We start from the raw sequence: 99,048 nt of genomic DNA on the forward strand, positions 1-99,048 counted from the left end.
CGCTCGGTGTCGGTGATCGACCTGGTGCTGGAAAAGATGCCGGTATCGATTTCCCTGGGGCTTTGGTCGACGCTGATCGCCTATCTGATCTCGATCCCGCTTGGCATTCGCAAGGCGGTCAAGGACGGCACCAGTTTCGACACCTGGACCAGCGGCGCGATCATCGTGGCCTATGCGATCCCGGGCTTTCTGTTCGCCATCCTGTTGCTGGTGCTCTTCGCGGGCGGGTCCTACTGGCAGATCTTCCCGCTGCGCGGGCTGACGTCGGACAACTGGGATCAGCTGAGCGTCGGGGCCAAGATCGCCGATTATTTCTGGCACATCGTCCTGCCGGTCACCGCGCTGACCATTTCGGCCTTTGCGACGCTGACGCTGCTGACCAAGAACAGCTTTCTCGATGAGATCAAGAAGCAGTACGTGATGACGGCGCGGGCCAAGGGCCTGACCGAACGCCGGGTGCTTTACGGCCACATCTTCCGCAACGCGATGCTGATCGTGATCGCCGGGTTTCCGGCTGTGTTTATCGGCGTGTTCTTTTCCGGCTCTCTCATCATCGAAACGATCTTTTCGCTCGACGGTCTGGGGCGGCTGGGGTTCGAGGCGGCTGTGGCGCGGGACTATCCGGTGATCTTCGGCACGCTTTTCATCTTCGGCCTCATCGGCCTTGTCGTCGGCATCCTGTCGGATCTGATGTACGTGGTGGTCGATCCGCGCATCGACTTTGAAAAGCGGGAGGGCTGAGCCATGAGCGCCGATCCCAACCCCGGTCACATCACGCCCGAACCGATGCCGGGCAAGCCCGTGGCGCCGGAACCCCCGCGCGGCCGCTTTGCGCTGTCGCCGCTGAACCAGCGCCGCTGGCGCAATTTCAAGCGCAACCGCCGCGCCTACTGGTCGCTATGGATCTTTGCGATCATCTTTGGCCTGTCGCTTTTTGCCGAGTTCATCGCCAACGACAAACCGATCCTGGTGAACTATCGCGGTGAATACTTCACGCCGATCTTCAACTTCTATCCCGAAACCGCCTTCGGCGGCGATTTCCGCACCGAAGCCGCCTATCGCGACCCCGAAGTGCAGTGTCTGATCAAATCGGGCGGGCAAGAGGACTGTTTCGACGATCCCGAGGGCATCATCGACGCGATCAATAGCGACACCTACGGCGCGGGCGTCGACGATTTCCGCGAAGGTTGGATGCTCTGGCCGCCGATCCCCTATTCCTACGCCACCCCGGTGGACCGGCCCGGCGCCGCCCCCCTGCCCCCCAACAGCCAGAACTGGCTCGGCACCGACGACACCAAGCGTGACGTGACGGCGCGGGTGATCTACGGCTTCCGCCTGTCGATCCTGTTCACCCTGATCGTCACGGTGCTGAGCTCGGTCATCGGCATCGTAGCGGGGGCGATCCAGGGCTATTTCGGCGGCTGGATCGACCTGATCTTTCAGCGGGTGATCGAAATCTGGACCTCGACCCCGTCGCTTTACATCATCATCATCCTCTTCGCGATCCTGGGGCGAAGTTTCTGGCTGCTGGTTTTTCTTACGGTGCTGTTCGGCTGGGTGGCGCTGGTGGGCGTGGTGCGGGCCGAATTCCTGCGCGCGCGCAACCTGGAATACGTCCGCGCAGCCAAGGCGCTGGGGGTCTCCAACACCCGGATCATGTTCCGGCACATGCTGCCCAACGCGATGGTCGCGACCGTGACCATGCTGCCCTTCATCGTGACCGGAACGATCTCGACCCTGGCGGGGCTCGATTTCCTGGGCTTCGGCCTGCCGTCTTCGGCCCCGTCCTTGGGTGAGCTGACACTCCAGGCCAAGCAGAACCTGCAGGCGCCCTGGCTGGGCTTTACCGCCTTTACGGTCTTTGCGGTGATGCTGTCGCTGCTGGTCTTCATCTTCGAAGGGGTCCGCGATGCGTTCGATCCCAGAAAGACGTTTTCATGAGCGCCACGCTTGAGGTTCGCAACCTGTCGGTCAGCTTCACGCAGGACGGCGCGACCACTCGTGCCGTCAAGGGCGTGTCCTTCACCGTGGAGCGCGGCGAAACCGTGGCCCTTGTGGGTGAATCCGGCTCAGGCAAATCCGTGACCGCGCTCAGCACCGTGGCGCTGCTGGGTAGCTCGGCGCATGTCGAAGGGTCGGTCACCTACGACGGGCAGGAAATGATCGGCGCGGATGAGAAGCTGCTGCGCAAGGTGCGCGGCAACGACATCAGCTTTATCTTTCAAGAGCCGATGACCTCGCTCAACCCGCTGCATACGCTGGAAAAGCAGCTGTCGGAGTCGCTCGCCCTGCATCAGGGCCTGACCGGTGACGCGGCCCGTGCGCGCATCCTCGAACTGCTGGACCGCGTCGGCATCCGCGACCCGGAATCGCGGCTGGGGGCCTATCCGCACCAGCTGTCGGGCGGGCAGCGGCAGCGCGTGATGATCGCCATGGCGCTGGCCAACGGTCCCGACCTGCTGATCGCCGATGAACCCACGACCGCGCTTGACGTGACGATCCAGGCCCAGATCCTGGAACTGCTGGCCGAACTCAAGGCCTCGGAAAACATGAGCCTGTTGTTCATCACCCATGATCTGGGCATCGTGCGGTCCATCGCCGACCGGGTCTGCGTGATGAAATCCGGCGAAATCGTCGAACAGGGCCGCACCGCCGACATCTTCTCGGACCCCCAGCATCCCTATACCAAGATGCTGCTGAGCGCCGAATCCACCGGCGTGCCCGATCCCGTGCCCGACACCGCAGAAGAGATCGCATCGACCGACCACCTCAAGATCTGGTTTCCGATCCAGAAGGGGCTGATGAAAAAGACCGTCGGTCACGTGAAGGCCGTCAACGATGCCACGATCCGCGTGCGCGCGGGGGAAACCGTCGGGATCGTGGGCGAATCCGGGTCGGGCAAGACCACGCTGGCGCTGGCGATCATGCGGCTCATACAGTCCGAAGGCGGGATCACCTATCGCGGCCAGGACGTGCGCAGCTGGAAGACCAAAGAGCTGCGCCGCCTGCGGTCCGAAATGCAGATCGTGTTTCAGGATCCGTTCGGATCATTGTCGCCCCGCATGACCTGCGAACAAATCATCGCCGAAGGGCTGGGCGTGCACGGCGCCCCGGACGGACGCCCGCACCGTGAACTGGTGGCCGAGGTGATGACCGAGGTGGGGCTCGATCCCGCGACCATGCACCGCTACCCGCACGAATTTTCCGGCGGGCAGCGCCAGCGCATCGCCATCGCACGCGCCATGGTGCTGCGGCCCCGGCTGGTCGTGCTGGACGAACCGACCTCTGCGCTGGACATGACGGTGCAAGTTCAGATCGTGAACCTGCTGCGCAACCTGCAGAAGAAGTACGATCTGGCCTATCTCTTCATCAGTCACGATCTCAAGGTCATCCGCGCGATGAGCCACAAGGTCATCGTGATGAAGCAGGGCGACGTGGTGGAATACGGCACCGCCGAGCAAATCTTCGACAGTCCCCAGACCGAGTATACCCGCACCCTGCTGGCTGCGGCCTTCGACCTTGCCGGATAGCGCGCCGACGCGTCAGATCGCGCTGGAATGGCCCGCGCGGCTCAGATCGTAGGCATCGAAATGCCGGGCGACCATGCGGGTCAGCGGGCGCGCCGCAGGTGGCACGAACAGCCCCTCTTCGGTGATGACCAGCGTGCCGTCAAAGGCGGCTTCGGCCCGTTCGAAAAGCGTGTCCAGCGCCGGGCCGGTGATGTCGAAATCGCGCAGGATCTCGGACCGGGAAATGCGGAAATCACACATCACCGCCTCGATCATCCGGGCGCGCAGGCGGTCGTCGCCCTGAAAAACATGGCCGCGCGCGATTGCGAACTGCCCCGCATCGACCGCCGCGCCATAGGCCGACGTCGCCGCCGCATTCTGCGCATAGCCCTGCGGAAAGCGCGAGATCGACGAAGCGCCCAGCCCGATCAGCACCTCCGACGTGTCGTCGGTGTAGCCTTGGAAATTGCGCCGCAGACGCCCGGCCCTGGCCGCGCGGGCCAGCCCGTCGTCGGGACGGGCGAAGTGGTCGATCCCGATCTCGGCAAAGCCGTCCCACTTGAAAAGCCTCTGCGCGGTCTCGAAAAGGTCCAACCGCGCCTCGGGTCCCGGCAGCGTGTCGGTCGGGATCAGCGTCTGGCGCTTGGCCATCCACGGCACATGCGCATAGCCGTAAAGCGCCACCCGGTCGGGCGACAGCGACAGCAGTTTCTGCACCGTTTCGGTAAGCCGCGCGCCAGTCTGGCCGGGCAGCCCGAACAGAATATCGGCGTTGAGGCTTTGCACCTCTTGGTCGCGGATCATGTCCACCGCGCGGCGGGTGACGTCATAGCTTTGATCGCGCCCGATGACCTGCTGAATCTCGGGGTTGAAGTCCTGCACCCCGACCGATGCGCGCGTCAGCCCTATGTCGCGCAGCGCCGCCAGCCGGTCGGCGTCGATCTCGTTGGGGTCGATCTCGACCGAAAACTCCGCATCCTCGGCGAAATCCGCGACCGCCCGCGTCGCCGCCCCCAGATCGCGCATCATGTCGGCGCTGAGCAGGGTGGGCGTGCCGCCGCCCCAATGCACCCGCGACAAGCGCACGCCGCGCGGCAGATGCCGCGACAGCAGCGCCAGTTCGGCCTTGAGCCTGTCGACATAGGCCGCCACCGGTGCGGCGCTGGCCGTGCCCTGCGTGCGGCAGGCGCAGAACCAGCACAGCCGCCGACAGAACGGCACATGCAGGTAGAGCGAGATCGCGCTGTGTTCGGGTACAGCCTCGATCCATTCGCCGAATCGCGCCGGTCCGACTCCGCCCGCGAAATGCGGCGCGGTGGGATAGCTGGTGTACCTGGGCACCTTCGCGTCAAAGAGCCCCAGACGGGTCAATTGTGTTCGTGTCATCATGTGATTAGGTTAGGGAAGGATTTCCGCTCCGACTTTGACACAGATCAAGGGAAGACCATCATGCTGCACACCCGCTCGGCGCCGCATCTGCAAGACTGTGACGACTGTCCGATCCGCCACCGCGCGGTCTGCGCCCGGTGTGAATCGGACGAACTGGAACGTCTGGAACAGGTGAAATACTACCGCAAGTTCGCTGCCGGTCAGACGGTGATCTGGTCAGGCGACCGGATGGATTTCGTGGGCTCGGTCGTGTCGGGCATCGCGACGCTGACCCAGACGATGGAGGACGGCCGCCGACAGATGGTCGGGCTTCTGCTTCCCTCGGATTTCGTCGGACGCCCGGGCCGGTCGGCGGCAGCCTATGACGTGGTCGCCACCACCGACCTGGTGATGTGCTGTTTCCGCAAATCCCCGTTCGAAGAGCTGATGAAGGATACGCCCCACATCGCACACCGGCTGCTTGAGATGACGCTGGACGAACTTGACGCCGCGCGTGAATGGATGCTGGTGCTGGGACGCAAGACCGCGCGCGAGAAGATTGCGTCGCTCTTGTCGATCATCGCCCGGCGCGATGCCTCGGCCCATACCAGCAACGGCGCCAAGTCGGTGAGCTTTGAACTGCCGCTGACGCGCGAGGCGATGGCCGATTACCTGGGTCTCACGCTGGAAACCGTGAGCCGCCAGATTTCGGCGCTGAAACGCGACAAGGTGATCGTGCTGGACGGAAAACGCCGGATCGAGGTGCCCGACATGGCGCGCCTGATGGCCGAGGCCGGCGACGATGCCGATGGCGGGATGCTTAGCTAGAGCAAGATGTGAAAGGCCGGAACTGGCCGGCGTTGCCTGCTTCCCCGCCCGGCGCTTCGGACCCATCCGTTTTGCGCCCGCTGGCTTGGAACAAGCCGCGCATGGCGCGGCGCCAAGCCAGAGCGGCGGGCCGTCCCGCGGCCTGCCGCTTCGTCGCCGCACGCGCGTCGTTTCCGCATCTTTCGGGAGTGCAGGATAAATCGAGAGGCTCCAACGCCGGTGCGGCAGACCCCGACCCGCCGCTTTGTCATGGCAGGCGGCATTGGCTCGCCATGCATCGTTTCAACCTCAGGTCATCCCGCTCCGCCCCCGGGCGCGGCGGTATCCGGTGGACGCCGCGCCACCATGCGCCTAGTTTGGCGACGATCCAACACATAGGCCGCCCATGTCCGACGACGCCCCGCAGTATCAGGTCCTCGCGCGCAAGTACCGCCCGGAAACCTTTGCCGATCTGGTCGGGCAGGATGCGATGGTGCGCACGCTGAAGAACGCGTTCAAGGCCGACCGCATCGCGCAGGCCTTTATCATGACCGGTATCCGCGGCACCGGGAAAACCACCACAGCCCGGATCATCGCGAAGGGCATGAACTGCATCGGCCCGGACGGCACCGGCGGCCCCACTACCGACCCCTGCGGGCAATGCGAACATTGCGTCGCGATCATGGAAGGCCGCCACGTGGACGTGATGGAAATGGATGCCGCCAGCCGCACCGGCGTCGGCGACATCCGCGAAATCATCGATTCGGTGCATTACCGCGCGGCCTCGGCGCGCTACAAAATCTACATCATCGACGAGGTGCACATGCTGTCGACCAACGCGTTCAACGCGTTGCTCAAGACGCTCGAGGAACCCCCGGCGCATGTGAAATTCATCTTCGCCACGACCGAGATACGCAAGGTGCCGGTGACGGTGCTGTCGCGCTGCCAGCGGTTCGACCTGCGCCGCATCGAACCCGAGGTGATGATCGCCCTCTTGCGCCGCATCGCCACCGCCGAGGCGGCCGAGATCACCGAAGACGCGCTGGCGCTGATCACCCGCGCCGCCGAAGGATCGGCGCGGGACGCGACGTCGCTGCTGGATCAGGCGATCAGCCACGGCGCGGGCGAAACCACTGCCGATCAGGTGCGCGCGATGCTGGGGCTCGCGGACCGGGGCCGGGTGCTGGACCTCTTCGATCTGATCATGAAGGGCGACGCTGCGGGCGCGCTGACCGAACTGTCTGGCCAATATGCCGAAGGCGCCGATCCGATGGCGGTGCTGCGCGATCTGGCCGAGGTCACGCACTGGATCTCCGTGGTCAAGATCACGCCCGAAGCCGCCGAGGACCCGACGATCGGCCCCGACGAACGCACCCGCGGGCAGGCCATGGCGCAGACGCTGGGCATGCGCCCGCTGACGCGGATGTGGCAGATGCTGCTGAAGGCGCTGGACGAGGTCGCAAGCGCCCCCAACGCGATGATGGCGGCGGAAATGGCGATTATCCGGCTGACCCACGTGGCCGAACTGCCCTCGCCCGAGGAACTGGTGCGCAAGCTGCAGGACACGCCGCCGCCCCCTGCCCCGCCACCGGGCGGCGGTGGCGGCGCGCAGCGCCCCGAGGCGCCCGCGGGCAGCGCGCCGCAGGCGGGCGGCGGCGGCTCTGCCCCGACGGCCCATGGTGGCGCGCCGGTACAGGCGGTCGCCCTCGATCAGGCACTGGCGCGGTTTCCGACCTTCGAACATGTGGTCGAACTGATCCGCGCCAACCGCGACGTGAAACTGCTTGTCGAGGTGGAATCGGGCCTCCGGCTTTCGGCCTACCAACCGGGGCGCATCGAATTCACCCCGGCCGACAACGCGCCGCCGGACCTTGCTGCGCGGCTGGGGTCATCGCTGCAGCGGTGGACCGGCAACCGCTGGGCGGTGAGCATCGTCAACGGCTGCGACGCGTCCACGATCAGCGAAAAGCGCGATGCCGCGGCCCTCGCCCTGCGCGCCGAAGCCACCGGACACCCGCTGGTGCAGGCCGCCCTTGCCGCCTTTCCCAAGGCCCGCATCACCGGCATCCGGACGCCGCAGGAGGTTGCCGCCGAAGCCGAGGCCGAAGCCCTGCCCGAGGTCGAGGATGAATGGGATCCGTTCGAAGACGGCTGAGCGGCCCCGCGCCCCAACCAGACACGCCGCCCCCTTGTGACAGGGCCCGCGCGCGCGTATCTCTGGTGCAACACCAGCTTACCTTACAGGAGAAGAACATGCTCAAGGGACTAGGCGGCCTCGGCGATATGGCCGGGATGATGAAGAAGGCCCAGGAAATGCAAAGCAAGATGGCCCAGCTTCAGGAAGAGATGCACAGCATCACCGTGACCGGCGAATCCGGCGCGGGCCTGGTCAAGGCGGTCTGCTCCGCCAAGGGCGAACTCAAGAGCCTCGACATCGACCCGTCGATCTTCAATGGCGATGACAAGGAAGTGGTCGAGGATCTGATCCTCGCCGCGATCAAGGACGCGCAGCAGCGTGCGTCGGACCGCGCGCAGCAGGAAATGGCAAAGCTGACCGAAAGCATGGGCCTGCCCGCGGACATGAAACTGCCGTTCTGACGGCGGCCCCTCGCGATCACCGCCAGCCGGAGACGGCTGGCGGCCCGACCGGCCCTTGCAAGGGCCGTCCGCCCGCCGCGTACAAAGGCCGCCGCTTGACCAACCGCACCGATATCGACGCCCTGATCGACATGATGGCCCGCCTGCCCGGGCTTGGCCCCCGGTCGGCCAGACGCGCGGTGCTGCACCTGATCCGCAAGCGCGCACTGCTGCTGACGCCGCTGTCGGACCTCATGCAGACCGTCGCCGCCACGGCGCGCGAATGTCTGAACTGCGGCAACATCGGCACCGCCGACATCTGTCCCATCTGCACAGACGAAAAACGCGCCAACGGTCTGCTGTGCGTGGTCGAGGATGTCGCTGACCTCTGGGCGATGGAACGCTCGGGCACCTTCAAGGGCCGCTATCACGTGCTGGGCGGCACGCTGTCGGCGCTGGATGCCGTTGGGCCAGAGGACCTGCGCATTCCGCAACTGGTGGCGCGCGTTGCCTCCGAAGACATCACCGAGGTGATCCTGGCGCTGAATGCCACGGTCGATGGCCAGACCACCGCGCATTACATCGCCGATCAGCTGGCCGGGCGCGTGACGCTCAGCTCGCTGGCCCAGGGGGTGCCGATCGGAGGCGAGCTGGACTATCTCGACGACGGTACGATCACCGCCGCGCTCAACGCCCGCAAGACGCTCTAGCCCGGCACGGCGGCTGTACACGGGAACCCCGCGCGTCAGCGTCGCGTTTGTCCGGAAGTATTCAGGGGACAGATCGCATGACGGCCAAGTCAGACCGCACCAAGACAAAGACCACAAAGACAACCCAACCGCACCGCCGCAAGGCCGGATCGCGGGTCGAGTCTTACCGCAAGATGGCCACGCGGATCGCCGACGGCGACGTGGTGATGCCACCCGCGCAGCTGAGCGGCCTGGCCAGACGGCATCACGTGCGGTCGACCCTGCGCGAAGACCATTCGGCCCGCATCGAACAGCAGGCCCCTGGCGCACGCAACAAGTTCGCCAAACTGGCCAAGAGCCGGTTCAAGTTCTTTCGTGGCACGGCTCTGCTGTTCTACCGCGACATGATCGGCCAGGACAGCCACATGCCCACGGTCATGGCCTTGGGTGACGTGCATCCGGAAAACTTCGGCATCATGCCGGACAAAAACGGTGTGCCGATTTTTGGTGTCAATGATTTCGACGAAACGATCTATGCGCCCTTCACCTGGGACATCAAGCGCGGCGCGGTCGGCTTCTGGATCGCCGCGCAAGAGGTTGGCGGGATGAAGCGCAAGAAGCGCCGCAAGGTCGTGAAATCGTTCATCAAGGGCTACCTGCACGCGATGAAACGCTATGCCAATCACGCCACCGAAAAGAACGATCAGTACCGCATGGACAATTCACCCAAGGTGATAAAGCGGCTGTTCGAAGAGGCGTGGGAGGAACGCCAGGACTGGCTGTGGGACGACTATCTCAAGCCGTCGGGGCGCGGGTTCCGGGCCGATGACGAGTTGCAGCCAATCTCGTCTGAGGTGGAGAAATTCCAGAAGGGCATCAACGATCTGGCCAAGAATAACAAGATCGACAAGCAGGATCGTGCGGGTAGCCTCAAGGTCAAGGACGTCTGCGTGCGCCACGGACAGGGCACCGCGTCGCTGGGCCTGCCGCGGTATTACGTCCTGATCGAAGGGCCGTCGAAAGACGCCACCGACGATCTGATCATCGAATTCAAAAGCGCCCGCCACTCCGCGCTTGAGGGGCTGACGCCGCCCACCGAGTTCAACGCGGGCGACAAGGGCGACCGCATCGCCCATGGCCAGAAGGTGCAACTGGCCCATGGCGACATCTTCTATGGGGCGGCCGAAATCGACGGCGAAAGCTTCATGACCCGTGAACGCGCGCCGTTTCGCGATGACATCGACCTGGATGAGCTGTCGTACAAAACATGGCGCGCCTACGCCAAGGTCTGCGGGGCCGCACTGGCCCAGGCGCACGCCCTGTCGGACGATCTGGGCGAGGTCGACTACGACGTAGAGCCGTCGATCGTCGCCGCCGCCAGTCCGCGCAAGCTTTTCGTTACGGACATCTTGGAATTTACTGAAACGGCCGCCGACCGACTGAAATCGGATCATGAAATGTTTCGGCGCGATTACAAGCGCGGCGCCTTTGATCAGATCGACATGATCTACCGCTGACGCCTACGCCGAAGAAATAGTCGAGAACCAGACCGCGGGCGGTTTCCCGGGTAGGAAACCAATTGGTGTGGCGGAACTGCCCCGACGTTTGCGGCTAAGCCAAGTGCGGACCCCGCCACCCTGGTCTTGTGCATGAGACATTGCGCGCAGCTGCGCAAAGCCGGATGCTGCCGCCATGACGACGGACATCGAGTTCTCTTTCAAGGCCTTGCCGGACGCAGCGCGACGCCATATCCGGGTGTTTCAGGTCCAGCAGTTTCTCGACCGATTTGCCATGGGCCTCACCGTGGCGGTCGTCGCGCTCGCCCTGACGGATCGCGGCATGGATCTTTTCCAGATTTCGCTGCTTTTCGGGGTCTACTCGCTCACCACCATGGCGATGGAGCTGCCGTTCGGCGGTTTGGCCGACAACATCGGTCGCAAGCCGGTCTTTCTTGCGGCGGGCGCGGCCAGTCTGATCTCGCTGGCACTTTTCCTGTCGTCCAGCGACTTCGTCATCCTCGCCCTTTCCTTCGCCTTCATCGGCTTCGGCCGCGCGCTGCGCTCTGGCACGCTTGACGCCTGGTTTGTCGAAACCTTCAAGGCCACCGCGCCGAATGTGGACGTCCAGCCCGCTTTGGCCAAGGCGCAAGGGGCCAATGCCATGGGCCTTGCTCTCGGGGCCGTTTTTGGCGGCCTGCTGCCGGACGCGTTCGGCGCCGTCGGCCTTCGCTACGGGATCGGCATCTATGACGTGTCCTACGCGGCAAGCTTTGCCGTGATGGTCTGCGTGCTGATCTACACCCTGTTTGCCATCACCGAAGCCCCGCGCCCCCTGAACCCCAATGCCCTCAGACAAGGGTTCGCCAAGGTCCCTTCCGTGATTGCCGAGGCCGCGGTTCTGGCGCTGAGACATCCGAAACTGTCCATGCTTCTGACGGCTCTGGCGCTGTTTCTGATGGCGACAAACCCGGTCGAGGTGATCTGGCCGACCCATGTCAAACCGATGCTTGACATGGACTATGCCAACACGGTCATCGGCGCCTTGACGGCCGGCTACTTTTTCGCCATCGCGTTCGGCGCGTCGCTGTCGCCCCAGATCAGCCGGGTGTTCCGGCGTCGCCACGCGGTAACGCTCGCGGCGGTCTTCGCGGGCCTCGCGGCAGTGCAGGCCGCCCTGGCCATACAGGGCGGGATCGCGGGCTTCATCGGCGTCTTCCTGCTCTATTCGATCCTCCTCGGCGCGAGCGAGACACCGGCAAGCAGCATCCTGCATCGCTGCGTGGAGGATCGACAAAGGTCCACGATGCTGTCGCTGCGCTCTCTTATCCAGCAACTCGGCGCGGCGCTGGGGCTGGTCCTGGTTGGCGCGGTTGCCGATCTCTACTCCACGCCATTGGCCTGGAGCGCCGGAGCGATCTTTCTGCTTCTGGCGGTGGGACTGTGCCTGATCCTGGCCAAACGACTGGCTGCTGACGCCGAATAGCTGTCAATCGCGTCGGATCAAACCGGCCGCCTGCCGATCCTTCCACATTTCTCAAAAGAAAATGGCCCGCGCATGCGGGCCATCAAAGCGACTTGAAAGCGGCGGGATCAGCGGCGCGGATCGTCGCTGTCATCCTCATCGTCGTCGCCGTCATCGTCGGGCAGGTTGAAGAAGCTGTCCGCATCCGAGAAATCGCTGTCCTTGCGGCTGTCTTCCTCGCTGTCATCCTCGCGCGGATCGGACAGGCTGAAGGTTTCCAGCCCCTCGATCGCTGTCGGCAGGCGCGGCTCGGCTTCCATGCCAAGGCTCTGCTCGGTGCTGACCAGCTTGCGGCGCTCATCATCGGACATCAGGCTGTCGGCCTTCTTGGCTGCCTTGGCGACGGCGGCATCCAGTTCCGACTGTTTGCACAGCCCAAGGGCCACCGGATCGATGGGCTGGATATTCGCGATGTTCCAGTGCGTCCGCTCACGGATCGCCTGGATCGTCGGCTTGGTGGTGCCCACAAGCTTGCCGATCTGACCATCCGACAGTTCGGGGTGAAACTTCACCAGCCACAGGATCGACGCGGGCCGGTCCTGCCGCTTGGACAGCGGCGTATAACGCGGACCGCGGCGCTTTTCCTCGCCCACGGCGGCGGGGTTGAACTTGAGCTTCATCTTGTAAAGCGGGTCTTTCTCGGCCTTGTCGATCTCGCTCTGCTCAAGCTGGTTGTTGGCGATGGGATCGAAACCCTTCACGCCGGTGGCCACGTCGCCATCGGCGATGCCCTGCACCTCAAGCTCGTGCATGCCGGTGAAATCGGCGATCTGCTTGAACGTGAGCGTCGTGTTGTCCACCAGCCAGACGGCGGTGGCCCGTGCCATGATCGGCTTGTTCATGTGCCCTTACTCCTTGGCCAAGTGGTCCCGACCCATGTCTTTCCCGGCCCCCAAGCCGGGGCTCGGGATGTCCCGGAGAGGTCCGGGACGGGTTACCGTTGTCGGGGAACTTGGCGCCTATATAGTGGCGTCGACCTCAAGAGGAAAGAGAAAATGCGCCGCTTGATCGCCCTCGCCCTGCTGCTCTTCACCCTGCCTTCCGCGCCAGCCCGGGCCGAGGGCGAGCCCGCAGGCGTCTTTGATTACTACGTGCTGTCGCTCAGCTGGTCGCCCACCTGGTGCGCGCTCGAAGGCGATGCACGCCGTTCGCCGCAATGCGATGCGGCGGCGGATTTCGGCTGGGTGCTGCACGGACTCTGGCCGCAGTATCACCGCGGCTGGCCATCCTACTGCCGCACCACGCACGCCCCGCCCAGCCGGGCGATGACGGCGGCGATGGCCGATATCATGGGCACCCCGGGCCTGGCCTGGTACCAGTGGAAAAAGCACGGCGTCTGCGCAGGGCTGCCCGCCGCAGATTACTATGCGCTGGCCCGCAGGGCGTTCGAGGCCGTGAAGAAACCACAGGTTTTCCGACGGCTGGACAAGCCCGTCACCCTGCCCGCCACACTGGTGGAAGAGGCGTTTCTGAAGGAAAACCGGGGGCTTGAGCCGGACATGCTGACCATCACCTGCAAAGCCGGCCGTATTCAGGAGGCGCGGTTGTGCCTGTCCCGCGTCCTTGATCCGGTTCCCTGCGGGCGCGACGTGGTGCGCGACTGCACGCTGGGCGACGCGCTGTTCGATCCGATCCGCTAGCGGTGGTTCTTGAGGTCGGCCGCGCGCGCCCCGGCAAGCCGGAACGCGCGCGGCCGTCGTTTACACCCCCGCAAGCTCCCTGTCCGCTACGACCTTCATCGCCGGGCGATCGGCGCATCGACGGACCCAGTCCCGGATGGCGGGCTGCGTCGGCATCGCGTCGGGCAGCCATTGGAAAGGGCTGGAAAGCAGCAGATCTACTGCCGAGTACTCCTCGCCCAGAATGTAGGGCTGCCCGTCAAGCGCCTCTGACAGGCGGGCGCACACGGCCTCGAGATCGCGGAACGTCGCCTGCAGGGCGGGGTGGTCGATCTTCGCCCAGTCCAGAACCAGCACGGGCTCCATCACGCCCTGATAGTAGAACAGCCAGCTCAGAAAGGCGCCGCGCTGCGGATGTCCCACCGGACGGCCAAGCCCGGATTCGGGGAATTTGTCCGTCAGATAGGCGACAAGCGCGCCGCGTTCGCGCACCTGATCGTCCCCGTCAATCAGATAGGGCACCTTTTTCTCGGGATGCGGGTTGCGCGGGTCGGGGCCGCCGCTGCCATCCTGCCGCGACACGGTCACCTCCACGACGTCGATGCGGTCGGTGATGCCCATCTCCTCCATCAGAACGAGGATCGAGGTCGAGCGGGATTTGGGGGCATGTTAAAGGGTCGGCATGGGTCTCTCCTGAAGTTACGTGACACCTTGCTTTAGCCCACGGCTGGTGACAGTTTCCGTCAGCATGGCCCGCACCGATCGCCTCATGCGCCTGATGGATGCGCTGCGCCGCCTGCCCGCCCCGGTGACCGCCGCGCGGTTGGCGGCGGACATGGGCGTGTCGCGACGACAACTTTACCGGGACATCGCCACGCTGCGCGCCGGCGGGGCGCTGATCGATGGCGAGGCCGGTGTGGGCTACCGTCTGACAGAGGACCCGGCCCTGCCGCCGCAAAGCTTTTCCCGGCTCGAGATCGAGGCGCTGGTCCTCGCCGTGGGCGAATTGCGCGCAACCGGCGACGGCGCGCTCGAGGCAGCGGGCCGCGCCGCCCTTGCGCGGATCATCGGCACGCTCGCCGACAGCCAGTCACGGCACGCCATGCACACCGTCCTGCGCAGCTTTCGCGCGCCACCGCCCCGCGTCGAGATCACAGTGGACATGGCCCTGCTGCGCCGCGCCTGCTGGGAGGAGCTGTCACTCGATGTCCGATATCGCGATCTTCAGGGGCGCGTGACCGAGCGCGAGGTCTGGCCGCTGGGCATCAGCTATTCGGACCAGGCGCTGATGCTGCTGGTCTGGTGCTGCCTCCGGCAGGACTGGCGCACCTTCCATGTCGCGGGGATCGAGGCCGCGTCCCTCACGGGTCACAGCTTTCGGCCCCGACGCGTACCGCTACTGCGGGACTACGCGGCGCATTATGCGGCGCAGCGATCTGCGGGCAGCTAGGCTCTGCGCGCGCCGGGAAACCACGCGCGCCCTCTGCCATGACGCGTCAGACCCGCCAACGGCCCAAGCCGCCGACCCGAAGGGCGGCGGCCAATCATCCCTGTGCGCCGCAGGCGCGCTGCCGGATCAGAGCGTCAGCACCGTGCTGCCGGTTGTCTTGCGCGCCTCGAGCGTGCGGTGCGCCTCGGCCACGTCGGCCAGCGCGAACCGCTGGTCGATGCGGATGCGGACATCGCCGCCCGAAACCTTGGTGAACAGCATCTGCGCCATCTCCTGGCAGTCGGCATGGTCCGCGATATGGGCGAACAATGTCGGGCGCGTGATCTTGAGCGATCCCTTCTGCCCCAGCACCCCGATGTTGAAGGGCGGCACCGGACCCGAGGCGTTGCCGAAGGAAATCATCATGCCCAGCGGCCGCAGGCTGTCGAGCGACCCGTCGAACGTGTCCTTGCCGACCGCGTCCATCACCACGTCGACGCCCGTGCCGTCCGCCAGATCGCGCACCTGCGCCGCCCAATCAGCCCCGCGGTAGTTGATGCAGTGCTCGGCTCCATGCTCCAGCGCCAGGGCGCATTTCTCGTCCGTGCCCGCGGTGCCGATCAGCCTGATCCCCTCGGATCGCGCCCATTGACAGGCGATCAGACCCACCCCCCCGGCGGCGGCGTGAAACAGCACCGTGTCGCCGCGCTTCAGCGGCGTCGTGCGATGAAAAAGATACTGCACCGTCAGGCCCTTGAGCATCATGGCGGCGCCTTCCTCAAAGGAAATGCCGTCGGGCAGCGGGCAGACCTGCGCCGCGGGCATAACCCGCGCATCGCAATAGGCGCCCGGCGGCTGGGCGGCATAGGCTGCGCGGTCGCCTTCCTTCAGATGCGTGACGCCCTCGCCCACCGCCTCGATCACGCCTGCGGCTTCCATCCCCAGCGCATGAGGCAGCTGCATCGGGTAAAGGCCGGTGCGCTGGTAGACGTCGATGAAGTTGAGCCCGCAGGCCTTGTGCGCGATCCGCACCTCGCCCGGACCGGGCTCCCCGACCGGCTGATCCGCGATGTGGAAAACCTCGGGTCCGCCGTGTTCGTCGATCAGGGCCGTGCGTGCGGTGCGTGTCATCTGGTCTCTCCTCTGGTGCCGGGGCATCGGGTCCTCACGCGCATCGCCGCAAAGCGTGATAGGGAGGTCCGCGATTCCATGTTATGCTGCCTTGATAGACGCAGCTGACCGGTCTGGCCATCAGTGTGTCATGGCTCAGCGTCCGACAGGTGCGGCACCCCGCAGCGCAGGAGCATGCCCATGCCTGAAACCATCGGAAACCCGTTGTCCTGGACCGCCCGCCTTCTGAGCAGGTCCAGCAGCCATCTGGCCGCATCGGCGCGCGAACTGGGCGGCGATGCGGACCTGAAACCGCAGGTGCAGACGCTTGAAATGCGGGATATCCGCGATGCACTCGCCGCCGGTTGGGAGGATTTCAAGACAAGCCGCAGCGACGTGATGTTCATCGTGCTGGTCTACCCGGTGATCGGGCTGGTGCTTTTCGGCTTGGGTCTGCGGCTGTCGATGATCCCGCTGCTTTTTCCGCTGATCGCGGGCTTCGCGATCCTGGGGCCCATCGCCGCGGTGGGGCTGTACGAGATCAGCCGACGGCTGGAAAAAGGCCACAAACCGCGCTGGTCTGATGCCTTCGGCGTGATCGAATCCCCGGGATTCGGCGCGATCCTGGTTCTGGGTCTCTACCTGGCGGCGCTGTTTCTGGTCTGGATGCTGGTCGCGGCGCAGATCTACGGCGCGACGCTGGGCAATGCGCCGCCCGAAAGCCTGTCGTCCTTCATCGCAGAAGTGACGGGCACCGGCGCAGGCTGGACGATGGTCGTTATCGGCTGCGCCGTGGGGTTCGTTTTTGCGCTGGCCGCGCTGGCCATTTCCGTGGTGTCCTTCCCGATGTTGCTGGACCGGCACGTCGGCGTGCCGGTGGCCGTGGCGACATCGGTCCAGGTGCTGCGGCAGAACCCGCGCGTGGTGCTGGCCTGGGGCGCCGTGGTCACCGCCGGGCTGATCGTCGGGGTGATCCCGCTGCTGCTGGGGCTGATCGTGACGCTGCCCCTGCTTGGCCACGCCACCTGGCATTTTTATCGCCGCGCGGTGCGCTTCACCAAGGTCTGAGCCGCCGGCTCAGACCTTGAGGACGATCTTGCCGATATGGCCCGAGCTTTCCATGCGCGCGTGCGCCTCTGCCGCCCGGTCCAGCGGATATTCGGAATCCATCACCGGGGCGACCTGGCCGTTTTCCAGAAGCGGCCAGACCTCGCGGCGCAGATCATCTGCGATGCGGGCCTTGGCCAGATCGGACTGCGGGCGCAGGGTGCTGCCGGTGATCGTCAGCCGCCGCATCATGACCTGGGCAAAATTCAGCTCGACCTTGGGGCCCTGCAGAAAGGCGATCATGACCAGCCGCCCGTCGTCGGCCAGCGCCTTGACGTTGCGCGGCAGGTAATCGCCCCCCACCATGTCGAGAATCAGGTTCGCCCCGCCTTCGGCCTTCATCACCTCGACAAAATCCGCCTCGCGGTAGTTCAGCGCCTGTTCGGCCCCAAGCTCCAGACATTTCGCGCATTTCTCGGCCGATCCGGCGGTGGTGAAGACCCGTGCACCGAAATGCGACGCCAGCTGGATCGCCGTGGTGCCGATGCCGCTGGATCCGCCGTGGACCAGGAACCGCTCCCCCGCCTTGAGGCCGCCGCGCTGAAAGACGTTGGTCCAGACGGTAAAGAATGTCTCGGGCAGGCAGGCGGCCTCTTTCAGGCCCATGCCCCTGGGCACCGGCAGGCAATGCGCCGCCGGGGTCGCGACGTATTCGGCATAGCCGCCGCCGGGCAGCAGCGCGCAGACCGCATCGCCGACCGACAGCCCCGCGACTCCGTCCCCCAGGGCCACAACCTCGCCCGAGGCCTCAAGCCCCGGAAGATCGCTCGCCCCCTTGGGCGGGGCGTAATTGCCCGCGCGCTGCAGCGCGTCGGGGCGGTTCACCCCGGCATAGGCCACCTTGATCACCACCTGGCCATGTCCGGGCACAGGCACGGGGCGGTCGCACAGGCGCAGCACCTCGGGGCCGCCGGGTTCGGAAATTTCAACGGCACGCATCGTATCGGTCATGGTGGTGTCCTTATCTCGGGCTTTGCCCCGGGGTCGTCCAGCGGCCCGGCAGATCGGATCGTGACATCGCCCCCGGGGCCTTGACCTTGCTTAGCAGCCAGGCCGGGCCTGCGAAAACCTTGCTCAGCACGGCATTGTCGCGCACCTGCGCCTTGACCTCTTCGATCTTCATCACGTCGCCGATCCGGCGGTCGAGGAAATCCCAGGTGGCCTGACCGTCCAGCGAATCATCGCCCAGCCAGTAGAGCACGGTCGAGGAATAGACCCCCGACAGGGTGGCGCGCTTGGTGTACCAGTTGATGTCGTCCGAGGTGTCGCCAAGTTCGGTCCAGATCCTGTCGGCCGTGCCCCAGATCGCGCGCGCGCCATCGGCGGCGTGCATCGGCAGGGCGAAAAGCGTGGTGCCGCGGCGCACGACTTCGCGGTCCTCCACCACCTCGAGCCGCAGGCGCACCGCGGTGGCGACCTTGTCGCGAAACTTCATCGCGCTCATGTCGGTCTGGCCCAGGCGCTCTGCCATCAGGTCGTCGCCGCGCCGATGATAGGCCAGCGCCAGGTCTACCGCACCGCGCGGCAGCAGCGCGCGCGCCACTACCGGATCGACCCCGGCATCGGCCGCGGCGGCCCGGAACGTCGTCTCGGACCAGCCGTCGAACGGTACGTGCATCATGGCGGCGTCGAGAATTTTCAGCGTTGTCTCATCGGTCATTGGCTGTCCTTGCAGGCTTTGATCTCTTACTAGACAAACTAGGGGGTCTTTGCTATACGGCCACCTCCTGCAAATCCTTGCAACTCAAACTTAGAAAGGTGGTGAAAACCACATGCAGGTTAGTGTTCGCGACAACAATGTCGATCAGGCGCTTCGTGCCCTGAAGAAAAAGCTGCAGCGTGAAGGCGTTTTTCGTGAAATGAAGCTCAAGCAACATTTCGAGAAACCGTCCGAGAAAAAAGCGCGCGAGAAGGCTGAAGCGATCCGCCGTGCCCGCAAGCTGGCACGCAAAAAGGCGCAGCGCGAAGGTCTGCTTTAAGCAGCTTTGTCTGACACGAGACGATGAGACGACCCCCGGGCTTCTGCTTCGGGGGTTTGTCGTTTCTGGAGGCCTGAAATCTCAACATGTCCGGTGCGTTTTTCTTGAGAAAAACGGGCGCTCAGCGGCGGGCCGGGTCGGTCAGGATCATATCGGCCGCCTTTTCCGCGATCATGATCGTCGGCGCATTGGTATTGCCGCTCGTGATTACCGGCATAACGCTGGCATCGACCACGCGCAGCCCATCCAGCCCCTTGAACCGCAGCGCACCATCCAGCGGCGCCTCCGCCTCCGGCCCCATCCGCACGGTGCCCACGGGGTGGAAGATCGTCGTCCCGATGTCGCCTGCCGCGGCGCGCAGCTCCTCTTCGCTCACCGCCTGCGGGCCGGGCTTCATCTCCTCGGGCGCATAGCGCTGCATCGGCGTCTGCGCCATGATGTTGCGGGCCTGCCGAATGGCCGCCGCCGCCACCTGACGGTCGCCTTCGGTGCTGAGGTAATTGGGCCGGATCTCGGGCGCGTCGCGGAAATCGGGGCTTGTCAGCCGCACGTGACCCCGGCTTTCGGGTCTCAGATGGCAGACGCTGGCGGTCATCGCGGGAAAGTCGTGCAGCGGCTGGCCGAACGCCTCGAGGCTGAGCGGCTGCACGTGGTATTCCAGATCCGCCGTCGCCAGATCGGGGCGGGATTTCGAAAAGGCGCCAAGCTGGCTGGGCGACATCGACATCGGGCCAGAGCGTTTCAGCGCGTATTCCGCCGCGATCCGCAGTTTGCCCGCCAGCGTTCCCGCGATGGTGTTGAGCGTCTTCGCCCCGGTCAACCGCCAGGCGCAGCGCAGTTGCAGGTGATCCTGCAGGTTGCCGCCCACCGCGTCGCAGGCATGGCGCACTGCGATGCCATGATCCTGCAGCAGTCGCGCCGGGCCGATCCCCGAAAGCTGCAGGATGTGCGGGCTGCCGATCGCCCCCGCCGACAGGATCACGTCGCCCCCGGCACGCGCGTCGACCCGATGGCCCGCGCGATCATAGGCCACGCCTGTCACCCGTCCGCCATCGAAAAGCAGCGACATGACCTGCGCCTGCGTTTCCACCTTCAACCGGTCGGTGCGGGTGGTGCGCAAAAACGCCTTGGCGGTATTCATCCGCCAGCCGTTGCGCTGGTTCACGCGGAAATAGCCGACGCCTTCGTTGTCGCCGGTATTGAAGTCCGTGACCGGCGGCAGGCCCGCCGCCACCGCCGCGTCGCGCCAGTGATCCAGCACCTCCCAGTGCAGGCGCTGGTTCTCCACCCGCCATTCGCCGCCCGCGCCGTGATGTTCGGTCGGGCCGTCGACATAATCCTCGGACTTCTTGAAATAGGGCAGCACATCGTCCCAGCCCCAGCCGGGCAACCCCCGTTGGCGCCAGCCGTCGTAATCCGCAGCCTGCCCGCGCAGGTAAAGCATGCCGTTGATCGACGAACACCCGCCCAGAACCTTGCCGCGCGGATAGAGCAGCGACCGCCCGTTCAGCCCCGGTTCGTCCACGGTGCGGAACATCCAGTCGGTGCGCGGATTGCCGATGCAGTACAGATACCCCATCGGGATATGCACCCAGTGGTAATTGTCGCGGCCCCCGGCCTCGAGCAGCAGCACGCGGCGGCCCGCCTCGCTCAGCCGCTTTGCCAGAACGCAGCCGGCACTGCCCGCCCCGACGATGATGTGATCCCAATCCATGCGCCGCAGCCTAGCCACGCGCCCGTCAGGCGCAAGTCAGACCGGCAGCGCGGTGGTCTTGCACACCGTGCGCAGCGCAAAGGACGACTGCATCTGCGTGACGCCCGGCAGGCGCGTCAGGTACTGCCGATGAATGCGGGCGAAATCCTCGGTGTCCTCGGCCACGATTTTCAGAATGTAATCCGCCGTGCCTGCCATCAGATGACATTCCAGCACGTCGGGCACCTTCTTCACCGCCTTCTCAAACGCCTCGAGCACTTCGTCTGCCTGGGTGGCGAGCTTGATTTCCACGAAAACTGTCGTCGGCATCCCCAGCTTGCGTTCGTTCAGCAGCGCCACGTAATCGCGGATCACGCCCGCGCTTTCCAGCCGCTGCACCCGCCTGTGGCAGGCCGAGGCCGAGAGGTTGATCGTCTCTGCAAGATCCGCATTCGACATGCGCCCGTCGCGTTGCAGAACGCGCAGAATCCGGCGATCGGTCTCATCCAATGTCATTTCCGCGATTTCCTTTCGTCGATATAGCTCCTGATAGAAGAATCTTCGAATGATTGCGCAATCACGCGCAGAAATCGACCAGGTAATTGCGTGCAAGGCGCGGTATGCCTCGGACAAGCCAGACAGAGGAGGCCAAGACATGAAGATCGGATGCCCGACCGAGATCAAACCCCAGGAATTCCGCGTCGGTCTGACGCCCAATGCCGCACGCGAGGCGGTGGCCCATGGGCACGAGGTTGTCGTGCAGGCCGGTGCCGGGAAGGGCGCAGGGTTCGAGGATGCGGATTATGTCGATGCCGGTGCGGCGATCCTGGATACGGCGGAAGACATCTTTGCCACCGCCGACATGATCGTGAAGGTCAAGGAACCGCAGGCGGGCGAGCGCAAGATGCTGCGCGAGGGGCAGCTGCTCTTTACCTATCTGCATCTCGCCCCCGATCCCGATCAGACCCGCGATCTGATGGAGTCGGGCTGCACCGCCATCGCCTACGAGACCGTGACCGACCGCAACGGCGGCCTGCCCCTGCTGGCCCCGATGTCCGAAGTCGCCGGTCGCCTCGCCCCGCAGGTTGGCGCCTGGACCCTGCAAAAGGCCAATGGCGGGCGCGGCGTGCTGATGGGCGGCGTGCCCGGTGTCGGCCCGGCGCGGGTCATGGTCATCGGCGGCGGCGTCGTCGGCACCCATGCGGCGCGGATTGCCGCGGGCATGGGCGCGGATGTCACCGTGCTGGACCGGTCGCTGCCGCGGCTGCGCTACCTTGACGATGTCTTTGGAGGCACGTTCAAGACCAGCTATGCCAGCGCGGGCAACACGATCGATCTCGCGCGCGAGGCCGACATCGTCATCGGCGCGGTGCTGATCCCCGGCGCCGCAGCGCCCAAGCTGATCAGCCGCGCGCAACTGTCCGAGATGAAGCCGGGTGCTGCCCTTGTGGATGTGGCCATCGACCAGGGCGGTTGCTTTGAAACGTCAAAGGCCACCACCCATCAGGACCCGGTCTACGAGGTCGACGGCATCATGCACTACTGCGTCGCCAACATGCCGGGCGCGGTCGCGCGCACCTCGACCATCGCGCTGGGAAACGCGACGATGCCGTTCATGCTGAACCTGGCCGACAAGGGGTGGAAACAGGCCTGCCTTGACGATCCGCACCTGATGGAAGGGCTGAACGTGCACGCGGGCAAGCTCACGTATTACGCGGTGGGCAAGGCGCTGGGGATCGACGTGACCTCGCCGCAGGTGATCCTGCGGGGGTAAAGAACGACGCGGGCGCAATGAAAAAGGCCGGGCACTTTGCCCGGCCTTGATCGTCTTCCCTGGTCGCCGCTTACTTCTTGAGCGCGTCGCGGATTTCCAGCAGCACGTCGAGCTCTGACGGACCGGTCTCGACCTCGGGGGCCACTTCGTCCGGGCTCTCGGCCGCAGATTTCACGCGGTTGACCATCTTGACCAGCATGAACACCACGAAAGCGATGATCAGGAAATTGATCACGGCCATCAGGAAGTTGCCGATGGCAAAGATCGGAATGCCCGCTTCCGTGCAGGCGTCGACCGAGGCGCATTCGCCGTCGCCCAGGATGTAGAACCAGCCCGAGAAGTCGATGCCGCCGGTGAAAATCGCGATGATCGGATTGATCAGGTCGCCCACCAGCGACGTGACGATCGCGGTGAAGGCCGCGCCGATGATGATGCCGACGGCCATGTCCATGACATTGCCCTTGGCAATGAAGTCCTTGAATTCGTTAATCATTGTTGTCCCCACATTATAGCTGCGCGTTCGCAGACGCTTGCCGTTTGCGCACGCGATTTACCATTGCGGGCCTATCTAGCACAGAAAATAGTGCGGCACCCCGGGGAAAGCGCGGGGGTCTTTCCCCGGCTTCAGCCCGGCAGGCTGCCGGTCAGGACATAGCGCAGGATATCCACCACCTGCCCCGGCTCGCGCGCCACGGCGAGCGCTGCGGCATCCACCTCTTTCAGGGCGTGGTCGTGGTCGGGCTGCTGCAGCACGATCAGCGATTTGCCAAGGGCGGCGGCCATGCCCGCGTCGAATGCGGCGTTCCACTGCTTGTATTTCTCGCCAAAGCGCACGACGACGATATCGGCATCTTCGATGCCTTTGCGGGTGCGGATCGCGTTGACCATCGCGCCCTTGTGATCGTGCCAGTACTTGTTGGGCTCTTCGCCCAGGATCGTGACCCCGCAATCGTCGCTGGCGGCGTGATCGGTCACCGGGCTGGTAAAGGTGATATCAAGGCCCTGCGCGCCGTCGATGATCTGTTCACGCCAATCGGTGTGAATTTCGCCGGAAAGATAAACGTTCAGTCCCATGGTTCCTTGCCCCCCGTTTGGATGTCTTGAGAGCTAAGGTAAGGCGCGGGCCAGCGCGGGCAACCGCCCGCGCCAGAGGTCTTACCCCCGCAGGACACCGCCGGTGGCTTTGCCGACCTTTTCGATGATCCTGGCGGCGACCGCTTCGATATCCGCCTCTTTCAACGTCTTGTCGGTGGGTTGCAGACGCACGGTGATGGCCAGGGATTTCTTGCCCTCGCCCAGGCTGCCGCCGATGAATTCGTCAAAGACGCGCACGTCTGCGATCAGCGCCTTGTCGGCCCCGGCGGCGGCATTGACCAGATCGAGCGCCTGCACATCCGCATCGACCACGAAGGCGAAATCGCGTTCGACCATCTGCAGATCGTTGAGCGTCAGCGCCGGGCGGGTCGCGCCGGTCTTGCGCGGCAGCGGAATTTCCGCGGGCCAAAGGGTAAAGCCGACGGCGGGTCCCTTCACATCCATCTCGCGCAGGACCTTGGGGTGCAACTCGCCGTAGACGCCCAGTACCTTCTTGGGGCCAAGGCAGATCATGCCGTGCCGCCCGGGGTGCCACCAATCGGCGGCACCGCGCAGGATCTGCACCTTTGCAGGCGCGCCCATCGCGGCAAGCACCGCCTCGGCATCGGCCTTGACGTCATAAAGATCGACGGCGCGGGACGCGCCATGCACATCCTTGGGGCCGGTGCGCCCGACCCGAAGCCCGGTGATCAGCAGATGCTGTTCCTCGGGCTCTCCGCCATGAAAGGCATGGCCGATCTCGAACAGCGCCTGATCGGCGAAGCCGCGGGCCTGGTTGCGGGCCGCGGCGCGCAGCAGGCCGGGCAAAAGCGCTGGGCGCATGTGGCTGAGCTCGGTGCTGATAGGGTTGGCCAGCATCGTGGCATCGTCGCCGCCCTTGAACAGGGTCGCCGCCGCGGCATCGACAAAGCTGTAGGTCACGCATTCGTTGTAGCCCAGCGCCGCGGTGGTGCGCCGCGCCGCCTGTTCGCGTTTCTGCAGCGGCGACAGGATCGGCTTCGGCACGCCCGGATGCAGGCGCGGCAGCGGCTTGGCCTTGAGCTTGGTCAGTGAGGCGACGCGCGCCACCTCTTCGACGAGGTCCGCCTCGCCCATGACATCGGGCCGCCAGCTGGGCACCTGCGCCATGTCGCCATCAAGGACGAAGCCGAGGTCGGTCAGCGTCTGGCGCTGCTCGGCCTCGGGGATGTCCATACCCACGAGCGAGATCACCCGCGCCGGATCAAGCCGGTAGGCGCGCGAGGTGTCGGGGATGGCCCCGGCGACGGTCACCTCGGACGGCTCTCCGCCTGCGTGATCGAGGATCATCCGGGTCGCCAGTTCGATCCCGTGGGGGGTCCACGCCGGGTCGATGCCCCGCTCGAACCGGTAGCGGGCGTCGGAATTGATCTTGAGCGCGCGGCCCGTATAGGCGGTGCGGATCGGGTCGAAATACGCCGCTTCGATGAAGACATTCGTTGTCTCCATCGTCACGCCCGAGGGCAGGCCGCCCATGACCCCGGCAATGGATTCGACGCCGCCGTCGTCCGAGATGAGCGTCATGTCGGGCTGGAAGGTGTAGGTCTTGTCGTCCAGCGCCACCATCGTCTCGCCGCCTTCGGCACGGTGCACGCGCAGGCCGCCCTTGACCTTGTCGGCGTCGAAGACGTGCAGCGGGCGGTTGCGGTCGTAGGTGGCAAAGTTGGTGACGTCGACAAGGAACGAAATCGGGCGCAGGCCGATGGCGCGCAGCCGGTCCTGCAGCCACTGCGGGCTGGGGCCGTTCTTCACGCCGCGGATCAGGCGGCCGTAGAAGACCGGGCAGGCCTCCTGCGTGTCGGCGTCGATGCTGACGGAGATCGGGCACGGGAAGGTGCCGGGCACGGGCTCCACCGTGCCGGACCTGAGCGTGCCCAGACCGCGCGCCGCGAGGTCGCGGGCGATGCCGTAGACGCCCAGGGCGTCGGGACGGTTGGGGGTGATGGCAATCTCGATCACCGGATCGACGCGGGCGGGATCGTTGGCCGCCAGCCAGTCGGTGAATTTCTGTCCGACCTCGCCCGAGGGCAGTTCTATGATGCCGTCATGTTCGTCCGAAAGCTCCATCTCGCGCATGGAGCACATCATGCCGAAGCTCTCGATCCCGCGAATCTTGCCGACGCCGATGGTGGTGTCGATGCCGGGCACATAGGTGCCGGGCTTGGCCACGACCACGGTGATGCCTTCCCGCGCATTGGGGGCACCGCAGATGATCTGCAACTCGCCCTCGTCGGTCGCGACCTGGCAGACCTTGAGCTTGTCGGCATCGGGGTGCTTTTCCGCCTGCAGCACCTTGCCGATCGTAAAGGCGCCCAGCGTGTTCAACGGGTTTTCGACGCCTTCGACCTCGAGCCCCAGGTCGGTCAGGGCATAGAGGATGTCGTCGAGCGGGGCCTCGGTCTCGAGGTGGTCTTTCAGCCAGGACAGCGTGAATTTCATCGGTCTTCGCTTTGCTTGGGGGCGTTTGGCGTGGTCTTAGCGGATCGCGGGCAGAGGCGAAAGGGCCGACGATCCGCGCGCCGCGCGGATGCGAGAGACCAGTCTCTCGCGATCTCTGAGGTTATTGCAAACCGAAGAAGGGGTCAGTCGCCTTCTTCGCGTTGGGCGAGGATGTCCGTGCGCCCCATGCGCCAGAGCTGGATTTCGCGGGTCAACCGTATGCTGGGCTTTGCCATGAAGAAGACCGAGCCCAGGATGAACAGCCAGATCGCCGGTTTTTCGTACGCGGGCAAGAGGAACAGCACCGACCCCACGAGAAAGCAGAACGCCGCCAGAAAATCCACGCAGGTGTGCAGAAGTTCGTAGCGCGCATAGACGCGGCGGGTGTCGGCGTTGCGTTCGCGGTTGTTGCTGTGGAAAAGCAAGAGCGGCCTCCGGGGATGTGCTGTTTCGATCTGACGGGCAGTCTAGCACCGTCAAGCGGACAGCCCAGCCGGTTTAGACCGAAAGCTCTGACCGGTGGCGTTCGAACACCGCCTCGATCTCCTCGGGCGTGGTCTTTTGCAACGCGCCCCGCGCCAGATCCTCACGCGTCCACATCCAGGATTTCGCCGGATCGTCGCGCATCGTCCAGCCGGCGAAAAGCCTTTCCGCGGCTTCGCGGTAGACCAGCAGTTGCACATCCACGTGCCGGTCGTCTCGGCGAATCCGGTTGTAGGTGCCGCGCACCGCGGCCTCGGGTCCTTCGAGCAGTTGCAGATAGAGATCGGCGCGGGCAATCAGCGACCCGGTGATGTCATTGGCCAGGTTGCTGCGGCGCGCATCGACCAGAATGCCCGCGAGCATCGCATTGTCGTAGCCGAAAGGTCGGGAGGCATAGATCAGGCGCATCAGGGTCATTGCGGCCTCCTTGTCATGGCGGGCAGGCTACGCCGTGCGGGCGGCGGTGTCGATGGGGAAGGCTGCCCGCCCACCGCCGGGCCGCGCGGGCTGTGTTTCCGCTAACAATCGCGGGCGCGGATGGCTTTCCTCCGGGTAAGCGACGCGGTATAGAGTGGCCGAACCCTTGAAACGGAAAGCTCTTATGACACAGATTGCAGATATCAAAGCGCGCGAAGTTCTTGACAGCCGTGGCAACCCGACGGTCGAGGCCGATGTCACGCTGGTGGACGGCTCTTTCGGATCGGCCATGGTGCCCTCTGGCGCATCGACCGGTGAACGCGAGGCGCTCGAGCTGCGCGACGGCGGCGACCGGTTCCTTGGCAAGGGCGTGCTCAAGGCAGTGGGCAACGTGAACGGCGAGATAAGGGACGCGCTCATCGGCAAGGATGCCGAGGACCAGCGCGGCTGCGACATGACGATGATCGAGCTTGACGGCACCGACAACAAGGGCCGGTTCGGTGCCAATGCGGTGCTGGCCGTGTCGCTGGCTGTGGCCAAGGCGGCCGCCGCGGCGGGCGGCGTGCCGCTTTACCGCTATGTGGGCGGGGCCAATGCCCATGTGCTGCCGATCCCGGCGATGAACATCATCAACGGCGGCGCGCATGCCGCGAACCCGCTGGATTTCCAGGAGTTCATGGTGATGCCAGTGGGTGCCCCGTCGATGGCCGAGGCAATCCGCATGGGCGCCGAGATCTTTCACACCCTGAAGAAAGAGCTGTCGAAGAACGGCCATGCCACGAACGTCGGCGACGAAGGCGGCTTTGCCCCCGACGTGGCCAACGCGGTCGAGGCGCTGGATTACGTCATGGCGGCCATCGAGAAGGCCGGATTCAAGCCGGGCAAGGACATCGCCATCGCGCTGGATCCCGCGACCTCGGAATTCTGGACCGATGCGAACGGCGGCGGCTACGACTACAAGGGCGAGGACCTGATCCGGTCGGTCGAGGAACACAGCCAGTATCTGCAGAAGCTGGTGGCCGATTATCCGATCATCTCGATCGAGGATGCGATGGCGGAAAACGACACCACGGGCTGGCAGGCGATCACCAAGGCCATCGGCGATCAGTGCCAACTGGTGGGCGACGACAACTTCTGTACCAATGTGAAGTACCTGAATGCCGGGATCGAAAACGGCATCGCCAATTCGATCCTGATCAAGATCAACCAGATCGGATCGCTGACCGAAACGCTGGACACTGTCGACCGGGCGCACAAGGCGGGCTACACCTGCATGATGTCGCACCGCTCGGGCGAGACCGAGGATACCACCATCGCCGACCTGGCCGTGGCCACCAACTGCGGCCAGATCAAGACCGGGTCGCTGTCCCGCTCGGACCGCACGGCCAAGTACAACCGCCTGCTGCGCATCGCCGATGAGCTGGGCAGTTCCGCGGTCTACGGCGATCCGCATTTCGTGAAGACTCGCGCCGGGCGCTTTGCCTGACCCGCATCCGCGCTAGACTGTTAGGACGGCCCGCCCCGGTGCGGGCCGTTTGCACATCCGACACCAGATGCAGGAGCGTCACATGACCGTCGATACGGGATTCGAGCAAGAACTGGATGCACTGGCCGAGGTGGCCGTGCGCGTCGGGCTGAACCTGCAGCCGGGCCAGGACCTGGTGCTGACCGCACCGGTCGAGGCGTTGCCATTGGTGCGCCGGGTCACGGCCGCCGCCTATCGCGCGGGCGCCGGGCTGGTCACGCCGATCCTGTCGGATGGCGCGCTGGCGCTGGCCCGGTTCCGCAATGCCCGAGAGGCAAGCTTTGACCGCGCGCCGGGCTGGTTGTACGACGGGATGGCGCAGGCCTACGAAGGCGGTGCGGCGCGCATGGCCATCGTCGGCGACGATCCGATGCTGCTGGCGGACGAGGATCCGGACAAGGTGGCACGCGCGGGCAAGGCCAATTCCATCGCCTACAAACCCGCGCTGGAGCGTATCGCGAATTTCGACATCAACTGGACCATCGCGGCCTACCCGGGGGCCGCCTGGGCCCGGCAGATGTTCCCCGACCTGCCAGAGGCCGAGGCTGTGACGAAACTCGCCCGCGCGATTTTCGAGGCCTCGCGCGTCACCGGCGGCGATGCGGTGGCCGAATGGCAGGCGCACAACGCCCGGCTGCGGTCGCGGACAGACTGGCTCAACGATCAGCGGTTCGATGCGCTGCACTACAGCGGGCCGGGGCTGGACCTGCAGGTCGGGCTGGCCGAGGATCACGAATGGCATGGCGGCGCATCCGAGGCCAAGAACGGCGTCATCTGCAACCCCAACATCCCCACCGAAGAGGTGTTCACCACCCCCCATGCACAGCGGGTCGAAGGGCATGTGCGCGCGACCAAGCCGCTGGCGCACCAAGGTAGCCTGATCGAAGACATCGCCGTGCGGTTCGAAGCGGGCCGCATCGTCGAGGCCACCGCCACCAAGGGCGAGGCGGTGCTGCGCAAGCTGCTGGACACCGATGAAGGCGCCGCGCGCCTGGGCGAGGTGGCGCTGGTGCCGCATTCCTCGCCCATCTCGGCGTCCGGTCTGCTGTTCTACAACACGCTCTTTGACGAAAACGCCTCCTGCCACATCGCGCTGGGGCAGTGCTATTCCAAATGTTTCCTGGACGGCGGCAGCCTGAGCGCCGACGAGATCGCCGCCAAGGGGGGCAATTCCAGCATGATCCACGTCGACTGGATGATCGGCGGGCCCGAGACGGATATCGACGGCGTGAAGCCGGACGGGACCCGCGTGCCGGTGTTCCGCAAAGGCGAATGGGCGGCGTGACGCGGGGGCCGGAAACCGACCTGTGAGGGTCTGTTGCGCCCGATCGGGTGGTCCGGCTTGAGTATCACGGCATCGTCGGCCCGCGGTCTATTGGAAAGATGCTTTCGGACGCGGACGGCGGTCTGTCAGCCCAGCCGTTCGCGCTGCTTGACCGGAGTGCAGCCGAACGTGGTGCGATAGACCCGCGAAAAGTGGCCCGAACTTTCGAACCCGCAGGCAAGCGCCACGTCTATGATCGACATTTCGGTCTGCACCAGAAGATGCCGGGCGCGGGCCATGCGCAGGTCCATGTAGTATTTCTTGGGCGAGGCGTTCAGGTATTTGCCGAACAGCCGTTCCAGCTGACGGGTCGAAATCCCGATCTCTCGCGCGATCAGCGACGGAGAGACCGGACTGTCGAGGCTCCCCTCCATCCGCGTGATCGCAGCGGCAAGATGCGCGTTGCGCATGCCCTTGCGGGACTGCAGGGATACTTTCTGCGCCCCCGTCGCTTCGCGCACGGCGTTATAGACCATCTGGTCCGACACGGCGACGGACAGGTCATGCCCGTGATCCTGCGCGATCAGGTGCAGCATCAGATCCGCCGTGGCTGTGCCGCCCGAGGCGGTGGGATGCTTGCCATCGGCGACAAAGACATTGCGCAGCAGGTTCACCTCGGGGAATTCCTCCATGAAGCTGTCGTGGTATTCCCAGTGGATCGAAGCCTCGCGCCCGTTCAGGAACCCGCCGGTCGCCAAAACCCAACTGCCGGAACACAGCGCCCCGATCCGGGTACGGGTCAGGCGATCCTTGCGCCGAAGCGCATTCAGAAGCACCGTGTGATCCTTGCCTTGCATCCCGATGCCCGACAGCACGAAAAGCCGGTCACAGTCCGGCAGGGCGTTGAAGGCGTGCTGCACCTCGATCCGGGTGCCGTCCGAACTGCGGGCCCAATGCCCATCGAGCGAAGCATAGGACCACTGATACAGCGGCGTGCCGGAAATCAGGTTGGCGATGCGCAGCGGATCGACCGCGCAGGCAAAGGCCATGTGCGTGAAATCTTCGACCAGCGCAAAGACGATGTTTTGTGGAGCGGTCATTGCCGGATCCTCAAGATCGGAAGGCAGCTGCGAGGCAGATGCGCAAGCGCGTAACTGACACGAATCTTAATTGTAGACAACATGTATTTTCTTGGTCTACACATCCTCAGAAACGTTCGGGCGGTGGGTGAATCGGGAGGGCCGGGAATGGCCGAGGAAACGCTAAGCAAGAAGGGCAGATGCCTCGAGGATATCCGCCGCCGGATCCTGACACAGGATGTGGAGCCGGGCAGCTATCTGGATGAGGCCGAGCTGTCGGAGGCTTACGCCATCTCGCGCCCGCCCCTGCGCGAAGTGCTCAACCAGCTTGCGGGCGAAGGCTATGTCGTCTTGCACAAGAACCGCGGCGCACAGGTGGCGCCCATGACCCACAAGACGATGCGCAACTTCTTCATGGCCGCCCCGATGCTTTATGCGGCGGTGTCGCGGCTGGCGGCGGAACATGCGACGCAAGCCCAGATCATGCGCCTGAAGGACGCGCAGACCCTGTTCCGCAAGGCGATCCGCGACGGCGACACGGCAGAGCGCGCGCTGATGAACCAGCGGTTTCACGCGGTGGTCGGCGACATGGCGGACAACGAATTTCTGACGCCGAGCCTGCGGCGGCTGCTGATCGACCACACCCGGATCGGCATGTCCTTCTATAACCCGCGCAATCCCTCGATGGCGGAGCAGCGCGGCGTGGCCGCCGATCAGCACGACCAGTTCATCGCGCTGATCGAGGCGGGGGATGCCGACGGGGCCGCGCAGCTGGCGCTGGACCATTGGGACCTGTCGCGCGCCGAAATCGAAAGCTTTGTCACACCGGCTGGCATGCAGATCCCGCTTGGACCTGCGCCGGGGGCTGTTGCCCGGAAAGGAGCCTCATGAAATTCGACGGCATTTACACGCCTGTCATCACCCCGCACCAAGAGGATGGCAGCATCGACCGCGACGCGCTGGTCTCTCAGATCGAGTATCTGATCGCATCGGGTGTGAATGGCCTGATCAACGGCGGCTCGACGGGCGAATACTATGCCCAGAGCCTTGAGGAACGGATCGAAATCGCCAGCTTCGTCAAGGACGTGATCGGCGACCGGCTGCCGCTCATCGTCGGCACGGTGGCGATCCGCCTGCCCGATTCCATTGCCATGGCCGAACACGCGGCCAGGATCGGTGCCGCCGCGCTGCTGGTCGGCTCCCCGCCCTACGCCGTCCCAACCGAGCGGGAAAACGCGTTGAACGCGCTGGCGATCGACCGCGCCGCCGACCTGCCCATCATGCTTTACAACTACCCCGGCCGCATGGGCATCGACATGGGCGAGGAGTTCCTCGACCGCGTCGGGCGCAGCCGCAATTTCTGCGCGATCAAGGAAAGCTCGGGCGATATCAACCGCGTGCACCTGCTGGCCCGCGACTATCCGCATATTCAGATGTCCTGCGGCATGGACGATCAGGCGCTGGAATTCTTTGCCTGGGGCGCGCGCAGCTGGGTTTGCGCCGGGTCCAACTTCCTGCCGAAGGAACATGTGGCGCTGTGGAAGGCCTGCCGGGTCGAAGGCGACTTTGACAAGGGCCGCCGGATCATGTCGGCGATGATGCCGCTGATGCGGGTGCTCGAACAGGGCGGTAAGTTCATCCAATGCGTCAAGTATGGGTGCGAAATGATGGGCCAACACGCCGGTCCGCCGCGTCCGCCGCTGCGTCCGCTCAACAAGGACGACAAGCGGCAGTTGGAACAGGTGGTCCGGGTGCTCAAGCGCACGGTCGCGGACATCGAAGCCGGGGCAAACGCCGGCGCACAGGCGGAGGCAGCAGAATGAGCGACCTTTTGACAACCGAGGAATACAAGGCGATCGCAGCAGATCTGACCCTGCCGACCCAGGCCTTTGTCGATGGCAGCTTTCGCCCAGCCGCCTCTGGCGCCACCTTCGACACAGTCAACCCCGCGACGGGCAAGGTGCTGACCAAGGTCGTGGCCTGCGGCGCCGAGGATGTGGATTTAGCCGTGCAGAAAGCCCGCGACGCTTTCGAGGACGGCCGATGGTCGCGCCTGCATCCGGGCGAGCGCAAGGCGGTGCTGATCCGTCTGGCCAAGCTGATGAAGCGCAACGCGCGCGAACTGGCCGTCATGGAAAGCCTCGATTCCGGCAAGACGATCCTTGATTGCGAAACCGTGGATGTGCCCGAGACGATCCATTGCCTGACCTGGCACGCCGAGCTGATCGACAAGATCTATGACCAGGTTTCGCCCGCCTCTGACGATCACATCGCCATGGTTGTGCGCGAACCGGTCGGCGTCGTGGGCCTAGTCCTGCCGTGGAACTTCCCGCTCTTGATGCTGGCTTGGAAGATCGGCCCGGCCCTAGCGGCGGGCTGTTCGGTGATCGTCAAACCGGCGGAAGAGACGTCGTTGACCGCGCTGCGCGTGGCCGAGCTGGCCATGGAGGCCGGGGTGCCCGCCGGTGTCTTCAACGTGCTGCCCGGCACCGGGCCCGAGGTCGGGGAGCCGCTTGGCCGCCACATGGATGTCGATGCGCTCAGCTTTACCGGATCGACCGAAACCGGGCGGCGTTTCCTGCGCTACGCGGCGGAGTCGAACCTCAAGGAAGTCACGCTGGAAATGGGCGGCAAGAACCCTGCCGTGGTGCTTGACGATGCCGAGAACCTCGACCGCGTGGCGGCGCATGTGGTGAACGGCGCCTTTTGGAACATGGGCGAAAATTGCTCTGCGTCGTCGCGGCTGATCGTGCAGAAGGGCGTCAAGGACGCGCTGATGGACCGGATCAAGGCCCACCTGCGCGAATGGCCGATGGGCGACCCGCTCGACCCGGTGAACCGCGTGGGCGCCTTGGTCAGCCGCGCGCATTTCGACAAGGTCTGTTCCTACCTCGGCAAGGGGCCCAAGGTGGTGATGGGCGGCGCCGCAAAGGACGGTTTCGTCGAACCCACGATCCTCGAGGTTGCCGCCGACGCGCCGCAGGCCCGCGAAGAGATTTTCGGCCCGGTCCTGTCGGTGCTGACGGTGGACAGCTTTGACGAGGCCATCGCGATGGCCAACGACACCGAATACGGGCTGGCCGCCTCTATCTTTACCGCCAACGTCAAACGCGCCCTGCGCGGTGCGCGCGCGATCCGGGCCGGGACAGTGACGGTCAACAGCTTTGGCGAAGGCGACAGCGCGACCCCCTTCGGCGGGTTCAAGGCCAGCGGTTTCGGCGGGCGCGACAACGGCATCCACGCGCATGACCAGTACACCCAGCTCAAGACGATCTGGATCGACCTGAGCGACGACGTGGACGAGGCGGTGGATTGACGGGCATACGTGTCAGGACACTGCCCGCCCTGCAGGGACCGGCCGCATGGAACACCATCCTCGGACCGGCCCCCGAGCGTCCGCGGTTGGAGGGCGCGCGCACGGCGGATATTGTCATCGTCGGTGCGGGCTTTGCCGGCCTTTCCGCCGCGCGGCGGGCGCGGCAGCTGGAGCCGCAGGCCGTAATCCTGGTGCTGGATGCGGGGCGCATCGCCGAAGGATCGGCAGGCCGCAACTCCGGTTTCATGATCGACCTGCCGCACGAGCTGACCTCGGACGACTATGCCGGGGCCGGGGACGACCGGGCGATGATCGGTCTGAACCGCCAGGCCATCGCTTTCGCGCAAGAGGCTGTCGCGGACTATCGGATCGACAGCCATTACTTCGACCGCGCGGGCAAGGTGAACGGCGCGGCGAGCGCTGAGGCGCATGCGCACAACGAAAGCTACGCCCGGCATCTCGCGTCCCTTGGCGAGGCGTCGGAGATGCTCGACGCGCAGGCCATGGCCGACCTGACCGGGTCGCGGCACTACCGGTCGGGGCTTTATACGCCGGGCACGGTGATGCTGCAGCCCGCAGGCTATATCCGTGGTCTGGCCGCCGGGCTTTCGGACGCCGGCGTCACGATCCACGAAAACAGCGCCGTGACGTCGTTGCGGCGCGAAGGGACCGCCTGGAATGTCGGCACCCGGTCGGGTGAGGTCAGCGCGGGCCGCGTGATCCTGACCGTCAACGGCCATCTTGAAAGCTTCGGCTTCGAAAGCGGCCGGCTGATGCAGCTGTTCCTTTACGCTGTGATGACGCCGGAACTTGACGCCGACGCGCTGGCGCGGCTTGGCGGGCAAAGCCGTTGGGGCATCACCCCCGCCGATCCGATGGGCACCACCGTGCGGCGCATCGACACCGGCCAGGGCGGCAACCGGATCGTCACCCGCACCTGTGCGACGCTCGCTCCGGGCCGCCGGATCGGGCCGGGACAGGTCGCGCGGGCGGCCCGCGTCATGCAAGGGAAGTTCGAACAGCGCTTTCCGCAGCTTGCGGGCCTGAAGATGGCGCATGCCTGGGCCGGCCACCTGTGCCTGACTCTGAATGGCGTGTCGGTGATGCGCAAGCTCGATGACGGGCTGTTCTCCGGCTGCGTTCAGAACGGCCTTGGGACCGCGCGCGGCACCCTGACAGGGATTGGCGCAGCGGAACTGGCCTGCGGCGTGGACAGCGACATCACCCGCCACTTCACCGCCGAGGCGCGGCCCAAACGCCTGCCCCCTCAACCTTTCCAGCAGATCGGCGCCAACGCGGTGCTGCGCTACAAGGAATGGCGCGCGCGGGCAGAGTGACTGACAAGTTGGGGCCCGTATCCCGGAGTTTCAGCGACGCAGCCAGGGGGCGCTCTTGGCTTTGACACCTGGGGTGGCCGCACCTAGAAAAGGAAGTCAGGGGTGTGCAAGGACCCCGTGAGGCGCCAGCCCAATCTTGCATCCGTCCAGTTCTTTCTTTGCATGGAGGATGCTTTATGGCGTCGTACAATGAAATCTCCGTATCCGCTCTGGCCCGCCTGATCGGAACACCTGATTGTCCAGCCCTTCTCGATGTGCGCATTGACGAAGACTTTGCCGACGATCCAAGACTTGTTCCCGGAGCGTTTCGCCACCCGTTCAAGGAGGTCCTCGAGATCGCCAAGGATCTTACCGGCCGGTCGGTGGTGGTCTATTGCCAAAAGGGCCTCAAGATCAGTCAAGGCGCGGCGGCGCTCCTGCGCACCGCGGAGGTTCGGGCGGAAGTTCTCGAAGGCGGACAATTCGCATGGCGTGCCGCCAAGCTCTCGATGGTGTCCGCGGATAAATTACCGCCGCAGGATGCGTCCGGTCGCACGCTGTGGGTCACGCGCCACCGCCCGAAAATCGACCGGATCGCCTGTCCCTGGCTCATTCGTCGTTTCATGGATCCGAAAGCGCAAATCCTGTTCGTTGCCGGCTCGCAAGTGACCAATGTGGCCGACCGCTTCGGGGCAACGCCCTTCGACATCGAGGATGTGTTCTGGAACCATCGCGGCGAGAGCTGCACCTTCGACACGATGATCGAAGAGTTTGGCATCGCGCATGAGGCCCTGACCCGGCTTGCCGTGATCGTGCGCGGGGCCGACACCAACAGACATGACCTTGCACCCGAAGCTGCTGGTCTTCTGGCAGCGTCCTTGGGACTGTCACGCATGTTTCGCGATGATCTGAAACAGCTTGAGGCAGGGATGCTGCTGTATGATGCCTTCTACCGTTGGGCGCGCGACGCGGCGAACGAAGGGCATGACTGGCCGGCTGTGTCGAAAAGGGTCTGAACCATGAGCCATGCAGACAACGTCGGGGCGGACGTGACCCCGTCACTCGCAGAGGCAACACGCGTCTGGTGGAAAATCGGCGTCCTGTCTTTCGGCGGGCCAGCGGCGCAGATCGCGCTGATGCACAAGGAAGTGGTGGATGACCGAACGTGGTTGTCCGAACGACAGTTCCTCAACGCGCTGAGCTTTTGCATGCTGCTGCCGGGGCCTGAGGCGATGCAACTGGCGACCTATGCCGGCTGGCGGCTTCATGGCACGATCGGGGGCCTGATTGCCGGGTTGCTTTTCGTGGTTCCCGGTGCGGTCGTGATCATGACACTCGCAGCGATCTACAGCGTTTTCGGTAATGTCCCCCTCGTTGAAGCACTGTTCTACGGGGTAAAGGCCGCCGTCCTGGTGATCGTTGTTGAGGCGCTGCTGCGGGTCTCGAAAAAGGCGCTGACCCAGAGACGGCATTGGATCATCGCCGCGGCCGCCTTTATCGGGATCTTCTTCCTCTCGATTCCCTACCCGTTGATCGTGCTGATGGCGGGCCTTTACGGCCTGATCACGGCCAACGCGCCTTTCGAGCGGAACACGGTCGATATGGCCCACGTGTCGGTTCAAAGAACCGGTGGGACCATCATCCTCTGGCTTGCGATCTGGCTGCTTCCACTCCTGGCGCTCACCTGGTTCGGCGCGCCCGACATCCTGGTCCAGATCGGGACGTTCTTCAGCACCCTGGCGATCGTCACCTTCGGCGGCGCCTACGCGGTGCTGGCCTACATGGCGCAGGACGTGGTGGTGCAGTTCGGTTGGCTGAGCGCGGGCGAGATGATCGATGCTCTGGGTCTGGCAGAGACCACGCCAGGCCCGCTGATCCTCGTGACGCAGTTCGTGGGCTTCCTGGCCGGGTTCAAGGAGGGGGGGCTTGGCCTCGGAGCGGTCGCCGCCATTGTGGCGCTCTGGGTGACTTTCGCGCCGTGTTTCCTGTGGATTTTCGCCGGAGCGCCGTACATAGACTGGATCGCGAACCAGCCACGGCTGCAGGGCGCGCTCAGGGCCATCACGGCGGCGGTCGTGGGCGTCATCCTGAACCTGTCGCTCTGGTTCGCGCTGCATGTGCTATTCACCACGGTGGCCCGCGCAGGCTGGGGTCCCGTCACGTGGTGGCAGCCCGAGCTTGCCACCATCGAGTGGCTCGTAATCTTGCTCTTCGGTCTGAGCGCGTTTCTGGCCTTCCGCCTGCACTGGGGCATCATCCGTATTCTGCTCGTCGCCTCGGTTATCGGCGCAGCCCTGCGACTGATGCTCTGAACCGCCTGCCCCTATCCAGACTTTGGCGCCGCCGCAGCGAAAGCCTGCGCCGCCCCGCAACGTCTGCCTTCAATATTCCTGGTTCAGTGCATCTGCTGCCGGGATTTCGCGTTCGCGACGCGCGATGTAGTCGCGAAGCTCTTCGTCCTTTGCCGCGTCCAGCTTCGGCTCCTGATACTCCGACAGCAGCGTCGTGGCATGCTCCAGCGCGCGCTGCGTGATCTCTTTTGATGCTTCGGCCGCCCACTGCTCGATCGAGTTGTTGTCAAAAAGCTCTGGCATGAAGAACGCGGTCTGGAAATTGTCCTGCGTGTGCGGATGCCCGAGGTAATGGCCACCCGGGCCCACATCGGGAATGGCGGCCAGCGCCTGATCGAAATCGCCCCACATGGGCCCCTGGGCCATGCGGTAGCCCATCGCGCATTGTTCGGCGTCGACCACGAACTTGGCCACCGAACAGTGCATCCCGGCCTCGTTCCAGCCCGCGCTGTGCCAGATGTAGTTTGCCCCCGCATGCAGCACAGCCGACAGGGTCGTGGCACTTTCATAGCCCGCCTGCGCGTCGAATGTCTTGGCCCCGCCCAGGGTGTTCGAGGTGCGCCAGGGCACCCCATAAAAGCGCGCCATCTGGCCGATCATGAAGTTCATCAGGCTGATCTCCGGCGTCCCGGCCATCGGCGCGCCGGACTTCATCGACACGGTCGACAGATAGTGGCCGTAGATCGCCGGACAGCCGCGGCGGATCACCTGCGTGTAGGCCAGCGCGCTCAGCGCCTCGGCGTTCAGTTGCGCCACGGTCGCCGGCACGCTTGCGGGCGTGTTGGCCCCGCCCAGCACGAAGGGCGAGCAGAGCACCGGCTGGTTGCGCCTGCACAGCGCCCGCATCGCGCCCAGCATCGTCTCGTCCCAGACAAGTGGCGAGTTGCCGTTACAATTGCCTGTGGTCACCGCGTTCTGCTCCATGAACTCCGCGCCGAACAGGATGGCGCACATCTCCATCACGTCCTCGGCGTTCCTGGGGCTGGTGGTCATCGCCATGAAGGTCTTGTCGGAATGCTTCATCGACGAATAGGTGATGCGCAGATGCCGCTGGCTGATCGGGTGATCATAGGGTTCCACGATATGATGCGCCGAGGAATGCAAGCTGGGCATCATGTGGCTGAGCTTGTGGAACATCGCGAGGTCGTCCAGCGTTGGATTGCGCCGTTCGTCGTTCAGGTCGCGCAGATAGGGCGCGCCGGTCATCGGCACGAAGATCGAATGGCGGCCTCCCAGGCGCACGTTCTTCTCGGGGTCCCGGGCGCAATAGGTAAAGTCCGCGGGGATGGTGGCGATCAGATCTCGGACGAGGCCGCGATCGAGGAAAACCCGCTCCCCCTCCACCTTGGCTCCGGCGGCCTTCCAGTCGGAGAGCGCGATGTCGTCGCGGAACACCACACCGACGTTTTCGAGGATGTCCATCGAAGCGGCGTCGATCCTTTCGACCTGCGCGCCATCCATCACCTCGCAAAGCGGCAACGCCCTCGTCAAACCGGGCAGCATGGTGAAATCGCGGGTCGTGCGCAACGTGCGGCGGGCAGAGCGTCCGCCGGCGCGCGTGCGGGGTCGGGTCAGGATGTCGGTCATGGCGATCTCCTCTGGGACAGAAAAGACTATGGGCGCGGCGCGGGGGCGGCTCGTGCAGAATTGCGAAGCGGGACGGACAATATGCGACCCCTCGTCGCGCGGGACGGACCGACAAGCTGCGGCACGATGGAGTGAGGCTTGCTGTGGATCCGAGGCCCACCGGACTCGTCAGGCGAAGCGTGCCAAAGCAGTCGGCGGCGTGGTCAAAAGGAACCCGACCATGCCGCGGTCGCGTCCCGACCGGCCGTCACGATCCCTCTTCGGCAGGCCCCTGCACCAGCCCCGCCTCGAGCGCGAACCAGACCATCTGCGCGTCGGTTTCAAGGCCCAGCAGGCTCTTGATCTGGTAATGGTTGTTGCGCACCGTCTTCAGGCTGATGGAGAGTGAATCGGCGATTTTCTCGACCGGCCAGCCGCTGGCCAGAAGGCGCAGGATTTCGGTCTGGCGCGCGCTCAGATCGCCCAGGCGGGTGCCGATCCCGGCGATGCGGTCCTGCGCGATCGCGTCGATCACGTCGGGCGAAATCACCGTGCGCCCGGCGAGCACGCCAAAGATCGCCTTGATCAGGTTTTCGGGGTCGCTGCTTTTGGTCACGAAGCCGGCCGCACCCGCCTGGATCGACTTCAGCGCAAAGGCCGACCCCTGATGCATGGTGAAGACGACGATCCGGGCGGTATCATCGTATTGCCGGATGTGGCGGATCGCCTCGATCCCGCTGACACCCGGCAGGGTCACGTCCATCACCACGACATCCGGCGCCGTCTCGCGAAAGCGGCTGTAGGCGGTGCGGGCATCCTCGGCCTCGGCAACGATGTGCAGGCCGGGCTGCAGGTCGATCAGCCTGCGGTAACCTTCGCGCACCACCGGGTGGTCGTCGACGATCATGACCCGGTGATCGGTCATGCGGCGCGGGTTGCCAGGGCGACCGGCACCACCACTTCGACGCGGATGCCATCCGCGGTCTCGATCATGCTCACCTTTCCGCCCATGGCGGTGGCGCGTTCGTTGATGCCCAGGATGCCATGGCCTTGCGTGCCGCGGGACAAGGTGCCGCCTCCGTCATCCTCGACCCCCAGGAGTATGGCCTGCCCGACCCGCCGCAGCGACACGTGCACGCGGGCGGGCGTGCCATGGCGCATGGCATTGGTCACGGATTCCTGCACGATCCGGTATAGGTCGAGCGCCACCGCCTCCTTCACCCGGCTTTCGTCCAGCGCGCAGTCCAGCGACAGGCGCCCGCCGCGCTGCGTTTCCCAGCCCGCCAGCATCGTGCGCAGGCTCGCGGCAAGGCCCACCTCCTCAAGGTCCGGCGGCCGCAGCCGCGCGAAGGCACCGCGCAGACAATCCATCATGTTGCGGATATTGGCGCCGATCGCGTCGGCATCCCGGGCGATATCGGGCCGGTCCTGCCGCGCGGCATAGGTGATCGACGCCGCCAGCGCCGCCGTCGCCGTGAGCGTCTGGCCGAACTCGTCATGCAGGTCGCGGGCAAGCTGCCGACGCTCCACATCCTCGACCTCGATCAGCTTGCGGGTCAGGGCGCGGCTTTCCTCGGCGCTGGCGCGCAGCCGTTCGGCCAGGTGGTTGACCGCCCCGCCGATCTGCCGGAACTCCCGCGCGCCGCCAGGTGCCACCCGCGCGCCCAGATCGCCGCGTGCCAGGCGGTCAAGCTCGCTGACGATTCCGCGCACCGGCCCGAGGCGCGAGATGATCGCCGTCGTCCCCAACAGCAGCACCCCCGCCGCCATCGCCAGCGTCTGCCAAAGCGCGAGGCGCGCGCGCTGCCAGGCGTGGGTGGCAGCGGCCACCGGATCGAACGACGCCTGCACCCGGAACGCCCCGCTTTGCGATGCCGTGCCAGAGCGCGTGACCGGCATGGGCGGCTCGAAAAACCACCCGACGGCGGTGCGGAACCAATCCGGCGCGATCTGGCCGAAGACCTGCCAGCCCGCGCAAAGGCGGCGCGGGGTGATCACGCGCTGTTCGTAGCGGATGCAGGTGCCGGGCGACATCACGCTCAGCAGCTTGATCGAGGTCATTTCCGCATAAAGCGGATCGCCGACGCGCGGCTCCATATGATAGTTCCGCTCCAGCACGTAGCTCGCGCGGCTGAGCGTGGTCTGCGTATCGCTGCGCGCGGTGCCATAGGCATCGGCGACGGCAAGCCCCAAGGTTATCACCCCGGCCAGCGCCGTGACCATCCAGAGCGTCAGTACAAGTCGCAACCGCAGGCTCATGATGTTTCCTCTTGCATCGCGTCCACCGGCAGGATCGGGCAATCCGCCCCCGATGTCTCGGGCAATATGCCCGAGGTTTTCCGGAACCGCTCAAGATCCTTCTCTTGCGCCCTGCCCCGTGTTTGTCTGCGCGGCAGGAGTGGAGGAGCGCATGGAAGATATCGCGACGAACGCGGCGGGCTTTGACGCGGACCCGGTGACAGCGCTGGCCGCCCGCATGGAGGCCGGACTGGTCGGGCACGCGGCCTTGGTCGAGCGGTTGATGATCGCGCTGCTGACCGGCGGGCATGTGCTGATCGAAGGCGCGCCGGGCCTGGCCAAGACGCGTTCGGTGCGCCGCCTTGCCGACGGTGTCGAGGGCAGCTTTGCCCGCATCCAGTGTACGCCCGACCTGATGCCGTCGGATGTCACCGGCACGCAGGTTTTCCGGCAGGACACCGGGCGGATGGAGTTCCTGCCCGGCCCGGTGTTCCACAACCTCGTGCTGGTGGACGAGATCAATCGCGCCCCGCCAAAGGTCCAGTCCGCCCTGCTCGAAGCGATGGGCGAAGGCCAGGTCACCGCCGGGGGTGAGACCCGCCGCCTGCCCGACCCCTTCATGGTGGTCGCGACGCAGAACCCGTTGGAGCAGGAGGGCACCTTTCCCCTGCCCGAGGCGCAGCTTGACCGCTTCCTGATGCATGTCCTGCTGGACCTGCCGGGCGAAGAGGACGAATTGGCCATCCTCGACCTGGTGGAGAGCGAATTGCGCGCCCACGCCGGGGCCGAGGAGCCGGTTCTGGATCATGCGCTTCTGGCCGAGATGAAAGAGCAGGTGCTGCAGGTGCACCTGTCTCCGGCACTACGCCGGTACATCGTGGCGCTCGTGATGGCGACGCGGCGCGGAACAGGGGTTGTCGATGTCGTCGGGCGGATCGGCCATGCGGTCAGCCCGCGCGGCACGCTGGCGCTGGCCGGGGCCGCGCGGGCGCGGGCCTGGCTGCAGGGGCGAGACTATGCGGTGCCCGAGGATGTGGCCGCACTCGCGCCGGATATCCTGTGCCACCGGATGGCCCCGACCTGGCGCGCACAGGCCGCAGGCGACACGGCGCGCACCATCCTGGCCGAGGTTCTTGCAGCGGTAAGGCCGCTGTGAAAGTGCCGCAGACATCCGGCGCAGAGCTCTCGCTCGACCGGCTGGTCGCGCTGGCGGGCCTGGCCACGGCGCCCGCGCCGCAGGGCCTGTCGCAGGGACTGGCGGGCGGCCTGTCCGGTCGGCGGCGCGGCGACGGCGGCGATCTGTTTGACCTGCGCCCGTTTCGGGACGGCGACGACCTGCGCCGGATCGACCCGGCCGCCACCGCGCGGAGTGGCCGACCCCAGGTCCGCAGTCGGCATGAAGAGGTCGAGCAGTCTTTGCTGCTGGTCGCCGATTTCCGCAGGCCGATGCTCTGGGGCACCAAGGGCCGCTTCCGCTCTGTCGCCGCTGCCGAGGCGCTGGCGCTGTCGGGCTGGCGCGCGGTGCGGGCCGGTGGGCGCGTCGGGCTCATGATCCTTGGCACCGGAGATGCCGAGCTGCTGGCGCCGCGCCCGCGCGAGGCGTCGATGCTGCGTATTGCCGGGGCGCTGGCGCGCGCGCATGCCGGGGCCTTGGCCGCCCCTGCGGACCGACATGACGCCCTTGCGGACCTGATCGACTTGGTCACCGAACGTGCGGCACCGGGCATGGCCATCCTGCTGGCGACCGGGCTGGACGATCCGGGCGCGGGATTCGGCCCATCGGCAGCAACCCTGATGCGCAAATGCCCCTTCGAGGTCCTGCTGGTTCAGGATGCTGTCGAGACGGCGCCGCCCCCGGGCCGCTTTGCCGCCGTGATCGGCGCGCGGCTGCACCGGGGCCGGTTCGGCCCGTCCGGATCGGCGGAACTGCTGGAGAGGCATGGCATACCCACCCGCATCATCCGCGCCGAACACCCGGTCGAGGCGCAGGCGGCATGACCCCGCAAGAGCTGACCGCCCGCCTGGCGGAGGTCCGCATTCCCGCGGGCTTTGCCCGGTTCGGCTGGCAGGATGCGCTGGCCCCCCTCGCGCTCGGCCTGATCGCCGGGCTGCTTGTGCTGGCGCTTCTGCGGATGGTGACGGTGCGCCGGGTCCGTCCGGTCGATCAGGCCCGGTCGTCGATCCGGGCGCTCGCGCAAGCTGACCCGCAGACCCGGATCACCGGTCTGGCCGCGCTGTTGCAGGACCATGGCGGCACACGCCCCGATGGCCTGCACGCAGCGCTCTACGATCCGCGCGCCACCGTCGATCCGGCGCTGCTGGAAATAGCCGTCATCACCGCCGCGAAACGAAGGTCGGCCCGATGAGCTTTGCCGCGCCCTGGGCCGCGCTCCTGTTGCCGCTGCCGCTTCTCCTGCTCTGGCTGTTGCCCACGCGGGCGGGCCGCACCGCTGCTCTTGGCCTGCCGCCCGCCATCGCCACGGCGTTCCAGCCTGCCGATGCCACGCCCGCGCGGCGCCATGCCCGGGCTGTCAGCCTCGCCCTGGCATGGATCGCGCTGGTCGCGGCGCTCGCGGGGCCGCGGCAGGAACGTCTCCTCGATCTCGTGCCAGCCTCGGGCCGCGACATCGTGCTGGTGCTGGATCTCTCCGGCTCCATGGAGCGCAAGGATTTCGACCTTGACGGCACGCAGGTGTCACGGCTGGCGGCGGTGCAGGATGTCGGCGCGCGGTTTGTCCGGGGCCGGACCGGGGACCGCCTGGGGCTCGTCGTGTTCGGCGAACGGGCCTATGTCGCCGCCGACCTCAGCCACGACGTGACCGCGGTGGCAGAGGTGATCCGGACCGCGCAGATCGGCGTGTCGGGCAAGGCCACGGCAATTGCCGACGGCCTTGGCCTCGCGATCCGGCGCTTGCGCACACGCGATGCCAAGAGCCGTGTGGTCGTGCTGCTCTCGGACGGGCAGGACACGACCGGGGCGGTCGATCCGGTCGCCGCCGCCGTCACCGCCAAGAGCCTGGGCATCCGGATCTACACCATCGCGCTTGGCCCGGCGGACCTTGAAACCTCACCCACCGCGCGCGACGCGGTGGACAGCGACACCCTGCGCCGGATTGCCAAGGCGGCGGGCGGAGAGATGTTTCGCGTCCGCACCACCGACGATCTCAAGTCTGTCACCGCCACCATCGACCGGCTGGAACCGAGCCTTGCCGACGCGCCGCCGATCCGCGCCTGGCAGGAGTTCTGGCCCTGGCTCGGTGGCACGGCGATGGCGCTGATGGCCCTGTCGCTGGCCCTGCATGCGCGTGAGGCGGCCTGACATGAGCGGTGCCTGGGACGTCGTTCTGCTACGCCCGCTGTGGCTGATCGGCGTGCCGCTGTCGGTGCTCGCCGCCGCGCTCGTGGTCTGGATGGCGCGCGGCCTTGGCCGCTGGCAACGGATCACCGATCCGGGCCTGTTGTCCGCCATGCGCGCGCTTGGCCATGTGCGCGACGCGCGCCGCGACGGGGCACCCTGGACGCTTGCCCTTGCTGCCGCGCTGACCGCGACCGGGCTGGCGGGCCCGGCAACGCGCGATCCCGAGGCGCCGGTGCTGCGCAACCTAGACGCGGTGATGATCCTGCTGGACCTCTCGCCCTCGGTGGTTGAGGGCGGGGGCTTTGACGATGCCCAAGCCGCGGTGTCACGCCTTATCGACCGCCACGGCACCCGGCCCATCGCGCTTGGCGTCTATTCCGGCGAAAGCTTTCTGGTCAGCGTCCCGACCGAGGATCCCGCCCCCCTGCAGACCGTGGTCGCCGTAGCCGACGCGCAGAGCATGCCGGTCGCGGGCAGCAGGCCCGATCGCGCTCTGGACCTGGCGCGCCGCACGCTGGCGGATGCCGCCGCCGTGCGGCCGGATGTCGTGCTGGTCTCTGACGGTGGCGGCACCGGACCCGAGGCGCTGGACCGCGCCCGGCAGATGGCGGCGCAGGGCATCCGCACCTCTGCCGTCTTCGTGACCCCCGATGCGCCGCCCTACGGGATGACGCCCGCCAATCGTGACGCGCTGGTCGCGCTGACGACCGCAGGCAAGGGCACCACGGTAGAGGCGCGCGACGTGGCCAGGCTCGAGGCGCTGCTGTCCGACCGGCAGGGCCGCGGCACATCCGACCCGGCGCTGCGCAACCTGCGCTATGCCGATCAGGGGCGCTGGTTCATGGCGCTGGCACTGGTGCCGCTGGCGTTCCTCTTCCGGCGAAGGCGTGCGGCATGACCCGCTTCACCGTCTCCGTTCTCGCCGCCGCCGTCCTTTGCGCCGTCGCCGCGGGCCCCGAGGCCTGGGCCAAGCTGATCTGGCGCGCAGGGTTTCCGCAGTTGGCCCTGCCGCTGATCAGCGATCCCGCCGCGCGGGGCGCGGTGCTTTACGCGGTCGGACAGTATCCCGAGGCCGACGCCGCCTTTGCCGCCATTGGCCGCAACGCCACCTACAACAGGGGTCTGACGCTCGCCGCCACCGGCCAGTACAGCCTGTCGGTCGCCTATTTCGATGCGGTTCTCTTTGCCGACCGCTACGACGCCGACGCGCAGCACAACCGCGAGGTCGTCTCTGCCCTGGTAACGCCGGTGATCGGCGAGGCGATGGGACACGGGCGGATCGAGACGATCCTGTCCGAGGCGGGCATCGCCACCGCCGCATTCGACCCCGACGATCCGTCGTTGCCGATCCAGGCCGACCAGCGCGACCCGGTGCGCAGGAGCATCAAACGCTCTGTCACCGGAGAACGGACCGCCGCTGCGGATGACGGATGGCTCGACACGCTGGCCGATGCGCCCGGCGCATATCTCAAGAGTCGGCTCGACGCCGAGATGGCGCGCCGCCGCCGCGAGGGCGAGGCCCACCCAGAGGAGCCGCTGCGATGGTGAGGCTTCTGATCCTGGTCCTTCTGTGCGCCGGTCCGTTGGCCGCACAGGAGCGTGACACGCTACAGCTTGAGCTGGTGCTGGATCCGCGCGAGGAGACGCCGTTCGAGGGCGAGATGATCCTTGCCACGCTCCGCGGGCTCTACCGCGAGACGATTACGAACGAGGAACTCAAACTCCGCAGCATGACGGATTTCGCCTGGACCCGGCTGGGTCAGGACGACTGGACCGATCAGCGCATCGACGGGCGGCAGGTCAAGGTCTTTGAGCGTCGCCTCGCGCTGTATCCAAAGCGCGCCGGATCGTTGCAGGTGCTGCCCATCGCGCATGAGCTGGAAATCCTCGATGCGGAGGGTAAGCGGATCACGGTCCTTGTCCGGTCGGACCCGGTGATCATAGAGGTTCGGGAAAAACCCGTGGGCGCGGGCGACGCCTGGCTGCCGGTGCGCGCGCTGGAACTGTCGGACAGCTGGGACGCGGAGGCCGCGCGGCTTGAAGACGGGCAGAGCGTGAAACGCCGGGTCGTGCTGCGCGCCCTGGGTGCCACGCCAGAGATGATGCCGCAGCAGCCGCCCCTGCGTGCGCCGTGGCTGATCACCTTCACGCCGCCAGAGGATCGTGATTTTCAGGTGACGGCGCAGGGTCCGGTCACGACGCTGACCTGGACCTGGAGCCTGCGGCCGATCACGGGTGCGCCGGGCGTGCTGCCCGAAGTCACCATTCCCTATTTCGACACCGCCGCAAGGACCAACCGCAGCGCCATCCTGCCCGCCGCGACGATCGGCTATGCCAGTTTTGCGGACAACCGGGCAACGGGATGGCGGCGCGACCTCGGGGTCGGGCTGCCGCACGTGGCCGCTGCGCTGACCGGCTTTTTCCTGATCCTGGCCGTTGGGGCGCGGGGGCATGTGCTGTCGTCCGCGACGCTCGGGCGTTGGCGACGCAACCTGCGTCTGCGGCGCGACCTTCGCCGCCTGGGGCGCGATGCCCGGAAAGGCGATGTGACGTCGTTTCGAAGGCGTGCGCGGCACCTGCTCAAGGCCGACAGAACCGTGCCGCCAGACCGGAATCACCCGCTGCTGGAACCGGTCGATGCGTCGCTTTTTGGCCGCGAAGGCCACGGCCGACCAACGGAACTTGACCCCGCCTTCCGCGATATCAGGCACCGACTTCTCTTGAGCGACGGCTCGGATTGACCGAATTCAGGCTGGGAGCCAATCGACAAAACCTAGAACGGGATGAAGACAGATGCGTCGCGCGCGACCGTGCTGTAACGGACCTTGCGCAACCGGGTAACGAGCCGCGCCATCGCAGTCGCGCGCGGACGCGATCATGTCTCCCCGCTGCGCGCTTTATGCCAGCCAAGTGCGCACGCCACCCCCGCTATGCACCAAGCTCAACCAAATCGCAGCCGCTTGGGAGCGCGACTGCAATGGTGCGGCGGCCTTCGGCCATGTTTCCGCGCCGGCTTCATGGATCGTACGTCCGCTCAATGCCGCTTCATGCCAATCGCATCACGCTAGAGAACGGAGGTGGCACATGCCGGACCGCACACGGGATATCGCAGGGCGGTGCAACGGGCCGTAAACCGCAGGCCATTTCCGGAAGCTTGCTTGCCCGGACCCCCGGGCGATTTTCGTATCAGATGAACGCGAAATTTGCGATCATACCGACGACCCACGAGACGGGGTCACAGCGTCAGTCTGGGTCGTGGGATTTTCGCGCCGTGTCCGAAGAGATCGCGTATCGGCGCATCTTGTCGTTCAGCGTGCGTCGCGGAAGCCCAAGCGTCTTGGCCGCGCGCAGGGTGTTGCCTGCGTGCGCATCCAGAACCGCGGAAATTTCGCGCGCTTCGAATGCGGCCACGCGATCGGCAAGCGTCATCGGGGTCGACCCGGCCGCACCACTCCCCTCAAACTCCGCCAACCCAAGCGCAAAGGCCTCAGCACTCGTCTTGAGCTCGCGGACATTGCCGCTCCAGGCCTGGCGCTTGAGCTTCTGCGACAGCGCCCAGGGCACCTTCGGGTCCGGGCGGCCATAGCGGCGGGCGGCCAGCTGGGCGTAATGGGCAAAGATCAGCGGGATGTCCTCGCCCGCTTCGTGCAGGGTCGGCGTCGTCAGTTCTGACCCGGCCAGCCGAAAAAACAGATCCGGGCGGAAGGTGTCGAGCAGTCGCAGATTGGTTTTGGTCGTCGCGATCACCCGCACATCCAAGGGCCGCGCGACAGTGTCCCCCAGCCGTTCGAAACTGCGCTCTTGCAATACCCGCAAGAGCTTGGCCTGAATGGCCACAGGCATGGTTTCGACCTCGTCCAGCATCAGCGTGCCGCCATGCGCCGCCTCCAACTTGCCCGCGCGGCCTTCGGCATCATGGGCCAAAGCCCCTTCGCCGTGGCCGAACAGGATCGTTTCTGCCATGCTTTCCGGCAGGGCCGCGCAATTGAGCGCGACGAACGGCCCCTTCGCCCGCGCGCTTGCGGCATGGATGGCCCGTGCAGCCAGTTCCTTGCCGGTGCCCGTCTCGCCGGTGATGAGCACGTCAAGATCGACCGAGGCCAGAACCGCGATGCGCTTGCGGAACTGCTGCATCGCGCGGGACCGGCCAAGGATGCCGCTGTCGGCGCGTTCGGCCAGAACCTGCTGCAGGCGGGCCAACTCGTTGCGCGCGGCCTGCGCCTCCAGCGTGCGCCGGACGACCGCCAACAGATGCGTTGAGTCGTAGGGTTTTTCGAGGAAATCCTCGGCCCCTGCACGAATGGCCTCGACCGCGTGGCCGACATCGCCGTGGCCGGTCAGCAGCACGACGGGCACGTGATGCTTCTGCGCCCGAAGCGCCTTGAGAAACGCAATTCCGTCCATGCCGGGCATGCGCAGATCGGTGATGACAAGATCGGGCTGGTCCGGCATCGCCGCCAGCGCGGCCGCTGCCGTGTCGAACGTCCGAACGCGGTATCCCGAGGCGTCGATCAGATCGGCCAGCGCCGACAGGTGATCGTCGTCGTCGTCGACAATGAAGATGCAGGGGGTCATGCAGCCTCGGCCCCCTTCGCGGCGGCCAGCGGCAGGGTGACGGTGACCCGTGTGCCCTGACCGGCGGCGGAGCTGATGTCGAGGCTGCCGTGGAAATCCGACAGGATCGCCTTGCAGATGGCAAGGCCCAGACCAAGACTTTCGCCGGTCACCTTGGTCGAAAAGAAGGGTTCGGTGACATTGGCCAGGTCCGCCTCGGCGATGCCCTTGCCGGTGTCGGTCACGCTGAGCCGGGCCGAACCGTCATCGGTTGTCAGGGTGACGGTGATCCGTGCGTCGGGCCTGTCTGCCACCGCATCGAGTGCATTCAACAGCAGGTTGGCCACGACCTGTTCGATCCTGACGGTGCCCGCCATCACCTCGATCCGTTCCTCTGGCGCCTGGAATACCGGCACCACACCGACGGCGCGCGCCCGCGGCGCGACCAGTTCGAGCGCCGAGGCGACCGGCACGGCAAGGTCGATCAGCGACCGTTCCGCCACGTCCTTGCGCGCAAAGCTCTTGAGGTGTTTGGTCGTGCGCTGCATCCGCCGGATCATCCCCCGCGCCTTGTCCAGGCGGGTCGCCGTGGCGGTATCGTCCTTGTCGAGCCCCAGTTCCGCCGCCGACAGCGTCGCCTCCATCGCGGCAAGGGGTTGGCTGATCTCATGCACGATGGCCGCTGACATCCGGCCCAGGGCGGCCATCTTTTCGGTATGCACCAGCGCCTCTTGCGTGGCGCGCAGGTCGACTTCGACCTGTTTGCGCGCCTCCACCTCGCGCGCGAGGTCGGCGGTGCGGGCGCGGACCATGGATTCCAGCTTTTCCGACTGCGACAGGCGCAGCGCGATGATCTGACGGCGCTGGTCCCAGGCCTTGAACGCGCCGATCAGCGCCAGTGTCGCAAGCGCGCCCAGCACCGCCGCGCCCACCGACACAAGCTGCAGCCCGGCTGTGGACCGGGCGGCGATCACCTGCCAGCCGGTCGAGGGCATCGTGGCGATACGCCCGATCCAGCCGTCACCTGTGGCGTCGCTCTGCTGCGGCGCATCGGTCAGAAGCGGCGCCGAGGTGGCGAGCTCCGCGCCCTCGTAGGCGCGCGTGGCGTCGAGTGTCTCGAGCACTTCGGGACCAAGCCGCGTCAGCGCGCGGTATTCCCAGTCGGGCCGCGCTGACAGGAACACCACGCCGTTCTCATCGGCAAGGGCAACGTCGGCATCGGCCGTGCGCCAGATTTCCTGCAAAGGGCGCAGATCCATCTTGACCACAAGCACACCGCGCAGGCCGCCCGCGTCGATCCGCGTCGCCAGGAAATACCCCGGCACGCCGGTGGTCACGCCGATGCCATAGAACTGGCCCTGGCCAAGCGCCATCGCCTGCTGAAAATAGGGGCGAAAGCCGTAGTTCTGCCCGACAAAGCTGCCCGGGCGGTTCCAGTTCGACGCCGCGATGGTCTCTCCCCCAGCATCGATCAGGTACAGATCCCCCGCCTGGGCATGCACCGCGACCGTTTCGAGATAGCTATTCGCCGCTTGCAGCGAACCGGTTCCGGCCAGCGCATCGCGCACCCGCACGTCTTCGGCCGCGACCGAGGGGAGCGAGCGTAGCCGCTCCACCTCTGCCTCGACGGCGCGTTCGGTCAGAAGCAGCGTCTGGTCCAGTTGCGTGCGGGCCGCGCCCAGGGCGAGGTTCTGCGCGATGGCCCAGACCAGCACCCCGACAAGGCCCGCAAGAAAAAGCGGCCGGACCAGCGTCATGCGCTCAGCCGTCCTGCGCCCAGGGCGGGCCGCCGGGCAGATCCCGTTCGCGTCGCGCCTGCAGCCAATTCAGCCCCAACAGGACCACGACAAGCGCAAAACCCGCAGCCTCGACCGCAAGGTCGGGCCAGAACAGGGCCACCACGCCCGGAACCAGCAGCACCCGCATCCAGATCGCCATGGGCCGCCACAGGAACCCCTCGAGCACCGCCGCAAAGGCCATCAGCCCAAGGATCGCAATCGCGCCGCTCCACAGCACCATCGGCATGGGGCCACCGAGGATGATCTCTTCGTTGAACACCATGAAGAGCGGGATGAGATAAAGGCCCTTGGCGTATTTCCATGCCTGAACGCTCGTCTCCATCGGTTTCGACCCCGCGATCGCGGCACCGGCAAAGCCGGCAAGCGCCACGGGCGGTGTCACGTTGCTGTCCTGTGAATACCAGAACACGACCAGATGCGCGATCAAGAGCGGAATGCCGAATTGTTCGGTCAGCGCCGGGCCCACGAGGATGATCAGCACGATATAGGCCGCCGTCACCGGCAGGCCCATGCCCAGCACCAGGCTGGCGAGCAATACGAGGATCAGCGCCAGAACGATGTTGCCGCCCGAAAACGCGATCATCATGGCCGAGAATTTCAGCCCCAGGCCCGTCAGGCCCACGACCCCCACGATGATGCCCGCGACCGCGCAGGCCACCGACACCGCGACCGCGTTGCGCGCGCCCAAGTCGAGCGCTTCGAGCGTCAGCGCGAGGCCGCGTTTGCACAGTGCCACGAACCCCTCGAGGGTCGGGCCCGAGGTGGCAAAGCTCCACAGCGCCCGGGCCGAGGCGGCGGTGATGATTGACAGGATCGCGTAAAAGCCCACCCGCATCGGCGAATAGCCCGCGACCAGAAGCGCCACCAGCGCGACGAGCGGCAGCAGGAAATGCCAGCCTTCGGCCAGAACCTTGCGCGTGTCGGGCAGATCTTCGGCCGCAAGCCCCGTCATGCCCTGCTTGACGGCTGCGATATGCACCAGCAGGTATACCGTGCCGAAGTAAAGCACCGCCGGAAAGATCGAGATCAGAACGATATCGACATAGGGAATGCGGGTGAATTCGCTCATCAGAAAGGCCCCTGCCCCCATCAGCGGCGGCATGATCTGCCCGCCGGTCGAGGCAGCGGCCTCGATCCCGCCGGCCTGTGCGGGGCGGTAGCCGAGCTTTTTCATCAGGGGAATAGTGAAGGCGCCAGTGGTCACGACGTTGGCGATGGCCGAGCCCGAGATCGAGCCCATCCCCGCGCTGGCGATGACGGCGGCCTTGGCCGGGCCGCCGCGCTGCTTGCCCGCCGCGGCATAGGCCAGGTCGATAAAGAACTTGCCCGCGCCGGTGACTTCCAGAAAGGCGCCGAAGAGCACGAAGATGAACACAAAGGTGGCGGCCACGCCCAGCGGAATGCCGAAGATCCCTTCGGCGCCCAGGGTCATCTGGCTGGCCAGCCGGTCCAGCGAATAGCCACGGTGGTTCAGGATGCCGGGCATCCAGTCGGCCAGAAACGGCAGTTCGCCCCGGTTGCCCGCAAAGGCATAGACCAGGAAGAACGACCCGATCAGCGTCATGCCAAGGCCAACGGCCCGCCGCGCCGCTTCGAGCACGACGATGATCGTCACGACCCCCATGACGATGTCGATGGTCCGGGGAAAGATCTGGTTGGCGATGATGTCGATGTTCAGCGGCACCCAGGCGCCGGCAGCGATGCTCATCACGATCAGGACGGCGTCGATGATCCACCCCGTCACACCGCGCGCGCGGTGCCGTCCGAAGGCCGGATAGATCAGGAAACACAGAACCAGGACAAAGCCCAGGTGTATGGGCCGCTGGAAGAACAGCCCCAGCGGCTGCACCCCCGCCGTGTAAAGCTGAAAGAGCGAAAGCGCGATCCCGATGACGGTGATGACGCGCACAACCATCCTTGGCTGCTCGATCGGGACAAAGGGATCTTCCGTGGTCGAAGTCATTGGTCCTTATTCCTTTTCAGAGCGATCCGCACCCTCTGGTGCGGCGCGACCGCTGACAGGGAGACAATGCTGTCTCCGAGCTGCAAGCGGTGGTTTACGGGGCCGGCACCGGGACGCAGAACATAGGCATTGCCCGGGACCGGCTCATTGATGTCGAGGATGAAATAGCCGCCGTTTCCATCCGTCACCTGCCGCCCGCGTCCGGGAATGTGATCCAGACCCGCGGCGAAATCGGGAAGATGCGCGTAAACCAGGACCATCCGGCCCGCCCGGTTTTCGTAACAGTCGGAAACCGGAAAGCCCTTGACCGAATGGTTCCAGAGCACGCACCACCCGGTGCCCTCCGGCACGTCAAGGCGGGCGATCTCGGTACCAGTTTCGGTGGTGGCCGTCAGCGCATTGGCCCCCGCCGAGAAAGGCAGCAGCAGGAAAAAGAGAAGAGGGAGCAAGGCGGCTCCCCCTTCGCGGATCCGGGCCGTCACGGGCGCAGTTTGTCCGGAACGGTGGCGCCGATCTCTTCGTAATAGCGGATCGCGCCGGGGTGCAGCGGGACAGGAGTTGCCGACATGGAAAACTCCACGGTCGTCTCGCGCGCCGCGGGGTGCACCGCCTGCAGTTCGGCAATGTTCTCGAACATCGCCTTGGTGATGTTGTAGGCCACGTCATCTTCCATCTCGGACGACACGGTCAGCACGTTCGGAATGCCCAGAACGGTGATGTCTTCGTCAACGCCGGTATAGCTGCCGCCCGCAAGCGTCGTCTTGGCAAAGGTGCCGTCCGCGGCCATGGCCGCGTCCAGTTCGGCCTCGGTCAGGGCGATGATCACGATGTCCTGCGTGGTTGCGAGGTTCAGGATCGACGAGGTGGGCGCGCCCACGGACCAGAACCCGGCGTCGATATCGCCGTTCGACAGCGCGTCGGCGGTTTCGTTGAAGTTCAGGCGCTGTTCTTCGATGTCGTCGTAGCTGATGCCGTTGGCTTCGAGGATCGCATTGGTGTTGACCTCTGTGCCCGAGCCCGGGGCGCCGATGGACACGCGCTTGCCGCGCAGATCCTCGAGCGATGTGATGCCCGAGCTTTCGAGCGCCACGATATGCACCATGTTGGCGTAAAGCGATGCCAGGCCACGCACCATCGGCAATTGCTGACCTTCAAAGCGCCCGGTGCCGGAATAGGCCTGCGCCACGGTGTCGGCCAGGCCAATGGCCAGATCCGCGTCACCCCGGGCAATGAGACCCATGTTTTCGACCGACGCGCCGGTGACTTCCGCCGTGGCGGAATAGCCGTCGATGTGGTTGTTGATGATCTCGGCCAGACCGCCGCCCATCGGGTAGTAGACGCCGCCGGTGCCACCGGTCGCGATCGACAGCTGGCTTTGCGCCATCGCGGGCGCGCCAAAGCTGATGGCCACGGCAACAGCGGGTCCAAGCAGGCCAAAGGTCCTGCGGGTTACAGATTTCTTCATAGTCGTCCTCCCTTATCGGGCAAGGTGCCCATAACTTTCCCGACTCCTCTTCGAGATGCGGGGAAGACTACCGATGCGCGGAACGCCCGTCGGCCCTGAACTGGTGAGGGCGCGCAGTTTCGTGGCAGGACATCGCCAGCCCCGGGGCAGATATTCGCCAGACGGGTCCCGGCTTTTTGGATAAGTACCTGCCGGCCAGGAAACCGCGCGCCTCAGGTGACACCGGCACGCAGCAGCACGCTGACCGCGCTGTCGAAATGCTCGGACATGGCAGCTTCGGCGCGGCTGGCATCCTGCGCGGTGATCGCGGTGGCGATGCGTTCGTGGCACTTGATATTATCGCGGCGGTTCTGATGCGTCGCGCGCGAACGCCAGCCGATGGCCCAGGTCTGGCGCGTGATGATCCAGAAACTGTCGACCATCATCGCGTACAGATGATTGCCAGAGGCTTTGGCGATCAGGGAATGAAAACGGATGTCCAGTTCCATCAGTTCCGAATGTCCGCCGTCGAGAGCAGTCAACATGCGGGCGGTGATGTCCAGAAGCTCCTTTGCCTCGGCGTCGCTGCGGCGGATCGCGGCAAGGCCCACGGTGCGCATCTCCAGTGTCCGGCGCACATCCAGAACCTGCTGGATGCTCATCCCCCTGCTGTAGGTCGCATGATCCAGCACCAGACTCAGGGCAGAGGCGTCGGGTAGGGCCACCCGCGCCTTGCGCGATCCCCCGATGTCGAGAATCCGCAGCGTCGCAAGGCCACGCAGCGCCTCGCGCGTCACCGGGCGGGACACGCCCAGATGGTCTGCCAAGGCAGCCTCTGACGGCAGCGCGTCGCCGGGCCGCAACCCTTGGGCGCGGATCAGATCGCGAATGCCGGTCATCGCCAGTTCCGCCAGCCCGGGCACGCTGGATATCGGTTTTGTCACGGGCTGCTCCATGTCCAGATTGAGGCGCGCCCTTCCACCCGAGGGCGCAAAGGACGGTTCTATGTCAATCTGAAGAAAAATTGTCTGACAATCCAGAAAAAATTGTCACAATACGTGGTTGCGGCCTTGCTTGGCAGTTAGGGTCCGCCTCAAACCGCCACCGGCCTGACCGGACGTGCAGGGAGGATATCCGACGTGAAGATCACTGCCATCCGCACCTTCCGGGCAGAAGAATTCGCCAACGTTCTTTGGGTTCATGTGGAAACCGATGCCGGGATCACCGGTCTTGGCGAAACCTTCTACGGGGCCGCAGCCTGCGAGGCGCATATCCATAACACGCTGGCCGTGCGGCTCTTGGGCCAGAACCCGCTGAACATCGAGGCGCTGCACAGGGAAATGGTCAGCCTGCCCAATGCGCAGGCCAGCACCGGCGTGGAATACCGCGCGGCCTCGGCCCTCGACATCGCGCTGTGGGACATTTTCGGCAAGGTTGCGGGGCAGCCGGTGCATGTGATGCTGGGCGGGCAGTCTTGGGATAAAATCCGCGTCTACAACACCTGTGCGGGCACGCGTTATGTGCGCACCAACCAGATCAAACCCGTGGACACGTGGAACCGGGATGAGGGGCGTTATGAAGACCTTGACGCTTTCATGACCGACGCGGGCGCGCTGGCCGAGGATCTGCTGGAGAGCGGCATTGGCGCGATGAAGATCTGGCCCTTCGATCCGCCCGCAATCGAGAACAAGGGCATGTTCATCACCGCAGAACAGATGAAAGCGGCGGTGAAACCGTTCGAACAGATCCGCAAGGCCGTCGGCGACCGGATGGAGATCATGGTCGAACTGCATTGCCTGTGGAACCTGCCGGTGGCCAAGGACATCGCCCGCGTGCTCGAAGACTACGCCCCGCGCTGGTACGAAGATCCGATCCGCATGAACAACGCGCAGGCGCTGGCGGAATTCGCCGCCTCAACCTCGGTCTGGACCTGCGCGTCGGAAACGCTGGGTTCGCGCTTTGCCTACAAGGAGTTTCTTGACCGGGACGCCGCGCATGTGGTCATGGCCGACCTGTGCTGGACCGGCGGGTTGACCGAGGGGCGCAAGATCGCCGCCATGGCCGACACCTACCACCGCCCCTTCGCGCCGCATGACTGCATCGGCCCGGTGGGCTTTGCCGCTGCGATCCATATGTCGTTCAGCCAGCCCAACACGCTGATCCAGGAATCGGTGCGTGCCTTCTACAACGGCTGGTATCGCGAACTGGTGACAGAGGTGCCGCGCATCGAGGGCGGATATGTCTACCCGATGGACGGCCCCGGGCTGGGCACCGAGCTGCGCCCCGAGTTCTTCGAGCGCAGCGACCTGACAACACGCATATCGGAGGTTTCATGAGCCATCCCCTGTTCGATCTGACCGGGCGCACCGCCCTCGTCACCGGTTCCTCCCGTGGGCTTGGCCGCGCTTTTGCCGAAGGGCTGGCGCAGGCAGGCGCCCGCATCGTCCTCAATGGCGTAAACGCAGACCGGCTTGAGACCGCCGCGCAGCAAATGCGCGACCAGGGTTTTGACGTGCTGACCGCCGCCTTCGACGTGGCGGATGAAGCGGCGATCGTCGCGGCCTTCGACGCGCTGGATGCGGAGGGTGTCGACGTCGATATCCTTGTCAACAACGCGGGCATACAGTTCCGCAAGCCGATGCTGGAGCTGGAGACCGACGACTGGCGCCGTGTCATCGACATCAACCTGACCGCCGCGTTCGTGGTCGGGCGTGAGGCCGCGAAACGCATGGCCAAGCGGGGCAAAGGCAAGGTCATCAACATCGGCTCGTTGACCTCGGAACTGGCCCGCGCCACGGTCGCGCCCTACACGGTCGCCAAGGGCGGCATCAAGATGCTGACCAAGGCAATGGCCGCCGAATGGGGCGAAAAAGGCATTCAGGCCAACGCCATCGGTCCGGGGTACATGGTCACCGACATGAACGAGGCGCTGCTGTCGAACCCCGAGTTCGACGCCTGGGTCAAGGGCCGCACGCCGATGTGCTGCTGGGGTCTGCCAGAAGAGCTGGCGGGCACCTGCATCTACCTGGCCTCGGATGCGTCCAACTATGTCTCGGGCCAGATCATCTATGCCGATGGCGGCATGATTTCGGTGCTGTGACCATGATGAAGATCGTCTTTTACGGCACCAACGCCGCCGCTTTTGAGAAGGGCCTGTCAGAGCAACTGGACATGCCGCATCGGATCACCGTGATCTCGGACGCCGCGGATGCTCCGGGCGAGGCAGAAGCGCTGGCCAGCGCAGACGTGGTCGTGGGCGTGCATTACACGGGCACGGGCGTGCAAAACGCGCGGCTTTTCCAACTGCCTGCCGCCGGTTATGACAAGGTCGACCTCGACGCTCTGCCCGGCGGTTGCGCCGTCTGCAACGCCTTTGGGCACGAAAACGCCATCGCGGAATACGTCATGGCGGCACTGCTGTCGCGGCACGTGCCGCTGGCGGATGCGGATGCCCGGCTGCGGCAGGGCGACTGGCATTACTGGGCGGGCGGCAAGGACGGCTTGCGCACCGAAATGGGCCAGCAAAGCATCGGCATCGTCGGGCACGGCCATATCGGCCAGGCGGTCAAGCAGCGCGCGCTGGCCTTCGGCATGAAAGTGCATGTCGCCAACCGCTCGCCCGTCGAAAGCCCTTGGGTCACGGTTCATCAACTGGAGGGGCTGGCCGAAATGGCCGGTAATGTGGATGTGCTGATCAATACGCTGCCGCTGACGGACAGCACCGAAGGTCTGATCGGGGCAGAGGTGCTTGCCGCGATGCGCGACGGCGCGGTCGTCATGAATGTGGGACGCGGCCCCGTGATCGACGAAGATGCGCTTTTCGTCGCGCTGAAAGTTGGCCGCCTGAACGCGATCCTGGATACCTGGTATGTCTATCCGTCGAAGGACGATCCGAACCCGCGCCCATCAAGGCACCCGTTCCATGAACTGCCCAACGTCACCCTCACCCCGCATATGTCGGGCTGGACCACGGGCACGATCGCCCGTCGGACCGCCACCGTGGCCGACAACGTGAACCGGCTGGCGCGGGGCGAGGATTTGATCAACGTGATCAGGAAGCCGCGGCCCTGACGCCCCGCATCGCCCGCCGGGCGTTCCGCGCCAGCAGCGGCATGACCGGCGCCTTGCCAAGCCGGAAGGACGTCCAGGCCCGGCTTACCGCGACTCCGTCGATCCGTCATCGACAAAGATGAATTCAAAGGTCGCGTCCTGCACACCGACAGTCGTGGCGTGCAGGCGGAACAGCACCTCGTCCAGCACGCTTTCCTCGCTCAGACAGGGGATCACGATGCTCACGACGGCGGTCTTGGCCACCGCGCGTGCCGCCCGGTCGTGCCGTCCTTCAGGGGCAGGTGCCCAATCGCGAAATTCGGAATTCAACGGCTGATCCTGCTGCTCCGGCTTCGCTCCGCCAAGGTTCTGCGGGAAGCCGGGGCCGGTCCGGTTGGGCACCGTCAGGGCGCCGCTTCCCGTGACATTTCGCGCAAGTGAACACCCAACAGCACGAGCCCGGGCCACAGCATGTAGGCCTCGATCTCGAGGTTTTCGCCGAACGACAACAGGATGATCGTCATCAGGATCCCCATCGGCAGCCGCCCGCGCGGGTGGCGCGCGGCATCGGCCATGACCACCAGCGTGTGAAGCGCGAGGGGCACCAGAAGTGCTGCGAACCCCACCAATCCCTTGACGAAGAGCAGCCCGTACCACGTGTGATGCGAGCCGATCGGCATGTATTCCACCGCGTGCGATCCGGGGTGCACGGTGCCGTGGCCGAACCACACCGCCTCGTTCTGCCAGCGCTCGGACGCGATGCGCTGCAGCGTTGCGCGCACGCGGGTGCTGTCGGCGCGCGCGCCCTTGAAGGTCGAGACGGCATCCTGCGCGAGCGCGATCAGCGTTGTGCCCAGCACCGCCATGGATGCGGTCAGCGCGGCGGTCGCCTGCCAGGCCCAGCCGCGCAGGATCAGGGGCATCAGGCGCGGTGTGATCGTGCAGGCGACAAGGCCCACAAGCCCCATGCGGGATTTCGATGCGAGGATCATGAGGATGCCCGCGCCGACACCCGCAAGCATCCATTTCCGGTCTTTCTCCTCCAGCGCGAAAAGCACCATGACGACGCCCAGCAGGGCGGCGAAGGGCGACCAGGGGGCGTAGAACTGCCACCGCGGCGTCCAGCTGGCCGGATCGAAGGTGAAGAGGTAGACGCTGAAATACTCTGGCCCCGGCCCGCCGATGGCTTTGAACGGCGAGGTGAAGATGCGTTCGGGCAGGCCGATATACGGGGCAACCAGCAACAAGGGTGCGAGCGCCAGCGTCCAGGCCCCGATCACGCATTGTCCGCGAATGAGGATCGACCGGCGGATCGGCAGAACCGCCCCCACCAGCGGAAACAGCGCCAGCAGGGCCCAGCCCTTGGCCCAGCCGATCGAGGATTTGATCGTCTGCTTGAGCCCCAGCCCCCAGTCGAGATGCCCAACCCAAAGCGCCACCAGCATCACGCACATGCCCAGGATCCAGAGCCAGATCAGCGGCGGCACCGAACCTGTGGCGCGCAGGTCGTGCCGAATCGCCGGGCCAAGGTAGAGCGACAGCGCCGCCATCCCGCCCAGGATCCAGGCCAGCACCGGGCCGACCACGTAAAGCGCGCCGATGGCGTAGAACGGCCATGTCCAGACCATGGCCTTGTAGGCCATGCGCTCTGCCGGGTTCTGCGGGATCATGCCGGGTCTTTCGGCGCGTTGATCAGCCGCCCGATGACGGCAGAGCGCATCCAGCCCAGCAAAAGGCCCAGCATCATCATCATCGTCGCCGCCCCGCCCGCCGCGATGGCCAGCTTGCGGTTGGGCGACGAGGGCCGGTCCGGCAGCGACGGATTTTCCAGCACCTGCACCAATGGATAAGAGGCGTAGACATCCGATTTCGTGGACTGGGTGCGGGCGATGGCACTGGCAAAGACGGCCTCTGCCACGGTGAAGTCGCGCTGCAGATCCTGCAACCGCGCGGCCGGCCCGGCCAGCGCCTGCTGACGTGCGCGTTCCTCCGCCAGCCGCGCCGACAGAGTCTCGTGCTCGCGTGCGGCCCCTGCGCGTTCGGCATCCATCCGCACCAGCTCCGCCAGCAGATCGGCGCGGGCGCCTTCGGGCGCCAGGTCGAGCTTTTGCAACTGGCCCGGGGTCAAGCCGGTCACGGCCTCGGCCCGCAGTAGCGCGGCGCCCGTGGCACCGGCATGGGCGGCGCGGGCGGCTTGCACCTTGGGATGCCCCTCTCCGAATTGCGATCGCGCCTTGGCAAGGTCGGCGGCATGCAGCGCGACCTCCTCCATCAAAGCGGCGTATTCGGCATCGGCAAAAAGCTTGAGCGTCGCGGCGGCCGCATCTGCCGGAATGCCGAGGCTTGCCTCGAGCGCGGCAACGCTTTGGGTCTTGTCCTGCAGGGCCGCCGCTAGGTCCTGAACGCGGCTGTCCAAAAGCCGCGTCGCCTCGACAATCGCGTCGTACTGGTCCGCTGAGACAAGCCCGGTTTCCTCTTGCAGCCGGGCAATGTCGGACCGGGTCGAGGCGACGGAGTTGCGATAGTCCGCGATGGCCGCCAGGCCGCTGTCCTCGCGGGTGGCCTGTTCATCGGCGCGCAACGCGTCAAGCTCGGCGAAAAAGGCCTCCAGCAGCGCTTCCCCACGGGCCTGCGCCTCTTCAGCGGTGCCGCCGGTGATTTCAAGGTGGATGAGGCTGGTCTGGTCCACGAGGTCGATCCGCGGTTTTCCAAAGGCTTTCCTGTCCAGCCCCATCGACCGTGCCGCCGCTTCGAGGATGCGGTCGGCCCCGATCAGCCGCTTGTAGGTCTCGGTCGGGCTGACGGAATTGCTGGAAAATGCCGAGTTGGCATAGGAAGACGCCTGCCCGATCCCATTGAGGTTCATCGAGGCTGACGCCCCCGATCCCGGCAGGATCAGCGAGGTGCCGGATTTGAACGTCAGCGGTGCCGTGCGCAGATAGCCGGTGATCGGCGCCCAGATCAGCGTACCGCCGACCAGCGCGAACGCCAGGTAGCGCGGAAAACGGCCCAGGTCGCCGATCCGCCCGCCCATCAGGATGCGGCGGAACGACAGGCGGCGCGTGCGGCGGGCAGGGGCGGTCCGGGTCGGAAAGGTCTCTTGCAGGGTCATCGGGCATCTCCTTTGCCCGTACCCTTATCGTGTTCGTCCTTGCCTGACCGCTGCGCGCATGGCCAGCGCGCCGGCGCATCCGCGCCCTGGCCTATCCGATGGGATAGTTCAGAACAGCGCCGCCTCGCGCGCGATCAGCGCGGCCTGGGTGCGGTTGGAAGCGCCGACCTTGCGATAAAGCGTTTTCATGTGCAGCTTGACCGTCGGTTCGGTGATGTCGAGATCGCGGGCGATCTCCTTGTTGGACTTGCCCTCGGTCAGGCCCTTCAAGACCTGCAATTCGCGCTGTGTGAGCTTGTCGGCCAGGGGATGCGACGGGGTGTCGTCGACCGCGGTCATGAAGTCGATAGGGGCATATTGCTCGCCCATGGCCATGAACTTGACCGCGTTGATCATGGATTTCGCGGGCAGCGTCTTGGGCACGAAGCCTGCGGCCCCGGCCTCGAGCGCCTTTTCGGCAATGTCGCGCGTCGCCTCGCCCGACAGCAGCGCCACGCGCTGGCCGTCCTTCAGCGCCATGGTCTGCTTGAGCCCCTCGAGACCGTTCATTCCGGGCATGTTGAGGTCGAGCAGGATCAGGTCGAACGGATCTTCCGTTTCGATCAGACGATGCGCGCCGGGCAGATCCGCCGCGGTGCTGGTGTCGATCCCGCCCTGAGCCTGCAGGAACAGGACCAGCGTATCCCGCAGCAGGTCGTGGTCATCGGCGATCAATACGCGCATCGCGGTCTCCTTCTTCGCCACCACAACTAAACCGTGATCATGGCTGATGCACGTCAAATATCCGCCGTGACCATGGCAGCCAACGGCGCATTCGGGCCTGACGCTCTCCGTTCGGATAGGTCCGCTGACCGCAGGGCATAGTCCTTCCCCCGATGTCCCGGACTCCTCACCGTCCGCTCCGTTGAGCGGCGCAATGTTTCTCGTCAGCTTGAGAGCAACTTCTGCAACCTCAAGGACTTAGCCCGATGAAACACGCTGCTTTCCCGACCCGCCTCGACCTTTCTGACGCGATCACGCCCCCCGCTTTGACCACGCAATATCTGCCCGCGCTGACACTCGATCTGGCCGATGCGACGCCGGATCAGGCGATCACCCATCTGCTGGCGCCGGGCCGCCGCCGGGCGTTCTTCATGAACGCGCATTGCTGCAACCTGCGCCGCCGCGATCCGGCCTATGCCCGCGCCGTGGCCGCGGCCGACGTTCTGCTGCCCGACGGGATCGGCGTCGAACTGGCCGCAAAGATGACCGGCCAGAAACTGACCGCCAACCTGAACGGTACCGACCTTGTGCCGATGCTGCTGGCCAAGGCGGCGCGGATGGGCAAATCGGTCTACCTCTTCGGCGGCACCCCGGGCACGGCAGAGGCCGCGGCCAGCCGCCTGATCCACACCATCCCGCATCTGCGCATTGCGGGCACCCGCGACGGGTTCGGCGGCGCAGCGGATGCCGAGGCGGTCATCGCCGACATCAACGACAGCGGCGCCGATATCGTGCTGGTCGCCCTGGGCGTGCCGATGCAGGAACTGTGGCTGCACCGCCATGCACACCGGCTCGACGCGTCCCTGACACTGGCCGTCGGCGCACTTTTCGACTTTCTCGCCGGGACGGTCGTGCGTGCACCGACGGCGGTGCGTCGGATCAAGATGGAATGGGTCTGGCGCCTGGCCCAGGAACCGCGGCGGCTGGCCAAGCGCTACCTCGTCGGGAATGCCGCCTTCCTGGCCCATGCCGCGCTGACCGCCGCCCGCCGCAGCTCTTTCGCCGATGTGCAGCGCCGGTTCCTCGACATCACCGTGTCGGCCAGCGCGCTTCTGCTGCTGTCGCCGCTGCTGGCGCTGACAGCGCTGGCGATCAAGGCCGACAGCCGCGGGCCGGTGTTCTTCAAGCAGACCCGCGTCGGGCGCAACGGCACCCCTTTCACCATGTTCAAGTTCCGCTCGATGACCACGGATGCCGAAACGCGGCGTGCCGAGGTGCTGGCCAGCTCTGACCGCGACGGCGTCTGCTTCAAGTCGCGCACCGATCCGCGCGTTACCCGCGTCGGGCGCATCATCCGCCGCTTTTCCATCGATGAGCTGCCGCAGATCCTGAACGTGCTGCGCGGCGAGATGGCGATCGTCGGCCCGCGCCCGGCCCTGCCGTGCGAGGTCGAAGCCTACCCCCGCCGCGCCATGGGCCGCCTTGCGGTCAAGCCGGGCATCACCGGCGTCTGGCAGGTGTCTGGCCGCGCCAACATCGGCTTTGACCAGATGGTCGAGATGGATCTGACCTATGCCTCTTCGCGCACGGTGCTTCTTGATCTCGTGCTGATCCTCAGAACCTTCGGCGCGGTCGTATCGGGCCGCGGCGCTTACTGACCCCTTTGCCTTGACCCGGAAAGGACCAGGACGATGACACATATCCGCACCGCCGTTTTTCCCGTCGCCGGTATGGGCACCCGCTTTCTGCCCGCTACCAAGTCGATCCCCAAGGAGATGCTGCCGCTCGTCGACCGCCCGCTGATCCAGTACGCGGTGGACGAGGCCCGCGCCGCCGGGATTGAACAGTTCGTTTTTGTCACCGCCGCGGGCAAGGGCGCGCTTGAGGATTATTTCGATACCGCCGCCGCGCTGGAACAGCGCCTTGCCGCCGCCGGGAAAACCTCTGCGCTGGCCGCGCTGGCGCGGACGCGGTTGCCCGAGGGCGCGCTGTCCTTCGTCCACCAGAACGCGCCACTGGGCCTGGGTCACGCGGTCAAGCTGGCGCGGCGGCTGGTGGGCAACGAACCCTTTGCCGTCCTGCTGCCCGACGACGTGATCCGCGCACCACAAGGCGCATTGGGCCAGATGGTCGCCGCCCATGCCAAGACCCGCGGCCACATGGTCGCGACGATGGACGTGCCGCGCGCCGACACTTCGTCCTACGGCATCCTCGACGTGGCGCGAACCGCCGGGCGGCTGACCACCGCGCGGGGGCTCGTGGAAAAACCGCAGCCCGACCAGGCCCCGTCGACCAGCGCCGTCGTTGGCCGCTACATCCTGGAGCCGTCGATCTTTGCCCGCCTTGCCGACCTTGGCCCGGGCGCAGGCGGCGAGGTGCAGTTGACCGATGCGATCAACGCCGATGTGCAAACGGTCGGCGTGACCGGCTACCGGTTCCAGGGCGAACGCTTTGACTGCGGGTCGGTCGCGGGCTTCGTGCAGGCGACGATGGCCTTCGCCCTTGACCGCCCGGAGATGCAGGAGGCCCTGAGCGGCTTTCTTGACGCGCGGGCGATTCCGCAACAGCGGGCGGCCTGACAGGCCGTCCTATCCGAACGGATAGGTCACTATCCATCTGACCTGATGTGCGGAGCGGGCGAATGTGTCATATGGGATCAACCTTGGAGAGGATGTTCCCATGTACCGTTCCCTGTTTCCCGCCCTGGCACTGGTCATCGCAACCGCGTTGCCTGCCCTGGCCCAGCCCCTTGCAGCGCCCGAAGGCGAGGTGATCCTCACCGTATCGGGCGCGCTGGAGGTCACCAACGTCGACGGCACCGCGCAGTTCGACCTCGAGATGCTCGAGGCGATGGACGCCACCACCTTTGAAACCACGACGATCTGGACCGAAGGCGCACACAGCTTTACCGGCGTGTCGCTCGCCAAGCTGGTCGAGCGTCTGGGGCTCGAGGGTGAAACCCTGCGCGCCACCGCGATCAACGATTACGCCGTGGAAATCCCGGTGTCTGACGCGGTCGATGGCGGCCCCATCCTGGCCTACAGGATGGATGGCGAAACGATGTCGGTGCGCGACAAGGGACCGCTCTGGGTCGTGTATCCCTATGATGCCAGCGCCGACTATCGCTCCGAAGTGACCTATTCGCGCAGCATATGGCAACTCGACCGCATCGAGGTGACGCAGTAAGCAGCGGTGGCCGGGGCCCGAGCCTTCGGCCCCGCACAACCGGATCGGCCCGCAATGATAGACCTCAAAGCCTCTCCCCTGCGTTTGCGGCTGTTGATCACGCTGCTGCTGGGGGCTGTGGGTCTGGGGGTGATCGTCTACCTTTCCACCGCTGTCGTACGCGATCTGCGGCTGCTCAACTCGGCTCGGTCCGACAACGTGCAATGGACCCTGTCGCAGGCCGAGGTGGAATTTCTCGAATACCACCTTCACCTCAGCACCGTGATCGGCGATCCCGCGCCCGACCTGCGAAGCATGCGCCGTGAGTTCGATATCTTCTACAGCCGGATCAATACGCTGCGGCAGGCGTCGATCTATGCGGCCCTGCGCAATGTGCCGGAATTTTCGCGCAACCTTCGGATCGTGCAGACCTTTCTCGACCGGACGGTCGACAGCATTGACGCCTCTGACGATGCGCTGACCGCCGCCCTGCCAGATCTGATCGAACGTGCCGAGGACGTACGGCCCAACGTCCGGCAGCTGGCCAATTCCGGGCTGAATTACTTTGCCGAGGATTCCGACCGCCGCCGCAGCAACATCGCCGTGACCCTGATGCAGATGGCCGCGGTGGTCACCTTCCTGCTGGTGACGCTGCTGCTGCTGGCGCTTTATCTGGCCTACCTCAACGCACAGAACGTGCGGCGCCGGGCCGAAATCGCACAGGCCAGCGAGCGGATGAAGATCGTGACAGGCACCGCGCTCGACGCCGTGGTGGTGAGCGATGCGAAGGGCTGCATCCTCGATTTCAACGCCGCCGCCGAACAGATCTTCGGCTATTCCGCCGAACAGGCCATCGGCGCTGAACTGGGCGCGCTGATCGTGCCCGACCACCACCGTGCCGCCCATGCGGCGGGGATGGAGCGGATGCGGCAAGACGGTGAAAAGCGGGTGGTCGGCAAGGGCCGGATCAAGCTTGAGGCCAAGCGCGCCAATGGAGAGATTTTCCCGGTCGAGTTTGCCATCCAGTCCGCCGAAACCGACGATGGCGAAATCTTCATCGCCTTCCTGCGGGACATTTCGCACCGGGTGAAGACCGAGGCCGATTTGGTCGCCGCCCGCGATCGGGCGCTGGCCGGCGAAAAGGCCAAGACCGATTTCCTGGCCACCATGAGCCACGAGATCCGCACGCCGCTCAACGGCCTTTTGGGCAACCTGTCACTGCTGCGCGACACCAAGCTGAGCGCCAAGCAGGCGCGCTATATCAAGAACATGGACACCTCGGGCAAGCTGTTGATGAGCCATATCTCGGACGTGCTGGACATCACCAAGTACGACGCCGGAAAGCTGCATCTGCGGCCCGTGGCGATGAACATCAGCACGCTGCTGCAGGACATCATCGACAATCAGAGCGGCGCGGCCTCGGCCAACGACACGACGCTGGAATGGGGCTGGATCGGCACACCTGCTGACTGGATCCACGCCGACCGCGAACGCATCCAGCACATCCTGATGAACGTGATCGGCAACGCGGTGAAATTCACCCATGAGGGGCGTGTCTCGGTCCAGGCAGAGGTTCTGCATATGGAGGGCGAACCGCCCGAACTGCAGATCTGCGTCAGCGATACCGGCATCGGCATGGACGATACGCTCAAATCGCAGGTGTTCGACGATTTCCTGACCGGCGACAGCTCTTATGATCGCGAGGTCGGCGGCACCGGCCTGGGCCTTGGGATCGCCCGGCGGTTCGTTCACGCGCTTGGCGGCAGCATCGAGGTCGAGAGTACGCCGGGCGAAGGCAGCACCTTCCTCATCAGCTTTCCCATCGCGCCCATCGATCCGCCGCAGACCGACACGCACCGTCGTGCACGCGCCGGGTCGATGCGGCCCAGCCGCATCCTGCTGGTCGAGGATAACGAGATCAATCGCGTCGTCGCCCGCGAGATGCTGGTCGCCGCCGGTCACGACGTGACCGAGGCCAGGAACGGGCAGATCGCCGTGGACCGGGCGCAGGCCGAGCATTTCGATCTCATTCTGATGGACATCAGCATGCCGGTGATGGACGGCCGCGCCGCCACGCGCCAGATCCGGGCAGGCGACGGCGCCTGCGCCAGGACGCCCATCGTGGCGCTGACGGCGAATGCCATGGCTGACGAACAGAAGGCGTTTCTGTCGGACGGGATGAACGACATCCTGACCAAGCCCCTGACCCGAGAGGGCCTGATCCAGGTGATCAGCAATCACCTGCACCCCGAAACCAAAAATCAGACCTTTGGCCGGGATGCGTCAAAGGCGGTTGCCAGCGCCTATCTGGACGATCTGCGTGAAACGGTCGGTGTCGACGCCCTGCGTCCGCTGCTCGATCGGTTCGTGGCCGAGGTTGACGAAACGCTGGCCTTCCTCAAGGAGCATCCCCGGCACACGCCGGACGAGATCGCCGCCCGCGCCCACCGGATGGCCGGCGGCGCCGCGCAGCTGGGGGCCGTCGAATTGCGCGCCGGGCTGATCGCGGTGGAAACGGCGGCCAAGGCAGGCGACCCGGACGACATGGCCAAAGCCATTGCGAAGCTGCCCGCCATCTGGTTCGTCACGCGCCCCCGGATGCAAGCCTAGCGCCGGGACGCCGTCTGCTGCCTACAGGGCCAGTGCTGACAGACCCAGAATCCCTAGCACCCGGCCGACTTCGCCGACATTGGTGACCGTGCTGTCGTAACAGGCGATTGAATCGCCGGGCAGCAGGAACGGATCGTAATCGTCCCGATCCGCGCGCCGCAGCAGGTCTTCGATATCGCGTTCGATCACGACCGACACCTCGGTGATCGGATTGCGGGAAAACAGCACCGCAGAGCGGTCCGCACTGGTCGCCCGCGCCCCGCCGACACAGTTGGTGTCGATCACGGCCTGCATGTAGCGCGTGCCGTAAGGCACTTCGCGGACCTCGCGCCCGATGGCCGAGGGGGCATTGCCCGTCGCGGGCTGTGTCAGGTTCGACAGGAACAGCGATACCCCCGGCGGGCTGATCGGGCTGGGCCGCATCAGCTCCTCCTGGAAACAGCCGCGGCTGGGCACCGACACCTCGTCACCCGTCAGCAGCATGATGTCGACGACGTTCTGCCCCTCGAACACCCCGCGCATGTCGAGCGTGTAAAGCGTTCCGGCCCGGCGCACCTCGATGGCAGAGATATCGGCATCCGGGCGCACGCCACCGACCGCCCGCAGCGCCGCGGAAAGGTTGCGCCCCTCGCTCGACGCGCCCAGGGCCCCTTGGCGACGGCTGTCGACCTGGTCGCCGGTGACGCCGCCGATTTCCACCGAATGCGGTTCGAACACCGCGCCGGACACGCCCACCGTGACCGAGGCGAAGTCGGCCACGCGGACAGAGATGCGCGGCCGTTCGACAAAGAAATCCCCGGCGATAAGCTGCCTGGAGATATCGGCCTCGATTTCGGAGGTAGAGCGGCCCTGCGCGCGGATCGGCGCCAGGAATGGCAGCTTGAGCGTGCCGTCGCGCGACACGACATAGTCGCCGCTGAACGTGTCGTCGTCGGCGATGCGGATATCGACCAGATCGTTCCGGCTCAGCCGCTCGCCGCGCAGCGATACCGCCGCGACACCGCCACCCTTGCCTCCGGCCCCGCCGCGCCAGGGGCGGCATTTGCTGGCGTTGATCTCGGCCGAGCGCAGGAACCGCGCCTGCCCCCGGCTGACATCGGGCGTGCGGTACTGCGCCTGATAGCCGTCGCCTGCCGCCACCGGTTCGAGGTTGTTGGGCGTGTCGTAGCTGGCGCAGTTCGCCAGGGCCAGAACGGCCAGCAGCGCCGAGCCGAATGTGAGGGTCTGGGGCATGCCTGCGCTCGCGTTTACCTGCGGTTGTGAAGGTTCTACGCATTTCCGCCCGCCCGGTCGAGTGCACCGTGGCATGGCGCCACCTATCCGAACGGATATGATGCAGTTCTGTTGCGCCCTTCCGCTCTCCGGTGGCGTCCGGGACAGCACGCACGACCCGCGGTTAGAACCGGTTCAGCAAACATGACTGGACCCGTACAATGACCGCCATCCTCAAGACATCGCGTATCGCGCAGAACCTCTTTGCCTATGGCGCGTCAGAGGTGGCGTCCAAGGCATCGCGCCTGCTGGTTGTCGTGGCGGTCGCCCGGTCGCTGGACCTCGCGCAGATCGGTGTCGCGGCGGCGGCGCTGGCGGCGTCCGACATCCTCAAGGCGCTGACCGAGAACGGCGTCGGGCAGCGCATCATCGCCGCACCCGAGGCAGAACTGCCGCAAACCTGCGCCACCGCGCACCGCATCTTCTGGGCCTGGTGCGTGGGGCTGTTTGTCGTGCAATCGGCGGTGGGGCTGACACTTTACGCGTCGGGTGCCAGCCTCGAGTTGCTGATGCTGATCTTGCTGCTCGCGGGCGAGTACCTGTTCATGCCTGCGGGCCTTGTGCAGACCGCCCTTGCGATGCGGGCGGGCAAACTGCGCCAGACCGCCGCCATCTCGGGCGCGCAGGTCGTGGGCGCGAACATGCTCTCGGCGGCGCTGGCCCTGCTCTGGCCCTCGGCGTTGGCGCTGATCCTGCCGCGCCTGCTGACCGCGCCGTTCTGGCTGGTCGCGATGCGCCGCCTGCATCCCTGGCGTCGGGACCTGTCGAACGGCTTTGCGCCGCTGCGCCCGTTCATCAGCTTCGGCTGGGCGGTGCTTGGGGTCGAACTCGTCAAGGCCATGCGCCTGCAGGCGGACAAGCTGATCGTCGGCACGCTGATGGGGGCCGAGGCGCTTGGGCTTTATTTCATGGCCTTCAATGCCGGGCTGGGGCTGGCGAATTCCTTCTCCACGGCCTTCGCGACCGTGCTCTTTCCGCATCTCTGCGCCAGCCCCGACAAGACCCAGGCCCTGCGTCAGAGCATCCTTCTGGCCATCGGCCTGATCACGCCGGCGGTGGTCCTGCAGGCGATCCTCGCGCCCGTTTACGTGCCGATCCTCTTTGGGGACGGCTGGCAGGGGCTGGACCAGATCGTGTCGATCCTCTGCCTGGTCGCGATCCCCACCACGCTTTGGTCCGCCACAGCCGGCTGGCTTCGGGCCACGGGCCGCGCGCAGCGCGAATTCTGGGTGACAGCCGCAATGACCGCAGCGCTCATGCTCAACACCGCAGCGCTTGCCCCCTTCGGTCTCATGGCCGTGGCCACCGGCTATGCCGTCGTCGCCACCGTGGTGATGCTGGACGCCTCGCTTCCCGCTCTTTCCCTGGCCTTTGGCCACCGTTTCGCAAAGGTCTGATCCCATGCCGACATTTTCGATCATCCTCCCCTGTTTCAACGCCGAGGCGACGATTGCCACGACGCTGGCCAGCCTCACCGCGCAAACCTTCACCGATTGGGAAGCGATCTGCGTCGACGACGGATCGACCGACGCCACGGTTTTCCTGATCCGCAGCGCGGCGCGGCGGGACGGCCGCATCCGGCTGGTCCGCAACAGCGCGAAAGGCCCCAGCGCGGCGCGGAACATGGCGGCGCTGAACGAGGCCACCGGCGATTTCCTGGCCTTCTGCGATGCCGACGACCTATGGGTTCCGGGCAAGCTGAACCGGCTGCGCGAGACGTTTGGCGACCGGAGCATCGACGCGGTCTATGGGCGCATCGGGTTCTTCAACACCGAACCGGGAGATACCGGCGTCACCTCGTCCGTGCCGCAGGGCGATCTGACAATCGACATGCTGCTGGGCGAAAACCCGGTCTGCACCATGTCCAACATCACCCTGCGCCGCGGCGTGTTCGAACGCACCGGCGGGTTTGATCCGGCTATGGTCCATAACGAGGATCTGGACTGGCTGATCCGGCTGGTCGGGCACGGGGCCCGCGTCGTCGGGGTCGACCAGTTGCACACCTGGTACCGCACCAGCCCCGGCGGGCTCTCCACCGATCTGGCGGCGATGGCAGAGGGGCGGGCGCAGGCGCTGCGCACCGCCGCCGGGCTGGGCGTGCGCCCGTCGCGGCGCAGCCACGCGATCCACTACCGCTACCTCGCCCGGCGTGCGCTGCGCACGGCACCCGGTCGTGGCGCGGCGCTGCGCCTGAGCCTCTCGGGCCTTCTGCACAGCCCGGCGGGTTTTCTCAGCCCCGTCCGCCGTGGCGGGCTGACCCTTGGCGGTGCGTTCGTTGCCCTGATGCTGCCGCGCGGTCTGCGCCAGTCCCTTTTTTCCTGAACCCGAAAGTCCGATCCCATGACCTTTGCCTCCATCATCGTTCCCGCCTTCAACGTCGCAGACACGCTCTGGGCCACCATGACCGCCCTGCTGCACCAGACCCACCCCGCCTACGAGGTGATCATCGTCGACGACGGATCCACCGATGCGACGCCGCAGATCGCCGCAGGCTTTGCCCGCGATCCCCGCGTCCGCATCGTCCGTCAGGCCAACCGGGGCCTTGCCGGGGCCCGCAACAGCGGCATCGCCGCCGCGCGCGGCACGGTCATCGGCTTTTGCGATGCCGACGACCTGTGGCTGCCGGAAAAGCTGGCCCTGCATGTCGCGCATCTCGACTCGCGTCCTGATGTCGGGATCAGCTACTGCGGCTCCGCGATCATGGATGACCAGGGTGCCCTGACCGGCCACGCGCAGCGCCCGCGCCTGACCGGCATCGACGCCGCGACGATCTTCAAGCGCAATCCGATCGGCAACGGATCGGCCCCCGTGCTGCGCCGCGCGGTGCTGGAGCAGATCGCCTTTCGCCCCCGGCACGAGACAGAGCGCGACTGGTATTTCGACGAAACCTTCCGTCAGTCCGAAGACATCGAATGCTGGCTGCGGATCGCGCTCAGCACCGACTGGACCTTTGAAGGCATCCCCGGGCTCTGGACCCAGTATCGGATCAATGCGGGGGGGCTGTCGGCCGCGACCGACCGACAGCTTGCCGCGTGGGAGCGGATGGTGACCAAGCTCACCCCGCTCAACCCGGCGTTCTTCCAGGTCAACACGCCGGTCGCCCGGGCCTACCAGCTGCGCTACCTCACCCGCCGCGCGATCAGCGATCTGGACCCCGTCCGCGCGCGGTGCCTGTCGCGTGACTGGCTGGCGCAGTCCGCAATGCCGATGATCGAAGAGCCGGTGAAATCCCTCGTCACCCTGGCCGCGACCGCGACCTTGTCGCTTTGCGGCACCGCCGTTCTGCGCCGGGTCATGGATCTTGCCCAGCGGCTGCGCACGGCGGAGGCGGTCTGATGCAACGGCTGAAAGTCGTCCATCTGGTCGATGACACGACGGCGGGCGGGGTCATGCGGGTGCTGGATCATATCCTGACCGCGCCCGCGCTGTCGCGCGATGCCGATCACGAACTGCGGGTGGTCGACCGCCGCGCGGGCCTGGCTGACGCCGTTCGGGCCGATGTCATCGTCTCGCATCTGGCGATCAGCTGGCGCCTGATGCCGATGCTGCTGAGCCTGCGCGCACGCCATCCACGCACCCCGTTGATGCATGTCGAGCACAGCTATACCCAGGGGTTCCTCGCCGCGAACGTCACCTACCGGCGCAGGTTCGCGGTGCTGCTGCGCAGCGCCTTCGGGCTCTTCAATCGGATCATAGCGGTCAGCCATGCCCAGGCCAGGTGGCTGACGCAAAGCGGTGCCGTTCCGGCCAAAAAGCTGACCGTCATCCAGTCCTGCGTCGATCTTTCCACGTTTCGCGCGGTACCGCCCGCCGATGGTCCGGTGAAGGTGCTTGGCGCGATCGGGCGGCTTGACCGGCAAAAGGGGTTCGACACGCTGATCCAGGCGTTTCGGCAGGTCAAAAGCGCGGACCTTGCGCTGCACATCTATGGCGAAGGCGCGGAAGAGGCCAGATTGCGCCACCTTGCCCTGGGCGATCCGCGCATCCGGTTCATGGGCTTCGCCTCAGACCCCGTGCGGGCGATGGCAGCCGTGGACGCGGTTGCGATGCCCTCCGTCTGGGAAGCCTACGGACTTGTCGCGATCGAGGCGCTTGCAGCGGGACGTCCGCTGCTCGTGAACGCGGTCGATGGCCTGCTGGACCACGTTGCACTTGGCGCGGTCGCTGTGCGCGACGGCGCCGTCGACGACTGGAGCGGCGCAGTGGCGACACTGATGGCGCATGGAAACACATCCGGGCCGACCAGGGCCGGTCATGAAACAGACCTTGAAGAGGTCTTCGCGACGCGGTGGCAGGACCTACTCTCGGCCATTCGACAAGGTGCCTGACGCGGACCTGTCGCTGACCTGCCATAGTGACGCCGCCATCATCTGCGTTCGCGTCCTACCCAAGCGGCCCGATGGTCGAGGGCGTCAACTCGCCAGTTGCTCGAACAGGCGGGCCACGGCCTCGGCACCCGGATCGACATGACCCTGCAGCTGGTCGGCGCTGATGTAGGACGCGCGCCCGGCCTTTGCGCGGGTGATCGTCGCTGTCACCTCGGCGCCCGTCCTCGCCGCGACCGCCGCTTCGGCAAGGCCCTTCGCCTCAAGCTCGTCCAGCGCCGGGCGCAGGGCGTCGACCATCGTGCGGTCTCCAAGCTCTGCCCCACCGATGCGCTGCATCCGGTCCAGCCCTTCCTTCAGCGCCGCGATCATGCCCAGCCCGCTCGAGGCGGCATCCCCCGCGGCGGTGAAAAAGATCGCCAGCAGCACACCGGACGATCCACCCATCGTCTGGGTCAGCTCCTGCCCGATGGCCCGGAAAAGCTGCGTGTGATCGGCCAGCGGCAGCCGGTCGAGCGCGCCGATCAGCGCGCGTGCGGCCCCCGCCAAGGTCGAGCCGGTATCGCCATCTCCCGACTTGGCGTCGAGCGCGTTCAGGTCCGACTCTGCATCAATCAGGATCTGGCAGCATCGTGTCAGGAAATCCGCCGTCGCCTTGTGTTCCGACGGGATCGGCTGGATCGGGCGCAACCCGTCGGGAAGTTCGACGGTGCGCACCGGCGTGATCGCCTTGCAGCCGGGCCAGGCCGACGGCACACACGGCGCGCTCAGCCAGTCCTCGTCATCGGCGTTCAGCGGGTATACCGACACCGAAAATCCCCGCATGTCGAGCGAGGTCATCATCGCTGCGGGGCCGACGACAAGCTTGAGGTTCCGGCCGATCGAGGACCTCACCAGATCATGCGCCAGGATCGACATCTCGAGTTCGGTCGTGCCGCCCAGATTGTTGAGCAGCACCACATGCGGGGCGTCGGCCATCACGGCGGCAAGCTTGGCCGTTACGGCGGCCATGGCCTGTTCAGCATTGTGATAATCGACTTGCTGCACGCCGGCCTCGCCATGGATGCCAAGGCCAAGCTCGGCCTTGCCCGCACCGATGCGCTGCTCTTTCGGAGAGCCGGGAACGGTGCAGGTATCGAGCGACATGCCAATGGATTTGGTGCCGTCGATGACCCGTTCGGCCACGGTGGTGATCTCGTCCAGCGACGCGCCGCTTTCGGCCATGGCCCCGGCGATCTTGTGCACGAAAAGCGTGCCGGCCACGCCGCGCGGCTGCGGCAGGTCGGGCAGCGCGATGTCGTCATCGACAACCACCATGTTGACCTTCAGCCCAAAGGCCCGGGCGCGTTCCGCCGCCAGCCCGAAATTCAGCCGGTCGCCGGTGTAGTTCTTGACGATCAACAGGCAGCCTGCCGGGCCGGTCACCGCCAGGATCCCGGCCAGAACCGCATCGACCGAAGGCGAGGCAAAGACATCGCCGCACACCGCCGCCGTCAGCATCCCCTGACCCACAAAGCCCGCATGGGCCGGTTCATGCCCCGACCCGCCGCCCGTCACCAGCGCGACCTTCGACTTGTCCCAGTCGCCGCGCAGCACCACGCGGATATGCGGATAGCCGTCAAGCCGCACAAGCGCGCCGCCCGACACCTGCAGCAGCCCGTCGATGGCCTCGGTGACGGTTGCGTCCTTTTCGTTGATGAATTGGGCCATGGTTTCCTCCCTCAAGCCAGTCGCGCGCCAGAGGCGTCGAAATAGAATGGGTTATTGGGGCGTATCCGAACGATATCACCCGATTTCAAACGCGTATGGGCATCCGTCACGGTCACGATGTCATGCGACCGATAGGTCAGGTGCAACCGGGTCTGGTCGCCCAGACGCTCGACCCGGCTGACCCGGCTTTCCTCGCCTTCGCCCTGCAGGATCTGTTCGGGGCGCAGGCCGATCTTGTCGGCGCCCGACGGCGCACCGGCAAAGGCATCGGCGGGCAGCACGTTGATGCGCGGCTGGCCCAGACGGCTGGCCGCGTAGACGCTGACCGGGTCTTCGTAGATGTCGCGCGGGGTGCCGAACTGCACCAGCCGCCCTTTGTCCAGCACCCCCACCTGGGTGGCCATGGTCATCGCTTCGATCTGGTCGTGCGTCACATACAGAAGCGTTGCGCCGCGATCCGCCTGGATCGATTTCAACTCGATCCGCAGGTCGGCGCGCAACTTGGCATCCAGCGAACTGAGCGGTTCGTCCATCAGATAGACGGCCGGGTCGCGCACCAGCGCCCGACCGATGGACACGCGCTGCATTTCGCCCCCCGAAAGCGCGGTCGCCTTGTTGTCAAGCTTGTGCGAGATCTGCAGCACTTCGGCGATTTCGCCGACCTTGCGGTCGATCGCCACTTGCGGCGTCTTCAGGATCGGGGATTTCAGCGGGAATTCGAGGTTCTGCCGCACCGTGAGATGCGGATAGAGGGAATACTGCTGGAATACCATCGCCACATCGCGCTGCGCGGGCGTCAGACCCGCCATGTCGCGCCCGCCGATCGTCACAGTCCCGCCGTCCGGCGCATCAAGGCCTGCGACCATGCGCAAAGTTGTGGTCTTTCCAGCGCCGGTGGGCCCCAACAGCACGACGAAAGAGCCGTCGGGAACGGTCATGCTGACATCCCCAAGCGCGGTGTCGGTGCCAAAGCGCTTGGTCACGCCCGAAAGGGTCACTTCAGCCATGGATCAACACTCCTTCGTTGGCGCGGGACCGCAGGGCCTGGCCTTGCGCATTCTCGAAAAGGGTGATGGTGCGGGCATCGAAGCTCAGGCCCGCCGACTGCCCGACCGCGATCTTGTCGCTGCTGGCGATCCGCGCCTTGATCTGGCCGTTTGCCGTATCGAGCGTGACGATCTGCGTCGTGCCCAGATATTCCGTCGCCATGATCCGGCCCCGGTAGGGCGCGGCATCGTCCAGCTTCACATGCTCGGGCCGCACCCCCAGAGTCAGCCTGCCCTGCGCACCATCGACGCTTTGCGGCACCCTGATCGCGATGTCGTTCAGGCGCACCTCGTCCTGGCCCGCTTCGATCTTGCCGTCGAAATCCAGGAAATTCATCGGCGGCGAGCCGATGAACTGCGCCACGAACTTGGTCGCGGGCCAGTCGTAGATGTCCTGCGGCACGCCGAACTGTTCGACAACGCCGTGGTTCATCACCACGATCTTGTCGCCCATCTGCATGGCCTCAAGCTGGTCGTGGGTGACGTAGACGGTTGTCGCGGCCATCCGGTCATGCAGGGCGCGCAGTTCTTCGGCCATGTGTTCGCGAAACTCGGCATCCAGCGCGCCCAGCGGTTCGTCCATGAAAAACGCCTTGGGGTCGCGGACGATGGCGCGGCCCAAGGCGACGCGCTGCCGGTCACCGCCCGAGAGCCCGCCCACGGGGCGATCCAGGATGTCGGTGATGCCGAGGATTTCCGCCACCTCATGCACCTTCGCCTTGCGCTGCGCCGATGGCATGCCCTGGCTTTTCAGCGGGTAGCTGATGTTGCCGCGCACGTTCATGTGCGGGTAAAGCGCGAACATCTGGAAGACAAAGGCGATGTCGCGCTGGCTGGCGGGTTTCTGCCCCACCTCCTCTCCGTCGATGAAGATCCGCCCGCTGGTCGGCAGTTCCAGCCCCGCCATCATCCGCAGCGTCGTCGTCTTGCCGCAGCCCGACGGGCCGAGCAGCATGAAGAACTCCCCGTCCTCGATGGTGAAGCTCGACGATTGCACGGCGGTGAACGCCCCGAAGTCCTTGCGCACGTTTTCGATCCTGATCTGTGCCATGGGTCACTCCGGGAAATGGCTGACGATGATGAACATCACCGTGCCGATGAGGGTTATCAGGAAGGACCAGCTGTAAAGCGTGATCGAAACCGGCTGCATCAGCATCACCACGCCCAGCGCGATGAGGATCGAGGCCAGCATTTCCCAAGGGCCGCGGCGCAACCGCAGCAGGCCGTTGATGAAGCTGCTCATTTGCGTACCGCTCCGAAGGTGATCCCGCGCAGCAGGTGCTTGCGCAGCAGGATGGTGAAGATCATGACAGGCACCAGAAAGATCGACGCCCCGGCCGCGACCGCGGGCCAGTCCTTGCCCGAGGTGCCGATGATCGTCGGGATGAACGGCGGCGCGGTCTGGGCGGTGCCGGATGTCAGCAGGACGGCAAAGGCATATTCGTTCCAGGCGAAGATCAGGCAGAAGATCGCGGTCGAGGCGATGCCGGTGGCCGCCTGCGGCAACACCACCTTGTAGAAGGCCTGGAACCGCGTGTAGCCGTCGATCAGCGCCGCCTCCTCGTATTCGATCGGGATCTCGTCGATGAACCCCTTGAGCAGCCAGACCGACAGCGACAGGTTCACGGCCGTGTAAAGCAGGATCATGCCAAGGTGCGTGTCGTTGAGGCCAAGCTGCCGGAACATAAGGAAAATCGGGATCGCCACGGCAATGGGCGGCATCATCCGGGTCGAGAGGATGAAGAACAGCAGGTCATCCTTCAGCGGCACCCGGAACCGGCTGAACGCATAGGCCGCGGCGGTGCCCAGGATCATGCACAGCGCGGTCGACCCGAACCCGATGATGACCGAGTTCAGGAACCGCTCGCCATAGCGCGACGGGCCGGTGATCACCGTGCCCTGATCGCGGGCGATCTGGTCGTACCAGGTCTGCGGCGGGCCCGCGGCATCAAGCATGTCCTGCGTCGCGCGGGTGCGTTCGGTGAAAAGGTTCACATAGCCTTCGAGCGACGGCTCGAACACGACCTTGGGGGGGTAGGCGATGGAGTCGGGGCCGGATTTGAAACCGGTTGCGATGATCCAGAGCAGCGGCGTGATGGTGATCAGCGCATAGCCGACGACAAGGATGCCCGCGAACCATTTGGTGCCCCTGGTGGGTTCCGTGACGGAAAAGCTCATCGTTCTTTCACCTTGTTGAGGGCCTTGACGTAGATCGAGGCGAGCCCGAAGACCGTGACGAACAGGATCACCGCATAGGCCGAGGAATAGCCCGTGCGCCACTTTTCAAAGGCTTCGCGTTTCAGGTCGATCGAGGTCAGCGTGGTGGTGTTTCCGGGCCCGCCGCCGGTGAGCTGTACGACAAGGTCGAACATCTTGAAATTCTCGATCCCGCGGAACAGCACCGCCAGCATCAGGAAGGGCAGCACCATCGGAACGGTGATCGTCCAGAACTGCCGCCACTTGCTGGCGCGGTCGCATTCCGCCGCCTCGTAGATGCTGTCGGGGATGGACCGCAGGCCCGCGAGGCAGATGAGCATGACAAAGGGTGTCCACATCCAGGTATCCGCGATCACGATGGCCCAGGGGGCAAGATGCACATCCCCGATCATCGAGAAGCTGGCCGGATCGGCCCCGGTGACAAAGGTGACGGCATAGTTGAAAAGGCCGATCTGCGGCTGGTAGAGGAACGTCCAGAAATTCCCCACCACGGCAGGCGACAGCATCATCGGAAAGACGATGATCGTGGTCCAGAGGTCGTTGCCCTTGAATTTCTTGTTGATCAGATAGGCCAGCGCAAAGCCGATGAGCACCTGCAGAACGATGGTCCAGATCAGGAAATGCGCGGTGGCCTGCATCGTCGCCCAGATATCCGGGTCCGACAGGATGCGTTCGTAGTTGCGCAGCCCGACCCATTCGACCTCGCGGTTCGGGCGGTTCACGCGGTAGTCGGTAAAGCTCAGCCGCACCGTCCAGATCAGCGGAAAGATATTCACCGCGAGCAGCAGAAAGATCGTCGGCGCCACAAAGATCCAGGCGATGGCGCGGTCCGACAGGCCGCGAATGCGGCGCGCCATACCCTTTGGCGTTGCCTGTGCGACCTTGTCGATAGCAGTGTCAGTCATGGTTCGGCCCCGTCACGCGCAGCAAGGCCCCGCGTCGAAGTGTGGAAAATGGGCCCTTGGCGACAGACAAGGGCCGCCAAGGGCGGAAGGGCCGTCAGGCAGCCCGACCAGGAGGGAGGTCAGATCTTGCCTTCATCCTCGAAGATTTCCGTCCAGTCCCGCACAAGGCCGTCCAGCGCCTCTTTCGCGGTGCCGTCACCGGCGACCACATAGTTGTGGACACGCTCCTGCATGGCCAGCAGCAGGTCGGCATAGGCGGGTTCGGCCCAGAAATCCTTTACGATCGCCATGCTGTCGAGGAAGGTCTGCGCATAGGGCTGGCTTTCGGCAAAGCCCGGGTCCTCGACCACGGCGCGCAGCGCGGAATAGCCGCCCAGTTCCCACCAGCGCGCCTGGATTTCGGGCTGCGCGAACCACTGGATGTATTCCAGCGCGGCGTCCTGCTTTTCGGAATAGGCGACAACGGAAATCCCCTGCCCGCCCAGCTGCGCGAACTGGCCCGCGGGGCCGGCCGGGTTCGGAAAGTAGCCCGAGCGGCCGCCGCCCACGTTCGGATCGGCCTCGACCCCCGGCCAGATGAAGGCAAAGTTCATCTGAAGCGCCACCTGGCCCGATTTGTAGGCGTCGATGTTTTCGCCCATGTACCAGTTGGACGACCCCGGCGGCGTCGCGGTGTCGTAAAGCTCCTTGTAGAATTCCAGACCTGCGACAGCGCCGTCGGAATTCACGTAGCCGTCGATGTCGTAGGGCTGATCCGGGTTCTCGTAGAGAAAACCGTAATTGTAGAGCGTGTTGGTCACGCCCATGGTGATCCCTTCGGAACCGCGCTCGGTATAGATTGCGGCACCATAGACGGTGGTGCCGTCGATATCGCGGCCCTGAAAGAATTGCGCGATGTCCTTGAGCTCTTCCAGCGTCGCGGGCACCTCGAGCGCGCGGCCGTATTCCGCCTGGAACGCCTCCTGAAGCTCCGGCCGCTCGAACCAGTCCTTGCGGTAGGTCCAGCCGACCACGTCGCCGAAGGCCGGCAGGGCATAGTAGTTCGGAGTGTTCTTGGGCCATTCGGCATAGCCGGTGACGGTCGCCGGGATGAAATCGGCCATGTCGATGCCGTTGGCGTTGAAGAAATCGTTCAGTTTCACGTAGTGGCCGTTTTCGGCACCGCCGCCGATCCACTGGCTGTCACCGATCATCAGATCGCACAGCTGCCCGCCCGAGTTCAGTTCGTTCAGCATCCGGTCCGCGAAGGATGTCCAGGGCACGAACTCGAAACTCATGGAATGGCCGGACTGCGCCTCGAAATCCTTGCTCAGCTCGACCAGCGCATTTGCGGGGTCCCATGCAGCCCAGCACAGCGTCAGGTCCTCAGCGGTGGCCGACGTGGCCGCCCCGCCCGCGATCAGCGCCGAAACGGCAGCAGACATCAGGTGTTTGGTCTTCATTTCAATACCCTCCCAGGTTCGCCGCCGCGGCCCTCCTGCCACGACTCGACTGATCCAAATTGGTAAATGAGGTGCGTGCCTCATATCAAGCAAAATCTGAGGTACGCACCTCATTTAGCTTGCGGAATGTTTTGAAGGATGTGAGAAAGGCATTGGAAAAAAGGAATAATCAGGAACGCCCCGCCCGATGCGCCCGACCACGAAAGACCTTGCGAAAGCCGCAGGCGTCAGCCTTGCCACGGTGGATCGCGTGCTCAACGGACGGTCGGGCGTGCGCAAGAAAACCATCGAGGCGGTCAACGACGCGATCGAGCGTATCGGGTTCGAACGCAATCAGATCGCCGCGACGCTCGCGCGGCAGCGCGCCTATCGCTTTGCTTTCATCCTACCCCGCCTGGGGGGCGAATTTCTTGACGCGATCATAGACCGGATCCGCGAATTCGAACGGATCGGTCGCGCCGAGATGATCGAAACCGAGGTCATCCGCATCGATGAGCGCGACCCGCACAAGGCGGCCCGGACATTGGGGCGGCTGTCGCCCGAGGATATCGACGGCGTCGCCATCATGGCCCCCGAAACCCCGCAGATCCGTGATGCGCTGCACCGGATGCGCGAACGCGGCATCCAGACCATCCCGTTCGTCGCCAACCAGCAGGAGGACGGTTTCGTCGGGATCAACAACCGCTCGGCCGGTGCGACGGCGGGCCGGTTGATGGGCCGGTTTCTGGGCGGCAAACCCGGGACCATCATCGCGCTGACCGAAACCACGCAGTCGCGTGACAGCCTGGAACGGCGACTTGGTTTCGATGCGATCATCAATCGCGACTATCCGGGCCTGCGCATCCTGCCGACGCTTGAAACCCACGGCGATCCAGGGCGCACGCAGCACGTTCTACGCAACGCGCTTGACGCTCATGACGACGTGGTCGGGCTGTATTTCATGGGGGCAGAGGCGCAGACCCCGATCGAAGTCGCCCGCCTGCTGAACGCGACGGCGGGCCGGGTCACCATCGTGCACGAACGCACCGCGTCGACGGAAAAGGCGCTGCATGACGGCATGATCGATGCGGTCATCCATCAGGACCCCGGACACCTGGTCAGAAGCGCCGTCCGCATCCTGCGGTCCAAATGTGAAAAGCGCACCATCCTCGCCTCGCAAGAGCGGATCCGGATCGAGATCCTGATTGCCGAAAACCTGTAAAGCGCCCATCGCTGGCGATTACCGGCACCAGCCACGGGTCGCGAAGCTTTCGCCCGACGACGCCTGACCGCTGCGTTTCTTGCCAATCAAAGCCTGTGTCTGAACCTGCCAAACGTGACTTCTCAACATGGTCCGCGCGCACCTGGCGAAGTGGGTGGCAGATGTGCCTGCGCGCGCCAACTGTGGTCGAAGGGGTTGACGAAACCGGTTTCGGAAGGTCTTATCCGTCAAAATGTCACGGGAGGGGCACATGAGTCGCAGGGTCACGCTGCGCGATCTCGCCAACGAGCTGGGGCTGTCCAAGGGCACCGTTTCGCGCGCCCTGAACGGGTATCGCGACATCAGCCCGGACACCGTGCGGCGCGTGCGCGAGGTGTCCGAGCGCATCGGCTATCGCCCGCTCGCCCTTGCGCAATCCATTCGCACCGGGCAGTCCCGATCCCTCGGCCTCGTGCTTCAGATGGAACAGCACGACGCCCAGCGCCCCTTTCTGGCCGAGTTCCTGCGCGGGATCACGCGCACCGTCTCGGCGCAGAACTGGACCCTCACCATGGCGACGGCGGAAAGCGAAGAGGAAGGTCTCGACACCTATCTTCGCCTCATCGCCGAACGAAAGGCGGATGGGTTCATCCTGCCGCGGACCCAGCGCCAGGACCCCAGAATCGCCCTGCTGCGCGATGCAGGCTGCCCCTTCGTTCTGTACGGACGGACAGAGGACAGCGCCGATTGCGCCTGGTTCGACATTCGCGGCGGGCGGGCCATGCAGCAGGCCGTCGCGCGGCTGGTCGGGTTCGGGCACCGGCGCATCGCCTTTGTCGGTGCCGACCCGATCTACACCTACGCCACCAAGCGGCTTGACGGCTACCAGCAGGGGATGGCCGAGGCCGGGTTGCCGCCCCGCGCCACCTGCGGCCATGTGACGGCGGCCGACGGCGGGCGCGCCCTGTGCGCGCTGCTCGACGGGGACGATCCGCCGACGGCGGTGATCTGCGCCACCGATCTGTTGGCGACCGGCGCGGTGCGTGCGGCCCAGGGGCGCGGTCTGGCCATGGGGCGGGATTTGTCGATCATCGGCTATGACGGCAGCCGCGAGGGCCAGAACCTCGACCCGCCCCTGACCAGTTTTGCGGTCGATCAGACCGCAGCGGGCGCACGGCTGGCAGAGTTGCTGATCGCCCGGATCGGCGGCGCCGATCCACAAGACCTGCGGGAAACGGCGGATGCCGTCCTGCGAGAGGGCGGAACCGATGGTCCGCCACGGACCGAATAATTCAATGGGAGGACCAAGATGAAGAGCAAGACACTGACCCGCGCCCTGATGGGCACCGCGCTGACGACGCTGATGGCGTTGCCGGCCGCGGCCGATATCCGCTTTTGGACGACCGAGGAACAGCCCGAGCGGCTTGAGCGGCAACAGCAACTCGCGGCCGATTTCGAAGCACAGTCGGGCATCGCGGTCGAGGTGATCCCCGTCACCGAAAGCGATCTTGGCACACGCGCGACCGCCGCGTTCGCCGCGGGCGACCTGCCCGACGTGATCTATCACACGCTGCAATATTCCCTGCCCTGGGTCGAGGCCGGGATCCTGGATGCCGAAATGGCGACCGAGGTGATCGAAAACCTGGGCCCCGATACCTTTGCCCCCGGCGCGCTGGAATTCGCCGCGACCGAGGATGGATACGCGGCCGTCCCGGTCGACGGCTGGACGCAGATGATCCTGTATCGCAAGGACCTGTTCGAGGAGAACGGGCTTGAGCCGCCAACGACCTACGCCGCCGTGACCGCGGCGATCGAGGCGCTGCACAACCCGCCCGAGATGTTCGGCTTTGTCGCCGCGACCAAGGTGGACGAGAATTTCATGAGCCAGGTGCTGGAGCATGTGTTCCTGGCCAACGGCGCAAGCCCGGTGGGCTCCGACGGCTTCACCGGCTTTGACGAGGCGGCGACGGTCGAAGTGCTGGAATTCTACAAGACGCTCGCCGAGGCTTCCCCGCCGGGTGAACTCTACTGGGACCAGTCCCGCACGCTCTATTTCGCGGGGGATGCGGCGATGATCATCTGGTCTCCCTTCATCCTCGATGAACTCGCGGGTCTGCGCGACAGCGCCCCGCCCACGATCAACGACGATCCGACCTCGACCGAACTGGCGTCGAAGACAGGGATCGTCACGAGCTTTGCCGGGCCGTCGAACCCCGACGGGGCCGCCTGGGCCGACGTGCGCTATTTCGGGATCACGGCGGATGCGGATTTCGACGAGGCGCAGGCCTTTGTCGAATTCTCCATGAGCGACGGCTACACCCAGACCCTGTCCATCGCGCCCGAAGGCAAGTTCCCGGTGCGCCGCGGCACGCAGGACAACCCTGAAGAGTTCATCGAGGCCTGGGCCGAACTGCCCGTCGGGGTGGATCGCAAGGCGCCGCTGGCCGAGCTTTACGACCCCGCGATGATCGACGAGATCGTCGCAGGGCTCGATACCGCGCAGCGGTGGGGCATCGCGGACGGACAGCTCGCGCTGGCCTCCAAGATCGTCAACAGCCAGGTGATCAACCGCGTCGTGCGCCAGTACATCGACGGCGAGATCGAGGCGAGCGCCGCCGTTCAGCAGATGAACGACGAACTGGCCAACATCGAGTGACGAGACGGGACGCGCGCGGGATCCGACCCGCGCGCATCCTCACCCAAGGGCAAAGGAGACAGGGATGACGGACGCCGTTCCACCAAAAGGCCGCGGTCCGCTGGCCCGGCGCGAGGCGCGGCTGGCCTGGAGCCTGCTGGCGCCGACGGTCGCCATCGTCTCGGCGGTTGTCGTCCTGCCCCTGCTCGCGATCTTCTGGATTTCATTCAAACCGGTGGGTCTGGCCGATCTGCGCCCGCCCGCCCCTGTCGTCCGTGAAAGCCTGCGCGGGGACGAAGAGGACCTGCGCGTGCAGTACCGGCTGCGCAACTCGTCTCAGGACATCGCCATTTCGGACGTGACGATCACCGACACCCTGCCGCCCGGCCTCTCTGTCCGGACCGCGGACGACCGGTGCGAGGTATCAGGGGCCGAGATTTTCTGCGACCTCGGAGAGCTGGAGCCCGGCGGCCGGGACGAGATCGAGCTTTTCGTGTCGGCCGAGGGCGACCCGGAGGCCTTTGAGGACGACGTCGAAGCCAGCGCCCCCGACGTCACCGGCACAGCGCCCAACATCCTTACGAATGCCGAATTCACGCTGGAAAATTTCGTCCGCATCTTTGACGGCGACGAATTCTGGGGCGTGCTGGGCGTGACGCTATTCTATGCAACGGTCGGCACAATCGGTGCGCTGGTCGTCGGCCTTTTCGCCGCGCTGCTGCTCGACCGGTCGTTCCGCGGCCAGGGCATCCTGCGCGGGCTTTACCTTTTCCCCTATGTCGCGCCGGTGATCGCGGTGGCCTTCACCTGGGTGATCCTGTTCGATCCGTTTTCGGGCTCGGCCAATGCGCTGCTGATCCGCATGGGCGTGACCGAAAACGCCATCAACTTCTTCGGTGACAGGCCACTGGCGCTGATCATGGTCACCGTGTTCGAGATCTGGCGCTACTTCCCGCTGTCGTTCCTCTTTATCCTCGCGCGGATGCAGTCGATCCCCGAGGACATGTACGAGGCGGCAGACATGGACGGTGCCTCGCCGTTCCAGAAGTTCTGGTTCCTGTCGTTGCCGCAGCTTCTGGGCATCCTGTCGGTGCTGTTCCTGCTGCGCTTTATCTGGACCTTCAACAAGTTCGACGACATCTTTCTTCTGACCGGTGGTAATGCGGGCACGCGGACGCTGACCGTCAATGTCTATGAACAGGCCTTCGCGGTGTCGAACATCGGCGCGGGCGCGGCGGTGGCGGTGGTGATCTTTGGCTGCCTGCTGCTCTTCTCGGTCTTCTTCTTCAAGGTCATCAGCCGGGAGGAAGGGCTATGAACGTGCTTCGCCACGGATACCTTACTGCCGCGATCCTCGGCATCCTCTGGACCTTTACGGTCGCCGTCACGGTTGCGGTCGCCATGTCGTTCCTGACCGGGGCGGCGTTCCGCCCGTCCCTGCTTTTCTCGGCGGTGGCGGGCGCGCTGGCAGGGGTGGCCTGCCTTTGGGGGCGGCCTGGCGCCGGGATCGCGGCACTTGGGCTGCTGGCCATCGGGCTGGTTGGCCTCGGGCCGGTCCAGACCGGTGAGGTGGGCCTGCTGTCGCGTGTGATCGGCCATGTACTTGCCGCCGCCGCCACGGTCGCGGGGCTGCACGGGTTTCTGCGCGGCCTGCCCAAGGGCGCTCTCACCCGGCACGAGTTCGAGGATGCCGTCATCCGCTTCCTGACCGGGTTCGGCTATGTCTTCTTTACCGCCATTGTCGCCATTCCGTTTTACGTGATGGTGATGACAAGCCTGAAGAACCAGCAGCAGCTGGTGCAGAACCCGCTCGACTTCAGCATCGATCTTTCGCGCGGCTGGGGCCTTTTCGACAGCTACGTGGAGCTGCTGACGGTGTTCAACTTCGCCTCCTACCTCTGGACAAGTTTCTACGTCGCGGTGCTGACCGTGCTTCTGACGCTCGCCTTTTCGATCCCCGGCGCCTATGCGGTGGCGCGGATGCGGTTTCGCGGGGCTGCGGTATTTTCGCGGGGGATCCTGCTGATCTACATGGTGCCGATGATCGTCTTGGCGCTGCCGATCTACATCGGCTACTCGATGATCGGCCTGCGAAACTCGGTCCTGGGGATCGTGCTGATCTATCCGGTCACCACCATTCCCGTCGCGCTCTACATGCTGCAGGGTTACTTTCGCGGACTGCCGGCCGAGGTGGAGGAAGCGGGGCTGATGGACGGGCTGTCGCGCCTCGCCGTGATCTGGAAGATCACCCTGCCGCTGTCCCTGCCCGCGCTCGCCTCGGTGTCGCTCTATGTCTTCATGATCGCCTGGAACGAATTCCTGCTCGCGTTCATGCTGCTCGACGATCCGTCGAAATTCACCCTGACACGCGGCATCGCCTCTCTCAACAGTTCCGAAATCCCGCGTCAGCACCTGATGGCCGGATCGGTCATTGCGACCGTGCCGATCATGGCGATCTTCCTCGGGCTCGAAAGGTTCATGACGCGCGGCCTGACCGCCGGTTCGGTGAAGGGATGACCCCAGTGAAAAGGACAGCGACATGACCGACACCGACCTTGACGCGATGGCCCGCGATATCCTGACCGCGAATGACCGGGGCGGCTACACGATCCCGACCGCAGGGCTTTATCCGTTCCAATGGAACTGGGACTCGGCCTTTGCCGCCTGGGGGTTTTCGACCTTCGACGCGGACCGCGCGTGGACCGAACTGGAAACCCTGTTCTCGGCCCAGTGGCCCGGCGGCATGGTCCCGCACATCATCTTTCACAAGCCGGATGACGGCTATTTCCCGGGGCCCGATGTCTGGGCAAGCGGAACGATGCCCGCCACCTCGGGCATTTCGCAACCGCCCGTGGCGGCGATCCTTGCCCGGCTGATCCATGATCGCGTCGGCGGCACGGTCCGGCTGCGCGCGCTTTATCCGAAACTTCTGGCCTGGCACCGCTGGTGGCGCGAAAGCCGGATGGCGCATGGCATCGCCTGCATAGCCCACCCGTGGGAATCCGGGCGCGACAATTGCCCGGACTGGGACCCGGGCATGGCCAATGTCGACACCACGGGTATCGGGCCTTACCAGCGCCGCGACACCGGCCACGTGGATGCCGCCATGCGCCCCGGCAAAGAGGATTACGACCGCTACCTGGCGATGGTGAAGTTCGGGCGGGACTGCGGCTGGGATCAGGCAAAGATCCGCGACGACGGCCCGTTCCTGATGGGCGATCCGGCGATCACCTTCATCCTGATCCGTGCCAATCGCGACCTTGCCGCCATCGCAGAGGACCTGGGCGAGGACGGCGCCGAGCCCGCCGCCTGGGCCGATGAGATGGAGGCCGCGCTGCCCTGGCTTTGGAGCGATGAGCTTCAGGCCTATGCAGCGCGCGACGTGCGCACCGGCACCTTCGCCAGCGCCATATCCTCGGGTGCGGCTCTAGGGCTGCTGGCCGGGGTTGAGAACGCGCAGATGGAAGAAAAGCTTGCCGCGATGTGGGACCGCGTCCGCTACGGCATCCCGTCGAACGATCCCGCAGCGCCCAGCTTTGAACCGCGCCGCTACTGGCGCGGGCCGACCTGGCCCGTGGTCAACGCGCTGATCGCCGTGGGTCTGACATCCGCCGGTCGCCATGCGGACGAGGCCCGCCTGCGCCGCGAAACCGCCGAGCTGATCCGCACCGGCGGGTTTTTCGAATATTTCGACCCGATGGACGGCACGGCCTGCGGCGGGGACAAATTCACATGGACGGCCGCCATCTGGCTGGCCTGGGCCAACAGGGAGGATGCGTGATGGGGGCGATCCAGCTCAACCAAATCGAAAAGTGGTTCGGGGAGGTGCAGGTCATCAAGGGCATCGACCTCGAGATCGCGGATGGCGAATTCGTCGTCTTCGTCGGCCCTTCGGGCTGCGGCAAGTCGACCCTTTTGCGGATGATCGGCGGGCTTGAGGAAATCAGCCGCGGCAACTTGGTGATCGACGGGCGCGACGTGACCTCGGATCCGCCGTCAAAGCGCGGCCTGTCGATGGTGTTCCAAAGCTACGCGCTCTATCCTCATATGTCGGTGCGCGACAACATGGGCTTTTCGCTAAAGACCGCTGGCGCGCCGAAATCGGAAATCACAGAAAAGGTGGATGACGCCGCGCGCATCCTGAAGCTTGGCGACTACCTCGACCGACGCCCCAAGGCGCTGTCGGGCGGACAGCGCCAGCGCGTGGCCATCGGGCGGTCGATCGTGCGCGACCCCACCGCGTTCCTTTTCGATGAGCCGCTGTCCAACCTCGATGCCGCATTGCGGGTCGAGATGCGCTATGAGATCGCGAAGTTGCACCAGACCCTGGGCCGCACGATGATCTATGTCACCCACGACCAGGTCGAGGCGATGACGCTGGCCGACCGGATCGTGGTGCTTGAATTCGGGACCATCGCGCAGGTCGGTACCCCGCGCGAACTGTACGAAAGGCCCGCGAATCTGTTCGTTGCCGAGTTCATCGGCTCGCCCGCGATGAACATCCTGCCCTGCGTTGCAAACGACGGCGGCCTTGCGCCGAAGGGGGGCCGCCCGATCCCCGGCAGCGCGGGGCGCTCCGGCGCCGTCAAGATCGGCGTGCGGCCCGAAGATCTGGATGCGGTCGCCCCAGGCGAAGGGATGATCGATGCCGAGGTCGAGGTCGTGGAATACCTTGGCGCCGACAGTTTCCTGATCCTCGCCACGCAGGAGGCGGGCCAGATCACCCTGCGCACGGACGGCACAACGCGGGCCAAACCGGGCGACAAGATGGGTCTTTCGCTGAATGGGACGCTCCACGCGTTCGACGCCTCGGGACAGGCTTTGCGCTGAGGCCACCGGAAGCGCTATGGCGGCCCAAGTGTCGGTCACTCACAGTCCGTCGCAACCAACGATAACGGCAACAACTCCTTTTCCTACCGGACAGGTCTGAAGATGCACGAGACCAGCACCGGGCTGGTAGGCTTCGCGTCGTCCCCTGCCGATCAATGCCCCGCGCCGCAGGTCCAGGGCTCGGCCCCTTCCGCATCGACAAAGACACGATAGACCGACCGGGTGGCCGTGATGAACATCCGCCGACCATCCCGCCCGCCGAAGCACAGGTTCGACACGGTTTCGGGGACCAGGATCTTGCCCAGCAACGTGCCGTCGGGCGCAAAGCAATGCACACCGTCCGCCGCGGATGACCACAGGTTGCCGGCCCGGTCACAGCGCATCCCGTCCGGCAGGCCTGCGTCGATGGTGGCAAAGACGCCACGGTCGATCAGACGGTCGCCCTGCACCGCGAACTGTCGGATCACCGACGGGACGGAGTCGTCATGGCTCGACCCGCTTTCGGCGATATAAAGAAGCCTTTCATCCGGCGAAAAGCACAGCCCGTTCGGCTGGATGAAATCGTCAACCACCACGGTCATCTCGCCCAAAGGCGAGATACGGAACACGTTCCGCGCGTCCTGCTCGGGCGCGCTGCGATAGCCCTCGAAATCCGAGATGATGCCATAGGTCGGATCGGTGAACCACACCGCCCCGTCCGAACTGACCACCACATCGTTGGGCGAATTCAGCCGTTTGCCCTGCCAGCGGTCGGCCAGCACCGTCAGCCGCCCATCGTGGTCGGTGCGCACCACGTCGCGCGGGCCGTGCCTGCAGCCGATCAGCCGCCCCTGCGTGTCGCGGGTGTTACCGTTGTTGAACCCGCTGTCTGCCCGGTACAGCGTCACGCCGGTCGTCTGGGACCACTGCATGATCCGGCGTGACGGGATGTCGGAAAACAGCAGCGCGTCGCGATCCCCGAACCAGACGGGGCCCTCGGTCCAGGTGAACCCTTCGGCGATACGCTCCAACCGCGACATCGGATGGACCAGCGCGCGAAACCGGTCGTCACAAACCTGCAGATGCGGGGGAAGGGTGATCATGGGCGGCTCCTTCGGGTGCTGGCGGCGATGACGATGGCGATGATGATGGCACCGGTGAGCACGCTTTTGACGCCCGCCCCCGCGCCATAGCTGTTGAGCATCGACACCACGAGAAACATGAACAGCGACGCGCCGATCACACCCGGCACGTTCGAATTCCCCCCGGCGATCGAACTGCCGCCGATCACGACGACGGCGATGGACATCAGCAGGTATTCCGCCCCCATGTTCAGCGCAGCGCCCCCGGAAAAGCTGCTGAGAAGAAAGCCCGCCAGCGCCGCGAACACGGCCACGGCGATATAGGTCGCCGCGCGCACCGCCTGCACCGGCACCCCCGCCAGCCGGGCCGCGCGCAGGTTCTGACCGGACGAGAGCAACCAGCGCCCCCAGACGGCCCGTTCGAGCATCAGCCAGACCGCCACGGCCAGCGCCAGTGTCACCCATGCCACATTCGGCACGCCCAGCAGGCGGCCCGTAGCGAAATCCGCCAGCCCATCGGGCGGTTTGATCCGCAAACCGCGGTTCGACCAGATCGCCACCGATTGATAGATCAGCGATGCCGCCAGCGTGGCGATGATCGGCGGCAACCGCAGCAGCCAGATCAGTGCAAAATTCGCGCAGCCCACTGCCAGCCCGACCCCGAGTGCCACGATCAGCCCCAGCCACGCGGTACCGGGGTCCGAGCCCATCGCCTTGAGCGCAAGGGTGCCCGCCAGCGTCATGGTCGCGGGGATCGACAGATCGACATTGCCCGGCCCGAGCGTGATCACCAGCATCTGCCCCATGCCGACGATGGCCGCGAAAGCGCCGAAGCTGAGCGCCGCATAGGCCAGCTCTCCGGCCCCGCGCCCCGAGGTTAGAAACAGCGTCGCGCCGAAGGCCAGCGCCGCGGCGGCCCAGGCCCAGACCCAGGGTTTCACGTTCATGCCGCCGCCCCCTTGCGCGAAAACAGCAACCGCGCGGTCAACACCAGGATCAGGATCGCGCCCTGCGCGCCGATCTGCCAGTCCGGCGACAGGCGCAGGAACGACAGGAAGGACGCGGCAAGGGTGAGCGTCAATGCACCGATGACCGCGCCCACCGGGCTGACCTTGCCGCCGGTGAACTCTCCGCCGCCAAGGATCACGCCGGCGATGGACAAGAGCGTGTAACGCAGCGCGATATTCGCATCGGCCGAGGTCGTCAGACCCACCAGCGCCATGCCGGCGAGCACGCCAAAGAGCCCCGCCAGGCCGTAGGCTGTCGCCTTCAACATCGTCACGTTCCAGCCCGCCCGCGCGATGGAGCGCGCGTTGCCACCCACCCCGCGCAGCACGGTGCCCAACCGGGAACGGATCACCAGCACATGCGTCACCGCCGCGATCAGCACCGCCGCCAGCACAGCCATCGGCACAAGTGGCGGCTTGACCGTCATCAGCGTGCGGATCCATCCGGGCGCCGCTCCGCCCGGGGTCGGCAGGATAAAGAGCGCCAGCCCGCCCCAGACAAACGACATACCCAGCGTCACCACGATGGCGGGCAGCTCCAGCCTGTGGATCACCGCGCCCATCACGGCATAACTGGCGACCAGTCCGAGCAGGATCAGCAGCCCCAATAGCGGCGTGTCGTTGAGGTAGGTCGCCGTGATGCAGGCCGCGAGGCTGACGAAGGCGCCGAGCGACAGGTCGATGTCGTTGACCATGATGATCATCATCTGGGCAATCGTTGCCAGCGCGATCGGCACGGCCAGGTTGAAGAGCAGGTTCAGCCCGAAATAGCTCATCGCGCGCGGCTGCATCCAGAAGGTCGCGGCCAGCAGCACGGCCAGTGATACGACCGGCAGGATGATTCGATACCTGGACAGCATCACGACGCCTCCTGCATTTCGAACGAGGCTTCGAGAATACGTTCCTCGGTGATCTGGTCGCCCGTCAGTTCGGCGCTGATCTTGCCGTTGCGGAACACGAAGACGCGGTCGCACTGACAGACCTCTTCGGTCTCGGTCGAATACCACAGAAACGTCCGTCCCTTCGCGGCCTCGGCGCGGATCATGGCATAGACGTCCTGCTTGGTGCCGACATCCACGCCGCGCATCGGGTCGTCCATCACGACAATGGGCGCGTCCGACGCCAGCGCACGGGCGAACAGGACCTTTTGCTGGTTGCCGCCCGACAGCGACAGGATCGGGTTGGTCAGGTCGTCGGTACGGATGCCGATCCGCGCCTTCCAGTCCTCGGCCAGCTTTCGCTCGGCGGCACGGTCCACCAGCCCGCGCCCGAGAACGGAGATCGAGATATTGCGCAGGATCGACCAGAGCGGCAGCAGACCGTCGCGCGGCCTGTCGCCCGCAACGAAAACCGCCTTGGCACCCATGCCGCCGCACCAGTCCGAACTGAGCGACAGGTAAAGCCGCGCCAGCGCCGCTGCCTGCCCGTGACCGGCCAGCCCCGAAAGGCCCACCACCTCGCCACGCCGCGCCTGCAGGCCCTCGGCCCGCAGGATCACATTGCCCGGCGCGCTTCCGGCGGCGTGGCTGGCGGCCCCTTCGGTCGCGACGTGCCCCATGGCATCGACAAGCCCGGCCCGGGTGAATGCTGTGGCGGGTCGATCCGCGACAACCTTGCCATCCTTCAGAACGACGATGCGGCTCGACACCTCGAACACCTCGCCCAGCATATGAGAGATGAAGATCGCAGCACCGCCTTGCGCGCAAAAGGCGCGGATATGTGCCAGCAGCTGCCGCGCAATCCCTTCGTCCAGCGAACTGGTCGGCTCGTCCAGGATCACCAGCCGGGCCCGGCCTCCGCGCGGCGCGAATCCGATGGCGATTTCGACCATCTGCCGCTCCGCGATGCTCAGGCTGTCGACCTCGGCGTCGGGGGCGATTCCGTGACCCGGAAAGACCGTGTCCAGTGCGGCGCCGATCTCGGCCCGCGCGGGGCGGCGCCATCCCGCGCCCTTGAGCGCCGGATGGGCCATTGCCAGATTTTCCGCCACGGTCAGGTTCGGGCAGAGCGACAATTCCTGAAAGACCGAGCGCAGACCGCCTGCGCCGCCGGGAAAGTCGACAACGCCAGAGGACGGCCCGAAGGTGCCGTTGATCAGGTTCACCAGGGTCGATTTACCCGCGCCGTTGTGCCCGACAAGTCCAAGGCATTCGCCCGGCGCGACTGCCAGTGTCACGCCGTCAACCGCCCTGACCGGGCCGAAATGCTTGGCCGCATCGCGCAACGCGACCACGGCGCGCTTGTCTGTTTCGTTCATGTCGATCCCAGATGGCACGACGGCTCCGCGCGCGGTCCGGCGCGGAGCCATTGGTCACTTCGCGTCGGCAATGACGCCCTGCGCATCCTCGAGCGAATAGGACACGTTTGCCACGGACCCTTCGGGCGTGGTTTCAAGCGCTGCGTCCAGACCGTCCTGCGTGATCTTGAGGAACGGCACGGTCAGGTCCTTGGGCACCTCTTCACCAGCAAGGATCTGCTGCGCCACCCAGAACGCCAGCGATGCGACGCCCGGGGCGATCGACAGCGACATGGTCTCGTAGCCGTTGGCGTCGCGCTGTTCGGCCCACCATTTCAATTCGTCCTGCCGGTTGCCCAGAACGATCAGCGGGGTCGGACGGCCTGCGGCGTCAAACGCCTGCGCCGCGCCGTAGCCGTCGCCGCCCTGCGTGACCACGCCGACGATCTCGGGCAGCGACGGCAGAATACCCGCCACGGCCTTTTGCGCCACGTCCTGCGCCCAGTCGCCATGGACCGAGCCGACGATCTCGAACTGGCCGTGTTCGGCCACGCCTTCGTGGATGCCTTTGGAAATCTCGTCATCCACGAACACACCGGCAAGGCCGCGGATCTCGAGCAGATTGCCGCCGTCGGGCAGGCGGGTGGCGAGGTAGTTGACCTCCTCCCGGCCCATCGCAGCGAAATCGACCGCGATCCGCCAGGCGCAGGGTTCGGTGACGATCCCGTCAAAGCTGACGACCGTCACGCCTGCGTCACAGGCTTCCTTGACCGCCCCGTTCAGCGCCGACGGCGACGCCGCGTTCAGCACGATGGCGTCATAGCCCTGCAGAATCATGTTCTGAATCTGCGCGGCCTGTTCCGTCGCCTGGTTTTCGGACGTGGTAAAGGCATCCGCAGCGGCAACGATCCCGTCATCCACGGCCTGCGTCCCGGTGTCTTCAAAGGTTTGCAGCATCGCCTGCCGCCAGGAATTGCCGGCATAGTTGTTCGACAGGGCGATCCGCTTGTCTGATGTGGATCCAAGATGGCTTCCGGCCTGCACAGCCCCCGCCAGCAGGGCCAGCGTGGCTGCGCCCGTGAGTAAGGTCTTCATGGTTTCCTCCCTTTCGCGCCAGATTGCGCGCTCTCCATCCCCGGTCGAGTTCTGCCGTTCGGTGCCGGGACTGCGGCGGATGGTGCCGGGGGCCGGAGGACCTGTAAAGGCGTGCAGCCGCAGACTTGTTGCACGAACCCGCAACCGGGTTGCGGGTTCGGGTGTTTTCTTTTGGCCGATATGCGCGCAGACTTGCGGGATCGCGCAAAGCAGCCCGGACAAAGCTGCATGCGACGGAGGACACATGACACCGCAGACCGCGCCCCGTTTCACCCCCGATCCACCGGAGACCGCCCTGGCGCGGATCGCGGGCCGCCTGTCCGAAGAGACCGACATCGCCGCCGCCCTTGGCGCGGTCGAGGACGATATCGCCCGGCTCATTCCCTTCGTGCATTGCGACGTCTGCCTGCTCGACCGCCCCGGCTGGGTCGTCAGCCACGAGGTCGGCATTCGCACCCGCTGGTCCCGCGCCTCGGGCCGCGTCGATCATGCGCCGATCCGCGACCTGCTGCTGGGCCGGTGCGACCACATGCTGACCGAGGACGCCACCTGCGACCCGCGCTATACCTATCCCGGCGCGTCCTGCGAGCCGATCCTGAACCACAACCTGCGCAGCCGCGTGAACGTGCCGCTGCGGGTGATGGGGGATGTGATCGGCACGTTGAACCTTTCGGACGTCCGGATCGGGGTCTACGATAGCGCGACAGTCGCGCTGGCGCAGAAGATCGCCGACATTCTGGCGCCGTCCTTCCATATCCTGCATCTGGCCGAGCGCGCCCGCCGCACCGGCCGGGCGCCCGAAGCGGGCCGCGCCTCGGAAGAGGGGCTGCGCCGCGGCGCGCTGGAACTGACGCAGGCGCTGGAACAGGAACGCCAGCGCGTCGGGATGGACCTGCACGATCAGACGCTGGCCGATCTGTCGCGCTTGCTGCGCGAGGTCACGGCCGAACCGCCCCTGCCGCGCGATACCCTGGCCCGCCATCTGCGCGACACCATCACCGACCTGCGCCGCATCATCGACGAGGCGGTACCGACCTTGCTGGATCTCTTCGGCTTTGCCCATGCGGTGCGGGTGCATCTGGAACGCGCCGCCGGCAATGCGTCGATCGCGCTGACTGTCGTGGACCGGACCGAAGGCGCGCCCGATCTGCTGCCTCCGACCGTGCGCAGCGCGCTGTTCCACATCACCCAGGAGGCGATCAACAACGCCACCCGCCATGCCGACGCCAGCCGCGTCACCGTCACGATCGACAAGCCCACCGCCACCACGCTGAGCGTCAGCGTGCGCGACAACGGCTGCGGCATCCCCGCCAGCCCGGCACGGCAATCGGGCCTGATGCATATGCGGACCCGCGCCCGGCTGATTTCAGCCGGGCTCGAGATTGTGCCGGACCACGGTACGCTGGTGCGCGTCACGCTCCGGGTGCACGCATGAAGGTGCTGTTGGTCGAGGATGATCAGTTCCACGCCTCCTACATGGAGGATGTCCTGGTCGAGACCCTGCCCGAGGTCACGCAGATCTTTCACGCGCTGCACGGCAACGAGGCCGAACACGAGGCCCGCGCCATGGGCATAGAGGCGGTGGTCATGGACCTGCGGATGTCCCAGCGCAACGGGATCGAGGCGGCCCGCACGCTGTGGCAGGAACGCCCGGAGACCCGCATCCTGTTCTGGTCCAACTACGCGGACGAGGCGTATCTGCGCGGCATTTCGGCCATCGTGCCCGAGGACAGCGCCTATGGCTACCTGCTGAAAACCGCGCCTCGGGATCGTCTGAAACTGGCCCTGCGCGCGGTGCTGGTCGAGGGCCAGATCATGGTCGACCGCGAAATCCACCGCTTGCAACGGGCAAAGGCCTCGCCGCGCAATGCGCTGGACGACAGCGAATATGCCGTGCTGCTCGATCTGGCCATCGGCCTGCAGGACAAGCTGATCGCCGAACGGCGCGGCATGTCGCTGCGCACCGTGCAGAACCGGCTGTTGTCGCTTTATGAAAAGCTGGGCGTCGACGACGAGGCGGACCCCGGAACGCCGATCAACAAACGCGTCAGGGCGCTGAACCGGGCCCTGGTCATGCGGATGCTGAACATAGAAACCCTGGAGGCCGCACAGCGGGATTTCGACCATTGGCAGGCAGAGCGAGCCTGACCCACGGCAGGACTGCCCTTCGGATCGCCAGTTTTTCTACAGTTTCAGTCGCGTGTCGGGGAACTGCAGAAATTGATGTCAGCCGACGGACCAACAGCCTCTGCAGCATTTTGAGGGACCTTGGGACCGTCACTGCGAACATGGCCGTCTATCCCGATCCTTCACGACCGGTCGGCTTGCAGATGCCGCGCCGACCTGAGCGACAGCAAGATGGCGTCAAGCACCTCCAGATGCTCGACCGGATCATCCCCTTCCGAAACGGCCAGGGCGGACCGGTCGAACAGGGCGGACATCTGCTTTGTCAGTGCCTTTAGGGGGAGCTTTCTGATCTCCCCAGCGTCCATTGCCTCGGCCAGGCCCAATCGCAAGGTGTCTGCGGAGGTGCGTTGATCGATCTCGTCAAGCTCTGCGCGCCCCAGAACGGCCGGACCGTCACGAAGCATGATCCGAACGCGTCCCTTGTCGCTCATCGCCGCGAGAAAACCGCGGCTCCCTTTCCGCAGTGCATCGAGGGCCGAGCCCGGCGCCGACCCGGCCGCCCGGGTGATTTCCTCGGCGACCGCGCGATATTCCTCTGTGATGACAGCACGGAAGACCGCTGTCTTGTCCTCGAAGTGATGGTAGAGGGCACCGCGCGTGACACCTGCGGCCCGTACGATTTCGGGTGTGGAGGTTTCGGCATATCCCCTCTCGGCGAACAACGATCTGGCTGCGGTCAGCAATGCCGCGCAGGTTGCTTCCGTGCGGTCCTTGTTGGACCGGATCTTGGATTTTTCTTGCATACATACAGCCTGTATGTTTAAAAATCATTTACATACAGACAGTATGTATTTTCTCTGGAGGCGCAAGATGAAATGCACGCAATACTACCCCGTCATCCAAACGAACGAGGTACAGGCAACCAAGGCGTTCTATGTCGACCACTTCCGCTTCAAGGTCGCCTTCGACGCGGACTGGTACTGCCACCTGCAGTCGAGCGAGGATCCCAACGTCAACCTCGCGATCCTGAAAGGCGATCACGAAACCATCCCCGCCGAAGGGCGCGGGTCGACCGGGTGCCTGATCCTCAACTTCGAGGTTGAAGACGTTGACGCAGAGTACCGGCGAGCCGAAAACGCGGGTCTGCCAATCCTGAAGCCCCTGACGGACGAAGCCTTTGGTCAAAGACACTTCATCACCTGCGATCCGAACGGGGTCCTGCTCGATGTGATCAAACCTATTCCGCCCGTCGGTCAGTTCGTCGATCAATATGCCGCCGACGCGCTGCCCACCTGATAAATGCGGGGCGCGCGCGTGATGAAAACCCGGGTATCGCGGTGAACGGCTGCCACAAAAGCCGTTCACCCCCCCAAACAACACCGCCCCGTTGCGACCAACCCCCCCCGGAACCGGT

Annotated in this window: 91 protein-coding genes (1 of these 91 cut by a window edge); 50 read left to right on the plus strand and 41 right to left on the minus strand. The window is 65.6% G+C overall.

The features are described 5' to 3' along the window. The 3 genes in view from ACOXXX_RS05910 to ACOXXX_RS05920 are tightly spaced (at most 45 nt apart) and all read left to right on the plus strand, a layout consistent with a single transcriptional unit that may run on beyond the window. Positions 1-741, plus strand: partial view of a microcin C ABC transporter permease YejB gene (locus ACOXXX_RS05910; RefSeq protein ID WP_422825629.1) — the 3' portion only. It extends 345 nt beyond the left edge of the window; 741 of the gene's 1,086 nt are visible here — the last part of the coding sequence; the start codon falls outside the window, past its left edge; its stop codon occupies positions 739-741. Between the two features lie 45 nt (positions 742-786). Continuing rightward, positions 787-1,941: an ABC transporter permease gene (locus tag ACOXXX_RS05915; protein WP_422825827.1), complete on the plus strand. Its 1,155-nt coding sequence runs from the start codon at positions 787-789 to the stop codon at positions 1,939-1,941. Continuing rightward, entirely contained in the window at positions 1,938-3,530 is a 1,593-nt protein-coding gene (locus ACOXXX_RS05920; protein WP_422825630.1) for an ABC transporter ATP-binding protein, read from the plus strand. Before ACOXXX_RS05915 ends, ACOXXX_RS05920 begins: the two co-directional genes overlap by 4 nt. A gap of 12 nt (positions 3,531-3,542) precedes the next feature. Here the strand turns inward: ACOXXX_RS05920 and hemN are convergent, their stop codons facing one another. Further along, positions 3,543-4,898 carry an oxygen-independent coproporphyrinogen III oxidase gene (gene hemN / locus ACOXXX_RS05925; protein ID WP_422825631.1) on the minus strand — a complete coding sequence of 452 codons (1,356 nt, stop codon included), beginning with the start codon at positions 4,896-4,898 and terminating at the stop codon, positions 3,543-3,545. 60 nt (positions 4,899-4,958) lie between these two features. Here hemN and fnrL point away from each other — a divergent pair, with 60 nt between their 5' ends. The 6 genes from fnrL (at position 4,959) to ACOXXX_RS05955 (ending at position 11,932) form a co-directional block, all read left to right on the plus strand. Next, entirely contained in the window at positions 4,959-5,705 is a 747-nt protein-coding gene (gene fnrL / locus ACOXXX_RS05930) for a transcriptional regulator FnrL (protein ID WP_422825632.1), read from the plus strand. Positions 5,706-6,090: 385 nt separating this feature from the next. Further along, positions 6,091-7,839, plus strand: a complete 1,749-nt coding sequence (locus ACOXXX_RS05935; RefSeq protein ID WP_422825633.1) for a DNA polymerase III subunit gamma/tau — start codon at positions 6,091-6,093, stop codon at positions 7,837-7,839. Between the two features lie 98 nt (positions 7,840-7,937). After that, positions 7,938-8,282: a YbaB/EbfC family nucleoid-associated protein gene (locus tag ACOXXX_RS05940; RefSeq protein ID WP_422825634.1), complete on the plus strand. Its 345-nt coding sequence runs from the start codon at positions 7,938-7,940 to the stop codon at positions 8,280-8,282. Between the two features lie 95 nt (positions 8,283-8,377). Continuing rightward, positions 8,378-8,971: a recombination mediator RecR gene (recR, locus tag ACOXXX_RS05945; protein ID WP_422825635.1), complete on the plus strand. Its 594-nt coding sequence runs from the start codon at positions 8,378-8,380 to the stop codon at positions 8,969-8,971. A gap of 77 nt (positions 8,972-9,048) precedes the next feature. Further along, a complete protein-coding gene (locus tag ACOXXX_RS05950; RefSeq protein ID WP_422825636.1) occupies positions 9,049-10,467 on the plus strand; it encodes a DUF2252 domain-containing protein in 1,419 nt (472 codons plus the stop codon). Between the two features lie 175 nt (positions 10,468-10,642). Continuing rightward, positions 10,643-11,932: an MFS transporter gene (locus ACOXXX_RS05955; protein ID WP_422825637.1), complete on the plus strand. Its 1,290-nt coding sequence runs from the start codon at positions 10,643-10,645 to the stop codon at positions 11,930-11,932. A gap of 107 nt (positions 11,933-12,039) precedes the next feature. Here ACOXXX_RS05955 and ACOXXX_RS05960 read toward each other — a convergent pair whose 3' ends face one another. Then, positions 12,040-12,813, minus strand: coding sequence for a DUF1013 domain-containing protein (locus tag ACOXXX_RS05960; RefSeq protein WP_422825638.1), 774 nt, complete (start codon positions 12,811-12,813; stop codon positions 12,040-12,042). Positions 12,814-12,966: 153 nt separating this feature from the next. Between ACOXXX_RS05960 and ACOXXX_RS05965 the strand changes: the two genes are divergently transcribed. After that, on the plus strand, positions 12,967-13,611 hold the full coding sequence (locus tag ACOXXX_RS05965) for a ribonuclease T2 family protein (RefSeq protein ID WP_422825639.1): 645 nt from the start codon (positions 12,967-12,969) through the stop codon (positions 13,609-13,611). Between the two features lie 60 nt (positions 13,612-13,671). On the opposite strand, the gene ACOXXX_RS05970 is transcribed toward ACOXXX_RS05965, so the two are convergent. Further along, positions 13,672-14,220, minus strand: a complete 549-nt coding sequence (locus ACOXXX_RS05970) for a glutathione S-transferase family protein (protein ID WP_422825640.1) — start codon at positions 14,218-14,220, stop codon at positions 13,672-13,674. A 118-nt stretch (positions 14,221-14,338) separates the two neighbouring features. On the opposite strand from ACOXXX_RS05970, the gene ACOXXX_RS05975 reads away from it, so the two are divergent. Further along, positions 14,339-15,040: a helix-turn-helix transcriptional regulator gene (locus ACOXXX_RS05975; RefSeq protein ID WP_422825641.1), complete on the plus strand. Its 702-nt coding sequence runs from the start codon at positions 14,339-14,341 to the stop codon at positions 15,038-15,040. Between the two features lie 126 nt (positions 15,041-15,166). Here the strand turns inward: ACOXXX_RS05975 and ACOXXX_RS05980 are convergent, their stop codons facing one another. Continuing rightward, the gene (locus ACOXXX_RS05980; protein WP_422825642.1) at positions 15,167-16,150 is read right to left on the minus strand and encodes a quinone oxidoreductase family protein; all 984 of its coding nucleotides are present in this window, start codon (positions 16,148-16,150) and stop codon (positions 15,167-15,169) included. Between the two features lie 180 nt (positions 16,151-16,330). Between ACOXXX_RS05980 and ACOXXX_RS05985 the strand changes: the two genes are divergently transcribed. Beyond that, positions 16,331-17,197, plus strand: coding sequence for a DUF2189 domain-containing protein (locus ACOXXX_RS05985; protein ID WP_422825643.1), 867 nt, complete (start codon positions 16,331-16,333; stop codon positions 17,195-17,197). Positions 17,198-17,206: 9 nt separating this feature from the next. Here the strand turns inward: ACOXXX_RS05985 and ACOXXX_RS05990 are convergent, their stop codons facing one another. Both ACOXXX_RS05990 and ACOXXX_RS05995 read right to left on the minus strand, forming a co-directional pair. Continuing rightward, positions 17,207-18,187 (minus strand): NAD(P)H-quinone oxidoreductase, encoded by a 981-nt coding sequence (locus ACOXXX_RS05990; RefSeq protein WP_422825644.1) that lies wholly within the window; start codon positions 18,185-18,187, stop codon positions 17,207-17,209. Between the two features lie 10 nt (positions 18,188-18,197). After that, entirely contained in the window at positions 18,198-18,896 is a 699-nt protein-coding gene (locus ACOXXX_RS05995; protein WP_422825645.1) for a COQ9 family protein, read from the minus strand. 112 nt (positions 18,897-19,008) lie between these two features. Here ACOXXX_RS05995 and rpsU point away from each other — a divergent pair, with 112 nt between their 5' ends. Next, a complete protein-coding gene (rpsU, locus tag ACOXXX_RS06000) occupies positions 19,009-19,215 on the plus strand; it encodes a 30S ribosomal protein S21 (RefSeq protein WP_005614280.1) in 207 nt (68 codons plus the stop codon). A gap of 121 nt (positions 19,216-19,336) precedes the next feature. Here rpsU and ACOXXX_RS06005 read toward each other — a convergent pair whose 3' ends face one another. Together ACOXXX_RS06005 and ACOXXX_RS06010 are read right to left on the minus strand one after the other, a co-directional pair. Further along, complete coding sequence (locus tag ACOXXX_RS06005; RefSeq protein WP_422825646.1) at positions 19,337-20,929, minus strand: GMC family oxidoreductase; 1,593 nt, start codon at positions 20,927-20,929, stop codon at positions 19,337-19,339. Between the two features lie 36 nt (positions 20,930-20,965). Continuing rightward, a complete protein-coding gene (locus tag ACOXXX_RS06010) occupies positions 20,966-21,424 on the minus strand; it encodes an Lrp/AsnC family transcriptional regulator (protein ID WP_422825647.1) in 459 nt (152 codons plus the stop codon). A gap of 139 nt (positions 21,425-21,563) precedes the next feature. Here ACOXXX_RS06010 and ald point away from each other — a divergent pair, with 139 nt between their 5' ends. Beyond that, positions 21,564-22,682, plus strand: coding sequence for an alanine dehydrogenase (gene ald / locus ACOXXX_RS06015; RefSeq protein WP_422825648.1), 1,119 nt, complete (start codon positions 21,564-21,566; stop codon positions 22,680-22,682). Between the two features lie 70 nt (positions 22,683-22,752). Here the strand turns inward: ald and mscL are convergent, their stop codons facing one another. From mscL to ACOXXX_RS06040, 5 genes are all read right to left on the minus strand, one after another. Further along, positions 22,753-23,175 carry a large conductance mechanosensitive channel protein MscL gene (mscL, locus tag ACOXXX_RS06020; RefSeq protein WP_422825649.1) on the minus strand — a complete coding sequence of 141 codons (423 nt, stop codon included), beginning with the start codon at positions 23,173-23,175 and terminating at the stop codon, positions 22,753-22,755. A gap of 131 nt (positions 23,176-23,306) precedes the next feature. Next, on the minus strand, positions 23,307-23,756 hold the full coding sequence (locus tag ACOXXX_RS06025; protein ID WP_422825650.1) for a YtoQ family protein: 450 nt from the start codon (positions 23,754-23,756) through the stop codon (positions 23,307-23,309). Between the two features lie 81 nt (positions 23,757-23,837). After that, entirely contained in the window at positions 23,838-26,234 is a 2,397-nt protein-coding gene (gene pheT / locus ACOXXX_RS06030) for a phenylalanine--tRNA ligase subunit beta (protein WP_422825651.1), read from the minus strand. A gap of 143 nt (positions 26,235-26,377) precedes the next feature. Next, positions 26,378-26,659 (minus strand): YrhK family protein, encoded by a 282-nt coding sequence (locus tag ACOXXX_RS06035; protein ID WP_422825652.1) that lies wholly within the window; start codon positions 26,657-26,659, stop codon positions 26,378-26,380. 73 nt (positions 26,660-26,732) lie between these two features. Further along, a complete protein-coding gene (locus ACOXXX_RS06040) occupies positions 26,733-27,134 on the minus strand; it encodes a BLUF domain-containing protein (RefSeq protein ID WP_422825653.1) in 402 nt (133 codons plus the stop codon). Positions 27,135-27,318: 184 nt separating this feature from the next. Between ACOXXX_RS06040 and eno the strand changes: the two genes are divergently transcribed. Together eno and ACOXXX_RS06050 are read left to right on the plus strand one after the other, a co-directional pair. Further along, a complete protein-coding gene (eno, locus tag ACOXXX_RS06045) occupies positions 27,319-28,620 on the plus strand; it encodes a phosphopyruvate hydratase (protein ID WP_422825654.1) in 1,302 nt (433 codons plus the stop codon). 82 nt (positions 28,621-28,702) lie between these two features. Further along, a complete protein-coding gene (locus tag ACOXXX_RS06050) occupies positions 28,703-29,944 on the plus strand; it encodes an aminopeptidase (protein ID WP_422825655.1) in 1,242 nt (413 codons plus the stop codon). Positions 29,945-30,069: 125 nt separating this feature from the next. Here the strand turns inward: ACOXXX_RS06050 and ACOXXX_RS06055 are convergent, their stop codons facing one another. Further along, the gene (locus ACOXXX_RS06055) at positions 30,070-31,023 is read right to left on the minus strand and encodes a GlxA family transcriptional regulator (protein ID WP_422825656.1); all 954 of its coding nucleotides are present in this window, start codon (positions 31,021-31,023) and stop codon (positions 30,070-30,072) included. Between the two features lie 147 nt (positions 31,024-31,170). Between ACOXXX_RS06055 and ACOXXX_RS06060 the strand changes: the two genes are divergently transcribed. The 6 genes from ACOXXX_RS06060 to chrA all read left to right on the plus strand — a co-directional run bounded on the left by ACOXXX_RS06060 (position 31,171) and on the right by chrA (position 37,946). Next, complete coding sequence (locus ACOXXX_RS06060) at positions 31,171-31,893, plus strand: GntR family transcriptional regulator (protein ID WP_422825657.1); 723 nt, start codon at positions 31,171-31,173, stop codon at positions 31,891-31,893. Next, the gene (locus tag ACOXXX_RS06065; RefSeq protein WP_422825658.1) at positions 31,890-32,825 is read left to right on the plus strand and encodes a dihydrodipicolinate synthase family protein; all 936 of its coding nucleotides are present in this window, start codon (positions 31,890-31,892) and stop codon (positions 32,823-32,825) included. Before ACOXXX_RS06060 ends, ACOXXX_RS06065 begins: the two co-directional genes overlap by 4 nt. Continuing rightward, positions 32,822-34,318 carry an aldehyde dehydrogenase gene (locus tag ACOXXX_RS06070; protein ID WP_422825659.1) on the plus strand — a complete coding sequence of 499 codons (1,497 nt, stop codon included), beginning with the start codon at positions 32,822-32,824 and terminating at the stop codon, positions 34,316-34,318. Before ACOXXX_RS06065 ends, ACOXXX_RS06070 begins: the two co-directional genes overlap by 4 nt. Further along, on the plus strand, positions 34,315-35,655 hold the full coding sequence (locus ACOXXX_RS06075; RefSeq protein WP_422825660.1) for an NAD(P)/FAD-dependent oxidoreductase: 1,341 nt from the start codon (positions 34,315-34,317) through the stop codon (positions 35,653-35,655). The genes ACOXXX_RS06070 and ACOXXX_RS06075 overlap by 4 nt, the downstream gene beginning before the upstream one ends. 176 nt (positions 35,656-35,831) lie before the next feature. Continuing rightward, positions 35,832-36,650, plus strand: coding sequence for a chromate resistance protein ChrB domain-containing protein (locus tag ACOXXX_RS06080; protein WP_422825661.1), 819 nt, complete (start codon positions 35,832-35,834; stop codon positions 36,648-36,650). A 3-nt stretch (positions 36,651-36,653) separates the two neighbouring features. Beyond that, complete coding sequence (gene chrA / locus ACOXXX_RS06085) at positions 36,654-37,946, plus strand: chromate efflux transporter (RefSeq protein WP_422825662.1); 1,293 nt, start codon at positions 36,654-36,656, stop codon at positions 37,944-37,946. Positions 37,947-38,015: 69 nt separating this feature from the next. On the opposite strand, the gene ACOXXX_RS06090 is transcribed toward chrA, so the two are convergent. From ACOXXX_RS06090 to ACOXXX_RS06100, 3 genes are all read right to left on the minus strand, one after another. Beyond that, positions 38,016-39,572, minus strand: coding sequence for a trimethylamine methyltransferase family protein (locus ACOXXX_RS06090; RefSeq protein ID WP_422825663.1), 1,557 nt, complete (start codon positions 39,570-39,572; stop codon positions 38,016-38,018). A gap of 247 nt (positions 39,573-39,819) precedes the next feature. Beyond that, the gene (locus tag ACOXXX_RS06095; RefSeq protein ID WP_422825664.1) at positions 39,820-40,476 is read right to left on the minus strand and encodes a response regulator transcription factor; all 657 of its coding nucleotides are present in this window, start codon (positions 40,474-40,476) and stop codon (positions 39,820-39,822) included. After that, entirely contained in the window at positions 40,473-41,810 is a 1,338-nt protein-coding gene (locus tag ACOXXX_RS06100; RefSeq protein WP_422825665.1) for a HAMP domain-containing sensor histidine kinase, read from the minus strand. Before ACOXXX_RS06100 ends, ACOXXX_RS06095 begins: the two co-directional genes overlap by 4 nt. Before the next feature lie 151 nt (positions 41,811-41,961). Here ACOXXX_RS06100 and ACOXXX_RS06105 point away from each other — a divergent pair, with 151 nt between their 5' ends. From ACOXXX_RS06105 to ACOXXX_RS06135, 7 genes are read left to right on the plus strand one after another with little or no spacing between them, the layout of a single operon-like run. Next, positions 41,962-42,945 (plus strand): AAA family ATPase, encoded by a 984-nt coding sequence (locus ACOXXX_RS06105; protein ID WP_422825666.1) that lies wholly within the window; start codon positions 41,962-41,964, stop codon positions 42,943-42,945. A 2-nt stretch (positions 42,946-42,947) separates the two neighbouring features. Then, positions 42,948-43,787, plus strand: a complete 840-nt coding sequence (locus ACOXXX_RS06110) for a DUF58 domain-containing protein (protein ID WP_422825667.1) — start codon at positions 42,948-42,950, stop codon at positions 43,785-43,787. Further along, positions 43,784-44,155, plus strand: coding sequence for a hypothetical protein (locus tag ACOXXX_RS06115; protein WP_422825668.1), 372 nt, complete (start codon positions 43,784-43,786; stop codon positions 44,153-44,155). The genes ACOXXX_RS06110 and ACOXXX_RS06115 overlap by 4 nt, the downstream gene beginning before the upstream one ends. Further along, positions 44,152-45,108 carry a VWA domain-containing protein gene (locus ACOXXX_RS06120; protein ID WP_422825669.1) on the plus strand — a complete coding sequence of 319 codons (957 nt, stop codon included), beginning with the start codon at positions 44,152-44,154 and terminating at the stop codon, positions 45,106-45,108. The genes ACOXXX_RS06115 and ACOXXX_RS06120 overlap by 4 nt, the downstream gene beginning before the upstream one ends. Before the next feature lies 1 nt (position 45,109). Continuing rightward, the gene (locus ACOXXX_RS06125; RefSeq protein WP_422825670.1) at positions 45,110-46,045 is read left to right on the plus strand and encodes a vWA domain-containing protein; all 936 of its coding nucleotides are present in this window, start codon (positions 45,110-45,112) and stop codon (positions 46,043-46,045) included. After that, entirely contained in the window at positions 46,042-46,695 is a 654-nt protein-coding gene (locus tag ACOXXX_RS06130; protein WP_422825671.1) for a hypothetical protein, read from the plus strand. Before ACOXXX_RS06125 ends, ACOXXX_RS06130 begins: the two co-directional genes overlap by 4 nt. Next, positions 46,689-47,888: a hypothetical protein gene (locus ACOXXX_RS06135; protein ID WP_422825672.1), complete on the plus strand. Its 1,200-nt coding sequence runs from the start codon at positions 46,689-46,691 to the stop codon at positions 47,886-47,888. The genes ACOXXX_RS06130 and ACOXXX_RS06135 overlap by 7 nt, the downstream gene beginning before the upstream one ends. A 502-nt stretch (positions 47,889-48,390) precedes the next feature. On the opposite strand, the gene ACOXXX_RS06140 is transcribed toward ACOXXX_RS06135, so the two are convergent. The 6 genes from ACOXXX_RS06140 to ACOXXX_RS06165 all read right to left on the minus strand — a co-directional run bounded on the left by ACOXXX_RS06140 (position 48,391) and on the right by ACOXXX_RS06165 (position 55,851). Beyond that, positions 48,391-49,722 carry a sigma-54-dependent transcriptional regulator gene (locus ACOXXX_RS06140; RefSeq protein ID WP_422825673.1) on the minus strand — a complete coding sequence of 444 codons (1,332 nt, stop codon included), beginning with the start codon at positions 49,720-49,722 and terminating at the stop codon, positions 48,391-48,393. Beyond that, the gene (locus ACOXXX_RS06145; RefSeq protein WP_422825674.1) at positions 49,719-51,458 is read right to left on the minus strand and encodes a sensor histidine kinase; all 1,740 of its coding nucleotides are present in this window, start codon (positions 51,456-51,458) and stop codon (positions 49,719-49,721) included. The genes ACOXXX_RS06140 and ACOXXX_RS06145 overlap by 4 nt, the downstream gene beginning before the upstream one ends. Positions 51,459-51,462: 4 nt before the next feature. Continuing rightward, entirely contained in the window at positions 51,463-53,463 is a 2,001-nt protein-coding gene (locus ACOXXX_RS06150; RefSeq protein ID WP_422825675.1) for a TRAP transporter permease, read from the minus strand. Beyond that, positions 53,460-53,945 (minus strand): DUF1850 domain-containing protein, encoded by a 486-nt coding sequence (locus ACOXXX_RS06155; protein ID WP_422825676.1) that lies wholly within the window; start codon positions 53,943-53,945, stop codon positions 53,460-53,462. Before ACOXXX_RS06155 ends, ACOXXX_RS06150 begins: the two co-directional genes overlap by 4 nt. Further along, entirely contained in the window at positions 53,942-54,928 is a 987-nt protein-coding gene (locus ACOXXX_RS06160) for a TAXI family TRAP transporter solute-binding subunit (RefSeq protein WP_422825677.1), read from the minus strand. The genes ACOXXX_RS06155 and ACOXXX_RS06160 overlap by 4 nt, the downstream gene beginning before the upstream one ends. A gap of 212 nt (positions 54,929-55,140) precedes the next feature. Further along, the gene (locus ACOXXX_RS06165; RefSeq protein WP_422825678.1) at positions 55,141-55,851 is read right to left on the minus strand and encodes a FadR/GntR family transcriptional regulator; all 711 of its coding nucleotides are present in this window, start codon (positions 55,849-55,851) and stop codon (positions 55,141-55,143) included. 195 nt (positions 55,852-56,046) lie between these two features. On the opposite strand from ACOXXX_RS06165, the gene ACOXXX_RS06170 reads away from it, so the two are divergent. From ACOXXX_RS06170 to ACOXXX_RS06180, 3 genes are read left to right on the plus strand one after another with little or no spacing between them, the layout of a single operon-like run. Further along, positions 56,047-57,243, plus strand: a complete 1,197-nt coding sequence (locus ACOXXX_RS06170) for a mandelate racemase/muconate lactonizing enzyme family protein (protein ID WP_422825679.1) — start codon at positions 56,047-56,049, stop codon at positions 57,241-57,243. Then, the gene (locus tag ACOXXX_RS06175) at positions 57,240-58,007 is read left to right on the plus strand and encodes an SDR family oxidoreductase (protein WP_422825680.1); all 768 of its coding nucleotides are present in this window, start codon (positions 57,240-57,242) and stop codon (positions 58,005-58,007) included. Before ACOXXX_RS06170 ends, ACOXXX_RS06175 begins: the two co-directional genes overlap by 4 nt. Before the next feature lie 2 nt (positions 58,008-58,009). Continuing rightward, positions 58,010-58,978 (plus strand): 2-hydroxyacid dehydrogenase, encoded by a 969-nt coding sequence (locus tag ACOXXX_RS06180; protein ID WP_422825681.1) that lies wholly within the window; start codon positions 58,010-58,012, stop codon positions 58,976-58,978. An 84-nt stretch (positions 58,979-59,062) separates the two neighbouring features. Here ACOXXX_RS06180 and ACOXXX_RS06185 read toward each other — a convergent pair whose 3' ends face one another. The 4 genes from ACOXXX_RS06185 to ACOXXX_RS06200 form a co-directional block, all read right to left on the minus strand. Then, positions 59,063-59,359 (minus strand): hypothetical protein, encoded by a 297-nt coding sequence (locus ACOXXX_RS06185; protein WP_422825682.1) that lies wholly within the window; start codon positions 59,357-59,359, stop codon positions 59,063-59,065. A 2-nt stretch (positions 59,360-59,361) separates the two neighbouring features. Further along, a complete protein-coding gene (locus ACOXXX_RS06190) occupies positions 59,362-60,627 on the minus strand; it encodes an O-antigen ligase domain-containing protein (RefSeq protein ID WP_422825683.1) in 1,266 nt (421 codons plus the stop codon). Then, positions 60,624-62,069: a GumC family protein gene (locus tag ACOXXX_RS06195; protein WP_422825684.1), complete on the minus strand. Its 1,446-nt coding sequence runs from the start codon at positions 62,067-62,069 to the stop codon at positions 60,624-60,626. Before ACOXXX_RS06195 ends, ACOXXX_RS06190 begins: the two co-directional genes overlap by 4 nt. A gap of 108 nt (positions 62,070-62,177) precedes the next feature. After that, a complete protein-coding gene (locus tag ACOXXX_RS06200) occupies positions 62,178-62,792 on the minus strand; it encodes a response regulator (protein ID WP_422825685.1) in 615 nt (204 codons plus the stop codon). A gap of 245 nt (positions 62,793-63,037) precedes the next feature. Between ACOXXX_RS06200 and ACOXXX_RS06205 the strand changes: the two genes are divergently transcribed. The 4 genes from ACOXXX_RS06205 to ACOXXX_RS06220 all read left to right on the plus strand — a co-directional run bounded on the left by ACOXXX_RS06205 (position 63,038) and on the right by ACOXXX_RS06220 (position 68,546). Continuing rightward, complete coding sequence (locus tag ACOXXX_RS06205; RefSeq protein ID WP_422825686.1) at positions 63,038-64,429, plus strand: WecB/TagA/CpsF family glycosyltransferase; 1,392 nt, start codon at positions 63,038-63,040, stop codon at positions 64,427-64,429. Positions 64,430-64,462: 33 nt separating this feature from the next. Beyond that, positions 64,463-65,350 carry a UTP--glucose-1-phosphate uridylyltransferase gene (locus ACOXXX_RS06210; RefSeq protein ID WP_422825687.1) on the plus strand — a complete coding sequence of 296 codons (888 nt, stop codon included), beginning with the start codon at positions 64,463-64,465 and terminating at the stop codon, positions 65,348-65,350. A gap of 100 nt (positions 65,351-65,450) precedes the next feature. Continuing rightward, entirely contained in the window at positions 65,451-65,957 is a 507-nt protein-coding gene (locus ACOXXX_RS06215; protein WP_422825688.1) for a molybdopterin-dependent oxidoreductase, read from the plus strand. A gap of 54 nt (positions 65,958-66,011) precedes the next feature. After that, complete coding sequence (locus ACOXXX_RS06220) at positions 66,012-68,546, plus strand: ATP-binding protein (RefSeq protein WP_422825689.1); 2,535 nt, start codon at positions 66,012-66,014, stop codon at positions 68,544-68,546. Positions 68,547-68,567: 21 nt separating this feature from the next. Here the strand turns inward: ACOXXX_RS06220 and ACOXXX_RS06225 are convergent, their stop codons facing one another. Further along, on the minus strand, positions 68,568-69,779 hold the full coding sequence (locus ACOXXX_RS06225) for a polysaccharide biosynthesis/export family protein (RefSeq protein ID WP_422825690.1): 1,212 nt from the start codon (positions 69,777-69,779) through the stop codon (positions 68,568-68,570). A gap of 200 nt (positions 69,780-69,979) precedes the next feature. On the opposite strand from ACOXXX_RS06225, the gene ACOXXX_RS06230 reads away from it, so the two are divergent. From ACOXXX_RS06230 to ACOXXX_RS06245, 4 genes are read left to right on the plus strand one after another with little or no spacing between them, the layout of a single operon-like run. Then, positions 69,980-71,215, plus strand: coding sequence for an oligosaccharide flippase family protein (locus tag ACOXXX_RS06230; RefSeq protein WP_422825691.1), 1,236 nt, complete (start codon positions 69,980-69,982; stop codon positions 71,213-71,215). Between the two features lie 4 nt (positions 71,216-71,219). Beyond that, the gene (locus ACOXXX_RS06235; RefSeq protein WP_422825692.1) at positions 71,220-72,140 is read left to right on the plus strand and encodes a glycosyltransferase family 2 protein; all 921 of its coding nucleotides are present in this window, start codon (positions 71,220-71,222) and stop codon (positions 72,138-72,140) included. 18 nt (positions 72,141-72,158) lie between these two features. Further along, a complete protein-coding gene (locus tag ACOXXX_RS06240; RefSeq protein WP_422825693.1) occupies positions 72,159-73,154 on the plus strand; it encodes a glycosyltransferase family 2 protein in 996 nt (331 codons plus the stop codon). Continuing rightward, positions 73,154-74,146: a glycosyltransferase family 4 protein gene (locus ACOXXX_RS06245; RefSeq protein ID WP_422825694.1), complete on the plus strand. Its 993-nt coding sequence runs from the start codon at positions 73,154-73,156 to the stop codon at positions 74,144-74,146. The genes ACOXXX_RS06240 and ACOXXX_RS06245 overlap by 1 nt, the downstream gene beginning before the upstream one ends. Before the next feature lie 84 nt (positions 74,147-74,230). On the opposite strand, the gene ACOXXX_RS06250 is transcribed toward ACOXXX_RS06245, so the two are convergent. The 7 genes from ACOXXX_RS06250 to ACOXXX_RS06280 all read right to left on the minus strand — a co-directional run bounded on the left by ACOXXX_RS06250 (position 74,231) and on the right by ACOXXX_RS06280 (position 81,463). Continuing rightward, entirely contained in the window at positions 74,231-75,853 is a 1,623-nt protein-coding gene (locus ACOXXX_RS06250; RefSeq protein ID WP_422825695.1) for a dihydroxyacetone kinase subunit DhaK, read from the minus strand. An 11-nt stretch (positions 75,854-75,864) separates the two neighbouring features. After that, positions 75,865-76,860: an ABC transporter ATP-binding protein gene (locus ACOXXX_RS06255; protein ID WP_422825696.1), complete on the minus strand. Its 996-nt coding sequence runs from the start codon at positions 76,858-76,860 to the stop codon at positions 75,865-75,867. Then, on the minus strand, positions 76,853-77,950 hold the full coding sequence (locus ACOXXX_RS06260; RefSeq protein ID WP_422825697.1) for an ABC transporter ATP-binding protein: 1,098 nt from the start codon (positions 77,948-77,950) through the stop codon (positions 76,853-76,855). Before ACOXXX_RS06260 ends, ACOXXX_RS06255 begins: the two co-directional genes overlap by 8 nt. Positions 77,951-77,953: 3 nt before the next feature. Then, the gene (locus ACOXXX_RS06265; protein WP_422825698.1) at positions 77,954-78,142 is read right to left on the minus strand and encodes a hypothetical protein; all 189 of its coding nucleotides are present in this window, start codon (positions 78,140-78,142) and stop codon (positions 77,954-77,956) included. Continuing rightward, the gene (locus tag ACOXXX_RS06270; RefSeq protein ID WP_422825699.1) at positions 78,139-79,077 is read right to left on the minus strand and encodes a carbohydrate ABC transporter permease; all 939 of its coding nucleotides are present in this window, start codon (positions 79,075-79,077) and stop codon (positions 78,139-78,141) included. The genes ACOXXX_RS06265 and ACOXXX_RS06270 overlap by 4 nt, the downstream gene beginning before the upstream one ends. Beyond that, entirely contained in the window at positions 79,074-80,021 is a 948-nt protein-coding gene (locus tag ACOXXX_RS06275; RefSeq protein ID WP_422825700.1) for a carbohydrate ABC transporter permease, read from the minus strand. The genes ACOXXX_RS06270 and ACOXXX_RS06275 overlap by 4 nt, the downstream gene beginning before the upstream one ends. A gap of 119 nt (positions 80,022-80,140) precedes the next feature. Further along, positions 80,141-81,463, minus strand: a complete 1,323-nt coding sequence (locus ACOXXX_RS06280; protein WP_422825701.1) for an ABC transporter substrate-binding protein — start codon at positions 81,461-81,463, stop codon at positions 80,141-80,143. 187 nt (positions 81,464-81,650) lie between these two features. Here ACOXXX_RS06280 and ACOXXX_RS06285 point away from each other — a divergent pair, with 187 nt between their 5' ends. The 7 genes from ACOXXX_RS06285 (at position 81,651) to ACOXXX_RS06315 (ending at position 90,108) form a co-directional block, all read left to right on the plus strand. After that, complete coding sequence (locus tag ACOXXX_RS06285; protein ID WP_422825702.1) at positions 81,651-82,664, plus strand: LacI family DNA-binding transcriptional regulator; 1,014 nt, start codon at positions 81,651-81,653, stop codon at positions 82,662-82,664. A gap of 250 nt (positions 82,665-82,914) precedes the next feature. Next, entirely contained in the window at positions 82,915-83,934 is a 1,020-nt protein-coding gene (locus ACOXXX_RS06290; protein ID WP_422825703.1) for a LacI family DNA-binding transcriptional regulator, read from the plus strand. An 18-nt stretch (positions 83,935-83,952) separates the two neighbouring features. Further along, complete coding sequence (locus ACOXXX_RS06295; protein ID WP_422825704.1) at positions 83,953-85,299, plus strand: ABC transporter substrate-binding protein; 1,347 nt, start codon at positions 83,953-83,955, stop codon at positions 85,297-85,299. Positions 85,300-85,363: 64 nt separating this feature from the next. After that, positions 85,364-86,596: a carbohydrate ABC transporter permease gene (locus tag ACOXXX_RS06300; RefSeq protein WP_422825705.1), complete on the plus strand. Its 1,233-nt coding sequence runs from the start codon at positions 85,364-85,366 to the stop codon at positions 86,594-86,596. Then, positions 86,593-87,795: a carbohydrate ABC transporter permease gene (locus tag ACOXXX_RS06305; protein ID WP_422825706.1), complete on the plus strand. Its 1,203-nt coding sequence runs from the start codon at positions 86,593-86,595 to the stop codon at positions 87,793-87,795. Before ACOXXX_RS06300 ends, ACOXXX_RS06305 begins: the two co-directional genes overlap by 4 nt. Before the next feature lie 22 nt (positions 87,796-87,817). Further along, positions 87,818-89,059, plus strand: coding sequence for an MGH1-like glycoside hydrolase domain-containing protein (locus tag ACOXXX_RS06310; RefSeq protein WP_422825707.1), 1,242 nt, complete (start codon positions 87,818-87,820; stop codon positions 89,057-89,059). Beyond that, entirely contained in the window at positions 89,059-90,108 is a 1,050-nt protein-coding gene (locus tag ACOXXX_RS06315) for an ABC transporter ATP-binding protein (RefSeq protein ID WP_422825708.1), read from the plus strand. Before ACOXXX_RS06310 ends, ACOXXX_RS06315 begins: the two co-directional genes overlap by 1 nt. A 152-nt stretch (positions 90,109-90,260) precedes the next feature. Here ACOXXX_RS06315 and ACOXXX_RS06320 read toward each other — a convergent pair whose 3' ends face one another. From ACOXXX_RS06320 to ACOXXX_RS06340, 5 genes are read right to left on the minus strand one after another with little or no spacing between them, the layout of a single operon-like run. Beyond that, positions 90,261-91,190: an SMP-30/gluconolactonase/LRE family protein gene (locus ACOXXX_RS06320; protein WP_422825709.1), complete on the minus strand. Its 930-nt coding sequence runs from the start codon at positions 91,188-91,190 to the stop codon at positions 90,261-90,263. Next, complete coding sequence (locus tag ACOXXX_RS06325) at positions 91,187-92,116, minus strand: ABC transporter permease (RefSeq protein ID WP_422825710.1); 930 nt, start codon at positions 92,114-92,116, stop codon at positions 91,187-91,189. Before ACOXXX_RS06325 ends, ACOXXX_RS06320 begins: the two co-directional genes overlap by 4 nt. Next, complete coding sequence (locus tag ACOXXX_RS06330; RefSeq protein WP_422825711.1) at positions 92,113-93,036, minus strand: ABC transporter permease; 924 nt, start codon at positions 93,034-93,036, stop codon at positions 92,113-92,115. Before ACOXXX_RS06330 ends, ACOXXX_RS06325 begins: the two co-directional genes overlap by 4 nt. Then, positions 93,036-94,433, minus strand: coding sequence for an ATP-binding cassette domain-containing protein (locus ACOXXX_RS06335; RefSeq protein WP_422825712.1), 1,398 nt, complete (start codon positions 94,431-94,433; stop codon positions 93,036-93,038). Before ACOXXX_RS06335 ends, ACOXXX_RS06330 begins: the two co-directional genes overlap by 1 nt. A gap of 54 nt (positions 94,434-94,487) precedes the next feature. Beyond that, on the minus strand, positions 94,488-95,507 hold the full coding sequence (locus tag ACOXXX_RS06340) for an ABC transporter substrate-binding protein (protein WP_422825713.1): 1,020 nt from the start codon (positions 95,505-95,507) through the stop codon (positions 94,488-94,490). Between the two features lie 244 nt (positions 95,508-95,751). Between ACOXXX_RS06340 and ACOXXX_RS06345 the strand changes: the two genes are divergently transcribed. Both ACOXXX_RS06345 and ACOXXX_RS06350 read left to right on the plus strand, forming a co-directional pair. Next, positions 95,752-96,942, plus strand: a complete 1,191-nt coding sequence (locus ACOXXX_RS06345; protein ID WP_422825714.1) for an ATP-binding protein — start codon at positions 95,752-95,754, stop codon at positions 96,940-96,942. Continuing rightward, a complete protein-coding gene (locus ACOXXX_RS06350; RefSeq protein ID WP_422825715.1) occupies positions 96,939-97,655 on the plus strand; it encodes a response regulator in 717 nt (238 codons plus the stop codon). Before ACOXXX_RS06345 ends, ACOXXX_RS06350 begins: the two co-directional genes overlap by 4 nt. Positions 97,656-97,816: 161 nt before the next feature. Here the strand turns inward: ACOXXX_RS06350 and ACOXXX_RS06355 are convergent, their stop codons facing one another. After that, positions 97,817-98,437, minus strand: coding sequence for a TetR/AcrR family transcriptional regulator (locus ACOXXX_RS06355; RefSeq protein ID WP_422825716.1), 621 nt, complete (start codon positions 98,435-98,437; stop codon positions 97,817-97,819). Between the two features lie 43 nt (positions 98,438-98,480). On the opposite strand from ACOXXX_RS06355, the gene ACOXXX_RS06360 reads away from it, so the two are divergent. Beyond that, a complete protein-coding gene (locus ACOXXX_RS06360) occupies positions 98,481-98,930 on the plus strand; it encodes a VOC family protein (RefSeq protein WP_422825717.1) in 450 nt (149 codons plus the stop codon). The last annotated feature ends 118 nt before the right edge of the window (positions 98,931-99,048 follow it).

Origin of the sequence: Thalassococcus sp. BH17M4-6, assembly GCF_049323015.1 — a bacterium.
GTDB lineage: Bacteria > Pseudomonadota > Alphaproteobacteria > Rhodobacterales > Rhodobacteraceae > Puniceibacterium.

Bases quoted from the DNA above. Each gene is read 5' to 3' on its own strand.
- ACOXXX_RS06125 (WP_422825670.1), top strand. From the start codon at position 45,110: ATGAGCGGTGCCTGGGACGTCGTTCTGCTACGCCCGCTGTGGCTGATC.
- ACOXXX_RS06065 (WP_422825658.1), top strand. From the start codon at position 31,890: ATGAAATTCGACGGCATTTACACGCCTGTCATCACCCCGCACCAAGAG.
- ACOXXX_RS06105 (WP_422825666.1), top strand. From the start codon at position 41,962: ATGGAAGATATCGCGACGAACGCGGCGGGCTTTGACGCGGACCCGGTG.
- ACOXXX_RS06055 (WP_422825656.1), bottom strand. From the start codon at position 31,023: ATGACCGCTCCACAAAACATCGTCTTTGCGCTGGTCGAAGATTTCACG.
- fnrL (WP_422825632.1), top strand. From the start codon at position 4,959: ATGCTGCACACCCGCTCGGCGCCGCATCTGCAAGACTGTGACGACTGT.
- ACOXXX_RS06335 (WP_422825712.1), bottom strand. From the start codon at position 94,433: ATGAACGAAACAGACAAGCGCGCCGTGGTCGCGTTGCGCGATGCGGCC.
- ACOXXX_RS06160 (WP_422825677.1), bottom strand. From the start codon at position 54,928: ATGAAGAAATCTGTAACCCGCAGGACCTTTGGCCTGCTTGGACCCGCT.
- ACOXXX_RS06310 (WP_422825707.1), top strand. From the start codon at position 87,818: ATGACCGACACCGACCTTGACGCGATGGCCCGCGATATCCTGACCGCG.
- ACOXXX_RS06245 (WP_422825694.1), top strand. From the start codon at position 73,154: ATGCAACGGCTGAAAGTCGTCCATCTGGTCGATGACACGACGGCGGGC.
- ACOXXX_RS06280 (WP_422825701.1), bottom strand. From the start codon at position 81,463: ATGAAGACCAAACACCTGATGTCTGCTGCCGTTTCGGCGCTGATCGCG.
- ACOXXX_RS06360 (WP_422825717.1), top strand. From the start codon at position 98,481: ATGTATTTTCTCTGGAGGCGCAAGATGAAATGCACGCAATACTACCCC.
- ACOXXX_RS06355 (WP_422825716.1), bottom strand. From the start codon at position 98,437: ATGCAAGAAAAATCCAAGATCCGGTCCAACAAGGACCGCACGGAAGCA.
- ACOXXX_RS06050 (WP_422825655.1), top strand. From the start codon at position 28,703: ATGACCGTCGATACGGGATTCGAGCAAGAACTGGATGCACTGGCCGAG.
- ACOXXX_RS06175 (WP_422825680.1), top strand. From the start codon at position 57,240: ATGAGCCATCCCCTGTTCGATCTGACCGGGCGCACCGCCCTCGTCACC.
- ACOXXX_RS06095 (WP_422825664.1), bottom strand. From the start codon at position 40,476: ATGACCGATCACCGGGTCATGATCGTCGACGACCACCCGGTGGTGCGC.
- pheT (WP_422825651.1), bottom strand. From the start codon at position 26,234: ATGAAATTCACGCTGTCCTGGCTGAAAGACCACCTCGAGACCGAGGCC.
- ACOXXX_RS06130 (WP_422825671.1), top strand. From the start codon at position 46,042: ATGACCCGCTTCACCGTCTCCGTTCTCGCCGCCGCCGTCCTTTGCGCC.
- ACOXXX_RS06325 (WP_422825710.1), bottom strand. From the start codon at position 92,116: ATGAACGTGAAACCCTGGGTCTGGGCCTGGGCCGCCGCGGCGCTGGCC.
- ACOXXX_RS06210 (WP_422825687.1), top strand. From the start codon at position 64,463: ATGACACATATCCGCACCGCCGTTTTTCCCGTCGCCGGTATGGGCACC.
- ACOXXX_RS05985 (WP_422825643.1), top strand. From the start codon at position 16,331: ATGCCTGAAACCATCGGAAACCCGTTGTCCTGGACCGCCCGCCTTCTG.
- ACOXXX_RS06115 (WP_422825668.1), top strand. From the start codon at position 43,784: ATGACCCCGCAAGAGCTGACCGCCCGCCTGGCGGAGGTCCGCATTCCC.
- ACOXXX_RS06260 (WP_422825697.1), bottom strand. From the start codon at position 77,950: ATGGCACAGATCAGGATCGAAAACGTGCGCAAGGACTTCGGGGCGTTC.
- ACOXXX_RS05990 (WP_422825644.1), bottom strand. From the start codon at position 18,187: ATGACCGATACGATGCGTGCCGTTGAAATTTCCGAACCCGGCGGCCCC.
- ACOXXX_RS06025 (WP_422825650.1), bottom strand. From the start codon at position 23,756: ATGGGACTGAACGTTTATCTTTCCGGCGAAATTCACACCGATTGGCGT.
- ACOXXX_RS06135 (WP_422825672.1), top strand. From the start codon at position 46,689: ATGGTGAGGCTTCTGATCCTGGTCCTTCTGTGCGCCGGTCCGTTGGCC.
- ACOXXX_RS05980 (WP_422825642.1), bottom strand. From the start codon at position 16,150: ATGACACGCACCGCACGCACGGCCCTGATCGACGAACACGGCGGACCC.
- ACOXXX_RS05915 (WP_422825827.1), top strand. From the start codon at position 787: ATGCCGGGCAAGCCCGTGGCGCCGGAACCCCCGCGCGGCCGCTTTGCG.
- hemN (WP_422825631.1), bottom strand. From the start codon at position 4,898: ATGATGACACGAACACAATTGACCCGTCTGGGGCTCTTTGACGCGAAG.
- ACOXXX_RS06100 (WP_422825665.1), bottom strand. From the start codon at position 41,810: ATGAGCCTGCGGTTGCGACTTGTACTGACGCTCTGGATGGTCACGGCG.
- ACOXXX_RS06305 (WP_422825706.1), top strand. From the start codon at position 86,593: ATGAACGTGCTTCGCCACGGATACCTTACTGCCGCGATCCTCGGCATC.
- ACOXXX_RS06010 (WP_422825647.1), bottom strand. From the start codon at position 21,424: ATGACATTGGATGAGACCGATCGCCGGATTCTGCGCGTTCTGCAACGC.
- ACOXXX_RS06140 (WP_422825673.1), bottom strand. From the start codon at position 49,722: ATGACCCCCTGCATCTTCATTGTCGACGACGACGACGATCACCTGTCG.
- ACOXXX_RS05950 (WP_422825636.1), top strand. From the start codon at position 9,049: ATGACGGCCAAGTCAGACCGCACCAAGACAAAGACCACAAAGACAACC.
- ACOXXX_RS06060 (WP_422825657.1), top strand. From the start codon at position 31,171: ATGGCCGAGGAAACGCTAAGCAAGAAGGGCAGATGCCTCGAGGATATC.
- ACOXXX_RS06345 (WP_422825714.1), top strand. From the start codon at position 95,752: ATGACACCGCAGACCGCGCCCCGTTTCACCCCCGATCCACCGGAGACC.
- ACOXXX_RS06090 (WP_422825663.1), bottom strand. From the start codon at position 39,572: ATGACCGACATCCTGACCCGACCCCGCACGCGCGCCGGCGGACGCTCT.
- ACOXXX_RS06215 (WP_422825688.1), top strand. From the start codon at position 65,451: ATGTACCGTTCCCTGTTTCCCGCCCTGGCACTGGTCATCGCAACCGCG.
- ACOXXX_RS06295 (WP_422825704.1), top strand. From the start codon at position 83,953: ATGAAGAGCAAGACACTGACCCGCGCCCTGATGGGCACCGCGCTGACG.
- ACOXXX_RS06230 (WP_422825691.1), top strand. From the start codon at position 69,980: ATGACCGCCATCCTCAAGACATCGCGTATCGCGCAGAACCTCTTTGCC.
- ACOXXX_RS06150 (WP_422825675.1), bottom strand. From the start codon at position 53,463: ATGACTTCGACCACGGAAGATCCCTTTGTCCCGATCGAGCAGCCAAGG.
- ACOXXX_RS06350 (WP_422825715.1), top strand. From the start codon at position 96,939: ATGAAGGTGCTGTTGGTCGAGGATGATCAGTTCCACGCCTCCTACATG.
- ACOXXX_RS06315 (WP_422825708.1), top strand. From the start codon at position 89,059: ATGGGGGCGATCCAGCTCAACCAAATCGAAAAGTGGTTCGGGGAGGTG.
- ACOXXX_RS06320 (WP_422825709.1), bottom strand. From the start codon at position 91,190: ATGATCACCCTTCCCCCGCATCTGCAGGTTTGTGACGACCGGTTTCGC.
- ACOXXX_RS06205 (WP_422825686.1), top strand. From the start codon at position 63,038: ATGAAACACGCTGCTTTCCCGACCCGCCTCGACCTTTCTGACGCGATC.
- ACOXXX_RS06180 (WP_422825681.1), top strand. From the start codon at position 58,010: ATGATGAAGATCGTCTTTTACGGCACCAACGCCGCCGCTTTTGAGAAG.
- ACOXXX_RS05965 (WP_422825639.1), top strand. From the start codon at position 12,967: ATGCGCCGCTTGATCGCCCTCGCCCTGCTGCTCTTCACCCTGCCTTCC.
- ACOXXX_RS05955 (WP_422825637.1), top strand. From the start codon at position 10,643: ATGACGACGGACATCGAGTTCTCTTTCAAGGCCTTGCCGGACGCAGCG.
- ACOXXX_RS06285 (WP_422825702.1), top strand. From the start codon at position 81,651: ATGCGCCCGACCACGAAAGACCTTGCGAAAGCCGCAGGCGTCAGCCTT.
- ACOXXX_RS05995 (WP_422825645.1), bottom strand. From the start codon at position 18,896: ATGACCGATGAGACAACGCTGAAAATTCTCGACGCCGCCATGATGCAC.
- eno (WP_422825654.1), top strand. From the start codon at position 27,319: ATGACACAGATTGCAGATATCAAAGCGCGCGAAGTTCTTGACAGCCGT.
- mscL (WP_422825649.1), bottom strand. From the start codon at position 23,175: ATGATTAACGAATTCAAGGACTTCATTGCCAAGGGCAATGTCATGGAC.
- ACOXXX_RS06240 (WP_422825693.1), top strand. From the start codon at position 72,159: ATGACCTTTGCCTCCATCATCGTTCCCGCCTTCAACGTCGCAGACACG.
- ACOXXX_RS06145 (WP_422825674.1), bottom strand. From the start codon at position 51,458: ATGACGCTGGTCCGGCCGCTTTTTCTTGCGGGCCTTGTCGGGGTGCTG.
- ACOXXX_RS06340 (WP_422825713.1), bottom strand. From the start codon at position 95,507: ATGAAGACCTTACTCACGGGCGCAGCCACGCTGGCCCTGCTGGCGGGG.
- ACOXXX_RS06270 (WP_422825699.1), bottom strand. From the start codon at position 79,077: ATGAGCTTTTCCGTCACGGAACCCACCAGGGGCACCAAATGGTTCGCG.
- ACOXXX_RS06120 (WP_422825669.1), top strand. From the start codon at position 44,152: ATGAGCTTTGCCGCGCCCTGGGCCGCGCTCCTGTTGCCGCTGCCGCTT.
- ACOXXX_RS06255 (WP_422825696.1), bottom strand. From the start codon at position 76,860: ATGGCTGAAGTGACCCTTTCGGGCGTGACCAAGCGCTTTGGCACCGAC.
- ACOXXX_RS05940 (WP_422825634.1), top strand. From the start codon at position 7,938: ATGCTCAAGGGACTAGGCGGCCTCGGCGATATGGCCGGGATGATGAAG.
- chrA (WP_422825662.1), top strand. From the start codon at position 36,654: ATGAGCCATGCAGACAACGTCGGGGCGGACGTGACCCCGTCACTCGCA.
- ACOXXX_RS06080 (WP_422825661.1), top strand. From the start codon at position 35,832: ATGGCGTCGTACAATGAAATCTCCGTATCCGCTCTGGCCCGCCTGATC.
- ACOXXX_RS06265 (WP_422825698.1), bottom strand. From the start codon at position 78,142: ATGAGCAGCTTCATCAACGGCCTGCTGCGGTTGCGCCGCGGCCCTTGG.
- ACOXXX_RS06005 (WP_422825646.1), bottom strand. From the start codon at position 20,929: ATGGATTGGGATCACATCATCGTCGGGGCGGGCAGTGCCGGCTGCGTT.
- ACOXXX_RS06195 (WP_422825684.1), bottom strand. From the start codon at position 62,069: ATGACCCTGCAAGAGACCTTTCCGACCCGGACCGCCCCTGCCCGCCGC.
- rpsU (WP_005614280.1), top strand. From the start codon at position 19,009: ATGCAGGTTAGTGTTCGCGACAACAATGTCGATCAGGCGCTTCGTGCC.
- ACOXXX_RS05975 (WP_422825641.1), top strand. From the start codon at position 14,339: ATGGCCCGCACCGATCGCCTCATGCGCCTGATGGATGCGCTGCGCCGC.
- ACOXXX_RS05935 (WP_422825633.1), top strand. From the start codon at position 6,091: ATGTCCGACGACGCCCCGCAGTATCAGGTCCTCGCGCGCAAGTACCGC.
- ald (WP_422825648.1), top strand. From the start codon at position 21,564: ATGAAGATCGGATGCCCGACCGAGATCAAACCCCAGGAATTCCGCGTC.
- ACOXXX_RS06220 (WP_422825689.1), top strand. From the start codon at position 66,012: ATGATAGACCTCAAAGCCTCTCCCCTGCGTTTGCGGCTGTTGATCACG.
- ACOXXX_RS06190 (WP_422825683.1), bottom strand. From the start codon at position 60,627: ATGATCCCGCAGAACCCGGCAGAGCGCATGGCCTACAAGGCCATGGTC.
- ACOXXX_RS05960 (WP_422825638.1), bottom strand. From the start codon at position 12,813: ATGAACAAGCCGATCATGGCACGGGCCACCGCCGTCTGGCTGGTGGAC.
- ACOXXX_RS05920 (WP_422825630.1), top strand. From the start codon at position 1,938: ATGAGCGCCACGCTTGAGGTTCGCAACCTGTCGGTCAGCTTCACGCAG.
- ACOXXX_RS06300 (WP_422825705.1), top strand. From the start codon at position 85,364: ATGACGGACGCCGTTCCACCAAAAGGCCGCGGTCCGCTGGCCCGGCGC.
- ACOXXX_RS06275 (WP_422825700.1), bottom strand. From the start codon at position 80,021: ATGACTGACACTGCTATCGACAAGGTCGCACAGGCAACGCCAAAGGGT.
- ACOXXX_RS06250 (WP_422825695.1), bottom strand. From the start codon at position 75,853: ATGGCCCAATTCATCAACGAAAAGGACGCAACCGTCACCGAGGCCATC.
- ACOXXX_RS06200 (WP_422825685.1), bottom strand. From the start codon at position 62,792: ATGCGCGTATTGATCGCCGATGACCACGACCTGCTGCGGGATACGCTG.
- ACOXXX_RS06040 (WP_422825653.1), bottom strand. From the start codon at position 27,134: ATGACCCTGATGCGCCTGATCTATGCCTCCCGACCTTTCGGCTACGAC.
- ACOXXX_RS06235 (WP_422825692.1), top strand. From the start codon at position 71,220: ATGCCGACATTTTCGATCATCCTCCCCTGTTTCAACGCCGAGGCGACG.
- ACOXXX_RS06225 (WP_422825690.1), bottom strand. From the start codon at position 69,779: ATGCCCCAGACCCTCACATTCGGCTCGGCGCTGCTGGCCGTTCTGGCC.
- ACOXXX_RS06290 (WP_422825703.1), top strand. From the start codon at position 82,915: ATGAGTCGCAGGGTCACGCTGCGCGATCTCGCCAACGAGCTGGGGCTG.
- ACOXXX_RS06330 (WP_422825711.1), bottom strand. From the start codon at position 93,036: ATGCTGTCCAGGTATCGAATCATCCTGCCGGTCGTATCACTGGCCGTG.
- ACOXXX_RS06070 (WP_422825659.1), top strand. From the start codon at position 32,822: ATGAGCGACCTTTTGACAACCGAGGAATACAAGGCGATCGCAGCAGAT.
- ACOXXX_RS05970 (WP_422825640.1), bottom strand. From the start codon at position 14,220: ATGGAGGAGATGGGCATCACCGACCGCATCGACGTCGTGGAGGTGACC.